The following is a 112,197-nucleotide window of genomic DNA, read 5'->3' as shown; positions in this document are numbered from 1 at the left end:
CGGCCTGCTCGAGAATCGTGCGGCCGTTGTTCTCGACGGCGGTACCGGTGGTCGAGAAGGCCAGCGAGCCTTCCGCGTCGTCGGTGCTCACGGAGCGAATCGGCGCGGCGAACTGCTCGAGATGGAGCTTGTCCGAAATCCCCTCGGCGTCATAGATTTCGCGCACCGAGTCCATCAGTGGCATCGGCCCGCACAGGTAGGTCTCGGCTTCGGCGTAGTGGCGGTCGGCGGCGACCAGGTGCTCCTTGCTGAAGAAGCCGTGCAGGTTTCCGCCGGTGGTCTGATCGGTGTAAGCGCGCACGATCCGCACGCCTTCGTACTTGGCCTTGATCTCGTCGAGTTCGGCGCGATAGATCACGTCGTCTTCGGTGAACGCGTAGTGCAGGAAGGTGACCTTGCCGATGTAGGCCTTCTCGGTCAGCGTGCGCAGCATCGACATGACCGGCGTGATGCCCGAACCACCGCTGATGAGCAGGATGCTGCGGGGGTGTGGCAACGGCAGGAAGAACTCGCCTTGGGCCTGCGAAAGCTGCACGACCAGACCGGGTTCGGCGTTGGCTTGCAGGAACGGCGAGACCAGGCCGTTCGAGTCGACCTTGATGGTCAGCTCGAGCTGACCGTCGCGGCGGAACTGTGAGTTCGCCGGCGAGTAGCAGCGGGTGCGGCGGATGCCGTCGATCTCGACCGAGAGCCGAACGAACTGCCCGGCGCGAAAGCCCTTCCAGTTCCGGTTCGGCCGGAGCGTGAGGGTGATGCTGTCGCGGGTCTTGGCCCGGACCTCGGTCACTTCCGCGCGGACCTCGGTGCCCGACCACAGCGGGTCGATCATCTCGATGTAGCGGTCGACTCCGTGCGGAGTCGTCGCGGCCTTCACCAGGGACGAACTCAGCACGCGGCGGGCAAGCCTCGACGAGGTGATGGCCTGAGCGTTGAGAGGCATTGTTCAGCTCCGTTTCGGTGAACATCTGTACACCGAAAACGGTACGCAATGCGCGGGGTCTATCTCAACGAATGATGGTGTGATCTGCGATACAGTGCACATCTGTCCCGCGTATTCGGTGTTTTGCGCAGCACAATCTGCCGGGCGGCGCTCCCGCGCGTCCGGAATCCGCGTCGGTGGCCGAGGGTCGGCCGTCGACACGGGTTGAGCAATATCAGTTGCCCGATGAGGCGGATTCGGTCCAGGTGTTCACCGAAGCGGCGTCGAGGAGATCCTCATCGCTTGGTCTTCGGGCTGACCCACATGGTGATATCGGCGTGCACGACCTCGACGTCGGCGGTGTCACGAACCGAGACGGGGATGATCCACTCGGTGCCTTCGCCGCTGGGCAGGGGCGGTAGCTCGGCGACCGCGATGGCGCGCAGATCGGTGGTGGCCTTGTGCAGGTACCGGACGGTCATCCCCATCGGAATCCAGCGATGCGTGCTGGGGACGGTGACTTCGGCGAGAGTGCCCGCGACCAGTTCCGCCGCGTTGCAGCACGCGATGGCGTGCACGGTGCCCAGATGATTGCGGACCTTGCGACTGTTGGCGAACGTGGCCTCGCTGCGTCCGGGTTCGAGGGTCTCGAAGGTGGGCGAGATGGAGCCGAAGTACGGTGCGCGCAGGCACAGGCCGCGGCTGAAGATCTGTTTGCCCAGCGGCAGATTGCGCGACTGGTTCCACAGCGCCAGTACATCGAGATTCATGGTGTCCTCCGGGAGATCGGGATGGCGGTGTTCGAGTCAGCGGCGCGGCGTGATCGGGTCTACGTCGTCGTCGGTGTCGACGTGCGGGGTTCGGTCCGAGTTCGGGCGGGCGTGGGCGAGGGCGTCCCAGTCCGGGTCGAACGGTGCGAGTGCGCGGGCGTCGCCGAAGACGGCGCCCGCGGTGATCTCGCCGACGAGGTCGCGGTCGAGGACGGCGCCCGCGGCGTGGACACCCGAGAGCATCGCGCCGGTGGTGCCGGTGCCCCATCGGGTGCTGGTGCCGGCCAGGAACAGTCCATCGATCGCGGTGCGTGAGCCGGGACGGGTGGGTCCGTACTGGGTGGGGGTGACCGCGAGTCCGAACGCGGCGCCGTCGGTGTTGCGCGCGTAGCGGGTCTGGGTGGCGGGGGTGGCGGCTTCGCTCCAGACGGTCTTCGCTCGCGCGCCGGGGTAGACCTGTTCGACGCGGTCGAGCATCGCGTCGACGACGCGTTCTTTCATGTGCCGGTACACCGGGGATTGCCGGTAGTCGTGGTTGTCGGGGTCGGTGCTGTCGACGCCCCACAGTTCCGGGCTCGGCGGGACCATGGTCATGACCTCCACCGCGGCGGATCCCGGGGGAGCGGTGCGGGGGTTGTGCGGGTCGCGGACTGTGGCCGAATGCAGGAAGGCGGGCATGTTCGCGGTGAAATCGTCGAGGCATTCCTCGCGGGGACGCCGGTGTGCGTTGCGCAGCATCGAGGGTGTGAACCGCAGGAGCGAGCCGATGTTCTTCGCGGGTTCCCAGCTGGGGATCACGTAGTAGTTGCTGTTGGTGGTGCCGCGCAGGTCGAGTTCGATGCCGAAGTAGGTGTTGAGCAGCGGCCATCCCATGGTGAGAGCTTTCGCCCGCGCGTTCACCCGGGCCGGGAGATGTTCGCGTCCGACGAGGTCGAGATAGGTGTGCTTGATATCGGCGTCGGAGACGACTGCCCGGCTGCGGATCTGTTCGCCGTCGCGTAGCCGGACACCGACCGCGCGTCCGCCCTCGACGAGGATCTTGTCGACGGTCGCGTTCGTGCGCACCTCGCCGCCGTAGGTTTCCAGGTACTGCAGCAGGTTCGACGACAGCGTCTGCCCGCCGCCGCGCGGGAACCACGCGCCGCCGCCACCGATGGCCCCGGCGCCGTAGGCGACGTGCCAGCCGAACGGCGCCAGATCGGGTGAACTGCAATACGACCCGGCTTGCGCGGACAGCGCGAAGACCGCCCGGGGGCTGAACCCGCAGCCGAGCAGAACCGCGGCGAAGGGCGCCATGGCGACGGGCGCGGCAAGCCCCGCGGAGGCCAGGCGCTTGGATCGCCCGAAGTCGGGGTGCATCCGGTCTCCGGCGGGCGCCACCGCCTGGGCTAGCTTGAAGTAGCGGTCGACCGCCCGCTGCTCGCCGGGGAATGCCGCGATCATGTTGTCGCGGTAGGCCTCCCAGCCCACGGGGGTGCGCATTTCGAAGTCGGGGCCGATCATGGTGTCGAAACCGTCGGAGTCGAGCGGTAGGAATTCGACCCGGTCATCGATGCCCAGTCCGGCCAGGACTGTGGGCATGATCCCACCGGGTGCGCAGTCCTCGATGTAGTGCACGCCGACCTCGAACTCCCAGCGGCCGCGCCGCCGGAAGACGTGACTCGACCCGCCCACGATCTTGTAGCGTTCGAGGACAAGCACCCGCTGTCCGGTGGCGGCGAGATAGGCCGCGGTGGTCATGCCACCGAGGCCCGCGCCGATGACGATCGTGTCGTACTGCGTCGTTGCAGTCATGGTTGTCTCCAGTTCCGTCGCGGATGCCGGGATCGAAGCGGTCGGCGGTAGTGAGCTGTCAGTGGCTCGTGGGGGTATCCAGGAAATCGGGTGCGGCGCGGTTGGCGGCTTCGCTGTCGATGTATTCCATGTATCCGCGGCTGCGGAATGCCGTACCGCGGTAGGTGCCTTCGCATCGATAGCCGAGGATGTATCCGCGGCCGACGCCGAATCGCGGGGGCGAGTCGATGGTTCCCTCGACGACGAGCTCGGTGCCCGCGGTCCAGCGGAATCGCACCGGCAGCCGCATCTGCTCGCCGTAGGGGTCGGTGGTGGTGTCGGTGGCGTACTCGGTGACCTCGAAGCGCACGTTCTCGTGGGTGACCCAGGTCGAGGCGCCCGCCGTGCGGTGGTAGGCCATGGTGGTCAGCGGTTCTCCCATCGCGTGGACGTCGACGAGCAGGAGATGGGATCGGTCGTCGACGGCGATCACGTGGTAGGTGAAGAAGTCGATCGGCGCCTTGGCCGCGGCGGTCAGCGGACGGTCGCGCAGGCCGTGCAGCCCGGCGCAGGCGGCGTACTCGAAGGTGCCGACGCCGCTGACCTCGGTCCGGTCAGCTCCCGTCCCGATCCAGCCGTCGTATTCGACGCACAGACTCAGGTGGTCGTAGACCGGGGTCCTGGCGAACCAGGCGACCTGTCCGGTGCCGCGCAGACGCAATTGCGCGGTGAGTGTCTCGGTGTTCACCGACACGTGCAGGTTCGGATAGGTGCCGCTGATGACAATGTCGTCGCCGAAGTTCAGCAACGATCCGTCCGCCCGCAGGTCGCAGTCGCCGGTCATCGAGTAGGCGCGGAAGAACTCGGCACCGGGCGCGGCGGTCGACACCGAGACGGTGGCGGTGTCGCGGGGGCTCGTGGTCACGGCGTGGTCGTTGTCCAGCGCGGTCGCGCCAGGCAGGCCGGTGATGATCATGGTGCTGAAGTACCGGTGTGGTTCGGGCAGGTCGGGGATCATCACGCCGTAGTGGGTCCAGCCGTAGCGGTGCTCACCGACGCGAGGTTTCAGCATCGACGGCCTGGTGAACGGCCGGTTCGTGGCACGGATAGCCAGTCTCGACAACGGCGGCACGGCAGCGAAGATCGCGGGTTTGACTGTGCGCCAGAGCGCATGTGGTCGAACAGGGGTTGCCATAGGAGTCCTCGAATCTGTCCGGCCGTGTGCGTGGCCGGATGGGGTCAATCCCCGTCCACCGCGGGTGCGGCAGCGGATTCACGCGTGGTCGGCGCGCTGGTGACTGCCGACAGCCAGATCATGAGCTCGGTGTCCACCCGGTCGAGGGGATCGGTCGATCGCCGCGCTTTGGAGACCAGGATCGCGCCTTCGATCGCCGCGACCGCGGTGGTGGCCAGTGACTGAGCGCGCGCCATCTCGACTCCGTGTTGCCACAGCGCGACACTGATGAGCGACTCCCACGAGGCGAACACCTCGCCGGCGACCTTCCTCGTCTCGGCGAAGTCGCCACTTTCCAGCGCGCCCGCGGCGACGGGGCAGCCGGCCACGAAGTCGGTATCGCGCAGCTGACGGCGGAAGATGTCGATGATGTGTGACAGCGTCTCGGCGGGGCCGCTCGCGGCCAGGTTGTCGAGGATCATCGACGCCATCAGCGTTCCGGCATGGCGCGTCGCCTCCTCGGCCAGCTGGGCTTTGCCGCCGGGGAAATGGTGATAGATCGAGCCGCGCGGCGCGTGTGAACGTTCGATCACGTCCGCGAAGGAGGTGGCGTCGACGCCTTTCTCGCGGAACAGCAGCGCGGCGGCGATCAGCATCTTGTCGCGGGCGGTGGGAGTGGCTCCGCCCGCTGTGCGATCCGTGTTCACGGCCATCCTCCTATGTTCGACGTCATAGCCGATTTCGCGCCGCATCCGCCTCGAAGTGGACCGACACCCGGAATCATCGCAGGTAGATCTATGTCCTGTGCCTGCCGTCATTGACTGTAACACGTAGTTACGTCTACATTGGCGATACCCAATTATGCGGCTCGTCATAGAGGGCGGGCTCGCGACTGGATCATCGAGGATTCGGGTCAGAAGGGCATACGCGTATGAACTCCCACATCGAGACGACCGACGGCCACCGTCTGTTCGTCACCACCACCGGCGATCCGACGGCCCCGACCGTCGTGTTGGTGCACGGTTTTCCCGATGACCACACGGTCTGGAACGGCGTCGCGCACGCACTGTCGGACCAGTTCCACGTCGTAACGTTCGACGTGCGCGGCAGCGGAGAATCGGACAAGCCCCGGGCGATCTCCGCCTACCGCAAAGACCAGCTCGCGGCCGATATCGGCGCGGTGATCGAAGCGGTCTCGCCCGACCGGCCGGTGCATCTGGTCGGCCACGACTGGGGCTCGGTGCAGGCCTGGGAGGCGGCCGCGGCCCAGGGAACGCGGACTGCGATCGCGTCGCTCACCTCGATCTCCGGTCCCTACCTGGATGGCGTCCCGCGCTGGCTCCGCAACAGCCTCGCCGCCGGGCCGACGGGCTGGCGGGCAGCAGCGACGATGTGGAAGTCCCCGTTCTACATGGGCACGCTGGCCACCCCGCTGCTCGGCGCGCTGCTGTGCCGGATCGGACTGGTCGATGCCATGATCGGGCTCGCGCACCGGCTCGAAACCGGTGTGGCACCGGATCTTTCACCGCATCAGGCGCGCGACAACCGTGCCGGTCTCAAGATCTACACCGCCAACCTGGTGCCGAGCTTGCTTCGCCCGCGACTTCGCCGGATCTCGGTGCCGGTCCAGGTGCTCGCCCCACGCCGCGACATCTTCATCACCCCCGCCTCCCAGCGCGACGTCGCCCACGTCGCCGAGCAGTGGCAGGTCCACGACGTCGACGGCGGTCACTGGGTCCCGGCGTTCAACCCCACCGAGATCGCTGACCGCGTCCGCGTGTTCGTGGACGCCGTCGAAGCAGCCGCCACCACGACCCCGGCAGGAGAGCCCCGTGAGCACACTGCATGATCAAGACAAAGTCGCGCTCAAAGCGCGTGCCGTCGAATGGGATTGGACCGGACTGCCGTTCCACTACGTCCATGGCGACCCGTTCTCGACCCACTTCATCAACAGCTTCAACATGCTGCTGCCCGAAGGTGAGGTGTTCTTCGTCCAGGTCTTTCAGCAGGCGCTGCCGCTGATCACCGACCCCGAGGTCCACGAGGACGTTGTGGGTTTCATCGGGCAGGAGGCCACGCATTCGTCCGCGCATCAGAGCCTGGTCGACTACCTCGACCTGCACGGGCTCGATTCCACCCGGTTCACCGACCAGATCCGGTGGTTCTTCCGGGCGCTGCTCGGCGAGCGCGAGCTGACCGGCCGGCGGGCGCACAACTGGCTGCTCGAACGCGTCGCCGTCGTCGCCGCGCTCGAGCATTTCACCTCCTACCTGGGCGACTGGGCACACAACGCGCAAGCATGGCGGGCTCCAGGTGCGGTCGAACCGCGCGTGCTCGACCTCGTGCTGTGGCATCTGGCCGAAGAAGTCGAACATCGCCATGTCGCCTACGACTTGTTCACCCACCTGGACGGCAGCTACTGGCACCGCGTCCGGTCCTACCTGGTGGCGATGCCCACCTTCGCGATCCTGCACTGGCGCGGAATGCGACTGCTGCTCAACGACGATCCGGCCGCCCCGAAGGGACTGCTCGCGACGGTGCGTGACGCCCGCCGCGCCTGGCGTGCCGGACTGGCCCCCTCGCCGGGCAGCCTCACGAAGATGTTCTTCCAGTACCTCAGGCCGTCGTATCACCCCCGCAATTACGGCTCGACGTCCCAGGCGGTCGCGTACCTGGCGTCCTCGCCCGCAGCCCTGGCCGCGTCATGAGCGCGACCCGCACCGCCGCGGACAAAAGCCTTGTTTTCGACCGCACCCACCTCCCGCCGTCGTTCGCCGATCCGGCCCGCCCCGACCGGGTCATGCGGGCCTACCGCCCGCTGCTGACTTTCTACAGCGCGGTCAGCAATCTGCGCCTGCGCGCGGCCGGGCCGAGTGTTGTCGAGCGCGCCATCCCGGTTCGCGTCGTCGAGAAGACAGCCGAGGCGCTCGGCGTGGTCAGCCTGACGCTGCGCTCATGCTCCGGGGAGGAACTGCCACGCTGGCATCCCGGCTCGCACATCGATGTGACGTTGCCGTCGGGGACGGTGCGCCAGTACTCGCTGTGCGGCGACCCGGACGACAGTGCGACCTATCGAATCGCGGTCCGCTGGATCGACGGCGGTATCGCCTCGACGGAGATCCACGACGACGTGCGCGAGGGTTCGATCCTCTCGATCCGTGGCCCCCGCAACGCTTTCCCGTTCGCCGACCCACAGCTGTCGAAGGCAGGTGTCGACAACATCGCGTTCGTCGCGGGCGGCATCGGCATCACCGCCCTGCTGCCGATGATCGTCAATGCGCACCGATCCGGACTCGACTGGACGCTGACGTACTTCGGCCGCAACGAAGCGACCTTGCCGTTCCTGGACGAACTCACCGCGCTGGACCCGCACCGGGTGCACATCGTCACCACCGAAACAACCGGGCGCCCGGACCCCGCCGAGCTCCTCGCGCACGCCGGCACCGGATCGGCGATCTACTACTGCGGCCCACCGCCCCTGCACGACGCCTTCCGGGCACTCCTGCCGGAAACAGCTGCGGCCGGACTGCATTTCGAACGCTTCTCCGCACCACCGGTAGTCGGCGGCAATCCGTTCCGTCTCCGATTGGCCCGCACCGACACCACCGTCGAGGTCGCCGCCGACCAGTCCGCCCTGTCCGCGGTGCGCGCTACCCGCCCGGGCACCGCCTACTCGTGCCAGCAGGGATTCTGCGGAACATGCAGGGTCAAGGTGCTGGACGGCGCCGTCGAGAGCCGGGGAACCGCAAGCTTCCTCGACGAACCCGACACCATGCTGCTGTGCACCGACCGTTCGCCGAACTCGGAGATCTGCATCGACTTGTAAGTGCAGGCGCCGAGGCCGTGAGCTGCTGCCTTGCACCAGGAGGGAAATCCAATGTGGCAGGCCATCGCTGTATGGGCATTGGCAGGGGCAGGCATGGCCATCGCGTCGCTGTTGGGCGGCGCTGTGGCCGTGGCGATGGTCGCGCGGGTCCCCGGAATCGACGCTCGAATGGTTCCGTTGCGCGCCCGCCCGCATCCACATCGCACTACCGACCAGGATCGAGTGTCGTAGTCGACGCCTACGCCGGTGCGATGGAGTCGATATTGGCTTCGACCCAGTGACGCAACGACTGCAGCGGAACCGCTGCGCTGCGACCCAGAGCGGTCAGCGAGTAGTCCACGCGGACAGGGACTTCGGCGTAGACCGTACGATCGACCAGCCCGAGATCTTCCAGCCGTCGCAGGCTCTGCGTCAGCACTTTCGGGGAGATTCCGTCGAGCCGTCGCTGGAGCGCGCCGAAGCGGATCGGGCCTTCCTCCATCGCGCCGATCGCGAGGGCGGACCACTTGTTGGCCAGGATGTCCAGGACACTGCGGCACGGGCACTGGGCCAGGTACACATCGTGCGTGGGTGCGCCTTCGGTTGAACAGGTCGTGGCCATATCGCCTCCATCAGTAACGCTACCCAATGGGTAGTACTAGCCCTTGCGGGTAACTAGTGCCCCTGGGATAGCTTCGCCTCGTCATCAGGAAGGTACTCGACAACCACTGAGGGGTCATCATGTCGAGCTCGTCGCAGAACAACAGCATGCGTGCCATCACCCAGCACCGATTCGGCGGACCCGAAGTACTCGAGCTCGCCGACATCCCACGGCCTCAGCCGCTGCCGACCGAGATCATGGTGCGGGTCATCGCGGCCGGGGTGAACCCCGTCGACGCCAAGACCCGGGCGGGCGGCGGCATGGCGGGCGTGCTCGGCGAACCGCCGTTCGTCCTGGGCTGGGACGTCGCCGGTGTCGTCGAGCAGGTCGGCTTCGGCGTCAACACCGCCGCCGTCGGTGACGCCGTCTTCGGTATGCCGTGGTTCCCGCGGCAGGCCGGGGCCTACGCCGAGTACGTCACCGCGCCCGCGCGGCAGTTCGCCCACAAACCCGGCTCACTGAGTTTCGTGGAAGCGGCGGGTGTTCCCTTGGCGGCGTTGACCGCGTGGCAGGCACTGACCGACGCGGCCGGAGTGTTGCCCGGTCAGCGGGTGGTGATCACCGCCGCCGGCGGGGGAGTAGGCCATTTCGCCGTCCAACTCGCCCGTCAACTGGGTGCCCACGTGATTGCGGTGGCCAGGGCCGACAAGCACGACTGGCTGGCAGCGCTCGGCGCCGACGAGCTGATCGACTACACCGCGGCGCCGTTCGAGGAGCAGATCGCCGACGTCGACGTGGTGATCGACCTGCTCGGCGACGAAGTCGATTCCACCAGCCACCGAGCACTCGCGGTCCTGCGCCCCGGCGGCACGCTGATAGCAGTGCCCTCCGGCGTCGGTCCCGAGCTGGCCGTAGCTGCCGAGCAACGCGAGATCAGGGCGCTTCCGTTCCTGGTCGAACCCGACGGTGCCGCCCTCGCGGTGATCGCCGAACTCTTCGACGGCGGTGAACTCACGATCGACATCGAGCGGGTCTATCCGCTCGAGGAAGCCGCCGCTGCCCACCGGCACCTGTCCGGAGGCCGCACCCGGGGCAAGATCGTGCTGGCCGTCGACGAGTCCTAGCCCAACCCTGCGCTTCCTCGATTTGTCGAAAGGACCCTCGTGAAGATCGCATTGCTCGGAACCGGCCGCATGGGAACCGTACTCGGCCACCATGTCGTGCGCGCCGGCCATTCACTGACCGTGTGGAACCGCACCCGCGCCGCGGCCGAACCGTTGCTCGCTGCCGGAGCGGCCTGGGCGGCCACTCCCGCCGAGGCGGTCACCGGCACCGACGTCGCCGTCTCGGTGCTGTTCGGCCCGGAGGCTGTCCGGGATGTCGTCGTCGACGCCGAACTCGACTTCGGCGACACGGTGTGGCTGGACGTGTCCACCGTGGCCCCCGCCGACGCCGCGCAGTTCGCTGTCTGGGCGCGGTGGAGATCGGTGCGCTACGTGCACGGACCGGTGATCGGCTCGCTCGGGCCCGCCCGCGCCGGTGAGCTGGGTGTGCTGCTCGGCGGTGAGCCCGACGACATCGACGTCGTCCATCCGCTGGTGCAGCTGTGGGGAGACGCCGCCAAGATCACAGTGTTCGCTAGCCCGGAACTTGCGGCGACGGCCAAGCTCCTGGCCAACCTCGCCTTGGGCACGACCACGCTCGCCCTGGTCGACGCGCTGCGCCTGGGCGCATCCCAGGGCCTGGCCGCACCAGAAGTCTTCGCGCTCCTGGACGGCACCGCCCTGGAATTCGCCGCGCGAGTCAAAGGCCCGATGATCGCCGCCGCCCGATTCACCGACACCCAGTTCTCGGTCGACCTGCTCGCCAAGGACACCCGGCTGATCGAGGACACAGTCGACTCGACCGTCCCGACGGTCACCGCCCTGTCGATCGCGTTGGCAGAACAGATCAGAGCCGGCCGCGGTGACGAGGACTTCGCCGCGCTGGCGCGGGTGGTGCCCGCACCGGCTGCCTTACCGAACTCATGACATCGCAGCGCCTGCCGATCGAGGCCGAAACCTTCCTGGCTGCCAGAATCGGTGATGACCTGCGCACGGCGATCACCAACCGTTCCGAAGAACTCGGTGACAGGATGATCGGCGAGGCCCTCGCCAAGAACGCGCTGCTGACGCTGTATCGCCAGGCCCGCAAGGAAACCGACGAAGCCCGCCTCAAAGCCGACAATCGCGTCACCATCGACAGCCTCACCATCGCTGTCGCGGTGGGGGAGCGGGAGAACGCTTTGCGCACCGCGCTGTGCGTGCTGCTGGACATCTATCACCAGCACCCCGAATTCGACCGGGATTGGATCGAGCCACTGCTGCCCTTGCTACCCGCTCGGCGAGCGTGGATTTCAGGGATACCGGGCAACTAGCGGTCGGACGGTATCGTGACTGCGGACACGGCGACCGCGAAGTAGAGAGCGCGTTCCTCGCGCAAGATGTCACTCCAGAGCAAAATGGACGTACGATTATTAGGTAACCCTAACTATCGATCTTTGGAGGTCCCCTTGGCTCGCCCTCGTACGACTTTGACGGTGCTGCGTACCGAACAGCTGTCCCCGCACATGGTGCGCGTCCACTTCAGCGCCGCGGGTCTCGCGCCCGGCGCGTCCACCGACTCCTACGTCAAACTCATCTTCCCACTCGACGGCGTCGAGGTACTGCGCACCTACACCCTGCGCACGATCGACCGAGCGAGCGAGCAGGTCGCGATAGATTTCGTGTACCACGGTGACGAAGGCATCGCGGGACCGTGGGCAGCGCAAGCCGCCCCCGGCACCACCATCGACGTCTACGGCCCCGGCGGCGCCTATGCCCCACGCGCCGACGCCGACTGGCATCTGCTGGCCGGCGACGACTCCGCGCTGCCCGCGATCGCCGCGGCGCTCGAGTCGATGCCCGCCACGACCGTGGGTGTCGCCTTCGTCGAAGTGTCCGGCCCTGACGACGAACTTCCCGTCGGCAAGCCGTCGGGCGTCGAGCTGACCTGGGTCCACCGCGGTGACCGCGCACCGGGCGAAGCGCTGGCCGAGGCCGTGCGCGCCGCAGCCTGGCGTGACGGGCAGGTGCAGGTCTTCATCCACGGCGAAGCGAACGCCGTCATGCACGATCTGCGCCGCTATATCCGCAGAGAACGGGAAGTCCCCGCCGAGTGGGCCGCCTCGATCTCCGGTTACTGGCGCCGCGGCCGGACCGAAGAGGGCTTCCGGGAGTGGAAGGCCGACCTGGTTTCCCGCGAATCCGCACCCACGCCGGGCTGACGGGTTCGATCGAGGATGTCCTGTCGCCGAGACGAGGGACATCCTCGATGCGGCCGGGAACATCGCGAAGGTGATTCAGAGCCACTTGATCCGGCGGAACACCACGATCAGTGTCGCGCAGAGGGTGGCCATCGTGGCCAAGACCACGGGGTAGCCCCACGTCTGCTTCAGTTCGGGCATGTAGTCGAAGTTCATGCCGTAGATGCCGGCGATCATGGTGGGCACGGCGAGGATCGCGACGAACGCGGAGATCTTACGCATATCGGTGCTCTGCTGGACGGCGATCTTGGCGACCGCGGCGCCGACGAGCGTGGTCAAGGTTTCGTCGAGGTCGTTGATGCGTTCGGCGACGCCGCTGTGGTGGTCGGTGACATCGCGCAGGTAGCGGCGGACTTCCTTGGGTAGCGGCGTCTGCGGACCCGCGAGGGTCTGCAGCGGACCGGCTAGCGGGCGCACCGCGCGGCGCAGTTCCACGATTTCGCGTTTGAGCTGGTAGATCGCCTCGATCGGGAGAGTGGTGCGCGGGGTGAACAGTTCTTCTTCCATGGACTCGACGTCGTACTCCACCGCCGAGGTGACGTCGTGATAGGACTCGACGACATGGTCGGTGATCGCGTGCAGGACGGCCCCGGGCCCGAGAGCGAGGCGGTCGGGGTCGGCCTCGAGCCGGTGGCGCACTCGGACGAGTCCGGTGTGTTCGCCGTGGCGGACCGCGACGACGAAGTCGGGGCCGGTGAAGACCATGATCTCGCCGGTTTGCACGATCTCGCTGACGATGTGCATGTCGTGTTCGACGTAGGCGACAGTGCGCATCGCGGTGACCAGGGTGTCGTCGTAGCGTTCGAGCTTGGGGCGTTGGTGGGCGTTGACGGCGTCCTCGACCGCGAGGGGGTGCAGACCGAAGACGTCCGCGATCTCGCTCATCTGATGCTCGTCGGGTTCGAACAACCCGACCCACACGAAACCTGTACCGCGGGTGCGGATCTCGGCCAGCGCGGAGGCCGGTGAGAATCGGCCCGGAAGCCGGGCACCGTCGACGTAGGCGGCGCAGTCGACGATCGCGCGCGCGGTCGGCACGGTGGGTTTGGGTACCACCTCGATGACTCGGCGTCGCCGGGACCGGAACGGTGCCCGCGCGACCATCGAGCTGATGCCGCGAGACGGCGTCGCCCCCGCCGCTGTTGTCCCGGTGGGAACTATCTTGTGAACCATCGATTCGACCGTTTCGAAATCAGCTGCCCGTGGTGGCGGGCAGGGGCGGAAGGGGGGCCGCCCGGAGTCACGTCGATGTCCACATGTCTCGCAGCATGGCAGGCACCCGAACAGTCGCACAACTGCGCCTGCATCGACTTACCGGCGGGCGTAGAGATTGCGTAAAGATCGCCGGATATGCCGCCTGTCGGCCGGTCCCCGGTGGGACGGGGACCGGCCGTACCGTCAGGCGAGTTCGCCGATATCGCCGATGACGCTGCGCAGCTGGGCCCGCCCGTCGGCGAGGTTGTAGGTCACGCAGGCGATGGCCAGCTCTCCGGCTTCGACGCGGTCGGAGATCGTCGACGAACGCTGCATGAGCAGCTGCGCGGTTTCCTCCACGTGGCGGGCTTCCAGATCGTCGACGTTGGTCAGGCCTTCCCGGCGTCCGAGCAGGATCGAGGGTGTGACGCGTTCGACGACGCTGCGGATGAAGCCACCCGGTACCGTCCCGTTGTCGAGGGCGTCGATGGTGGCGGCCACCGCGCCGCAGGAGTCGTGACCGAGGACCACGATCAGCGGCACCTGCAGCACCGCGACGCCGTATTCGATCGAGCCGAGCACCGAGCTGTCCACCACATGACCCGCGGTACGCACGACGAACATGTCCCCGAGCCCGCGGTCGAAGATGATCTCGGCGGCGACCCGGGAATCACCACAGCCGAACAGGATCGCCGAGGGCTGCTGGCCACCGGCCAGCTTGGCGCGATCCGCGGCACCCTGGCTGGGGTGCTGCAGGGTATCGGTGACGAAACGGTCGTTTCCGTCACGCAGGGACTTCCACGCGGCTACAGGATTCGAATGAGGCATGACACCCATATTGCCCGAATTGCGGCATGCGGCGGCAACGGCCTCCCAGAGCGGCAGGTTGACGTGGCGCGTCGTGGTGTCGATGCGTCAAGGGTTCAGCCAGATGTCCCAGCCGAGACAGACGACGGTCGCGACGAGAACACCGGCCGCCGTCGCGATGAGCAGCAGCGCGAGGGTTCGGGTTTCGGCGGTGATCAGGATCGAGATCGTGACAGTGCACGCCACCAGTGCGGCGACCGTGCGGTACCGGTGGACGAAAGCTCTCATCGGACCTCGATCCGTTCGTGCTCGCGCGAGGGCGCCGGTGCGTACCGGTAGTCGGGACGTGCGGGCTTCGCCTCATGGGTGTTGAGATAGCGCAGCACAAGAATTCCGGTGAGGAACCAGCCCAACAGGGCCGACACCACCAGCAGTGGCTCCACGGACAGCTCCGAATCATGATGTGGATGAACGTGCCACCAGGGTGCGCTCCGCAGGAGCCGACGGACAGCTGCTCTAGGCGATGTTGGCGATACCCTTACACCCCCGCGAGTGGTCCGGGCGCCATGGCGAGTCCCGCTAGCGATTCCGGGTGCTGGGTTCGGGAGCGGACGCGTTCTTCCGAGCCGTCTTGCTGACGCGTTCGACGACGTAGTCGACGGCATTGTCTGCCGGGATCGCGCGCGGCTGGAACCGTGCGCCCGTCGGTGTATGCGCGACCATGCGGTCGACACGAAAGATCCGCCAGCCGGCCCGGTCGAGATCCCACGCGAGCAGATACCAGAGCCGCCCCCAGGTCACCAGCCGTTGCGGTTCGGTGTGGCGGGCACCTTCGGTTCCCCCTGGCTTGGTGTATCTGAACCGGAGTCGCTCGTGGCCGCGGATCGCGGCAGCGACCGTGGCGAGACCCGCGAGATCGAGCGGCGGTGCAGCCCCTGGAACGACGCTCGTCGCCTCGCGTACCGCGGCGACGCGCCGACGCAGGCGCGAGGGCAGCACCTGCTCCAGCTTCGCGAGCGCGGTGAGCGATGTCTCTTCGACCCCGAGCCGCTGGGTCGCCACCGCACCCAGTCCGACCGCGACGGCCACGGCCTCGTCGTCGTCGAGCAGCAGTGGGGGCATCGCCGTCCCGGCCGCCAGCCGGTACCCGCCCGCGACGCCGGGACGTGCGTCTACGGGATATCCGAGCGAACGCAGCTTGCCGATGTCGGCGCGCACAGTCCGCGTGCTCACCTCGAGCCGACCGGCGAGCTCGGAGCCCGTCCAGTCCCGCTGGAGCTGGAGCAACGACAGTAGTTCGAGCAGGCGGGCCGAGGTCTCCAACATGTTCTCGATCATTTCAGCAATTGCGGAAGCTATCCTGCCGCATTACCCGGGAACGTGGGCGTCATGACCGAGAACAACGCCCTCACCCCCTTCCGCGTCGACATTCCGCAGGCCGACATCGACGACCTTCGTCACCGGCTGACCCACACGCGCTGGCCGATCCCGGTGCCGGGCCGAGACGATCGGACCGACTTCAGCCGTGGCATCCCGCTGGCGTATCTGAAGGAGCTCGTCGATTACTGGCGTGACGGGTTCGACTGGCGTGCGCAGGAGGCGAAGCTCAACGAGTACGACCAGTTCACGACGGTCGTCGACGGCCAGCGGTTCCACCTCGTCCACGTGCGATCGGCGAACCCGGCGGCCACCCCGCTGATCCTGAACCACGGCTGGCCGGGTTCGTTCGTCGAATACCAGCGACTCATCCCGCTCCTGACCGACGAGTTCCACGTGGTCGTCCCGGCGCTGCCCGGCTTCGGGTTCTCCACGCCACTGTCGGGGACCGGCTGGGAGCTGGCGCGGACGACGGAGGCCTATGCCGAGATCATGACGCGCCTGGGGTACGAGAGATTCGCGGCCCACGGCACCGACATCGGTTCGGGCACCGCTTCCCGACTCGCGGCGCTCTATCCGCAGCGCGTCATCGGCACGCACATCGGCGCCGACCCGCGGTATCTCGGGTTGGTCGGCGACAAGTTCCCGCTGCCCGAGGGTCTGTCCGATGACGAGATCGCCCAGCTCGCGGCAGTGCGCACCGAGGACGCGCGCGACCGCGGGTATCTCGAGATGCAGAACCACCGTCCCGACACGATCGGCGCGGCGCTCACCGACTCGCCGGTCGGTCAGCTCGCGTGGATCGCCGAGAAGTTCAAGACCAGGGCCGCCGGCGACCACCGGACGCCGGACGAGTCGGTCGACCGCGACCAGCTCCTCACCAACATCAGCCTGTACTGGTTCACCCGGAGCGGCGCGTCGAGCGCGCAGTTCTACTACGAGGGCGAGCACTCCGGACTCGACTTCGTCATGGCCTCCGGCGTGCCGTCGGGCTGGGCCGTGTTCGGCACCCACCCGCTCGTGCGTCGCGTGATGGACCCGGGGAAGGAGATCGGGCACTGGAGCGAGTTCACCGAGGGCGGTCACTTCCCCGCGATGGAGGAGACCGAGCTGCTCGCGGACGACATCCGCACCTTCTTCCGCGGCATATCGTGACCTCGTGCGGGCCCGAGTTGCCCGTGTGTCATCGCCCCCGGTCGGTGTCGCGCCCCAGGGATGAATCAGGAAGGGCGGCAGCGACTTCGGCGCAGGCGCGTTCGCCGGACTCGATAGCACCTTCGATGTAGCCGGCGTGCTCGCGCGCGGTTTCGGTGCCTGCCCAGTGGAGGTGGCCCAGCGGGGTCGTATCGGCGGGCAGGTACCGGTCGTCGATGCCGATGTCCGGCAGGGCCGCGTAGCCGCCGCCGACGTGCTGGTCCTGGTGCCATGACTTCTCGTGCCAGCCGTGCGGCGCGAGAACGTCCGGGCCGAGGTGGGTGGCGAGCGGGCCGAGGATCGCCGCGCGGCGGGCGGCGCTGTCGAGCCCGTCGAGGGCGCGGGCTTCGGGACCCGCGACGAGGATGCACAGATGGCCGGGACCGCCGGGCGGCGAAGTATCGAAGGTCGCCGAGCCGGGTTCGGTGAGCAGCAGCAATTCGGCGTGGGCGCGGTCGCGCCAGAACGGCCGATCGTAGACCGCGATCGCCTTGTACACCGAACCCATATAGGTGTTGTCCTGCAGTCGGATTCGCGCGGCGGGCAGTGCTGGGTGGTGTGCGATGCGCGCCGCCATCGGGGGTGGGACGGTCACGATCACCTTCGCGGCGCGGTAGGTGCCGGTGGCCGAATGGATCGTGACACCGTCGTCGTCGCGGTGGATCGCGGTGACCGCGCTGTCGAGGATCACCCGGTCGCCGAGATCGGCGGCGAGGCGGTCGGCCAATGTGGCGGCCCCCTCGGCGATCAGGCTCTCCTGCGCGCCGCCCGCGGTGGACAGCATCGTCCGAAATCCGCCTTGGAAGCGGATCAGCTCGAGAAAGTCACGCACCGAGTACCGGTCGAGGTCGGCGGTGGTGGACACCGAGACGATGACGTCCAGCAGTCGCCGCGCCCGCCGGTTCGGCACGTGCTCCAGCCAGGAGCGCACGCTCTGCACGTGCCATGCGCGCGGTGTGCCGACTCGTGCGGCGATCTCCCACATCAGCAGAACCGCGTTCGTCACCACCGCGACCACGCCCGAGTTCGAGACGACCGCGTCGCCGTCGACGACCGTGGCTCGGCTCGGCGTCCGCATCGCGAAGACCGACGTACCGAGTTCGGCGGCCAACGCCTCGAAGCGGTGGTGTCCGCGGCCGATCCATTGACCGCCGAGGTCGACCCGTGAACCGAGCACGGTGGTCTCGGTCAGCACCCGCCCGCCCGGGCGTTGCGCGGACTCGAGCACGAGGACGTCGATACCCCGGCGGTGTAATGCGCGGGCCGCGATCAGTCCGGCCATGCCAGCGCCGATGACGACGACAGTGGTGGCGCGTGGCGGTGTCTGCTGGGCCATCGTCTCACTCCCGGTGTGCGTCGGTGCCGACCGCGGCTCCCGCTCGGACGCGGGAAGGCAGGAAGTAAGTCGGACATCCGTACGAATCACGATAGGTTGAAAGTGGCCTACGGCGCAAGGGTGACAACGCGGAGGTTGTGAAGTGGTGACGCCGAGCGGGTTCAGCGCCTGGTCGCGCTCCGGGCGACCGGTTGCGGATCGGCGAACAGCACCAGCATGTCGAGGGCTTGGTTCAGGTCGCGCCGCGCGCGGTCGGCGTCGGGTTTGGACACGTACTGCAGGATCAGCCCGTCGATCTGGGCCAGCGCCAGCCGTCCGAGCGTGTCGAAGCCGACCGCGCAGCGCTCACCCGCCGCCTGGGCGGCCTGTTCGCAGAACTCGGTGACGACCGAGCGGTAGCGCTCGTACTGCAACTGGGCCAAGCTGCCGCCGGCTTCGGTGCGCAGCGAGTACGTCATGAGCTCGTACTGCATGATCTGCAGTCCGATCCGGTCGGCGACCAAGATCTCCCAGAAGCTGGTGACGCCGTGGCGCAGCGCGTGTTCGACGCCCTTGTCGAGCTCGAGCTGGGCCCGCAGCGCCTCGGAGATGTCACCGATGACGGCGGTGATGACCGCCCCGAGCAGCTTGTCCTTGGTGGGAAATATGTAGTGCAGCGTGCCGAGTGGGATTCCCGCCTCGGCGGCGACCGCGCGCAGCGTGGTGGCGGGTACTCCGACCGTGCTGAGCACGGCGACAGCCGCCGCGACGATCTGCTCCTCGCGCTCGGACGCTTTGACGTAAACCACGGGTTCTCCTCGCTCCACGGTCGGACGAATATCGCCACAACTCTTGCACATGCCCCCGGGGTGACCTACATTACAGTCGGACAACCGACCGAGATTCGAGTGAAGGAATCGGCGATGACTGATATCGACGTTGTGGTGGTAGGTGCCGGTCTCGCCGGCTTGACCGCAGCCAGGGAACTCACAGCCGCCGGCCGCACGGTGCGCGTACTCGAGGCGCGAAGCCGGGTGGCCGGACGCACTGCCGGCGCCACCCTGTCGAACGGGGTTCCGGTCGAAATGGGCGGACAGTGGATCGGCCGAACCCAGACCGAGGTCTTGCGATTGGTCACCGAACTCGGCCTCGAGACTTTCCCGACCTACGACGCGGGGGAGTCGGTGACCCGCTACCGGGGCACCGTCACCCGCTACCGCGACGAAACCTTCGGCCTGTCCGACCGGGCCGCCGCGGAGGTGGGCCGTCTTCAGGCCGAACTCGAGACGATCGCCGCCACTGTCTCGCTCTCCTCGCCCTGGACCGCGCCGGACGCGGCCGAACTGGACCGCCGAACCGTCGACGAGTGGTTGCGCGCGAACACCGACAACGACGAGGTGCTGGCGTTCTGGGCCGCGGTCGTGCCTGCGCTGTTCTCCGCCGAAACCGCGGAGATGTCGTTGCTGCACTTCCTGTTCTATATCAAGTCCGGCGGCATGCTCGACGTTCTCGTCGGGGTTGCCGGCGGTGCGCAGGAGTTGCGGGTCGTGGGCGGCACGCACCAGATCTCCGAACGGCTCGCCGCCGCGCTCGGTGACGATGTCGTCGTGCTCGACACCCCCGTGTGGGCCATCGCCCACGACGAGAACCGTGTTCGGGTCAGCTATTCCGGTGGGACGATCACCGCCGGACAGGTCATCGTGGCGATTCCGCCCACCCTGGCCGGACGGCTGACCTATCAGCCCGCACTGGCCGCCGCCCGCGACGGTCTCACCCAGCAGATCCCGATGGGGTCGGTCATCAAAGTCCAGATCGCCTACCCGACACCGTTCTGGCGCGATACCGGCCTCAGCGGATTCGCCTTCGACCTCGACGGCGCCATCGGCGTCACCCTCGACAACTCCCCGCCGGACGGGTCGTGTGGGGTGATCGTGGCCTTCTTCGAGGGCGCGCACGCGCGCACGGCGGCGAACTGGAGCGCCGCCGAACGCCGCGCCGCGGCCGTGGACACCCTGACCGAGCTGTTCGGTCCCCGAGCCACCGAACCGATCGACTACGTCGAATTGAACTGGATGGAAGAGGAATACACCCGCGGCTGTTACGGCGGCCGATTGGGCGCCGGAGTGTGGACGCAGTACGGGGCTGCGCTGTCGGCACCGATCGGACGGATCCACTGGGCAGGCGCGGAGACAGCGCAGGTGTGGAACGGCTACATGGATGGCGCGGTCCGGTCCGGTCATCGCGCGGCGGCCGAAGTCCTCGCCCGTATCGCGGATCAGGACTGACGGCGTTCGCGACACTGCCGGGCGATATTCTGACGTCGTGCTTCGGACGCGACGCACGCGCGGGGGGCTGGTGGACCAGGACCGAGGCCGTGGTCGGGCTGACGCTGTGACGGGACGGTTGAGAAATGCGGTTCGGGTTCATCTCCCATGTCGTCGGTGACGGCGACTCCGCTGAGGTATTGCGAGACGCGGTCGAGACGGCGGTGGAAGCCGAGGAGTGCGGGTTCGATTCGTTCTGGGTGGCGCAGCATCATTTCGGGGCGCAGCGGGCGCATTGCCCGTCGCCGTTGGTGTTGCTGGCCGCCGTCGCGCAGCGGACCAGCCGAATCCGATTGGGGACGGCGGTGATGATCGGATCGTTGGAGGATCCGGTCCGGCTGGCGGAGGACGCCGCGATGGTGGACGCGCTCAGTGGTGGACGGCTCGAACTCGGGCTCGGTGCGGGCGCGGACGCGCGGACCGCCGAGCGGTTCGGCAGGGACCATGAGGACCGGCACGAGAGATTCACCGAGGCCGTGCATCAGCTGTGTGAATTATTCGGTCCGGCAAGCGATCTGGTACCGGCGGCGCCTGGCTTGCGGGAACGGCTGTGGCTCGGCACGGCGTCGGTATCGGGGTTCGATCTCGCTGCCGAGCTCGACCTCGGGGTGCTCACCGGACGGACCTCGACCCCGCTGGGCCCGCGCGACGACATCGCGGCCGAACGGGTCGCGAAATTCTGTGCCGCGCAGGACGCGGCGGGGCGAGTGCCGCGTGTCGGAGTGTCCCGATCGGTCCTGTGCGCCGCCACGGCCGCAGAGGCGTTCGAGCACCTGCGGCCCGGTATCGAAGACTGGGTCGCGGTGGGTGTCGCGGCAGGGCGGTTCCCGCCCGGGTTCACCGCGCGCGACTACGTCGGCACCGGCCACTGCTACGTCGGCACCGGCAGCGAGGTGGCGGCCGCGATTCGGCGCGATCTCGTGGTCCCCGACGCGACCGACTTCCTGTGCAACGTCCAACCGGCCGGACCGTCTCCCGCCGCGGTGCGCACCAGCCTGCGATTGTTCGCCGACAACGTCATCGCTCGGTGGGAAGGCGCGGCGGCGCGTCGATCGTGACCACGGTATCGGCGATGTCACGCAGGGTGCGTTCGGAATGCGACACCAAGACGATCGCCATTCCGTCGTCGGCGAGTTCTCGCAGGATTGCGAGAATGCGCGCCGCCGCGGCTTCGTCGAGCGAGGCGGTCGGTTCATCGGCGAGGAGCAACCGCACATTCCCGGCCAGCGCCCGGGCGATCGCCACGCGCTGTGCTTGGCCACCGGACAGCTCGTGTGGCCGGCGCATCGGATCCAGCTCGCTCAGACCCACTCGCCGCAGCGCCTCGCGGGTGACCGCGATGGCCTCGGCCGTACGCAGACGACGGCGCAAGCGGGGCTGCAGCGGTTCGGTGATGCCCCGGTAGATCGGCCTGCGTGGGTCGAGGCTGCCCACCGCGTTCTGGAACACCACCCCGACCTGTCCCGGCGGGGGCGGTCCGGGCCGGTCGTCCCAGATCAGATGACCGTCGCTCGGGGGCTCGATCCCGGCGAGGATGCGCAACAGTGTGCTCTTGCCCGCGCCTGACGGCCCGGACAGACCCACGATCTCGCCCTGGCGGACAACGAGATCGGTGGTCGCCAGCCCGGTGCCAGTCGGGTACCGCTTGGCCACCGAGTGCGCCCGCAGAATGGGCGCGGTCGCGGGCACCGGCTTGCGCTTCGGGGTGGGCTGTTCGGCCATCGGTGTCTGAAGCGTCGATTCGACGACGGTTCCGTTGTCGACCAGATAGATCCGGTCGGCGTACTGCTCGACCAGGCGCCGATCGTGGCTGACGACGAGCAGCGCCGCGGATCCGGCCGTCAGTGCCGTCATGACGCGGTGCGCGTTGGCGTCGTCGAGCGCCGAGGTCGGCTCGTCGGCCAGCACCAGCGGCGGATCGAGAGCACGTGCGGTCGTCACCGAACCGCGTTGCAACATGCCGCCCGACCACATGAACGGACGCTGCCGGACCGCGGTCCCCGGATCGAGGATGTCGACGGTGGCGAGGTCGGCGATGATCCGCCCGTCGGGAACCGCCCGCCCGCGAATGCGCCATGGCTGAGCGATATTGGCCCCCACCGGCATGATCGGGTCCATCGCGCTGAACGGGTCCTGACTGACGTAGCCGAGCACGGTGCCGCGTATTTCGCGAAAGTCCTTCCGAGACAGCGCGACCCCGTCGACGAGGATCGTGCCCCTGACCTGTGCGGTGTGGCCGAGGGTACCGAGCAGCGCCCGGACGATGGTGGTCTTGCCGCTCCCGCTCGGCCCGACCACAGCGACCGTCTCGCCGCGATGGACGCGTAGCGACACATCGCGCAGCACGGGATCGTCGTCGCGGTAGGTGATGGTCACCCCACGGAGCTCCGCGATGGGCGTCATCGCCGCTCCGTGTCTCGAAGGCCCTCGGCGATCAGGTTCGCCGCGGCGGCCATGGCCAGGATCGCCACGGACGGGGTGATCAGCAGCCACGGTGCGGCGGTGAGGAATCGGCGGGCATCGCCGAGCATCGCGCCGAGTTCGGCCTCGGGCATCTGAACCCCGAGCCCGAGGAAGGACAGCCCGGCCAAGGCGACCACGATGCCACCGAGCCGCAGGGTGGCCACGATCAGGAAGGGGCCGAGCACCGCGGGCAGGAGATGTCGCGCGCCGATCGCGGGTCGGCTCACTCCGGCTACCCGCGCGGCGACGACGTAAGGGCGCGAGCGGGCCTCGAGGGTGAGTGCTCTGGCGACTCTGGCGTCGGCGGCCCAGCTCGCGATCACCAGCGCCATGAGCAGATTCAGGTAGCCGGGACCGAGCAGGCCGACCACGGCCAGCGCCAGCACCAATCCCGGGATGGCCAGCACGATGTCGATCGCCCGGGAGACCGCCCGGTCGAGCCTGCCACCGTAGAGACCGGCGCCCACGCCGACGAACAGACTGATCGTCGCCGATCCGGCCAGGACCAGCAGCGCCGAGAGCAACGACAGCCGCAGACCGTACATCACCCGGGCGAACTGATCGCGCCCGTATTGGTCGGTACCCAGCCAGAATTCGGTGCCCGGCGCGACCAGCTTGTCCCCGTAGTGCGGTTCGTTCGGTGGATAGTGCGCGATCAAGGGACCCACGATCGCCAGGACCAGCAGGACCGCGAGCACGATGATCCCGGCGCGCACGGACCCGGGTAGGCGACGACGCACGACGGTGCTCATGTGTCGACCGCGATCCTGCGGTCGATCACCGCGGACAGCAGATCCGCGACCAGACTGCTGATCACATAGCTCGCTGTCGCGAACACCGTGAACGCCTGGATGACCGGCAGATCTCGCGTTCTCACCGACTCGACCACATACGAACCGAGCCCGGGCCAGGTGAACACTGTTTCGACGACTGTCGCCCCGCCCAGCAGCACCGCGGTACCGACCGCGAGCGCGTGCAGCGACGGAACGGCGCTGTTGGGCAGCGCGTGCCGCCACAGAATCCGCCACCGCGAAGCCCCACGCGCCCGCAACACCGCACCGGTCGGCGAATCCATGAACGTCAGCAGATTCGCCCGCAACAGCCGCGACCAGGTGTCGGACAGACCGACCGCCAGGCACACCGCGGGCAGCCACACTTGGCCCCACGTTCCATCGAGCGCGGCCTTGCCGAACCCCAGCCCGACGACGAACACCTGGATCAGCAACAGCGCCACCACGAATCCCGGCACGGACGCGAACACCAGAGCCAGCCACCGGGTGCCGTGATCGGGCCAGCGTCCCGGATGCCGTGCCGCGACAACGCCGAGCACCACCGACAACGCCAGCGCGAGGAACAGCGCCGTCGAGGCCAGGGTCAAGGTCGCGGGGAGACGCTCGCCGAACTCACCCGAGACCGGCCGCCCCGACACGAACGACAGCCCGAGATCGCCCTGAACAACACCCCACAGCCAGTGCGCGTACTGCTCGAAGACAGTCCGATCCAAGGACAGCGAGTGCGCGAGCGCGCTGATCTGTTCGGGGGTCGGCTCCGGGACACCCTGGGCGAGCAGGATCATCCGCGCCGGATCGCCCGGCGCCAGCGGGAGCAGAGCCCAGATCAGCACGCTCGCCCCGAGCAGCGTCAGCCCGGCCTCGACGACCCGGCGCCGGGCCAGGACCAGCAACCGCATCGCGGCCGCTAGTCGCCGGTCCGGCTGGTGAGATGCCTGCGCACGTTCGACACCCGGTAGTCGGCCCACTCCGGGCCGGTGACCACCGTGAAGTACTTGAACGTCCCGGCCGCCACGTACGCCTGCTCACGCACCAGGATCTCCTGCGCCCGCTCGAGCAGTGCGTCGCGGCGTGCGGTGTCGAACTCGCCACGCAGTTGCGCACCGATCGCGTCGATCTCCGCGTTCGCCACGCCCTGGGCATTCGACGAGCCCCCGGTCGTCCAGCGCACCAGGTACGGCTGGATCGGGTCGGCGGTGCCCGACAGCGAACCGCTCAGCGCCACCGACGATTCCCACGCGCCGGGGTCCTTCTTCACGGCCGCGGAATCCTCGGCATTGTTGATCTGCAGGTCGAAACCGGCGCGGGCGAGCTGGTCCTTCATCGCGATCGCGACATCGTTGGTTTCCGGGCCCTGGGCCTGAGTCACGAACCGCACCACCAGCTTCCGTCCGTCCTTGGCCCGGATCCCGTCGCCGCCGGGCACCCAGCCCGCCGCGTCGAGCAGGCGTTTCGCCGCGTCCAGATCGTGGACCTGGTTGTCGAGCGCGAACGACATCGACGGCGGGTACAGCCCTGTGGCGGGTGCGAACTGGCCGTTGCCGACATCGGCGGCGACACCCGCGTAGTCGATCGCCGCGGTGAACGCCTTGCGCACCGCGGTGTCGGTGAAGATTCCCGCCTTCAGATTCATCTCCACCAGCAGCGACTGCAGTGCCTGCGCCGAGGACAGCACGTGCATGTCGCGGTCACCCCGCAGTTCCAGCTTGGCCGAGGTGGACGGGTAGAACGCCATATCGGCCTCGCCGCTGCGCACACCGGCCAGCCGGGCCTGCTCGTCGGGCACGACGCGGACCGTGACTCCCCGCAGCGGCGGCGTCCCCTCCCAATGGTTCGGGTAGGGGGCGAGTTCGAGATTGTCCGGGGTCCACGCGGTGATCGCGTACGGACCCGAGTACGCGCCCGCGCCGACGATCTTCGCCGAATCGCCGCCCGCGGCGTCCATCGCGGCGACGTCATAGATCTGCAGTGAGTTGTCGCGTGCCGCGAGCGCGGCGGGAACCATCGCGTTCGGCGCCGGGGTGGTGATCACCACCCGCGCGCCGTCGGCGGTCACCGTGGTGGCCGGGTCCAGATAGACTTTGGCCGCGGTGGATTTCGCGATCTGCCTGGTCAGCGCCGCGGCGACGGCCGGTGCGTCGACCGGCTTGCCGTTCTGGAACGTGACACCCTCGCGCAGCCTCACGACCCAGCGGGTGTCGCCGTCACGGACGACCGATTCGGCCAGCCACGGCGCGATCTCGCCCGACTCCGTGATCTGCAGCAGGTTCTCCGCCACGCCCCAGTCGAACAACCAGTTCGTTCCGGTGCCCGCCGGATCGAGACCGGCGATCTTGTAGGAGTTGTAGATCGTCAAGGTCTGGTCACCGGCTTCGCGCAGCGCGCGTGCCGCCGAGGCGGCGCCACCATCCCCGTTGTCGTGTGCGGCGCAACCGGTGAAGACCAGCGCGACGGCGAGCATGCCCGCTATGGTCGCGGCGGCGCGGAAACGGCGACCTCGTCCGATTCCGGCATGGTCGGACAGCCGCGCGGCACCTGGCCCGCGGCGAGTGAACACTGGCATTTCCCTCATCCTCGTGAAACTCGATCCTGAAGCAGCGCAGGTATCCTGGCTCCCGGATCAACGCTCGCCCTCGGCCTTCCAACCCAGGAAAGGTCGTGGCCACATGATGAAGGTCTGCTACCCGGTCACAGTTGCGGGACAGCCCCGGATTCGCACCGGTGTTCCCTGCGCAGCGAACTTAGCATTGCCTCACCGAAGACGGATCGGCTGCGTGGTGGCCTCGCGCGCGGCCCGCAGTTCCGTGGCTACCGCCTCGGTGCCTTCGGCCAAGGCTGTGGCGAGGATTCTGATCTCGGTGACCTTCTCGGCGCCGCAGGCCTGGAAGGGGCGCAGCCGCTCATCGAGACCGGGCGCGGGGGTCAGCGCGTACGGAACATGAAGCAGCGAGCAGGAACTCGACACCGCGACCGAGCCGGTGACGCCGAGCAGCGAGCCCAGGGTGCTCAGCGCCGCGTCCAGATCGGTGCGCCAGGTGTCGCGTCCGTCGACCACCCCCGCCACCACCAGCTTGCGGGTCAGCGCCGGGATCGAGGCGACGGACCGCAGTGTGGCCCCCGCGGTGAAATCCAGGGCGACACCGTCGATGCCCATGTCGGACAACGCGGCCAGAGCGCTGTCGTTGTGCCCGAACGAGGTGGCGACGAGCACGGCGGGCCGCCGCGGGGTGCCGCACAGCGCGGCATAGGTGGATCGCAACCGGGCCAGTTCGGTGGTGGTGAGATCGGTGCCGAGGATCGGTTCGTCGAGCTGTACCCACGACGCGCCCGCGTCGGCGAGCCGCGCGAGCAGGTCCTGATAGAGCGGGACCACTTCGGCGAGCCGGTCGAGCGGGTCACCGTCGGCGTGCTCGGACAGTGTCAGAAAGGTCAGCGGGCCGACGACCACCGGGCGCGCCGGTACTCCCAGGGCGGTCGCTTCGGCCAGCTCGGCAAGCAGTTTCTGAGGGTGCAGGCTGAAGCGGGTCTGCTTGTCGATCTCGGGAACGAGGTGGCGATATTCGGTGCCGAACCACTGGGCAGACCGCAGTGGGGCGATGGTGCCGGTCCCCTGCGCGGCGGCGAAGTAGCGGTCGAGCGGGTCGGCGATATCGAGCACCCGGGCCGGCAGCGCACCGAGCATGACCGCCGTGTCGAGCAGGTGATCGCGATAGGAGAAAGTGCCGACCGGGATGGAATCCAGGCCGGCCGCGGCCAGCACGCTCAGGTGGGCGTAGCGCAGTTCGCGTGCGGTGGTGTGCAGTTCGGCGGCGTCGGCGGCGCCCGAACGGTAGGCCTCGACGGCGCGCTCTAGTTCGCGGTGGGGTCCGATCCGGGGCAGGCCGAGAACGGTTGCGGTGAACGGAGTGGGCGGGACTGCCACGGTCATCGTCTCCAGTGCGGTGCGAACGGTCGCCGCCGATTCCGAGCAGCGTCGACCGTCGACCGCTGGCCGACGAGGAGATGTCGCCGTGCCGGAATGCTCCGGAGGTCGAGGAGGTCGGTCCGCGCGCCCGGTCCACGAGGCGGTGGCCGCCGGGCACGGCGTGCCCGGCACAGCGGGCAGGTCTTCGGACTCGTGAGCACCGGCCTGGCTCGGCCGACCTACTGGCCGTCGCTTCCCGGGCGGAGCCCAGTGCGTGATGACGGCGGTCGTTCCCACTCACCGCTGCGGGACAGTCCCGGATTCTCACCGGGTTCCCTCTCACCGGCCGCCGGTTGCCCGGTACCCGGCTTCGACACGCTCACGAAAGCCCGGGAACCCGGATCTTCCAGTGTGAACGCGAACCAGCTGCGCACTCAGCATAGTGGGCGGACAGGCGGGGCCGTGCGGTATCCCGGCCCCTCCGGGTATCGGGACGCGGATGGCCGTATGCTGTGCGGGCAGCTGGTTCGCCGGTGGCGAGGACGACGGGAGCCCCCGCGCCGCCGCCGGTGTCGACACTTCGCGCGACAGGACTGTCGTGTGGTGGAGAGGGAACCCGGTGGGAATCCGGGACTGTCCCGCAGCGGTGAGCAGGAACGAACGCCATCAACGGCACTGGGCTGTCCATGTCCGGGAAGCGATGGCCAGTAGGTCGGCACGGGGAGTCCCGGTCGGCGCCCGCGAGTCCGAAGACCTGCCGCTGTGCCGGGCGCGCCGCGTCCGGCGGTTGTCGCCTCGTGGATCGGGCGCACACCGGCGATCACCCGAATCGTGTTGTGCGAGTGCGGGTTCGCCGTGTTGCGCCTCTAGGGCGGCTACCGTTTGCTGCCAGTCGACGGAGAACACATCGTGGCCCGATCCGCTACCACCGCCCGCTCGGTGAATACCCAGTCTCTCGGTGAGCTCGATCCCGAGTTGGCCGCCGCGATGGCGGGCGAGCTCGCCCGTGAACGCGACACCCTCGAGATGATCGCTTCGGAGAACTTCGTGCCGCGCGCGGTCCTGCAGGCGCAGGGCTCGGTCCTCACGAACAAGTACGCCGAGGGCTACCCGGGCCGGCGCTACTACGGCGGCTGCGAGGCCGTCGACGTGGTGGAGACCCTGGCTCGCGACCGTGCCAAGGAACTGTTCGGCGCCGAATTCGCCAACGTGCAGCCCCACTCGGGCGCCCAGGCCAACGCCGCGGTGCTGATGGCGTTGATGAACCCGGGCGAGACCCTGCTGGGTCTGGACCTCGCCCACGGTGGTCACCTCACCCATGGCATGCGCCTGAACTTCTCGGGCAAGCTCTATGACGTCCATTCCTATGGTGTGTCGAAGGAAGATCACCGGATCGACATGGACGAGGTGCGTGACATCGCGCGCAAGGCCAAGCCGAAGGTGATCGTCGCTGGGTGGTCGGCGTATCCGCGTCATCAGGACTTCGCGCGCTTCCGTGAGATCGCCGACGAGGTCGGCGCCTACCTGTGGGTCGACATGGCGCACTTCGCCGGTTTGGTCGCCGCTGGTTTGCACCCCTCGCCGGTGCCGTATGCCGATGTGGTGTCCTCGACGGTGCACAAGACTCTCGGTGGTCCTCGCTCGGGTCTGATCTTGGCCAAGCAGGAGTTCGCCAAGAAGCTCAACTCCGCGGTGTTCCCGGGTCAGCAGGGTGGCCCGTTGATGCATGTGATCGCCGCCAAGGCCGCGGCGTTCAAGATCGCTGCCACCGAGGAGTTCGCCGACCGTCAGGTTCGTACGCTGTCGGGTGCGCGGATCCTGGCCGAGCGTCTGACCGGTGCCGATGTGCAGGGCAAGGGTGTTTCGGTGTTGACCGGCGGTACGGATGTGCATCTGGTTCTGGTCGACCTGCGCAACTACGAACTCGACGGCCAGCAGGCCGAAGACGTTCTGCACGAGGTCGGCATCACCGTCAACCGCAACGCGGTTCCGTTCGATCCTCGCCCCCCGATGGTCACCTCGGGCCTGCGCATCGGCACGGCTGCCCTGGCCACCCGCGGCTTCGGTGATACCGAGTTCACCGAGGTGGCCGACATCATCGCCGCCGCCCTGGCGGGCACCTCCGATGTCGAGACCTTGCGTGGTCGTGTTTCCAAGCTGGCTCAGAGCGTGCCGCTGTATCAGGGCCTCGAAGACTGGACGCTCCTCTGAACTACTGCTCACCGCTCGGTGCCCGCCGCGGCCGGGCGGGCACGAGCGAGCCGAGTACACGATGGGGCAGAGGAGACCAACCATGACGACAACCAGTTCGGGGCGGCCGTACTGCGGTGAAACCGTGGGCGGCACCGGCCATTCGGTGGCCGGGAGCCTGCGTACCCACGCGGGTGCGACCGGGCGCGTGCCGTTCTCCGTGGAGTTCAACCCGCCACGCGACGGGGCGGGGGAGGCTCGGCTGTGGCGAGCGGTGCGCGAATTCGAGCGGATGCACCCGGCTTTCGTCTCGATGACCTACGGCGCGGGCGGCTCGACCAAGGACCGCACCGTCCGGATCACCGGGGAGCTGGCCCGCGAGACGACGCTGCTGCCCGTGGCGCATCTGACCGCGGTCGGGCACAGCGTGGAGGAGTTGCGCGCGCTGGTCGGTTCGTATGCAGACTCCGGCATCCGCAACCTGCTCGTCCTGCGCGGTGACCCGCCGGGAGACCCACTGGGCGCCTGGCCCCGGCATCCCGATGGTGTGGAATACGCCGAGGACCTGGTGCGGATCGTGCGCGATCTGGGTGACTTCCACGTCGGTGTCGCCTCGTTCCCGCAGGGGCATCATCGTTCGCCGGATCTGGACCACGACACCCGCTTCCTCGCCGCGAAACTGCGTGCGGGCGCGGAGTATTCGATCACCCAGATGTTCTTCGACGTCGAGCACTACCTGCGGCTGCGCGATCGCGTGGTGGCCATGGATCCGATCGAGGGCGCCAAGCCGATCATCCCGGAACTGATGCCGATCACCTCGCTGCGCACGGTCACCCGTGCCGAGGAGCTGTGCGGTCGCCGGTTGACTGCCGCGGTCATGACCAGGCTCCGCAAAGCCGCGGGTGATGGACCGGAGGAGAACCGCGCCGCCGTGCGTGCCGAAGGCATCGAGATCGCCACCGAGATGGGGCAACGCCTGATCAGCGAGGGCGCGCCCTGTCTGCACTTCATCACGCTGAACTTCGCCAAGGCGACCAGCGAGGTGCTCACGAACCTCGGCTACGGCGTGACGGCGGCCCCGCTCGGCGCCTGACGCATCGACCACCGGGCCGATCACGCACGGGCAGTTGCTGATTCAGCTCTCGTCGCCGGTCCGGTGGTCCGCGGGCGTGTACGGAATATTGGTGGCCCGGTTGTCGTCGACCCGGATCGAACGGCCGAGCTGGGGGAAGGCGCGCTGTGCGCAGTTGGGGCGCTCGCAGACCTTGCAGCCCGCCCCGATCGGCACGGCCGTCGACTCGTCGTGCAGCGGTAGTCCGCTCGAATAGACCAGACGCTCGGCGTGCGCGATATCGCAGCCGAGTCCGATCGCGAAATCGCGTTTGGGAGAAAGAAATCCGGGAGTGCTCTCGTCGGTCGTGCGAGCCAGCCATAGATATTTGCGGCCGTCGGGCATCTCCGCGATCTGGGTGCGGATCCGCCCCGGCGTCGTGAAGGCGTCGTGCACCACCCACAGCGGGCAGCTGCCGCCGACCCGGGAGAAGTGAAAAGCGGTGGCGGACTGGCGCTTCGAGATGTTTCCCGCACGGTCGGTGCGGACGAAGAAGAACGGCACGCCGCGCTGATTCGGGCGTTGCAGCGTGGAGAGCCGGTGACAGACCGTCTCGAAACCGACCTCGAACATCGACGACAGCAGTTCGATGTCGTAGCGCAATTCCTCGGCGGCAGCGCGGAACCGGGCGTAGGGCAGGATCAGCGCGCCCGCGAAGTAGTTCGCCAACCCGATCCGCAGCAGATCCCGTGACTCGGCGGGCATACTCACGGTCGACGTGATGGCCTCGATGGTGTGGCTGTGCGACAGGAAGGCGAGCTGCGTGGCGAGCTGGAACGCGCGCTGCCCGGCCGAGAGCCTGCGCGCCAGCACGATGTGCCTGGTCGCCGGGTCGTAGACGCGTTTGGGTCCCGGATCGGCGGGATTGTCGGAGCGGATCGTGACGGTGACGCCGTATCGCTCGCTGAGCAGCCGCGACAATTCCAGGTCGAGCCCGCCGATGCCGAGCCGGTTCTCGGTGAACAGGGCCTCGGCGGCGAGATCGAGTTCGGGAATGTGATTGCGGCGGTCATAGAAGAAATCGCGCACGTCCTCGTACGGAGTGACGGCCCCGCCCAGTGGTGACTCGATCCCGGCGGCGAACTGCTCGATCTGCTGGGCGCTGCTGCGCAGCCGGCGATGCAGGCTGACCAGCAATCGAGCCGCCGCGGGGACCCGCGCGGTGAGATCGTCCAGTTCGGCGTTGGTGATCGTGGTGGCGTCCGGATCCTCCGCGAAGATGTCGTGCAGGTCGGCCAGCAATCGCGCGTCGGTATCGGCCGCGAAGAAACCCATGTCCAGATCGAAGGTGGCATTGAGTTTGAGCAGGACCGGCACCGTCAGCGGGCGCTGGTCGTTCTCGAGCTGGTTGATATAGCTCACCGATAGCTCGAGCAATTTCGCCATGGCCGTTTGCGACAGGCCACGCTGGTCGCGCAATGTGCGCAGCCGGGCGCCCGCGTACATCTTCTGCATACGGCCCAATCTAGCACCGGCGACTTTCACAACTTTCACAGATTCACAGGTCGCGTTCCGCAAATTTAGGCATTTGTGAGGCATTTTGCTGGGGTTATGCGCTGTGTAACGTGCGAAATGTCCGGTGAATATTCGACGTCTTGGAGGCCACCGCTGTGAAGCATCACCTCGTCCGCACCTACCGTTCCGCTGAGGACTTCCCGCGCACGGAGCACCTGGCCTGGCGGATCGCCGAGGTAGCGGCCGACCCGGTCGCGGTCCCGGCGGACACCGAGGAGATGATCGTCAACCGCATCATCGACAACGCCTCGGTGGCCGCGGCCTCGATCACCCGCCGGCCGGTCGCCAACGCTCGCGCGCAGGCACTGGCCCACGCCTACGGTCCGGGCGCGGCCGTGTTCGGCGTGCCCGGCCGGTTCTCGCCGGAATGGGCCGCCTGGGCCAATGGCGTCGCGGTCCGCGAACTCGATTTCCACGACACCTTCCTGGCCGCGGAGTACTCGCACCCGGGCGACAACATCCCGTCGATCCTGGCCGCCGCCCAGCACACCGGCCGCAGCGGCGCGGATCTGATCCGCGGTCTGGCCACCGGCTACGAGATCCAGGTCGACCTGGTTCGCGCGATCTGCCTGCACGAGCACAAGATCGACCACGTCGCCCACCTCGGCCCCTCGGCCGCGGCGGGCATCGGCACCCTGCTCGGCCTGGACACCGAGACGATCTACCAGGCGATCGGGCAGGCCCTGCACACCACGACCGCCACCCGCCAGTCGCGCAAGGGCGAGATCTCGAGCTGGAAGGCCTACGCACCGGCCTTCGCCGGGAAGATGGCCGTCGAGGCCGTCGATCGCGCGATGCGCGGTGAAGGCGCCCCCTCGCCGATCTGGGAGGGCGAAGACGGTGTCATCACGTGGCTGCTCGGCGGCCCGAACGCGGAGTACTCGGTGCCGCTGCCCGCGCCGGGGGAGGCCAAGCGCGGCATTCTCGACACCTACACCAAGGAGCACTCGGCCGAGTACCAGAGCCAGGCGCCGATCGACCTGGCGTTCCGCCTGCGCGAGCGGGTCGGTGACCTGGACCAGATCGCGACCGTCGTGCTGCACACCAGCCACCACACGCACTACGTGATCGGCACCGGCTCGAACGATCCGCAGAAGTTCGATCCCCAGGCCTCGCGCGAGACCCTCGATCACTCGATCATGTACATCGTCGCGGTCGCCCTGCAGGACGGCACCTGGCACCACGAGCGTTCCTACGCCCCCGAGCGCGCGCAGCGTCCCGACACCATCGAGCTGTGGAACAAGATCTCCACCGCCGAGGACCCGGAATGGACCCGGCGCTACCACTCCACCGACCCGAACGAGAAGGCCTTCGGCGCTCGCGCCGAAATCACTTTGAAGAGCGGCGAAGTCATCGTCGACGAGCTGGCTGTCGCCGACGCGCATCCGCTGGGTGCTCGTCCGTTCGCGCGTGAGCAGTACATCGCGAAGTTCCGCACCCTGGCCGATGGCGTCATCGACCCGGCCGAGCAGGACCGCTTTCTCGATGTCGCCCAGCGCACTCCGGAGCTGACCGCCGAGGAGCTGGGCCAGCTGAACTTCACCGTCTCCGACGAGGTTCTCGGCCGCACGCCGCGGCTGCCGAAGGGGCTGTTCTGATGACCGGCCTGCTGGCAGCGTCGACCTCGGCCACCGACAAGCGCGGCGCGTTCCGGGCGGGCCTGGCTTCGGACCGGATCCAGCGCATCCCCGGCGCGTTCAATCCGCTGGTGGCCAAGCTGATCCAGGAGATCGGCTTCGAGGGCGTCTACGTCTCGGGCGCGGTGGTCTCCGCCGATCTGGCCTTGCCCGATATCGGGCTCACCACGCTGAGCGAGGTCACCGAGCGCGGCCGCCAGATCGCCCGGGTCACCGACCTGCCGGTCCTCATCGACGCCGACACCGGCTTCGGTGAGCCGATGAGCGCGGCCCGCACCGTCACCTTTCTCGAAGACGCGGGCATCGCCGGTGCCCACTTCGAGGACCAGGTCAACCCGAAGCGGTGCGGCCATCTCGACGGCAAAGCCGTTGTCCCCGTGGAGGAGATGGTGCGGCACCTCCGGGCAGCGGTCGCGGCGCGGCGCGATCCGAACTTCGTCATCTGCGCCCGCACCGACGCCGCGGGCATCGAAGGCATCGACGCGGCGATCGACCGAGCGAAGGCCTACGCCGACGCGGGCGCGGATCTGATCTTCACCGAAGCCCTGCACACCCCGGCGGATTTCGAGAAGTTCCGTGCCGCGGTGGACATCCCGCTGCTGGCGAACATGACCGAGTTCGGCAAGTCCGAGCTGATCCCGGCCTCGACGCTGGAGGAGATCGGCTACAACGCGGTGATCTACCCGGTCTCGACGCTGCGGCTGGCGATGTTCGCCGCCGAGGCCGGGCTGCGCGAGATCTTCGAACAGGGCACCCAGTCCGGTCTGCTCGACCGGATGCAGCACCGCAGCCGCCTCTATGAACTGCTGCAGTACGAGCGCTACAACGAATTCGATTCCGACATCTTCAATTTCGCGCTGAGAAGGGATCAGTGATGACCGACATCGCTGTACCGACCATCTACAAAGGGCTCGCCGGTGTCGTAGTCGACACCACCTCGATCTCGAAGGTGGTCCCGGAAACGAACTCGCTGACCTACCGCGGCTATGCCGTGCAGGACCTGGCCGCGCACTGCTCCTTCGAGGAGGTGGCCTACCTGCTCTGGCGCGGTGAGCTGCCCAGCCACATCGAGCTGGAACGGTTCTGCCAGCAGGAGCGGGCGTCCCGGCGCGCGGACCGATCGCTGCTGTCGCTGGTGGCGAAGATGCCCGACAACTGCCATCCGATGGACATCGTCCGCACCGCGATCAGCTACCTCGGCGCCGAGGACCCGGCCGAGGACGACAACTCCGCAAAGGCCAACCGCGCCAAGGCGCTTCGGATGCTCGCGGTGCTGCCGACCATCGTGGCCGCCGACCACCGTCGCCGCCACGGCCTTGATCCGATTCCGCCGCACTCCCATCTGGGGTACGCGGAGAACTTCCTGAACATGTGCTTCGGCAGCATCCCGTCGCGGGAGCTGGTCAAGGCGTTCGAGGTTTCGCTGATTCTTTACGCCGAGCACAGTTTCAACGCATCTACTTTCGCGGCGCGCGTGGTCACGTCGACCCTGTCCGATATCTACAGCGCGGTGACCGCCGCGATCGGCGCGTTGAAGGGCCCGTTGCACGGCGGCGCCAACGAAGCGGTCATGCACGACATGCTCGAGATCGGCGATCCCGCTCTCGCCGAGGAATGGTTGCGCACCAAGCTGGCGCGCAAGGAAAAGGTGATGGGCTTCGGCCACCGGGTCTACAAGAACGGTGATTCCCGGGTGCCCACGATGAAGAACGCGTTCCTCGACATCGCCGCCGCGACCGACGGCGGCAAATGGGTCCAGATGTACGAGATCCTCGAACGCACCATGAACGAGGCCACCGGCATCAAGCCCAACCTCGACTTCCCGACCGGCCCCGCCTACTACCTGCTCGGCTTCGACATCGAGGTGTTCACCCCGATCTTCGTGATGAGCCGGATCACCGGCTGGACCGCGCACATCATCGAGCAGGGCGAGTCGAACGCTCTGATCCGGCCCCTGAGCGAATACGTCGGGGTGCCGCAACGGACGGTCGTGGCCTGACCCACACCTAGTTCCTCCTCGGCGGTCCGCACCACTGCGCGGACCGCCGACCCGTTCCGGCGCACCACCCCTCGCGCCCCGACTCGACAAGGTCGACCGAGCAGATGCCTGGTAGCCAATCGCGGTGAGATCGCCATCCGTGCCTTCCGCGCCGCGTACGAACTCGGCATCGGCACAGTGGCGGTGTTCCCGCACGAGGACCGCAATTCCGTCCATCGCCTGAAGGCTGCCGAGTCCTATCAGATCGGCGAAGAGGGTCATCCCGTTCGCGCGTATCTGTCGATCGAGGCGATCATCGAGGCCGCCAAGAGCGCCGGTGCCGACGCGATCTACCCCGGGTACGGGTTCTTGTCGGAGAATCCTGACCTCGCTGCGGCTTGTGCTGCCGAGGGCATCACGTTCATCGGCCCGACCGCCGAGATCCTCGAGATGGCGGGCAACAAGGCCACGGCTATCGCGGCGGCGAAGGCGGCTGGACTGCCGACGTTGAAGTCCAGTGTGGCGTGCCTCGATGCTCGCGGCCCGCTCTAATTCGTCGCCGTCGCCTGTGCGAAGACGTCCCGAACACGCGCGCGCAACCATTCATGCTCCACATCGGCATCGTGGCGGGGATGCCAGGCCATAGCGATGTCGACTGGGGACATGGTGAGTGGGATCGGCACACTGACCAGCCCGACGGACGCGATGAGTCCGCGATGCACGCGTCCTCCGGCTACCCCGATCAGGTCGCTGTCGCGGACGAGAAGCAGCCCGGCGGTGAAGTTCGGTGCCGACGCCACCACGCGGCGGCGCAGACCGAGATCGGCGAGGGCGAAATCGATCGGACCGGTCAGTGCGCCGCGGCGTGAGACGCTGAGATGGTCGGCCGCGGCGAAGCAGTGCACAGTCAGTTCGCCATCGGCGAGCCGGTGACCGTGCCGCATGGTGGCGACCACCTGGTCGGTGAACAATGTTTCGACTCGCACCTCAGGGAGCACGGTACTGATCTGCCCGATCTCCAGATCTACTGTGCCGCTGCGCAACCCGCTGTCCGTCGCCGCGCCTTCGGCGAGGAATCGCAACGAAACACCGGGCGCCGCCGCATGGATCGCCGCGAGCAGCTCACCACCGAGCGCGGCGACGAGGGCCTCGTCGATCTGGATCGCGAACTCGCGTTCTAAGGTTGCCGGTTCGACCGCGGCGACCGGGGCGAACAGCAGCCCGGCCCGCTCGACGAGTTCGCGGACCTCTGCCTGGATGGACAGCGCTCGCGGAGTCGGGGACATGGTTCGTCCGGTCCGCACCATGACCGGGTCGGCGAGGGCAGTACGGATACGTCCGAGTGTGCGGCTCATCGCGGGCCCGGACAGGTGCAGGCGGGCGGCGGCCCCGCCGACACTGCCCTCGTCGAGCAAGACATCGAGCGCGATCAGCAGGTTGAAGTCGATGTTGGACAGTGATGTTGTGGAGTGCACGGCACGCATTTATCTCCTGTGAAAGTTGCAGTTGAGTGCAACTGTTTCCGACTTTACGTTGGATCTCAACAGCTCGTCCTCGGTGCTGTGACAGGAGATTGCGAAGATGACCATCTCGTTCGCCCGTTCGGGCATCCGGCCCGACGCCTTGACCACCGCGTTGCTGTGGCTGGTGCGGGCGCTGCCCGCGGTGGCGCTGACAGTACTGATCCAGCAGGTCATCGCCCACGAGTCGGACTGGCGACTCGCGCTGGCCGCCGAAGCACCCGACATCGTCGGCTCGGCAGCCTTGTTCACCTTGGCGGCGACGATGGCGGTCACCCCGCTGGTCACACTCACCGGTTGGCGCGGGCACGTACCGCTGCGCCGGGATATGGGGCTGTGGACCCTGGGACTGGGTCTGACGGAAGTCGTCGTCGGCATCCTCGCCGCGAGCACAGGGTGGCTCGACGCGATCGCAGGCACGGCTTTCCTGGCTGCCGGCACCGGTGCCGTCGTCCTGGCAGTCCCGCTCGCCCTCACCTCCTACCCGACGGCGCAGCGCTTTCTCGGCCGTCAGTGGAAAGTGCTGCACCGCCTCACACACGGTGTGGTCGTGTTGGTTATCGCCCACGTCGGTTTTCTGGGACCCGACCAGATCGCCCTGGTGGCGGCGCTGTTCGGTCCGTCCTACCTCCTACGAATCCCCGCCGTCCGTCGCTGGGTCGTCGCCCGTCGCCGAGGAAAGGCCGCTTGATGAACCGCCGAGACCGCCGCCGCACCCAGCGTCTGCTCGTCCTCTCGATCACCGCCGTGACGGTGCTCACCGCCGGCGTTCCCGCGCTGGTGTCCCTCGAGCGCCACGGCTGGAGCGTATGGACCGCACCGCCATCGGACAACGATTGATCCAGCCGATCTCATCCGTGGCGGCGGAAGTCCGGTAGTCGCCAGGTGCCGTCGAAGGCCGCAGCGTCGGGCCCGTAGATGCGGAAGTAGGCGAACCAGCCTGCACCGGGGCTGGTTTGGACCCATCGCTGCAGTTCACTGCGGGTGCGGGCGTCGTCGGCGGTGATCGACTTGCGGTGCACATGCTCGACCTCTCGCTCGACAGGTTCGGCTCGTCCCCGGCGACGGTAAGTAACCAGGCGCTGAGCCGCTTTCCCTGAAACGGATGAACTCCACGCTGGAGGAGACTGCGGTCCGGAATTTGTCGCATGCGTTACTTCCGAACAGTGGACGAGCGAGGGGCGGGCGATGGGAATCGCGAGCAACTTTCAAGCGTCAGAAGGAAATTGGGTGCACCGGACTTCACACGCCTGAGATGCGACAGTGCTGTGAACGGAGGGGCAAGCGCTATTCGGAGCCGCCGCATCGACTGGAGAATATCGAGCGAGCAAGGCCGATAACCTGCACCGATAGGCCCAATTCGAAGGGACTTTGTACTCTATTTGCCCGAAATTTGCAGTGGTGGGATCGGACACGCGAACGCTCCGCAGCCCACGATGGAAGGTTCTCTGGTGATGAATTCCGGATTGTCCGATCTGTTTCGTAGCGCATCCCACGCCGACATCGATGGCTCGTTTCGGGCGCTAGGGCGACAGAGCGGCGCCTCCGGAGTGCTACACCGCGGCAGCGACGACAGTCCGATCTCGGTTGCCGGTGCAGTCGAAATATCCCCGGCCGGCCGAGTATCGCTGGAGGCGACCACGACGACATGGTGCTTCGACGGAGGTTTCGGAGGTGAGCAATGACAGCTCGAGTCGACCTGTATGTCATCGGCCGCCTCGACATGGGAGATGCCGCCGCGGACGTCTATTGCAGCGAGATCCGTTTCGACCATGCCGTTGACGGCGCCGTCTGCGACCGTGCCATCGCGAACTGGTCGAGGACACTGCATCTGGAACCAGGCGCTTCGACCGACCTCGACGGTCTCGACCACACGATGGCGACGGCCGGGTACTACCGAACTGGCGGCTGGCGGGTACGGATCACCGCCAGCGGTGCCGTGCGCTATTTCGCCGAGGCGACAGTCGGCCGCCGGCCTGCGATGGGTGCCCCGATCAGCGTGACTCGCAGTGGTCCTGCCTGACTGACGACGGTTCGGGCCTGGCGATGACGAGTGGGCATTCGGCCCCGTGCAGTACCGCCTGCGCGACCGAGCCCAGCGTCATGCCGGCGAAGCCGCGGCGGCCGTGGCTGCCGACGACGATGAGCTGTGCGGTGGCCGCGGCGACGAGGATCGCCTTGGCGGGCAGCCCTTCCGCGACGACCCGCTCGACGGATACCTCGGGGTACTTCTCGGCGTATCCGGCCAGGCTCTCCGACAGCACCGCTTCGGCCTCGGTCTGCATGGTCGTGCGCGCTTCGTACCGGTAGAACTCCGACCAGGTATGGACCGCTACCAGATGGGCGCCACGTCGGGAAGCCTCGTCGAAGGCGAGAGCGACGGCCTCGGCACTGCACGGCGAGCCGTCGACACCGACCACCACCGCGCCGGTCTGGGCCGTTGTTTCCGGAATCACCGCCACCGGGGACTCGGCGTGGCGGGCCAGCGACGTGCTGACCGAGCCGAGCAGTGTGCGACGCAGTGCCCCGAGTCCGCGACTGCCGACCACCGTCAATCGCGCCGATCTGCCGCGGTCGCGCAGCACGGTAACCGGGGCACCTGTCACCACGGCGGTCGAGATCACGACCTCGGGGGCGAGCGGAGCCGAGACTTCGGCGGCTGCGGCGGCGACGACGGACCGGCCATGACTGCGCAGCTGTTCGGCATCGAACAGGGGACCGGACAGGCCGGGCCCGTAGTCGACCGGAACATCGACGGCGTAGACGACCTGTAGTGGGGCGCGGTGACGCGCGGCGTACTCGGCAGCCCAGCGCAGAGCGATGAGGGACTGTTGCGATCCGTCGACGCCGACGACAACCGGCCGGTTCGGGTTCTCCGAAGTGAACATGATGTGGGCCTTTCTGTTTCCTCCACTGTGCGTCGGGGTTTTCCGCCGGCGGCAGGGTCGGAGGGCACGTGCGCAGAGGCACTAGGTCGTCGTGGCGAGCACCCGGATCGGGGCCCGATGGGGGCGAACGGCTCTGGGGACAGCGACGCCACGGCGCGCAGGGTGGACCCAGGACCCGTTCACCCACTCACCGAGGCAGGTTTGCGATGAAAACCGAGACTCCCAGCAGCGTCGACGCCCGTCCGGCTGCCGATCCGACGTCAGCGAGCACACTGCTCGCCGACTACCTGCACACCCAGCGCGAGACGATTCTGGAAGGGCAGATCACCGTCGAGACGCACGACGACCCGGACTCGGTACCCGCGATGGTGATCGCGTCGCGACGGGCCCGCAGCGCGCTGAGCGCGCACCGTGGCGCCGTCCATGCCGAGCCGGAGGTGCGCAGACTGATCGAGGAACTGCGCTGGTTCGGCATCAATGTCGGCGCGGCCCACGAGTTGCGGACACAGTCGGCGCGACTGCATGCCGCCGTGGACGTGCTGCGACCGCGCTATGTCCGCGGTCCGGTGCACGCCAGAATCGCCGCGTACTTCGGGGAGCGGACCAGACTGGGATGGCTCGCCGCGCGTGACCTTCTCGGCTCGCCCCGATTTCCGGCGATGATCGAGGATCTGATGGCCGAAGAGCGATTGCTGCGCGGTGGCATCGTGGCCGGGATCGACGATGTCGACAACGAGGCGGTGCTGAGCGCGTTACTCGATCGCGTCCGAGCGCGCATGCGCGCGATCGAGTCGAAGGGGGAGGAAGACGCACGCGACGCGGCGGTCCACGCGCTGCGCAAAGCGATTCGGCGCACGCGCTACTACCTGGAAAGTATCCATGATCTCGCACCGTCGCGCAGCGCGCAGGCACGCGAGGGGATGAAGGCAGTGCAGGATCTGCTCGGCGAGCATCAGGAGGCGGTGGTGGCCAAACATCACCTGATCCAGATCACCAGGGAAGCGGAGAACGCGGGGGAGTCGACCTTCACCTACGGGCTCCTGGTGCAACGCGAAATCGACTGCACCACACAGTGTTCGGTGGCCTTGCCAGCTGCCTACTGGCGGCTGCTGCGTGAGGCCAGGGTGATGGCGGATGTGCGCGCGCGGAACTGAGCGACTCAGTTCAGCGGTGCTGTCCAGCGCATCGTGGTGCCGCCCTGCGGCCGTGGTGTGACGGCGAACGTGCCGCCCATCTCCGCGGCGCGGGCAGCCAGGTTGGCAAGGCCGCTGCGTCGGGTGGTCTCGGCAGCGATGCCGGTGCCGTCGTCGGTGACCTCGATCGAGACCTCGTCGCGCACGAGCAGTTCCACCCCGACGGTGCGCGCCTTCGCGTGCCGCACCACATTGCTCACGCCTTCCCGCAGAACGGCCTCGACGTGGTCGGACAGTGGTGGTTCGAGCACGGTGACCGGCCCGGCCAGCCGGACGGTGGTCCGCAACCCGGTGTCGTCGGTCATGTCGGTGATGATGTCGTGCAGGCGTTTTCGGTAGGTCGAGGAGTCGGTGGTGGTGTTGCTCTGCAGATCGAAGATCGAGAAGCGAATGTCCTGGACGATCGCTTGAATATCGTCGATGGTCTCGTCGAGGCGGTCACGCACTTCGGTCGAGCGGGCCCGTTGCATCGTGCCCTGCAACGAGAGCCCGACCGCGAAGAGTCGCTGGATGACGTGATCGTGCAGGCCGCGGGCGATCCGGTCGCGGTCGGCGTAGACGTCGAGTTCGCGCATCCGACGCTGGGTGTCGGCCAGTTGCAGCGCGACCGCCGCTTGGTCGGCATAGGTGGTCAGCAGCGCTTGATTCACCTCGCTGAGCTGGGCCGCACCGGCCGGAAACACCGAGGTCAAGACGCCGGTGACCGTGCCGTTCGCGCGCAGTGGCAGGGTGAGAACCGGGCCGAATTCGGCGGTCGAGTCGAAGATCTGGTGATGGGCGGGTGAGCCGGCGGCGACCGCGCGACCGGACCGGAATGCCTCGGCAGAGTGCGAATCCTCGAGCGGGATGTGACGGCCGATGAGCTTTTCGGCGTCGGCCCCCGCGGCGGCGACCACCACCAGTTCGGTGATCTCCTCGTGGGGAATGTCCGGATCTTCGGGCAGCGCGAGAAACGTGCAGGCGGAATTGGTCAAGGAGCGTCCGCGTTCGGCCACCAGGCCGAGTACGTCGGTGGACGGGCTGCCCGCCAGCAGTTCGGTCGCCACGTCGCGGATGGCTTCGAGCCATTGCTGGCGCACCCGTGATTGTTCGTAGAGGCGGGCGTTCTCGATCGCGATGCCCGCGGCCGCGGCGAGCGCTTGCACCACCACTTCGTCGTCCTCGGTGAATTCCAGACCGCCGGCCTTCTCGGTGAGATACAGATTGCCGAACACCTCGTCGCGCACCTTCACCGGCACGCCGAGAAACGTTCGCATCGGCGGGTGGTTGGCGGGGAAACCCACCGAGGACGGGTGGTCGGAAAGAGTGGACAGCCGGATGGGTTTCGGTTCGGCGATGAGCAGTCCGAGGACACCGTGCCCGCGGGGCAGGTCGCCGATCAGCACCCGGGTGCGGTCGTCGATCCCCTCGTAGACGAACTCGGCGAGCTGGTTGCTGGTCTTGTCGGTTTCCCGGACACCGAGCGCGCCGTAGCCGGCGTCGACGAGTTCGATCGCGGTGTGCACGATCGTGCGCAGGGTGTTGTCCAGATCCAGGCCCGCGGTCACCACGAGCATGGCTTCCATCAGCCGGTCCATCCGGTCGCGGACGTCGACGATCTGGGTGATCCGGTCCTGTACCTCGGCGAGCAGTTCACGTAGCCGCAGCTGAGACAGGGTTTCGGTCACCGGTGCCCGACCACGCGCCCCCGACGTGTTGTCCATAGGGCGCATTCTTCCACGTCGCCGTGGGGGCGGCGATGGCCGTCATCGGTGCTGCTCACGACGCAGGTCGGCCGCGATGACCGCGGCCTGGGTCCGGCGCTCGACCCCCAGTTTCGTCAGCAACCTGGACACATAGTTCTTGACTGTTTTCTCGGCGAGAAACATGCGTGCGGCGATCTGCCGGTTGGTCAGTCCTTCGCCGAGCAGCGACAGCAGCGTGCGTTCCTGTTCGGTCAGCGTCGAGAGCGGCCCGGTCTTCTCCTCGGCTTCGGAGCGCAGCTTGGCCATCAGCGCCGCGGCGGCTCGATTGTCGAGCAGTGACTTGCCTTCGCCGACCTCGCGGACGGCGCTGATCAGTTCCAGGCTCCTGATGTCTTTGACGACATAGCCGCTCGCGCCCGCCAGAATGGCGTCGAGCATGGCCTGCTCGTCGGTGAACGAGGTCAGGATCAGGCAGCGCAGGTCGGGCTCGGTCGAGAGCAGCTCGCGGCACAGTTCGATCCCGTTGCCATCGGGCAGCCGAACGTCGAGCACCACCACATCGGGACGCAGCGCCGGGATCCGCGCGAGGGCGTGTGAGCAGGACCCGGCCTCACCGATCACCTCGAGGCCGGGTTCGAGGGCGATCAGATCGCCCACACCACGCCGGACGATCTCGTGGTCGTCGACCAGGAACACCTTGATCATCGGTGACTCCTCAACACGTCGGTGTAAGCCTTCGCCTCCATCGTCCGCTGCCGTGGTGGCCGATGGAACACCGGGCGACACGATCACGGCGATGTCCGTCGCAGCGCGGAGCGGTGGGTGAGCGGTGGAGCGCCGAGCGCGGCGACCGCGACGGCCGCGACCACACACACCGGTTGCAGCCAGCTGAATTCCCGCACTATCAACAGCTGCAACAGGATCCAGCCGATCAGCGCACAGGCCGCGACCATCGATGTCTGCGAGGTGCGCGTGTCGTCCCGGCCCGCGGTGAGGGCGACGACAGCCATCGGCAAACCGACGACAACGGCCAGCACGACCCCGGCCAGGAGCGGGCTCTGCCAGGGCAGTCGGCTCTCAGCTGCCGGCCCTGGTGACAGTATTCCGGTGATGAGAGCGAGCGACCCCGCGAACGCCCAGATCGCGAGGATGCCGGAGACCAGGCACAGCGCGGATCGGCGGGGGTCCAATCGTCGCAGGTAGGTCGACACCATGGGTACAGCCTCGCCCGTTCCCCTCGATCACCGGCAGGGCCGAAGGTCCCGCGGGCGAGGGACCGGTGTCCCGATCCGGGGCCGAGAGGCCCGGCTGGAACTGGTCGCGCAGCGGTGGGCCGGATCGTGGTCGCGAATCGCCCGGTCCGCACACTGCTCGACGAATCGGCGTCGGCGCAGCTGCTGGTGGTCGGCAGCCACGGTAGAGGCGGATTCTCCAGCATGCTGCTCGGCTCGACGAGCAACGCGCCATTGCACTCGGTGGAGATCCCCGCGATCGTTGTTCGCGCCCCACGATGACTCGGCGGAACCCGAAGCGGCCGGATCATGGCACGGTGAGAATCTCGGTGAGCGGTCTGCGCGGGGTGGGCGGGAATTGCTGATTATCGGGTGCGGTGCCGACCCGGACCACGACCTGCGGTATTCCGGGATGGCCGATCAGGCTGCTCAGCAATCGTCTGCCCGCGGTGGTTTCGGTGATGTGGGTCAGCGCGCAGGTCGACATTCCCGACGCTGTGCATTCGAGCAGGGCCGCCGACAACGCCTCGCCGGTTCGCAGCCAGGTCGCGGGCGTATCGCCGGTCGCGGTGAGCACCACCAACCGGGCGTGATCGTCGAGATCGCCGCGTCGCGCCGAGGGGCCAGGGGTCGGGTACGTCCGGGCCACCCCGACCCGGGCGAGCTCGGACTCCGAGATCAGCGCCGAGGGCGGAATGCCTTCCGGCGTGCCGGGATGTCCTGCCCACCAGCGTAATTCGGCTTGGTACCCCATGTCGTATCGGCGCAGGGCATCGGATTGCTCTGAGGCCAGCGACAGCCGGGCACGGGCGCCTTCGTCCAGGACATCGAGAGTGACTTCATGGGCGGAGACGAGGTCGTCGAGTGCCAATCGAACCGAACCCCACCCGAGGGGCTCGTTCATCGGCAGCCGATCGGTATATCGACGGTCGATGGCCTCGGCCCGGCGGAAAACTCCCACCGGTGGGTCCGGCCATCGCCGGAATTCGATGGTGGCGAGCAGATCGGGTCGCGTCGGGTCCGGGAGTCGAAGGGTGTCGGTGCGCCAGCCTTCGGCCGCGAACGCGGTCCGCACGTGGTCCAGGACCGCGCCGCAGCTGATCACCGCCTGACGACCGTGCGGATCGGCGGCGGTGAGCTGCCGGTCGGTGTCACGCAAGAGGTGCAGCCGGGTGCCGTCGAAGACCCACCGCCACGGCTGGGTGTTGTGGACCGACGGCGCGCGGCACCCGAGGCGGATCGCCGCGCGGATCGTAGGAGGATCAGGGACCGGGTGGACTGGTTCATCGTTCATAGCATCGAGTCTCGCCCTTGCCCGATGTTTGCCGAGACGGTCTTTGCGCCTGTTCGGCGGGGACCAAATGCCCTCCCTGGCGTGACCGCGGCCGCACGGCGCGAAAGGCGGGCGCGATCGGTGTTCATGGGCGAATGATCAGCCGGAATCCCAGGTGCGAGGTGGAGGTGTCGACAGCTTGGGCCATTCTGGCCGCCGGCCGGTACCGACGGCAGTAGTTCGGAGCACACAGGTGTGAGCCGCCTTTGATGACGCGGCGGCCGATGGTCGATCCGGCATGATCGCGGCTGCCGGTTTCGGTACCGCCACGCGGATCTTCGGGGACACAGCACGCATGGGCCGGGCTCTGATGGGCCGTGTACCAATCCTGGGTCCATTCCCAGACGTTGCCGATCATGTCCGAAAGGCCATATCCATTGGGCGGGAACGATCCGGCCGGTGACGTTCCTTCGTATCGGTCGATTCGCGTGTTGTGGTGCGGGAATTCGCCGTGCCAGGTATTCGCCATCGGTGTGTTTCCCGGTTCGAATTCATCACCCCAGGCGAATTCGGCGCCGTCGAGCCCCCCGCGGCAGGCGTACTCCCATTCGGCCTCGGTCGGTATGTCCTTGCGCGCCCATTCGGCGTAGGCGGCGACGTCGTCCCACGCTGTGTGCACCACCGGGTGGTCGGGTCTTTTCTTGATGGAAGTGCCCGGGCCCTGTGGATGTCGCCAATTCGCTCCAGGAACCCACTGCCACCATTGGTAGGGCTGGTCCAAGCGCACGCGATGATCGGGCTTGATGAACACCGAGGAGCCGGGCACGAGTTGCTCGGGGGCCGCATCGGGATAGTCGGCCGCGTCCGGGGCGCGCTCGGCGACGGTGACATAGCGGGTGCGGGCGACGAAGCGGGCGAATTCGGTGTTGGTCACCGGATGCGGGTCGATCCAGAATCCGGGGACCGAGACCCGGTGCGCGGGTGCTTCCTCCGGGTAATGATCGTCCGAGCCCATGGTGTAGACACCGCCCTCGATCCACACCATTTGTTCCTGTCCGGGGCGATCACTGTGCGGTGGTAGCCCGCCGGCGACACTGCTCATTTCGTTGCCCTTCCGATGACCGACGGATATCGCGGGAGGTCCTCCGAGCTTTCACTGTCACGACCCTGTGATCCCTCACCCGGCAAGGGTGAAATTTCGACGATGATCGCTTTTCCCACCGAGCACCCGGTGTAATGTCGAACGGGTCGCAAGACCGGCCGTCGGCTGATTCCCATGATGACTCCGGCACGACGAGCTCGGATAGGTGGGTGCGGAACAGGCTCGAACTGTACACGCCCTGCGGTTGGACGTGGTCGGTACAAGAATCGACATTGTGGCGTTAATCGAAGCCCTGCAAGGAAACTCGCCGTGATGCTGATCCGCGAGGAGCATCGGGGCCGTGCCGCGCATCGGTGTTCTCTGTGTGAGGAGTCTGCCTCATGGCAATTCCATTCCGTGGTGTGATCAACCTCGATATTCGCGATTCGGTCCCGGACTGGGGTCCGTATGAGCAGCCGAAGGCGCGGTCGGGCTCGCCGAATGTCGTCTACATCGTGCTCGACGACGTCGGGTTCGGCGCGATGAGTTGCTACGGCGGCCCGATCGAGACACCGAATATCGATCGGATCGCCGCGAAAGGTCTGCGCTACAGCCAATGGCATACCACCGCACTGTGCTCGCCGACCCGCTCCTGCCTACTCACCGGCCGCAACCACACCACCAACGGCATGGCGTGTATCAGCGAGTGCGCGGTGGGATTTCCGGGCGCCAACGGGCATATCCCACCGGAGTGCGCCACCCTGGCCGAGGTGCTGGTCGAACAGGGCTACAGCACGGCGATGGTCGGCAAATGGCATCTGTGCGCCGAGGACGAGATGAACCTCGCCTCCACCAAACGGAACTGGCCGATCGGTCGCGGTTTCGAGCGCTTCTACGGATTCCTCGGCGCGGAGACGAACCAGTGGTATCCCGATCTGATCCACGACAACCATCCGGTCGAGCAGCCGTCGATGCCCGAGGACGGCTACCACTTCAGCGTCGACATCACCGACCGGGCCATCGAATACATCGACGATGTCAAAGCCATCGCCCCGGAGCGTCCGGTCCTGCTCTACTACGCACCAGGGTGTGCGCACGCTCCGCACCACGTGCCGCGTGAATGGGCCGACCGCTATCGAGGAAGGTTCGACGCCGGCTACGAGGCGATGCGCGAAGAGACCCTCGAGCGGCAAAAGCAGATGGGCCTGGTTCCCCAGAACACCGAACTGCCACCGCTCAACCCGATCGGCACGCCCGAGACCCGCGGGGGACCCGGCGGCGAGCCGTTCCCGCCGCTGGACTACACCCGCCCCTGGGACACCCTCACCGGTGACGAACAGCGGCTGTTCTCCCGGATGGCCGAGGTGTACGCGGGTTTCCTGTCGCACTGTGACGACCAGATCGGTCGCCTGCTCGATTACCTGGAGCGGATCGAGGAACTCGACAACACCATCATCGTGGTGGTCTCCGACAACGGGGCCAGCGGTGAAGGCGGATCGGACGGCTCGGTCAACGAGAACAAGATCGCCAACGGCGTCCCGGACGATCTGGCCGAGAACATGGCCAAACTCGACGAGCTGGGCAGTCCCACCACCTACAACCACTATCCGAACGGGTGGGCGATGGCCTTCAACGCCCCCTTCAAGATGTGGAAGCGGTACTCCTTCAACGGCGGCACCTGCGACCCGTGTGTGATCTCCTGGCCGGCCGGGATCTCGGCCAACGGCGAGACCCGTGATCAGTACCATCACGCCGTCGACCTGGTGCCGACGTTGCTGGACTGCGTCGGTGTCGACCTCCCCGAGATGGTGAAGGGTCACCCCCAGGTGCCACTTCAGGGGGTGAGCATGCGCTACAGCTTCGACGCGCCCAACATCCCGACCGCCAAGCACACGCAGTTCTACTCCATGCTCGGCGGGCGCGGGATCTGGCACGACGGCTGGAAAGCGGTCACCACCCACCCCACTCTCAGCGGATGGAGCCACTTCCCCGACGACACCTGGGAGCTCTACCACACCGAGGCGGACCGCGCCGAGATGCGCGATCTCGCCGCCGAGGAGCCCGGGAGACTGGCCGAACTCATCGGCCTGTGGTTCTACGAGGCAGGTACCAACCAGGCGTTCCCGCTCGACGACCGCTCCGCTGTCGAAATCCTCACCACCCCACGTCCCCAGCTCGCGCCACCGCGCAACCGCTACGTCTATCGTCCCGGCGGTGCGGAGGTGCCCGAGGCCGTGGCGGTCAACATCCGCAACCGCTCGTACTCGATCGGAGCGCTCGTCGATCTGCCCGCACCGGGGGCTCGCGGCGTCCTGTTCTCCCACGGCGGCCGCTTCGGCGGGCACGCGCTGTACATCAAGGACAACCGGCTGCACTACGTGTACAACTTCCTGGGCAGCGAGGAACAGCGGATCGAGGCGACCGAGGACCTGCCGACCGGCGAGAACCTGATCCTGGCCGCATCCTTCGACAAGGACGGCGAGGATCCGCCCGGCACCGCACGCGGTCTCCTCAGCCTCTATTACGGCGACCGTAAGGTCGGCGAAGGCCGAATCCGCACCCAGCCAGGCAAATTCAGTCTCACCGGCGAAGGCCTCAACGCGGGCCGCGACAGCGCCGAACCCGTTACCGGGGACTACCCCGGCGCACGACCATGGTCGTTCACCGGCGGGACGCTGCACCGGGTAGCGGTCGACGTGAGCGGCGAACCGTTCATCGATCTCGAACGCGAAGCCGCCGCGATGCTGTCACGCGAGTAGCGGCGGCTCGTGCGCGGAACCCGAAGTGCCTACTGGCGGTAGACCAGAACGCTTTCGGCTCGGTCCATTTCGTCCCGGCGCAGGGCGGGGGTTGCCCCGTGCCTGCGCGGCATCACATGACGCTGATCAGGAAGCGGGTGAGAACCTCGACCAGATCCTCGAGTTCGGCGCCCGATCCATTGATGCTCCACTGATGAACCAGCGCCATGAGAGCGCCGATGAAACCTGTTGCCGCGGCACGAAACCCGCCTGCGGGGACGAAGCCTGGACCTCGCGTGCGCTTCAGTTCGGCGGTAAAGAACTCTACCCAGATCTCCCGCTGGTCCACGCGGTGCTTCTCGACGTCGGCGCTCACCCCGACGATCTCGACGAACGACACCCGTGCGCGGTGGGGGTCCATGCCGATCGCCCCGGCATAGGCCCGCACCGCGATGCGCGCGCGGGTGGCGGCGTCCGCATCGCCGGCCTCGGCCAGCGCCTCGATCACCGCTCGCCGTGTGTCCGCCTGGATCATGTCGTACACCGCGAGCAGCAGCAGCTCCCGGTTGCCGAAGTGCTCGTAGAACTGCGCGCGCGCCAATCCGGCTGCCTTGCACACCATCGTGATGGACGTGCCTTGATAGCCCTGCTCGCCGAACACGGCGAGACCGGCTGCGATGAACTGCTCTCGTCGTTGCGCCCGGCGATCCTCGACCGGGCGACCGTTGTAAACCCGGGGTGAGCCGCTCGCAATCACGGCGTCAACCCTAGTTCCCTGGGTGGGGTCGGTTCGAACTGGGCCGATCGGTATCGGGGGCCTGTGCTCTATTCGACTCCGATCGTTTTCCGAAGAACGAGGCAACAGTCTCGCCGAAGATGGAGCGGACAGAGCCATCCCGTCCGGGGTCAGAACAAGCCAGTCGGCGTCGGTGATGGTGCAGCTGGTTTGTGCGGGAACGCCGTCGAGTCGATCCTTCAACCACAGCAGTGCGGATGCGGCTCCGGAGATCTCCGTGGTGATGTGCTCGGCCAACTGCTCGCGTGTGTATTGCGCTGTTGCCGTGTGGCTTTCGCAGTAGGTTCACCGGTCCGATGGGTATGAGTCCGTCCGGGCGCCGTCCTCGGGCGGGATCGGACCGCAGCGCCAACTGTGACTTGCCTCATCTCTCGCCGGATGGGTAGTGTGCCTCACATCTTAGATATGGACGTCCAACAATGATGCTGGGAGTGCTCGATATGGCCGCAGTGAATTGGCGACCGCCGGTGAGAGACCCTCGCGGCCGGATGAAGTCGCGGGTACGGGTCCGTTCGCTCGCGTTCGCCGTGATGATGGTCGCCGGGACCGCCACGGTCGCCGCCGCTCCCGTGTCGGCTGTGCCGTTCGACGGTGTCGTGCAGCCCGCGCCGCCGTTCCTGAGTTCGCCGGCGATACCGGAGTTCGACACCTTCTACCGCCCGCCCGCGGACGTCGTCGCGGCCAAGCGGCCCGGTGAGATCATCGCCGCCCGGCAGGTCAACGTCGCGACCTACAACGTGCTGCCGCTCAATGTCGATGCCTGGCAGTTGTCCTATCGGTCGAACAACAGTCGCGACGAACCGATCGGCGCTGTCGCGACCGTGCTGAAGCCGCGCGGGGAGGTGCCACGCGGTACCCGAAACCTGCTCTCGTACCACATGGCCGAGGACTCGACGGGCAAATATTGCGCCTCGTCGTATTCGATCCAGCAGTGGGCGCTGCCCGGCTTCGTCACCGGTCAGCTGGTCGCGCCGATCGGATTCCTCGAGGTCCAGGTGGCGTTGCAGCAGGGCTGGGCGGTGGTGGTCCCCGATCATCAGGGGCCGAACGCGGCCTTCGCGCACGGCCCGTTGGCCGGGCGTATCGCGCTCGACGGCATCCGTGCGGCCGAGAACTTCGCGCCGATGGGGCTGGACGGGGCGGCGACCGAGGTGGGGATGATGGGCTACTCCGGTGGTTCGGTCCCCACGATGTGGGCGGCCGAAATGCGCAAAACCTATGCGCCGGAACTGAATATCGTCGGCGCGGTCTCCGGCGGAACAGATGCCGACCTGGGGGAGTTGGTGAATCTGGCGAACAACAACGCGGCCTCCGGTCTGGTGTACGCCGGCATCATCGGCCTGGCTCACGAAGAGCCGGAGTTCGCTGCCTTCCTCCGCGAAACCAGCAATCCACTCGGGCAGGCACTGCTGACCGGCAAGGACCAGCTGTGCGTGGGTGTTCAGGCAGCACTGTTCCCCTTCATGAATATCAAGGGGTTGTTCACTACGCCTGGCGATCCCCTCGCGGCCCCGGCCGCCCAGGCGGTGATCGAGCGCACCCGGATGGGGAAGAGTGTGCCGGACATGCCGGTATACCTGTACCAGGCGAATATGGACTGGCTGGTGCCGGTCGGGCCGGTCAACAAGCTCTACGGCACTTATTGTCAAGATCCGAACGCCAAGGTGAGCTATACCCGCGATCATTTCAGCGAGCATCTGAGCCTGGAGGCCATCGGCCTGCCGCGCGCCATGATGTGGATGCGCGATCGCTTCGCGGGGGTGCCGGTCGAAAGCGGTTGCCGGCTCGATGAAGTCGGCTCCATGGCGTTGGACTCGCGGACATGGGGGGAGTGGGTGTCGATTATCGGCGGTGAACTGGCGGCGTTCATGGGGCAGCCCATCGGTACTCGCTGACGCCGTAACGCACGGTCATCAGGGTCTTGATTGGCCCTCAAGAACGCGCTACCTTCTTGGGGATCAATCAAGAAGTTGAGAGATGAGGCGGTCCCTTGGACACCGATGCCGTGACCGACAAACTGCGCCGCCTGGACACCAGCGGCCTGCTCGCTCTGTTCACCACCCTGGAAGCCCCCGCGATCAGCGAAATAGACGGCGAGTACGCCGCCGCTCTGCTGGCCCAGCCGAACCTGTTCGCCGTAGTGAGCGGCAAGGTGGCCGTGGCCAACCCGCTCGGACCTTGGCTGTGCAAGGCCTTCCGGCCCGTCGATGAGAACAGCGGGCGCGGCTACAACACTTTCCGCGAGTTCGGCCGGGTCCGGCAGCGCTACCCGATGCACACCCTGTTGGCTCCGTCCCGCTACGACGGTGCTCCGGCCTACACGCTCATCTATCGCGCCTACACCTCGATGTGCGGGTCGATTCACATGGTGGACGAGGTGCGCCGTGCCGCGCCCGGCGTCTACCTGGGCATGGGCACCTGGGGATTCACCGACGCCCAGCGCCGCGTCCCCCGCCCCTTCCTGCTGACCGGCCCAGTCGGTTCGTACCGCGGCGACATCGGTAGAGCCCGCCGTGGCTTCACACCTGGCCCCCGCGAGCTGCCCGGTCCACCGGCCTGACACCGCTCAGCTGTCGACCCCATCAGAAACGAAGGACCCATGACCACATCCCCCCGCACCGCGCTGATCACCGGCGCCTCCGCCGGCATCGGCGCGGCGTTCGCCCACCACTTGGCCGCGAGCGGCTACCAGCTGCTGCTCGTAGCCCGCCGCGCCGATCGTCTCCAGGAGCTCGCCACGCAGCTGACCGACCGCCACGATGTGCGTTGCGAGGTGTTCGCCGTCGACCTCACCGACCCGGCCGCGCCCGCCGCGATTGTGGACTACGCCGACCAGCAGGGCTTGGACGTCGACGTCCTGATCAACAACGCGGGTCTCTCGGGCAAGACCGCGTTCGCCGACACCCCATGGGACGCCCTGGCCGGAGAGATCCAGCTGATGGTGACCGCTCCGACCGAACTCGCCCACCTGGTCATCCCCGGCATGAAGAAACGTCACTGGGGCCGCATCATCAACCTGTCCTCGATCGCGGCGTTCACTCCACCCGGAGCCAGCTTGCTCTACACCGGCATCAAGTCCTACGTCCTCAACGCCTCGCAATCCCTCGACATGGAACTCAAACCCCACGGCATCCACGTCACCGCCCTGTGCCCCGGCCTCACCCACACCGAATTCCACGACGTCATGGGCACTCGCGACAAAGCCGATCACCTGCCCGGCATCCTGTGGCAGCAGCCCGGCGCCGTCGTCGCCGAGGGCTGGGACGCGGTGATGAACGGCAAACCCGTGTGCGTCCCCGGCATCGTCAACAAGATCTCCGCCGCCGCCATGAAGCCGCTGCCCACCCGCCTGGGCTACCTCGTCGGAAAGACCTTCAATCCCTTCAAGAACAGCTGAACCCTTGCCGCGCGTTCAGCGACGGCACGGCCACCTGGCGGCGTCCAGATAGGGTTGCGGTCAACGTTGGCGACAAGTCAGGACTGAACATGCCTCGCAACAGACGCCCTCGCGACCGCGAGGAGAAGCGCGCGGAGATCGTGGTGGCGGCCAGGCGGTTGTTCGTCGAGGAGGGCTACGACGCGGCGTCGATGGCGCGGATCGCCCGCGAGGCCGGAGTGGTGTCGAACACTCTGTACTGGTACTTCCAGGACAAGGACGCGGTATTGATCACGGTCCTGGACGCGATCCTGGCCGACTCCATGGCCGCCTACAGCGAAATCCTGGACTCCGGATTGTCGGACCGGTTGTTGTGGCTGGTCACGGAATTGGAGCAGCTGGGCCGATTGGTCAGTACGGTGCACGCCCGCGCGAAGGAGTCCGAGGCCATCGCGCAATGGCACGACCAGTTCCACGCGCTGGCCGAGGGCCTGTTCCGGATGGAGCTGATCGAGCTCGGCATACCCGCCGACGAAGTGGATCCGTTGGTCTCGATGGGGGTTTTCGTCGTCGAGGGTCTGTTGACCCATCCGGTGCAGGAACCCGGCAAGCGGGCGGTGATCGAGGCGTTGCTTCGCAGCGCTCGCGCGATCGCCGCGCCGACTACCTGATTCCCAGTCGTGCTCGTCGCGCGAGGTGCGCTCTGCCGTCGAATTGTTCTGCCAGGAAGCCGATCTGGTCACGGACGACGTTTCGAAGGGACAGTCCGGGTGCCGCGGCGAGTTCAGGTCGGACGCGTAGACGGCGTAGCGATCGGGGCTGTCACCGACATAGGCCAGCGGTTGGTGCGCGGCTTCCTGGATTTGGTGCCGGTGGTGGTGAGCAGAAGTAGTTGTTGACCGCGGGCCTGGCCTTTGTTGGCGCGGAACTCGATGATCGTCGATTGGTTGAACGCGTCGAAGTCGAAGCTGGCGGTGATCAGCGGTTGACGCGCGGTGGCTGTTCGGCGGTGTGGTTGTCGGTGTCGCGAGTGGCCGGTGCCGGCAGAGGGAGCGGGCGCCGGGGTCGGTGGTCGTTGTTCAATCCGTCCAGGATCAGCGCGAGGTGGCGCCGCCACGCAGTGGGGTCGACCGTTCGAGTGATGTCGGCGAGCGCGCCGACGGTGAAGATGAGTCCGAAGAAGTCGGTGGGGATGGTATCGGGGCGCAGGGAACCGTCGTCCTTGGCTCGCTGGGCCAGTTTCTCCACGGCGGCTTCGATCCGCGCGCTCTGCACCCCCACCTGATCGCAGCCGTGACCGATGCGTTCGAGGGTCGCGGTCATGCCGCGACTGCCGGCCATCCGTTCGCACGCGAACTCGAAGTACGCCACGAGCGCGGGCCAGGGATCGGTGGCGGACGCGGCTGCCTCGGCCGCTTCGGCCATGTCGGTGAAGTTCTGTTCGAATACCGCGTCGATCAGCTCGTCCTTGTCCCTGAACCGGCGATACATGGTGCCGATGCCGACACCGGCGTGGCGGGCTATGTCGTCGAGGGTCACGTCCAGGCCGTGTTCGGCGAACATCTCGTGCGCGGCGTGGATCAAGCGTTGCCGGTTGCGGAGAGCATCGGCGCGTAAGCCGCGCTCGGGTATGGGGTGACTCACATCGCTCATCTCCTCGATTGATCTAAACGGAGGATTATCTCCGCCTATGTTAGCGTTCAGGCTAAATGGAGATGTTACTCCGCTTATCTGATCGGCTAGGAGAAGTGAGGACACTATGAGCAGTCGGACGAACGACGCCGACCAGGTACTGCCACTGACGATCGTGACCGGCGGCACCGACGGCATCGGCAAGGAAGTGGCCCGAGAGCTGGCACGTCAAGGCAAACGCGTCTGGATCATCGGTCGTAGCTCGGCCAAGGGCGCGGCCGCGGAAGCTGAGCTCCGCCAAGTAGGCGACGTCCGGTTCGTGGCGGCGGACCTCGGGTCCATGGCGCAGGTGCGCGAGCTGTCGGACCAGATTCTCGCCGAGACCGACGAGATCGAGAGTTTGGTGCACTCCGCGGGCATCCTCAAGATCGAACACGCACTCAACGGCGACGGCATCGAACAGAACTTCGCGATCAACTACCTGGGCAGGTTCCTGCTGACCGAACGGCTCCTGCCCGCCCTGACGAAGGGGCGTGCGCGCGTGGTCGCCATCGCCGCGGCAGGGATGAACAAAATGGTCTTCGATTTCGACAGCCTGCCCGGGATTCCCCAGCTCAGCCCGTTCAAGACCTTCACCCAGTCCCAGGCCGCCAACGACGTGTGGATCCAGGACCTCGCCGCTCGAGTCGAGGGCTCCGGCGTGGTGGTCACCGCGGTCATGCCCGGCATGGTGGAGACCAATATCCGGCTCAACGACGCCAACGGGTTTCTCATCAAGCTGACCGACAGCCCGGTGCTCATGCCGCTGTTGCGCATGTCCATCCTGATCAGTCCCGCCACCGCCGCGATCACGCCGGTCTGGCTGGCCACCGATCCGGCCGCCACCGCCAACGGCGGCTTCTTCGGGCCGAAGAAGAAGGTCATCAAGGTCAAGTCCGACCGCAAAGACCCCGTACTGCAGCGAAAGCTGCGTGAGACCTCGCTTCGCCTCGTCGGCGGAGCGCTCTGACCCACTCATCACACGGACACGAGGACTCTACCGATGACAATCACTCCCGAATCGACCCTGTTCCAGCCGGTTTCGCTGGGCTCGATGAAGCTCGGCAACAAACTGGTGATGGCACCGATGACCCGCAGTCGGGCACTGCTCGACGGCGACATCAGCGATGCGCAGGTCGAGTACTACGCACAACGCGCGAGCGCGGGCCTGATCATCAGCGAGGCGACTCAGGTCTGGCGGATCGGTGGCGGCGCCTACCTGTCCACGCCGGGCATCTACACCGATGAGCACGAAGTGGGCTGGAAGCGCGTCGCCGAGGCGGTGCACGAGCGCGGCGGAAAGTTCGTCGTGCAACTGTGGCATGTCGGGCGCCACGCCCATTCCGCGATCAACGGCCTCGGTGCGGTGGCGCCCTCGGCGATCCAGACCGAGATCTCCACCTTCATCGGGCCGGAGGGGGATTCGGAAGGAAAGTCGCGAGTCGGGCTGCCGCACGCTCTGACGATTCCCGAAATCCACGCCACGCAGCAGGACTTCGCTGACGCCGCCGAACGCGCCGTGCGCGCGGGTGCTGACGGTGTCGAAATCCATGGCGCCGGTAGCTATCTACCGCAGCAGTTCCTGGCGGAGGGCGCCAATCAGCGCACCGACGAATACGGTGGCTCCCCGCAGAACAGGGCCAGGTTCGTCATCGAACTGGTGAACAAAGTGGTCGACGCGGTCGGTGCGGACCGGGTCGGCATCAAGATCTCGCCCGGCTTGCCGATCGGTGAACTGGGCGAGACCGACCCCTGGAGCACCTATGAGGTGTTGCTGAACGCGATCGCACCACTGGAGCTGGCTTACCTGCATGCGATGTATCGCATCGACGACCCCGTTGTCGACCGGGTGCGCCGGATCTGGCCTGGGAAGTTCCTCCTGAGCTCCGGGTTCAACGGTCCGGTCACCGAAGACGACTATCAGGAGGCCATCGAGCGGAACCGGATCGACGCGGCGGTGATCGGCCGGAATTTCCTCGCGAACCCCGACTTCGTCGAGCGCCTACTGATCTCGGCGGAACTGAACGCAGCCAAGCCCGAGCACTTCTACGCGGGCGGCGACACCGGATATATCGACTACCCGACACTATGGGTCTGACCCCAATTTCCTTGTGCTGCAGTCGATGACTGGCCGAATCGCGGGGCAATCGACCGGTACTTCTGCCGATGGGGGTCGTCTTACTCTGACAGGTAATAGGCTCTATGCAATACTGCATAGTATGTACGTTCGACGTAGGGAGTGATGTCATGCCGATGATCGATCTGACCGTGGGGCGGGGCTCGGTTCGGGATGCGAAGCGTGCGGACCTGCTCGAGGAATTGGCGACGATACTGCTGCGGTGGGAAGGTGCGCCCGATACGGAGTTCTTCCGGGAGATCACGTGGGTGTACCTCCACGAGATCGAGGCCGACCAGCTCGCTGTCGGAGGTCGCGGCGGGGGAAGCGCGCGGTTTCGGGTCGAGGTGACCGTGCCCGAAGGCGCGCTGTCACCGCGACGCAAAGCGGGGCTGATCGCCGATGTCCACGGCGCTGTCGTTGCCGCCGCGGGACTCGACCCGCACAGCGCGCAGGCACTGCACGTGTGGACGCTGATCCGGGAAGTGCCGGAGGGCAGCTGGGGTGCGGCGGGCGCCGTGGTTCATTTCGAGCAGCTGAAGCAGACCTCGGCCGCCGAGCGCGAACGCTCCGCGACCTCCTGACCGCGAGATCGTCGCTGTCGAACCCACTACCCGAGTAAGGAATTCCCGTTCGTTCTCTCGGCAGGCGCGTCGCGGATCAGCGGATCCGATGCCCGAGCAGCCTGCCGCACTGATTGTCACCCTTCAGGAGCCACGTATGCCGTTCTATCAATGCGTTATCCCCGCGGGAACAGTGTCTGATGACGTGCGCGCCGCGCTGGCGGAGGCGATCACCGATGTCCACGCCACGGTCACCGGAGCGCCACGCCAATTCGTCAACGTCATGTTCATCGAATCCCCGCCGGGCACGTTCTACACCGCGGGAAAACGCCACGCGTGCGCGGTGATCGCGGGCACGATCCGGGCGGGCCGCGACCGTGAAACCAGGGCCAGGCTGCTCACCGGGCTCTCGGAGGCGTGGACTTCGATCACCGGCGTGGACGCTCGCGACGTCTTGCTCGGGCTGAACGAAGTCGATGCCACCTCCACCATGGAAGCGGGGCTGATCATGCCGGCCCCGGGCGAAGAGGCGGCGTGGTTCGACCGCCACCGCGACACTCTCGGCGAGATCCTGGCCCCCGAGTGACAGCTGTGGCGGGGGCCCGGCACTGAGCTGCTCACCGTCGGTGAACCGCAACGGTTGATGTCGATCACGGTGCGCGCGTTGGGTATCCCCGATCGCGCAATATTCGGCATCGCCTAGCGGTGGCAGGTCGACGGCGGGCCCGCCACGGTGGGGATCGAGCTCAGCCATCGACAGTAGCTGGTGCCAGACCGGCCACGAACTGGGTGTCTCCGTCGTATTTTCCGAATTTGGCGGCGCCGCCCGGGGAACCGATCGTGTCGAAGAAGTCCACGTTCGTCTGCGTGTAGTCCGTCCATTGGTCGGGGACGTCGTCCTCGAAGAAGATCGCCTCGACCGGGCAGACCGGTTCGCAGGCACCGCAGTCGACGCATTCGTCGGGCTGGATGTAGAGCATCCGGTCGCCCTCGTAGATGCAGTCCACCGGGCACTCTTCGATGCAGGCTCTGTCTTTGATGTCGACACAGGGTTCGGCGATCACATAGGTCATGCGGTCGGGATCCCTTCGAGCGCTTCGAGCCGGGCTGGGACGTGTTTGTGCCAGGGGGTGCCTGCGAAGTCGTCTTTGAGTCCGAGGCTGGTCAGTTCGTTGGGGGAGACCCCGGCGCTGGTCGTTGTTCCGTCGCCGGTGGGGTAGTCGAGGCCGAAACCGTTGGGCAGGGCGATGTTTCCGGCCCGCATCATGTCGCTGACCTCGACGATCACGGTGGCGGATCCGTTCGCGGTGACCAGTCGTGCCGGGGCGCCGTCGGTCAGCCGCAAGGCGGTGGCGTCCTCGGCGCTGATCCGGAGGTGGCCGTCGCGGTCACGGCGGCGCCAGTCGGGGTTACGGAAGATCGTGTTGGCGGTGAACGAGCGCCGTTCACCGGCGGCCAGGACCAGCGGGAACTCCGGGGTCGTCCACGCCGCGCGCGCGGTGGGCAGCTCGCGCACCTGGTCGAGCAGGTTGTCGATGTCGATGGTGAAGCGACGGTCCTTGCGCTTGACGTAGTGCCAGACGTCATCCCAGGTGTCGTCGGTGAAGACCACGCCGGTCGGGGATTCGACGACCGCGTCGAACAGTCGGTTGCCCGGTGTCAGGCCGGTACCGGTGAAGCCCGCTCGGGCAACGGCTTTCGGGTTCGACATCGCGCATATCTGACTGAGGCCCCACAGCACCGCCGCGCCCCTCACCTGCGGCGCCATCGTGGTGCCGAGCGTCTCGTACAACAAGTACGGAGCGATCTTTGCGAGGGCGGGGTCAGCGGCGACGGTGGCCAGGAAGGTCGCGCCGAAGGTGTCACGCCCGGTCTGCGCGGCGCGCCGGAGTCGGGCGATGGTGACATCGTCGACGACCCGCATGCGTCGAAGTACCCGCGCGTAGATCTCGGGCTCGGGCAGCGTGCCGTCGAGCGGTTCCATGAGCGGTTTGCGCAGATGGACGACATTGCGCGGGAATTCGAAGTTGAAGAACGTCGCTTCGGGCTTCTCGTACTGGCTGGCGGCGGGCAGTACATAGTCGGCCTCGCGCGCGGTTTCGGTGAACGCCACATCGATCACGACGGACAGGTCCAGTGCGCGCATCGCGGCCCGGAAGCGGGGCGAATCGGCAAGAGAGTGCGCCGGGTTGGACGAGTCGATCCACATCGCGCGGAAGCGGTTCGGGTGGTCGGTGAGGATCTCGTCGGCGATCGAATTGCAGGGGATCAGGCCGCCGATGATCTTGGCGCCGGTGACCGGTGAGGTCCGACCGCCGCCACCACCACCGCCGCCGAGCATCCCGCCCGCCAGGGGAACCATCGCGCCGAGCAGGGCCGAGGCCCCGGCCTCCACTCTCGCGCGCAGCGGAGCCACCCGGGCGAGCGCGGGCAACGTCGTGCTGATCGCCGTGGCCGCCGCGGTGACGGTCCGCGTCGTCACCCGCTTCTGCGCGCGTGCCAGTGCGCTCGGCTTCTTGCGCGGTGATCCGGCCCCGGAACCACCGGTCAGCATCGCGAACGAGGAGTGCAGGTACATGGTGCCGGGTCTGCCGAAGTTGCCGGTGACGATCCACAGGAGCTTGTTCAGGTACGACACCAGAGTGCTGTTGGGCGCCTGCTGAATTCCGAGATCCTCGTAGACGCACACACTCGACGCGGTCGCGATCCGGCGCGCCGCCGCCCGGATCTCGCCCTCGCCGACACCGCTGATGGTCGCGAAATCCGCGACGTCGCAAGCCTGGAACGCGGCGTGGACCTCGTCGTAGCCGGTGGTGTGCGCGGCGATGAAACCGGCGTCGACCAGGTCTTCCTGCACGATCACCGCGACCAGCGCCGCCATCAGCCAGGCGTCGCGCCCCGGCAACACCCGCAAGTGGTGCTCGGCCATCGCCGCGGTTTCGCTGACGCGCGGATCGATGACGATCATCGAACGGTTCGGGTCGGCGGCTACCTGCTTGAGCACCGGTCTGGCCCGCGGAAAGCTGTGTGATTGCCAGGGGTTCTTGCCGACGAACACCAGCACTTCGGCGTTTTCGAAGTCGCCCTTGGTGTGACCGCCGTACAGGCGGCCGTCGACCCAGATCTCCCCGGTCTTCTCCTGTGCCAACGCATTCGAGTGATAGACCGAGCCCAGTGCCCCCCGCAACCCGACCGCGTTGGCTGCCCCGAGGTGGTTGCCTTGGCCGCCACCGCCGTAGAAGAAGATCTTGTCTCCGCCGTGTTCGTCTGTGATGGCGGAGAGTTTCGCGGCGATCTCATCGATCGCTGTGTGCCAGTCGATCTCCTGGTAGGTGCCGTCGGGCCGGCGTTTCAGTGGGGTGGTGATGCGGTGCGCGCCGTTCTGGTACAGGTCGAGGCGCATCGCTTTCTCGCAGGTGTAGCCCTCCGATGCCGGATGTGCCTTGTCGCCGCGGATCTTCGCCAGTCGGCGGTCCTCCACGTCGACGGTGATCCCGCAGTTGCATTCGCACAGCACACACGCCGTCGCCTTCGGTTCGGCCATGTCACACCCCTTCGACGGTAATATGCTAGGCAACATAGCATATTAGTTATGCGAGGTGGCATAATATTGCTGAGTTGACTCGAAATTCAGTAAGGAGTGCCACGACGTGGGAGCCCGCACCGACACCCGGCAGAAGATGCTCTACAGCGCTGTCGAGCTTCTTCGTGAACGCGGCTCGGCCGGGGTGACCATCGACGCCGTGCTGGCGCGCAGCGAGGCACCGCGCGGATCGGTCTACCACCACTTCCGCGGTGGACGCGCCGAGATCATGACCGAATCGCTGGCGCTGGCCGGCGATGCCATCAGTGCCATCATCGACAAGGCGGTGGAGCAGGGCTCGGTCGCGGCGCTGCGGCGATTCGGGCAGTTCTGGAACACCCTGCTCGAACAGTCCGACTTCGAGGCGGGCTGCCCGGTCGTCTCGGTAGCCGTCGGCAGCTCGCCCGATGACCGGCACCTGCAACCGGCGGTCGCGGGCATCATTCAACGTTGGCAAGCCGCCCTCGTCGCCGCGCTCGAAGCCGACGGTGTCGAATCCGGGCGCGCCATTCGGCTGGCCACCATGGCGATCGCCGCCATCGAAGGCGCGGTGATCCTGTGCCGGGTCAACCGATCCACGACGGCGCTCGACGATGTCATCGCAGAACTCGAGATGATGGTCACCGCGGTGGTGGCTGCGGACTAGTGACCGGCCCGGGATCATAAGAGGCCTGCACTGTTTCACCGTGACCGCTGCCGATACCGTACCCAGCGCCGCAGGGGCTTCGGTGTGCTGGACGCGTCATTGAGGCCCTCGGTGGTGCAGGTGCCCGATTTCGGTGACCGATTCTGGGTGTACCAGTGGTGGATCAGCGCACTGATTCCTCAGCCACACCCCAGATATGACTTGCCAGGCGGTTTGATCGACCGCGCGGCGGGCCATTGTCGTGCGGCCGCTGTGAACGCAGCCATCGTCTACCCGGCGGAGCGTGCTGGGCGCGTACGAATTTCCCGAACCCAGCAGGGACCGGACGCCCGGTCTACTCGGGGAAGTCGACCTTGGTGCCGTCGATCCAACCGGGCAGGCTGTCCGCGACGAAGTCGGACATGTCGCGACCTTTCTCGATGGTCGATTCGACGTCGGCGAGGTAGGTGGCCATCGCTCGTTTGGCCGACGGGGTGGACGCCGCGGTGAGGAACTGGGCGCGTTCGATGTGCAGGCCCTTCTCCAGGGAGGTCGAACCACCTTGGTACACAGCGTGTTTGATGCCACGTACCGCGGTGGGGGAGCGCTTGGCCAACCGCGCGGCGGTCCGCTGTGCTTCGGCCAGCAGCTCGTCGGGATCGATCAACCTGTGCACGAGCCCGATCTCGAGAGCCCGGCTCGGGCTGATCGGAGCGCCTTCGAGACACAATTCCAGGGCGCGGCCCGCGCCGAGCACCCGGGTCAGCATCTGGGTACCGCCGCCACCGGGGATGATGCCGACCAGGATTTCCGGCTGCCCGATCTCGAAGGGGCCGTCGGCCATCAGTCGCAGGTCGCAGGCCAGCGACAACTCGCACCCGCCACCCAGCGCGCGCCCGTTGAGCGCGGCGATGAACACGGTGCTGGACTCGCGCATCAGCCGGCACACCTCGTGATAGCGACGCAGATTCGCGACACCGCCCGCGCCGGCCCTGGCCAAGCCCGCTTGTCCACCGGGGACGTGGTCGGCCAAGGTGCTCATCCGCAGCGCGGCGCCCGCCGTGCGCACGTTCAGCGTGACCGGCGCGGCCTCGACACCGTCCAGGATCTCCGACACCGAGTAATGGCTGACGAAGACCCCGTCGACGGCGCTGGTGAGCACGACCGCACGGACTCCGTCGTCGCCGTCGATAACGCGCAGCAGGTCGAGCAATTCGCCCATCACGGCATCGGTGAGGAAGTTGTAGGGCGGGTTGTTCAACCAGATCGTTTGAACGGAACCGTTGCGGTCTGTGCGGAGAAACTCCATGCCATTGCCTTTCGTTGTCGCTAGTGCCCGTAGGCACGTTCGAGTTCGGCCAGGGCGTCACCGCAGTACGGTGCGACTCGTTGGACATGTGGCAGCGAGGTCGCGCACGCGGTGACGCACAGGTTGAGGCGGTTCGCGTAGGACAGGATGGTGATGTTGAGCGCCTGACCGTCGAGCGGGATCGACACCGCGTGCCACTCTTCCAGGGTCAGCCCGTTGTAGTGCAGAGGCTTGCTCGGACCCGGCATGTTGGAGATGACGACATTGAACATCGGCGGGATACGGCTGCTCACACCGAGAACCAGCCCCGCGCCGAAGGGCGCCATGAGCATCCCCGTGTAGGCCATGACCGCGGCGCTCGACATCCGTGACATGTGTTCCTTGGCGGCGACCGTCGAGGCGACGATCGACGAAACACGTTCTCGCACATCGTCGACATCGGTGGCCAGTGTGGCCAGGGCCATGGTGGTCGCGTTGCCCTCGGCGTCGTCACTGTCCTTGGGACGGAACGACATCGGCATGCCCGCGATCAGCGAGGACTCGGGTAGCTCGCCGATCTCGGCCAGGTAGCGACGCAGCCCACCCGAGCAGACTGCGAGGATCACGTCGTTGATCGTTCCCCCGCAGTGCTGGGCGAGTGCGGTGATTCGCGCCAGGTCGAACGATTGCGTGGCGATCCGGCGCTCGGCGGTGATCGGGCCGTTGAGGATCGACGGGGGCGCGGAGTAGGGCTTGATCAACGCCGGATCGGGTGCGGACAGGCCGGTGTACATGCGCGAGATCGCCTGCACACCGGTGAGCTGATCCGCGGCGACCCGTACCGGAGCGTTGAGCAGCCGCCACAGCGAGGCCACCGTCGGCAGGCCGCCACCCGGCGGTTCGGTTCGGCGTCGGCGACCGCCGGCCTCGCGGTAGGCCCAGATCGCGGGCCTGCCACGCTCATCGGGATCGTCCGACATCACCTTGCGAGCGAGGCGCACGGTGGCGACGCCGTCGAGCAGGGCGTGGTGTCCCTTGACGTACATCGCCACCCGCCCGTCGTCGAGGCCCTCGATGACGTGCAACTGCCACAGCGGGTGCGACCGATCCATCGGGATGCCGTGCAAGCGCGAGACCAGCGCCCCGAGCTCACGTTGCCCGCCCGGTGCGGGCAGGACATGTCGCTGGAGGTGGTAGTCGATGTCCGGGGCGTCGACGCTGCGCCATCGCGGCAGGACCCGGGATACGAGAGCGGAATCGAGGCGGCGGTCGAACGGACTGGTGGCACTGGTGTAGGTGCTCAGGTCCTCGACCATGTTCGAGACGAAATCCGGTCCGGCGTCCGGGGGCAACCGGAAGATGTCGAGGTGGGCGATGTTCATCAGGTTGGAGTCGGATTCTCCCCAGAGGAAGGCGACGTCGATCGGGTTCAGCGTGCTCGTAGGCATGGGGTGGTCGGCTCCGGGAGGATTAGAGATCGAGGGAAGGCCCCCAGGGGGACGGCATCGGAAATGTATGTGCAACTGCCAGTAACGCTTTTTGAAAACGATAGTAGACTGATCGTGCTACCGCAAGGATCAGTTGCTCGATCAGAGGATGGAACGCCGTGACACCGAGTCCACGCGAACGGCTCATCGCCGGAACGATCGCGCTCATCCGTGAGCGCGGCGTCGCCGGCACCGGAATCACCGACCTGCTGGCCCGCAGCGACACCGCGCGGCGCTCGGTCTACCAGAACTTCCCTGGTGGGAAGGCTGAATTGGTGGAGGAATCCACTCGGGCGGCGGGCGCGATGATGAGTTCGATCATCGCGGAATACACGGCGGGAGAAGACCCGGTCGCCAGCCTCGCCGCCTTCATCCAGATATGGAAAGACACCCTGACATCCAGCGACTTCACCGCCGGATGCCCGATCGTCGCCGCGGCCCTCGGGGGCACCGAAGCGCCCTCGGCACCCGCCGCTGCCGCCGAGGTATTCGCCGACTGGACGAACCTGCTCGCCGCGCAACTCACACGCTCGGGCCTGGACGAGTCTGCCGCCAGATCGCTCGCCATGACGGCGGTGTGTGCGGTCGAGGGTGCCGCCATCGTCTCGATCTCCTCGCGATCGGTGCGTCCGCTCGACGAAGTCGGCAGTCAACTCGCCGCCCTGGTGTCGTTGCGTCTGGGCCTTCGGTAGTCGAAGGCCCTACGGCAGAGCGCAGGTCGTTCCGACTGGTCGGGACTCGGTGCTTCCGCGGTCTGGATCCGGACTGATCCACACGGATACCGTCGGTTTTCGAAAACCGTCGGTATTTGGAATGTAGTCTCGGCCCATGTTTCCTCGTCTGCTTTCGATCCTCGTGTTGTGTTGCGCCACGTTGTCGACCGTTCCCATCGCGCATGCGAACCCGAACACGGTCGGTGATTTCTACAGCCCGCCCGACCCGCTGACGGCCGCGAGCCCGGGTGATCTGGTGCGCACCGAACCGGCCGCGGTGGCGGTTCCGCTTCCCGCGCGCGCCACCCGGATCATGTACCGCAGTACCGATCCGGCCGGGGACGCGATAGCGGTGACCGGCATCGTTTTCGACCCCATCGCCGCCTGGCAAGGACCGGGCGAGCGACCGCTGGTGAGTTTCGCGGTCGGCACACACGGCCAGGGGGACCAATGCGCGCCCTCACGCCAGTTCGGGCAACTCGTGCACTACGTTCCGCCGCTGGATGTGATGGCCGAATACGAGATCACGGCCGTCGGCGAGTTGGTCGCCCGCGGGGCAGCGGTCGTGGTCACCGATTACCAGGGCCTGGGCACGCCGGGCACACATACCTTCCTCAACGCTGCCGCCGAAGCCCACGCCGTCATCGACGCCGCCCGCGCGGCTCAGCGCCTGCCCGGATCCACGATTCCCGCCGCCGGGCCGGTGCTGTTCTGGGGCTACTCCCAAGGCGGGCACGCGGCAGGCGCGGCCGCCGAACGCGTCGGCGACTATGCCCCCGAACTCGATCTCCGCGGCAGCTATGTCGGAGCGGTACCCCGCGATTTCATGACCTTCGCCACCTACGCCGACGGAACGGGTCTGTCCGGCGCGTTCGGCTATGTGCTCAACTCGATGCGAGCCGCCTACCCCGAGACCGTCGCGGTCCTCGACGCCGAACTCAACGCACAGGGCAAGGCGATGCTTGCCGACACCGCGGGCCACTGCAGCGCGGAAACGGTGCTGCGCTACGGATTCCAGCGCACCGAAACCTGGACGACCAGCAAACGCCCACTGTTTCCCGACGTGATCGCCGCCGATCCCCGCACCCTGCGCGCGCTCGACGACCAGCGCCTGGGCGATCGGCGTCCCACCGCTCCGGTCCTGCTGCTGACCGGCGACGCCGACGATATCGTGCCCGCATCTGCCGTCCGCGATCTCGCCGCACGATGGTGCGCACAGGGCGCGACCGTGCAACTGCTCGACCTCCGCGATATTCCCCCTCTGTTGCCCGGAACGATCATCGGTCACGCCGTCAACTCCGTCGCCTTCCAGGCGACTACCGCGATTCCCTGGCTCGACGACCGCGCCGCCGGCCTGCCCGCACCATCTACCTGCTGACCGAAATCCCGCGTCCGCCGTGTCGGCGGGCGCGGGAACCCGCACAACTACTGGGGACAGGTCGGCGGCGAAGCGGCGCCGCTGGAGCTCACGCCGACTCGACAGCATCCCTCTACGCGGCGTTCACCTCGCCGTGGACGACGGCCAGGTCGAGGACGAGGCCGGCTCCGGTGTGCTCGCCGACGGTGATGCCGTACAGGACCCGGATTCCTTGCTGGCAAAGGTCGTTGCCCTGGACGACAAGCCGGGCGGCCCGCCGGTGCCGCGGTGAGAGGTCCGGTGTCTGGTTCGGAGCCCTTCGCCGGTGCCGTCGGCCCACAACTGCAGGTCTGGAGACGTCACAGTTCAGCACCGGGTCGTTCGCTTACGGTTAACCAATTGAGTCTTTCCATCGGGTAACCGATTCCCGCATCCGGCCGATGCCTGCGGCGTTGGCCAGCGGAAAGTCGTCCTTGCCAGCATGATCGACTCCATTCTTGGCGACGGTTCTGCGAGGCTTGGAGCTACCCGCATAGTTGCCACAAGATCGCTATCCTGGCGCCGCGTGTTGATTGACACTGGCCGATATCGAGCGTCCAACTTTCCGAGCCGATACCTTTACCCGCATGAGCACGCCGGAAACTGCGCTATCGGCCACTCGGACCGGGCGGCGCCGCCTGTCCTATCCGATGTTCGCGCTGGTCGTGATCGTCTATCTCGCGATCATCCAGCTCGGCGGTTTGCTCATGACCGAGCTCACCGGTGCGGACGACTTCCTGTCCACGCGCGCGGTGTTCTACGGCATGATCATCCCGCTCGGTGTCGCCCTGGTCTTCACCTACGGCGTGATCGCCTACCTCGGCTGGCTGACCCCCGTCCTGCGTGACGACCGGCCGACGCGGTCGTGGGTGCGGGTCGTGCCGATCGTGTTCGTCGTCGCGATCGTGTTCGGCATCAACTACAGCGCCTTGTCGGAGAAGGGTCTGCTCTATACGCTGGTGTTGCTGATCGCCACCCAGTTCGTCGGCTGGGGCGAGGAAGGAATGTTCCGTGGCATCGGTGTGGTGGTCCTGCGTGATCACGGACTCACCGAAGGCCGTGTGGCGCTGTGGTCGAGCATCGTGTTCGGCGCGGTGCACCTGACCAACGGGATCAGCCACGGCGCGAGCGCTCTCCCGCAGGCGATCATGGTGAGCTTGGCCGGCTACTTCTTCTATCTCACCCGCCGGGTCACTCGCGGCAACACGGTCAACTCGGTGCTGCACGGCTTGTTCGATTTCACGCTGCTGACCGGCACGGCGATCCTGATCGATCAGACCTTCTATCTCGGTGCGCTGCTGCCGATCCTGCTCTACCCGGTGCTGGCGATCGTGCTGCTGGTGAAGCGGCGCAGCATCGAGCCCACTCCGGCGACAGCCGCCTGATCCGACCCGCTGACCACGGAGAAGCACATGGGAACACATCAGCGAGAGTCCGAACGGGTCTACTCGGAACAGTATTTCGACCCGGGCGATCGCTGGGTCCCCGTCGACCGTCGCTGGCTCGGCATGGACAAACGGACCATCCTGCCCGCCCTGATCGTGCTCGTGCTGGCTTTCCTGCAGGGGGTGTTGCTGCCGCAGATCGACGCCGCGATCCCGGAGAAGGACGTGACCGTCGCCGGCGAGGTGATCGCACTACAAGGTCAGGTCGGGTTCAGCGCCGCCGGCGGCTGGTCCCTGGTCGCCGGCGAGCGGCAGAGTGATGAACCCAGCGGGCAGGGTTATCCCCCGCAGGCGGTCCTCGCCCTCGGCGGCGCCCAATTCGTGGTCCGCACCGGCAAGTTCGACGGTGACGCCCGCGCCCTGCTCGACCAGATCCAGCGCACCGACGAACTGCTCGGCTCCGGACTGACCGCGACCGGTGACCCTGTCGCGGTCACGACCCGCGGCGGTATCGACGGGGTCATCACCCGGTACGCGGCCACGGGCGTCGACGGCGTGCTCGCCGCCTTCGTCCTCGACGGCACCGGCATCGAGGTCGTCGCGGTCGGTCCCGCGCAGCCGGGCCACGACATTCTCGGCCAGGTCGCCGACATGATCGCGAGTATCGCACCGATCGGAGGATCACGGTGACCGGCAACGACCTGTCCCAGGCCAGGTTCCTGGCCATCGAGAACTCCGGCTGGGGCCGAGATTTCACCTTCTACCAGCCGCGCAATCTCGCGTTCTGGGTGTATCTGCTGATCACCGGATCCGGGGCGATGCTGTTCGTCTCGCGGATCGCGAGCAGCTATCCCGCCTACGGCCGCGCGATCGCGGTCACCGCCTTGGTGTTCGCCGTGTACGGCGCGCTGTTCTGGTGTTTCGTCGCCCACATCGACCGCTACGCCCGCCAGCCCACGAAGCTGCTGGTCGTGGCGTTCTGCTGGGGCGGTTTCGCGGCCACCTGGTCGATGGCCTCCTACGCCAACGACGCGCTGATCGGCATCTACGGCAAGGTCTTCGGCCACGCGTGGGCGCAGGACTGGGGGGCGGGTCTGGCCGCGCCGTTCACCGAGGAGACCGCCAAAGGTTTCGGTCTGCTGCTGATCATCGCCCTCGCGCCGCGGCTGATCCGCACCGCGTTCGACGGCTTCATCGTCGGCGCGTTCCTCGGCCTCGGCTTCGAGATCATCGAGGACATCGCCTACGGCATGAACGCCGGCGCCTCGCAGTTCGGCACGAACCAGGTCGACGCCTCGATGAGCACCGTCGTGCTGCGAGTGGCCACCGGAGCGACCGGTCACCTGCTCTACACCGCACTGTTCTGCGCCGGACTGGTGTATCTGCTGGGCCGCCCGGCCGAACCCCGCCGGGTGTTTCGTGGCCTCGGCCTGATCGTGGCGGCCATGCTGCTGCACGGGTTCTGGGACTCGATGGCCAACTTCGCCGGGGACAGTGCCCTGGGTGGAGTCGCGATCATCGCCGCCACCATGATCATCGCCCTCTGGATCGCCGCGAGCGTCTTCGCTGCCGCTGTTCCGCGCGAACGGGACTTCCTCGGCCAGATCCTGGCGCCCGAGGTCGAGTCCGGCGTCCTGACCGCGGAAGAGGCGGCCGCCGCGTGCGCGAATGCCAAAGGCCGCCGGGCATTCCGCAGAACCGGCACCGGCCGGGCCGGCCGCGCCCGCAACGAACACCTCCTCGCCGCGATCTACGACCTGGCCGACGCGCTGGCCGCCGACCGCGGCGGGGAAACACCACGGGTGGAGTTCGCGCGCTCGGAGATCGCCCGTATCCGCGACGGGCGCCCGGCCACCGAGGCACAGCTCCCGATCCGGATCTGAACCCTGTGGGTTGACCTGTCTGTTCGACACCTACACCGACAGTGTCAACGCGGTCTGGCAAACCGGCCGACCGATGAAAGGCTGAGCCGATGGCACGTACCGAGTTCTATGACGACCCAGCCGCACCGGAGCCGAACAGTCTTGTGGTCGCGGCTTCCGCTGTGGTGTGCGACAACGTCGGCCGCATCCTGCTTCAACGGCGTGCCGACAGCGGCCTGTGGGCGTTACCCGGTGGCGGTATGGAGATGACCGACAGCCTGCCCGGCTGCGCGGTCCGAGAGGTCAAGGAAGAGACCGGTCTGGACATCGAAATCGCCGGTCTCGTCGGTACTTACACTGATCCGCGGCATGTGATCGCCTACAGCGATGGTGAGGTCCGGCGTCAGTTCAACGTGTGCTTCCTGGCTCGTGTCGTAGGGGGTGAACTTGCTATCTCTGATGAGTCCACAGGTCTGCGGTTCGTAGCTCCCTCCGAACTGGACAGCCTCGATATCCACCACACGCAGCGGCTCAGGCTGACCCACTATCTGGAGTCGCGAAGCGTGCCCTATCTCGGTTGACGATGCGGAGTGGAGGGCGGCCGACTCGGTTCGCTGCGTCGACCTGAGTTGTCCCGGGTGCCGCCGTCAGGCGGTCGCCGCGACCGGGGCCGCGGCGATCATCCAGTTGCTGAACTCGTCGGCCAGGTGCCACTGGTGCTGGTGGATGAGCCGGTCGGGCAGATTGCCCGGGAACTGCACCGTCAGTAGGGCTTCGAGAGTGCCGTCGCGGTCGCGGAACTGGTGGCGGACGCCGCCGATGACCAGGCCGTCGTCGAGCAGGGCTTGGCCCGCGACCTGGATGGGGTAGTCGGGATCGACAGGGATGGTCAGCGCTTCGGTTCTGGTGTAGTCGACGAGGAAGCGCGACGCCGTGGGCGAGCCGCCGGTCGTTTCCACGACTTCCTGACGGCCGTCGGGCAGACCACGCAACAGGTAGTGGTCCGGGGTGGCGGCCACCATGTCGACCTCGGCGTCGGTGATAGTCAGGTCGTTGAACCAGTCGGCGAATCGCTGTGCGGAGTAGTGGGGGACTTCGAGGCGGGTGACCGAGTACTTGGCTCGGCCCCGGCTGGTGGCGACCCCGATTCGCGCCATCCGGTCCGAGATCGCCAGATCGCGCTTGAGCATGGCGTAGATCCCTGCGTGACCCAGCTCGGTCTTCATGGCGGTGAGGGCCTCGCGCTGGACGTCGAGGGGCGCGTCCAGCGCCCTGCCGATCGTGAAATCGGGCAGGAGTTCGGCTACTCCGCGGCGCCCCAGGCGTGCGGCGAACCTCTTGAGCACCGCCTCGGCGCGCCGAGCTTCCCAGGCGCGCACCTGCTGGCGGGTGACGCTCTCCTCGCCGAGGAATGTTCGGATTTCGATGGGATCGTCCATGTCGACCACCTCTCATTAAAGCTACTGAAACTGGCTTTAAGACTGCCTTCCTGCGCCTGGAAACGCAAGTTCGTATGGCGTTAATTATGCGCAGACCGTTGACAACGTGACGACGGTAACGGAAGCTGTGTTATCGCAAGTTGAACTAGCTTTAAATCGAAGGGAATTGGTCAATGCTGACCAGAAGAAGCTTCATCGTCCGTGCGGCCGGGGCGACGGCCGCCAGCGCAGCGGTTGCCTATGCCGGTGCGGGAACCACTTTCGCCGCCCCTGGGCCGTCGGCAGCCGGACTGCGGACATACATCGACGGCCGCTTGGTCGACCAGGGCCGGGTCGTCGAGTGGGAACGGCGGCGGCTCTCGGTCGCCGCGGCGCGGCTGCGTAAGGACTACGTCGGCCTGCTGACCGGTGAACTCGACTCACTCCTCGCCCGCTTCGCGATCGACGTCGACGACATCCCCGCCGCCCGAGCGGTGCTGGCACAGGCTCGCGTGCTGATCGGCTCCAACGGCTTGCGTGAGCTGCTCGCCGGTGAGCTCCTCGCCTCCGAGGCCGCCACCCGTGCCACGCTTGCGGCCTCGGGTGGACGCTGGGCCGTGTCGACCGTCGAGATCGCCAGTGATCGTGGTACCGCGCAGGGCTTCATCGACACGTTCGACCGGGCGCGGGTGAGTAACGATCAGGCGTTCTGGACCGATGCCTGCCCGGACCACTACATCATCGCCACCCTGCCCGACGGGCGGCAGGAGGTCGTCGAGGTGACCGGTGGAGCCATGCTCGCCAGCCGGTTCCTCGTCGAGTACACCGACCCGGCGAAGGTGGTGGTCGCCGCGGATCCGGCCTACCCGTTCGCGGTCGCCGGCGCGGCCAAGCTTGCCGACGGTGAACTCATCGGCGGGGTCTGCCATCAGTTCCGTGACGAACCCGGCGGTGGGTTCCGCAGTCAGCTGAAAGTCGCGTTTCCCGCGGCGGTGCCCGGTTTGTACATCAGCGAGCACCAGTGGCATCTCGCGACCGAATTCGGCAACTGGATCGAGGCATACCTGCGCTGACCCGGATGGGGCCGGACGCACCGGCCCCATCCATCGGCATTGGGCATACGGCACGGCCGTCGAGTAGAACTGGACCATGGATCAGAGTGGACTCGATGCCGACGGGCAGTCGGTGACACCCCCGGCTCCGCGTAAGCGGACCGGGGGACGCTCGGCGCGGGTACGTGACGCCGTTCTGACCGCGACCCTGGAGCAGGTCACCGAGCACGGCATCGAGGGTCTGACCATCGGTGATGTCGCGGCCCGCGCCGGAGTCGCCGAGACGACGATCTATCGCCGCTGGGGCACTCGGACCGCGTTGATCGCCGATGCTGTCACCGAGCTCGCCGCCGTCGGGAATCCTGCGCCGGACACCGGCACCTTGCGATCGGATCTGGCGGTGCTGGCCGGACAGGTTTCCGACCTGATCTCGCGCCCGGGTATGGCGCGGCTGGTGGGCACCACCGTGGCGCTGTCCTCCGATCCGGAGGTCGATGCCGCGCGCCGCAAATTCTGGAACGATCGTTTCGAGCGGAGCTCCCAGGTGATCACGAACGCGGTGGCGCGCGGTGAACTCCCGGCAACGGTGAATCCGCGCGCTGTGCTCGAAACCCTGTCCGCACCACTGTATTTCAGGCTCTTGGTCGGCGAACAGGCGATCGATGACGTGTTCATCGCACGCTGCATCGACGACACCCTCGCCCTCCATGGCGAACGGGCCTGACGACAGTCACGCTTGGCGAACGGATCAGGTCGGTGTGAAGCCCGCACCCCCTTCAGCGTGGGCTTCACACCGGATCTCATCGCGCGGGAGCGGTCGCGAGTGCGACCGTGAAATCTGCGCCAGTGGCCGCGCGAACGTCGGATTCGCTGACTCCCGGCGCGGTTTCGACAAGTGTCAGTCCGTCGGGGCCGATATCGAGCACGGCCATCTCGGTGATGATCCGGTGCACGCAACCCAACCCGGTCAGCGGCAGGGTGCACTGTTCGACGATCTTGGGTTCGCCACTGCGGGAACGGTGTTCCATCATCACGATGACCCGTTTCGCGCCGTGGACCAGGTCCATCGCGCCGCCCATGCCCTTGACCATCTTGCCCGGAATCATCCAGTTCGCCAGGTCGCCGTGGGCGCTGACCTGCATCGCACCGAGAACGGCGACATCGACGCAGCCGCCGCGGATCATCCCGAAGGACTGCGACGAGTCGAAGTAGGAGGCGCCGGGCAGAACGGTGATCGTCTCCTTGCCCGCGTTGATCAGCTCGGGATCGACTTCGTCCTCGGTGGGGTAGGGCCCGACGCCGAGGACGCCGTTCTCCGAGTGGAGCACGACCGTGACATCGTCGGGCAGGTAGTTCGGCACCATCGTCGGCATTCCGATGCCGAGGTTGACGTACTGGCCGTCACTCAACTCGGCGGCCACCCGGGCCGCCAACTCCTGTCGTGTCCATGTCATGCCCGCACCGTCCTGTTCTCGATTCCGACCTCGACTGCGCCCACGTGCACCACGCGCTGCACGTGGATGCCGGGGGTGTGTACTTCGTCTGGATCCAGTTCGCCCGGTTCCACCAGCTGTTCGACCTGGGCGATGGTGATCCGGCCTGTCGCGGCAGCCGGGGGATTGAAGTTGCGCGCGCTGCGCCGGTAGACGAGGTTGCCGTGGCGGTCGCCCTTCCAGGCGTGTACCAGCGCGAAATCGGTGACGATCGCGTGTTCGAGCACGTAGGGCACCCCGCCGAAGAGCCGCGTCTCCTTCGGGGGACTGGCCAGTGCGATCCCGCCGTTGCCGTCGTAGCGCAGCGGCAAGCCGCCGTCGGCGACCTGCGTGCCGACGCCCGCGGGGGTGAAGAACGCCGGAATGCCCGCACCGCCCGCCCGCATCCGCTCGGCCAGGGTGCCCTGCGGTGTCAGCTCCACTTCGAGTTCGCCGGAGAGGAATTGACGTGCGAACTCCGCGTTCGACCCGACGTAGGAGCTGGTCGTGCGGCGGATCCGGCGTGCTTCGAGGAGCACGCCCAAGCCGACGCCCGCGGTGCCGCAGTTGTTGCTGACGACCTCGAGGTCGGTGGCGCCGTGGGCGAGTACGGCGTCGATGAGTACCTGCGGCACGCCGACCAGGCCGAATCCGCCGACCGCGAACGACGCGCCGTCCTGAATATCGGCAACGGCCTCGGCGGCCGTCGCAATGACTTTGTCCATCACGCCAGCGATGCTAGCCGAGATGTTCGCAATGCGCACTCGCGTTCGTATGTCGAACACTTGCGTAGGCTGGAGTTGTGGACGTAGCGTGTTCGCAATACGGACTTGTGTTCGCATAATGAACACGCGTTCTTCGTGCATGCCGAGTCTCGTGCCGGACCGCCGCGACGTAGCCTCGGGCCCGGCTCGGTGAACCGATGTTCGCCGCGGGGTGGACGCCATCGAGCCCAGTGGGAGAAGGAGTTACGGCAGCCATGACAGAACCGTCGCCGGAATACGTGCAGTCCCTCGCGCGCGGCCTGGCCGTCATTCGGGCCTTCGACGCCCGGCATCCGCGGCGCACCCTCAGCGAAGTCGCCCAGGCCACCGACCTGACCCGGGCCACCGCCCGGCGTTTCCTGCTCACCCTGGTCGAACTCGGCTATGTGCGCTCCGATGGAAACCAGTTCTGGCTCACGCCGCGCGTGCTCGAGCTCGGGTACAGCTTCTTGTCCAGCCTGAGCCTGCCCGATCTGGCGGGCCCGCACCTCGAGGCGCTGGCCGAGAAAGTTCGTGAGTCGACCTCGGTGTCGATTTTGGACGGCACCGACATCGTCTACGTCGCCCGCGTTCCCGTGAGCCGGATCATGACCGTCTCGATCAATATCGGGACCCGTTTCCCCGCCTACGCCACCTCGATGGGCCGGGTGCTGCTCGCCGACCTCGACGCCGAGGCGCTCGATGGCTACCTGGCGAACATCGACCTGACGCCACTCACCGACACGACGGTCACCACGAAGCGGCAACTGCGTGCGGAGTTGGCTCAGGTCCGTGCCGACGGCTATTGCCTCGTCGACCAAGAGCTCGAGCAAGGACTGCGGTCGATGGCAGCACCCCTGCGTGACCAGCACGGCGTGGTCGTCGCCGCGGTGAACATCTCCACCCAGGCTGCCCGCTACACGCTCGGTGAGGTCCGCGACTCCCTGGTTCCCGCCCTGCTCGAGACCGGTGCCGCGATCGAGCGCGACCTCATCCGGATCCGATCCACCACCTGACGCCTACAAGGAAGAGCTATGCCCGAAGCTGTTATCTGCGAACCCCTGCGCACCCCGGTCGGCCGATTCGGCGGGGTGTTCAAAGACATTGCCCCGCAAGACCTCGCCGCAACGGTGATCGCCGAGCTGATCGCGCGCACGGGACTCGACGCCGCGACCGTCGACGACGTGATCCTCGGCCAGTCCTCGCCCAACGGCGAGGCGCCCGCGATCGGCCGCATCGCCGCGCTGGACGCGGGCCTGGGGATCGGCGTGCCCGGTATCCAGGTGGACCGGCGCTGCGGGTCGGGTCTGCAGGCGGTGTTGCAGGCCTGTATGCAGGTGCAATCCGGCGGCAGTGATCTCGTCCTGGCGGGCGGTGTGGAATCCATGAGCCGCACCGAGTTCTACGCCACCGACATCCGCTGGGGCATCCGTGGCGACGGGCCGGTGCTGCACGACCGCCTCGCACGTGCGCGAATCACCGCCGGTGGCAAGAACTTTCCGGTCGACGGCGGCATGATCGAAACCGCGGAGAACTTGCGCGCGCAGTTCGCGATCAGCCGCGCGGACCAAGACGCGCTCGCCGTGCAGTCGCATCAGCGTGCCGTCGCCGCGCAACGTGACGGCCGCTTCGCGGCGGAGCTGGTGAGTGTCGCTGTGCCGCAACGTAAGCGGGATCCGCTGCTGGTGCGCACCGACGAACACCCACGAGCCGATACCGACCTCGACACGCTGGGCAAGCTGCGCCCGATCCGTCTCGGTGTCGATCCCGAATCCACGGTGACCGCCGGAAATTCCAGCGGTCAGAACGACGGCGCGGCCATCTGTATCGTGACGACACCGCAGCGTGCGCAGGCACTGGGGCTGCGCCCGATGGCTCGACTGGCGTCGTGGGCGGTCGCGGGTGTACCGCCGTCCACCATGGGCATCGGACCGGTACCCGCGACCGAAAAAGCCCTGGCCCGACTGGATCTCACACTCGACGACCTGGACGTGATCGAGCTCAACGAGGCCTTCGCCGCGCAGACACTGGCCGTGCTGCGGACCTGGAAGGTAGAACCCGACGATCCACGCCTCAACCCCAACGGTTCGGGAATCTCCCTCGGCCACCCGGTCGGCGCCACCGGCGCCAGAATCCTGGCCACCCTGCTCCACGAACTGACCCGCCGCGAAGGCCGCTACGGCCTCGAAACGATGTGCATCGGCGGCGGCCAAGGACTGGCGGCGGTTTTCGAACGCCTCTGATCTGCCCGGAACCGGTCGCGACTAGCTGTCGCGGCCGGTCCCGGCAGCGGGTGGTCGCACGGCGGCGCCGAGCAGATCCAGTGCGTCGACCGCATTCGTCACGCGCAGGGGTGATTCGGTGTCGGTCTCACCGAGTTGTGCGGCGACCCATGCCCGGGTGGGGCCGGAGTCGTGGCGGCCCGCGACGAACCACACGCCGCGCGCGGGTTCGCTCGACTGGTTGACGTACATGTGTGGCCGGGTGGAGTCGAAGCACAGTGAATCGCCCGCGCCGATGGTGTACCTGTCGAAATCGAGCAGCAGCGTCAACTCCCCGGTGAACAGGTAGGCGTACTCGGTTCCGGAGTGGCGCATCGGCATTCGGTCCACCGAGCTCGCGGCACCCGGCTCGTAGGTGACCAGCAGGGCGTCTACGCCCGCGTTCGGGTCGACCGCCAGCTTTTCCCACCGGACGCCGTTGGCCATTTCGAGCACCGGGTTGTCCGCGGCGCGTTGCACGACGCCGGTGGAACGGCTCGTGCCCGAAAGTCCGGCCGGTGCCGCGGTGGGCTCGGCGCGGCCGTATCGGATGCCCAGCAGATCGTCGAGGGAGACCTCGAGATGGTTGACGAGGGCGTAGAGGGTGCTCACCGACGGCTGGGACTTATTGTTCTCGATCTGGGAGAGCTGGCTGGCGGAGATGCCCGCCGCGGCCGCCACCCCGCGCAGACTCGAACCCCGATCCAGGCGCGCCTGCTTCAACGCCGGCCCGATCCTGTCCTGCATCAGCGCACCTCTGTCCACTCGCCGAAACAAAATCAACTGTCAGTGAACACTACGGGTTCACTATGGATGAACACTACCCGCGGCGTGTGGCGAAGCCCTGCAGCCTGCTCGCGACGCGACGATTCGAGCAAGCTTCTGCCCCTGAAGTGCCTCTTCTTGATGATTCAAGCATCGGGTGGAAAACCTCCTTCGATACGGCAACCGTTGTTCCGTGGTTGACATCACTCGCTATATGTTTAATGATACTGAACACATTCACGGTGGCTTCAGCCCCGTTCCCCGTCATCGACGACGAAGGAGACTCGTGTCTTTCCCGATTGCGCGACTTCGGTCGACCTGCTTTTCTCCGCCTCACACCACCGCTCACCGATTCGCCGCGACAGTCTGCGTAGCGGGGGAGGGACCGTGCTGATCGGATTCGCGGGCCTGGGCCGAATGGGCAGGCCGATGGCCGCCCACCTGGCCGCGGCCGGGCACACCGTTCTCGCCTATGACCCCCATGTCGAGCAAGCGCCCGAGGGGGTCGGTCTTGTCGACGTCCCCGACGCGCTGGCCACCGCCACGTTGACGATCAGCATGCTGCCCGATGGTGAGTCCACTCGAGACCTGGTGATCGAGGGTCTGCGCGCCGTCGCGCCCGGCCACCTGCACATCGTGATGGGCACCGTCGGCCCGGAGATCGTCCGCGAACTCGCCGAGCTACCGCACCTCGCGGTGATCGACGCGCCGGTGTCGGGCAGTGTGTCGATGGCCGAAACCGCGGCCATCACCACGATGGTCGGTGCCACGCCCGAACAGTTCGAGCGGGCACAGCCGGTACTGGCCGCGATGACCACCGCCCAGTTCCACGCCGGGCCGGTCGGCTCGGGGTCCACGGCCAAACTCGCCGTCAACGCGGTCCTGGCCGGGCTGAGTCAGGCTGTCGCAGAAGGACTTCTGCTCGCCGAAGCCGGTGCCCTCGACCCGGCCACGTTCTACGACATCCTGCGCAACAGCGCGGCGGGCGCCCCGTATGTCGGCTACAAGCGGCAGGCCTACCTCGCGCCGGAGGCGACCCCGGTCGCGGCGCCGGTATCGCTGATCCGCAAAGACCTCGGCCTGGCTCTCGCGCTGGCTCACCGTCACCGGCTGATCCTGCCCGGGTCCGAGGCCGCGTTCGCCGTCCTCGACGATGCCGTGGCCACCGGGCTGGGTCAGGCCGACATGGCCGAAGTGCTCACCGTCCTGCGCCGTCGCAACGGCGTGATGTTGCGCGAAACCCTTTCCACCGCACCACAGACAGGAGCCCTCTCATGACCAGCGACACCCTCGCCACCGCCGAGATCGAATCGACCATCCGCTCGCTCGAGGACGCACGCTACGCCGCGGTGGTGGCAGGCGATGTCGACGGCTTCGCCGCATTCGCGCACCCCGAGTTGCTCTACACGCACTCCAACGCCGCGGTCGACACCCTCGACAGTTACCTGGAAAAGCTGCGCAGCGGCTTCTACGTCTACCACCGGATCGAGCACCCGGTGCACAAGATCGTCGTCGTCGGCGACACCGTGCTGGTCTCCGGTGAGATGCGCGCCGACATCACGGCCGGTGGGGTGCGTAAACAGCTCGCCAACAGCGCGCTCGCGGTCTGGGTGCGCGACGGCGCTCGGTGGTTGCTGCTGGGCTACGGACCCACGGTCATCCCGGGGGCGATCTGATGACACAGTTCACCTACGACGGCCTGCCGGGCCGGGTCGTCTTCGGCGCCGGTGCCGCGCGCACCCAGTTGCGCACCGAGCTCGACTTGCTCGGTGCCCGCCGCGTGCTGCTCATCGCCACCGACGCCGAGAACGGCACCGCGACACAGCTGTGCGCACCGTTCGCCGATCGGGTGGTCGCGACCTTCTCCGAGGTCCGCCCCCATGTACCTGCCGAGGTCGCCGAGCTCGCCCGCAAGGTGGCGATCGACGCCGATGCCGACGTGGTGCTGTCGGTGGGTGGTGGCTCGACGACAGGAACGGCCAAGATCGTCGCCCTGACCACCGGTCTGCCGGTGCTCGCTGTGCCGACGACCTATGCCGGCTCCGAAGTCACCCCGGTCTGGGGCCTGACCGAGCGCGGGCGCAAGACCACCGGGACCGATCGGCGGGTGTTGCCCAAGACCGTCGTCTACGACCCGGAGCTGACTCTTTCTCTGCCGGTGGAACTCTCGGTCGCCAGCGGACTCAACGCGGTGGCGCACTGTGTCGAGGCTTTCTGGGCGCCACGGCGGAGCCCGGTGTCCAGCGCGGTCGCCGAAGACGGCATCCGTCACCTGGTCAACGGGTTGACCACGATCGCGTCCACCCCGACCGGCCTGGCCAGTCGCGGTGAACTGCTGCTCGGCGCCTACCTGGCCGGATCGGCGTTCGCCGTCGCCGGATCCGGGCTGCACCACAAGATCTGCCACGTCCTCGGCGGGGCGTTCGACCTGCCCCACGCCCACACCCACGCCATCGTGCTGCCCTACGTACTGGCCTACAACGCTCCCAACGCGAGCGAGGCCACCGACCGGATCGGCCGCGCACTCCGGCGAGTCGACATCGTCGCCGGACTGCGTGAACTGGGTGGTGCGGTCGGTGTACCGGCGGGGCTACGTGAGCTCGGCATGGACGAGTCCGGTATCGACGACGTGATCGACGACATCCTGGCGATCGCTCCCGCCGACAACCCCACACCCGTCACTCCGGACGGACTGCGCGCGATCCTGCACGGCGCGTGGGCAGGATCCGACCCCACAGGACCGACGGCATGACCGGCGACCCGGCTACCGCCGTCGACAAGGAACAGGCCGTCACCGAGGAGGTGCTGGCCAGCTTCGACGCCACTCCCGATCCTCGGCTGCGTGAGGTGATGCACAGTCTCGTCCGGCACCTGCACTCCTTCGCTCGCGACGTCCGGCTCACCGAACACGAGTGGGAGTCGGCTATCGAATTCCTCACTCGCGCAGGACATATCACCGACAGTCGGCGTCAGGAATTCATTCTGCTCTCCGATGTGCTCGGCCTGTCCATGCTCACAGTCGCCATCAACGAACCTCCTGAACCTGGTGCCACCGAGTCGACGGTGTTCGGTCCGTTCTTCGTCGATTCCGCACCGGAGATTCCACTCGGAGGCGATATCGCCCGGGGCGCGAAGGGGTTGCCCTGCTACGTATCCGGCCAGGTTCGCTCGGTCGGTGGCGCGCCGATCGAAGGGGCGCGGATCGAGGTGTGGGAAGCCGACTCCGACGGCTTCTACGACGTCCAGTACACCGACGACCGCTCGGCCGGTCGCGGCTGGCTGCGCTCGGGTGCCGACGGCGAATACCGATTCTGGTCGGTACTGCCAGCGCCGTATCCGATTCCCCACGACGGCCCGGTCGGTGATCTGCTGACCGCGACCGCTCGCGGCCCGATGCGCCCCGCGCATCTGCACTATATGGTCACCGCGCCGGATTTCCGGCCCCTGATCACCCACATCTTCGTCGCGGGCGACCCCTACCTCGACTGCGACGCGGTGTTCGGAGTGAAGGAGAACCTCGTCGTCGAGGCTGTCCACCACACCGATATCGCAGCTCCTGACGGGACACATCCGCAAAACGGCTGGGCGAGCATCACCTTCGATCTGGTCCTGGCCGCCCACGACGGCCGCTAGCGCCGCGCCACACACACGACCGGACCCGTCGAGGCCCGGATCGAACGGCACCGCCATGTCTCTCGCCGAACTGCTACCGGCAGGCGATGACTCGGTGCCCATTCCACCCATGCAGTGAACACCCGTTCCCTGCGATTCGAGATCACTGCTGCCCGGGCACGACCCCCAGCAGCTCACACTGGAGGTACAACGATGCGACGTACACGTTGGATCGTGCTCGGCGGGTGTTTCCTCGCCTACCTGTTCGACGCCTTGGAAATCGTCCTGCTTTCCATGGCACTACCGTCCATCCGCAAGGACTTGGGCATCACGATCACCCAGGGCGGCCTACTTGCTACCGCCACCCTGGTCGGCATCGGTGTCAGTAGTGTCCTCGGCGGCTATGTGGCCGACAACTTCGGGCGCAAGAAGGCACTGCTCGCCGCACTGAGCATCTTCGGCATCTTCACCGCGGCGATCTATGTGGTCCCGAGCTACGAGGTCTTCCTGATCCTGCGGTTCCTCGCCGGTATCGGGCTCGGCGCAGTCTGGAGCGTGGTGTCGGCGTACGTGGTCGAGACTTGGCCGGAACAGCACCGTGGTCGCGCGGCCGCGTTCGTGATCAGCGCGTTCCCCGCGGGCGGAGCGATGGCCGCCACGATCTCGGGCTGGTTCCTGCCGGATTGGCGACTGATGTTCCTGGTGTCGGGCTGTGCGGTGGTGCTGCCGATCGCCATCGTCGCGATCTTCTTCTCCGAATCCGCCACCTGGGCAGCGCAGAAGGCCGACAACGCCGACGATGTCGTCTCCGTGCGTGACGTGCTGGGCTCCTCGCTGCGCCGGCGCACCCTGCTGGGCACCCTCATGGCGGCGCTCGCGCTGTTCGGCTATTGGGGCGCGATGACCTGGCTGCCGACCTACCTCACCACCGAACGTGGGCTGCCGTCGACCTCGGTCGCGCTGTTCATCACGATGCTCAATCTGGGAATGTTCTTCGGCTACAACGGGTTCGGCTACCTCGCCGACCACATCGGCCGTCACCGGACGATCATCGTCACCTTGCTCGGCGTCACGCTCACGCTGCCGATCTACGCACTCACCACGCAGGAGACCGCTCTGCTGTGGATGGGACCGCTGTTCGGCGCGTTCACCGCCTTCTTCGGTCTGTTCGGCTCCTACCTCGGGGAACTGTTCCCGACCAGAGCCCGCGCGACCGGTGCGGGCTTCTGTTTCAACGTCGGCCGCGGTGTCTCGGCGCTGGCGCCGTTCGCTCTGGCCGGACTGGCGGCGAGTATCGGATTCCAGGGCGGTCTCATCGTGTGCGCGGGCTTCTTCGGCCTCGCCGCGGTGGTGGCATTGTTCCTGCCCCGCGGCAGCGCAGTCACCGATGACGTTGTCGCCCAACCGGTTACCGACCCACGCGACGGAGAACCCGTCACGGTGTGACAACGGCGGTCTGGGTCGCTCATGGTGACCCGGACCGCCGCTCGGCATCCGAACCATCACCACCATCTCGACGAGGAAGACACTGCTGTGCCATCGATGATGCAAGCCGCCGTCTACTACGGCCCCCGCGATATCCGGCTCGAAGAAGTCGACATTCCGACCCCTCGCGCGGGAGAGGCGCTCGTGCGGGTACTGCGATCGGGAATCTGCGGGACCGACGCCGCCGAGTGGATCGCCGGACCGAAAACCTTTCCCGTGCAACGCCGCCACCCCCACAGCGGACACCTCGGCCCGATCATCCCCGGCCACGAATTCGTCGGCGAGATCGTCGAAGCCGACCCCGGTTCCGGCCTCACCGAGGGCAGCCTGGTCGCCAGCGGCGCGGGTGTCTGGTGCGGCACGTGCCGCCGATGTGGGGAAGGCCGAACCAACCAGTGCACGAAGTACCGAACCCTCGGGCTGAACGTCCACGGCGGAATGGCCGAATTCGTCGCGGTCCCCACGAAGACGCTGCGCCCCTTGCCCACCGGGCTCGCCCTCGACCACGCCGGACTCGCCCAACCCCTGTCCGTCGGCATCCACGCGGCCCGCCGGTCCGGTGCGCGCGAAGGCGACAAGGTCGTCATCATCGGCGCCGGCGCGATCGGCTCCTTCGTCCTCGCCGGCCTGCGACACCTCGGCGAATTCGACATCACCGTCATCGACTTCCCCGGCAGCCGCCTCGACCGCGCGCAACGCCTCGGCGCCGATCGCGCCCTCACCCCGTCGGAGTCCATCGCCGCCGATGTCACCGACGCACTCGACGGCCGCAAACCCGACGTCGTGATCGAGGCAAGCGGGGCGCCCGGCCAACTGGCGGCGGCACTCGAGATGGTCATCGACGGCGGCCGCGTCCAAGCCGTCGGCATTCCCAAGGACAAGCCCGCCCTCGACATGCACTCGATGATCTTCCGCGAGATCACCCTCGACACGACGCTGGCCCACGTCTGCGACACCGACCTCCCCGCCGCACTGCACATCCTCGCGGCAGACCCTTTGCTCGGCACCGAATTCGCCGAAACCCCGGTAGGACTCGCCCATCTGGGCGCATCACTGGATCGCCTCGCCACCGGGCAGGTGGAAGGCAAGATCCTCATCGACCCGGGCGTGTGATCGGTCAGGACAGGGTCTGGTCAGGGTTCAAGGCCGACGGAAGACTGAGCATCCCGATGACGGTGGTGAGCAGCTCGTGCAGCACTACGCATCAATACTGGCGCAGGGCAGCGCCGCGCACGAACTTGTTGACTAGTGCCCCGCCTAACGAGCGGCTGTCTGGTGGAACTTCCAAGCGTCTCCGACTATGTCGAGGATGTCGGGTTTAGTTGGTGCCCATCCGAGTTCTTGCCGTGCTAGTTCGGACGAGGCGTAGAGCACTGCCGGATCGCCACGGCGGCGTGGTGCTGTCTCGACGTCGATTTCTTCGGTGGTGACGTGGCGGATCGCGTCGAGTACTTCTTTGTTGGAGAAGCCGATTCCGTTGCCCAGGTTGTAAATTCGGTGCGCGCCTCGGCGGATGGCGGCAAGGGCTAGCAGATGTGCCTGTGCGAGGTCGGTGACGTGGATGTAGTCGCGGATGCAGGTGCCGTCGGGAGTTGGGTAGTCGTCGCCGAAGAGGCTGAACTTGTCACGGAGGCCAGCGGCGGCATCCAGCGCCAAGGGAATGAGATGCGTTTCGGGAGTGTGGCGTTCGCCGATCATCGACCCATCGGTGCAGATGTGTGCGCCAGCGACATTGAAGTAGCGCAAGCTGACGGCACCGAGCTCGCTGGCGCGGGTGATCGATGCGATCGCGCGGTCGACTGCGAGTTTGGTGTCGCCGTAGGTGTTGACCGGGTTCGTCGCAGCGTTCTCAGCGATCGGAACTTCGTCTGGCTCGCCGTAGACCGCGGCGGTAGAAGAAAACACCAGGCGCGATACTCCCGCATCGCGGATGGCGTCGAGGAGTGCGAGCGAGGCGCGGGTGTTGTTGTCCCAGTGCCATTCCGGGTGATTCATCGATTCGCCCGCCGCGATGAGTCCGGCGAAGTGCAGCACCGCATCGAATCCGGCGTCGGGGGTGAGGACGGCGGCGATGTCGTGTACGCGTAGTTGGTGGAAACGCGCTTCGGCGGGGATCTGCCGGTCATCGTTGCGGGAGAGGTCGTCGACGACGTCGACTTGGTGCCCGGCGTCGAGAAGGAGCCGGGTCACGGTGGCGCCAACGTAGCCGGCGCCACCGGTGACGAGGATCTTCATGCAGCGACCTGCACTTTCATGGCGAGGAGGTGGTCGTGGATTTCGCGTCGGTGCTTGGCGAAGTAGGAGGCGGGGCCGGGCTGTTGCTGCGTTCCTGCCCAGCCGGTGACTCGTGACCAGGTTGCGCGCTCCACGGTACCGATCTTGTCCAGGCGAGGGTTCGAGACCCACGCGGCGGCGACTTCCCGGGCGAGCTCGCTAATTCGCTTCTGATGGCGGGCGATGATCTGCCCGCTGCTGGTGGTGGCGTATTTGCTCAGTCGCACTGCGTCTGGTCGTGGGCCACCGAAGGCGAAGTCGAATCTGCGGAAAGCGTCGTGCACGTAGACCCAGAATCGGGACGGGTCCAACGGAGTCTGCCGTGGATCGATGCGCCAAGCCAGCTCGGTGCGCATCTGTTCGGCGAGATGTGGGGCCATGCGGGCGAAGTCGTGATGGGCATAGGCGCCGCGTTCCAGCATCGCCGTCGCACGCAAAACCTTCATGCACAGTCGGTTCACCAGCAGGTGAAACTGGGTGGAGTCCAGGCCGGCCTGCCACCTGTAGTTGAGCCGATGCCAGTAGTAAGCCTGGATGTAGTACAGCAGGATCTCGTAGGCGTCACGGTCGTCGAGTCGCACGGAGTTGTGCTCTGGCAGGCCGTGCGGGGTCAGTGGCACGCCGAGGTTCTTGAAGTCGTAGCCCAGGGACGTTGTGATGGCCCGGTAGTCGCGTAGCGGCAGCGTCATCAAATCCACAGTGGGAAAGCACGTTTCGGCGGTCATACGCAATTGGGATATGAGCGTTGTCGGTGTCTCACCGGAGGAGACATAGAGCAGGTCGAGGTCGCTGATGAGCTGGCGCTGGTCGTGTTGATAGCGAATCCAGCTCGGTTCTCCGCGGGCCATCGACCCGCCCAGGATGAGCCAGTCGGTGTCGGGCACGTGATCGCCGAGGGCGAGCAGGTTGTCGGCCAGGAAGGTAGCGACCGTCGTCAGGTCCGCTGTGTCGGGGAGACGCCTGGTGATCGTGGCGGCCAAGGATGCTGTGGTGACGGTGGGCCTAGATGCTGTCGTGGTCATTGGTCAGCGCTCCGCGGGACTGATCGACAACGGAGCCGTACTGGCGGGGACGGGAGCTTCTTCGTGGTCCTTCTTGGCTGTCAGGTGTGGGCACAGCGATCCGCAGATCGTGCACGGTGCACCGGTTTTCAGTCCGGCGTTGATGAAGGCGTTGCCCGCCAGCCGTGGGTAGAGCGCGTGGGTGGCTTGCACGTCCCAGTTGTTCGCACGCCGGGCGACGGAGATGGCGCGCTGGCGGGCTGCTTCGTCGGTGTTGTCGCGGCCCAGTTCGAGGGCGGTGATGGCGACTTTGACATTGCGTACGGCTTCGGCGGTGTCGGTGCCGGTGGGCATCAGGTAGTGCTCGACCTGGGTGATGGAGGCGAACATGTCTCCGCCGTGCTGCCCGGCGGTGGCCACGCCGATGGTGTTGACGATCGAGTCCAGGGTGACAGCGTTGTCGATGACCATCGGGCCTGCCAGCCACAATGGCGCGCCGCCGAGGGCCTTCTTATAGGCGGGGATGATTTCGGGAATGCGATGCAAGGGGATGTGGCCGCCGGTTTCGCACAGGACTTGAACGCCGGCGTCGAGTGCTCGGCGCCGCAGCGTGGCCAGCAACTCGATCTCGCGCCATTTCAGGTCGTCACCGGCGTCGGCTGTGGCGCCGGGGCGGAAGATATCTCCGAGGTCGAGCACTACGCCGCGGCGTCGGCAGATCTCGAGGATGCCGTCGAAGTACTCGTGCAGCGGCGATTCGGTGTTGTGCATGCGCATGTAGCGCGCGATCAGTCCGCCACCACGGGAAGTGGTGGGCATGATCCGTGTCGACTGCTCACTCATTCGCGCCAACTCCGGGTTGATCCCGGCGTGGATCAGCGCGAAGTCGACACCGGAGTCCAGTCCGAGTTCGAAACGTTCCAAGAATTCGGCACGACCGAGCTTCTTGCGGGGCTGGGCGAACAGGTCGTAGGTGAGGCAGCAGCCCAACGGGATCCCCACCACTTCCTTCAGCTCGCGGCGCAGCGCGATGCCCTCGGGGTTGGTGGTCAGGTCGATCACCGCGTCGGGTTTGGCGGCCAGGATCACCGACATGCTGTCGACGATCGCGTCGCGGTTGGTGTCCTTGGGCCCCAACCCGATCAGCGCCGTCACTTTTCGCCGCGTACCCGCGCCGACGAAGATCGGGGCAAAGTCCTTGTGATGGCGAGAATCGTTGGAACGCAGGAACACCAGAGTGCCGGCCGCGATAGCGGTCGCGGCCTCGGTGACTGCGATTCCTTCGCGCGCGCAGGTTTCGCGGAACTGTGGATCAGTCGAGTAGTCGAGATCGAGCATGGTGGTGCACCTTTCAGTCGCTGGATATGGGGGAGGAGTTCTGCAGTGGTCGTGGCACGGCTGCCTGGCCGGTATGGAGGTCGCCCCAGTCGATGACGTGGCCGGCGACGGTGGTCCATGCTCGGTGCAGTTCGTCGAAGTCGACGGGCGCTCTCGCGTGGAACTTCGCTTCGAATCCGATGTAGGCGGCGGCGAGTTCATCTAGCGCGGCGCCGTAGTCCCGGTCGGGCAGCCGGGAGTGGTTCGCGACCCAGGCATCGACCAGTTCAGCGAGTTCACTTCTGCGCGTGTCGATTCGGGCAGTGTTTGCGGGGTTGATGTGGCGGCAGCGGTGCAGGTGGGCGAAGGCTTGAGCCCAGCGTGCGATCAGGTGGTCACCAGGAAGGTGTCCGAATGCGCCACGGAAGGCAGAGATCAGCTGGTAGCCGGTTGGCAGTTCGTGCGCGGTGGGAAAAACGTCGACGGTTTCCGCCGCATGGGGATTGTCGGCAACAGGGGAACTCGGGATAGCCAGGGCGAGGTTGACCCAACCGGCTTCTCTCATCGCCCCGACCAGCTTGACTAGATCGGTGAGCGAGTGGCTCGACATGTGCGGCCTCCTGGCGACGCATCCGGCAGCGAAGGGCATCGATCTGGTGGCCTCGCCATGGATTCCCGGGAACAGGTACTGATGAAAAGCGTCGCCCACCAGCGGTATCGGAGGTAACCGCGTAGCGATCGCGTACCGTAGGCGTATCGTGTGCACTTCCGAGATCAGGTGCTGAAAAGTAGGAAGCGGCGATGATGCGAGGGCGGGCTTGGACAGGCTTTGAAGCGGCTGCGCTTCAAGAAGCGATGCGAAAGTCGATTCGAGAGTTCGCCGCCCTGCTCGGTGTCGAGACGACCACGGTCAACAACTGGCGCTCGGGTCTGAGCGCCGTGAAACCCAGATCCACGGCGCAAGCAATCCTGGATACGGCATACCTGCAGCGTGCGTCTCCAGCGGATAGAGAGCGATTCGAGCAGATCATCGCGGACGGGGAAGCCGTTTGGCGGGACCGCCATTCAACCGTGCTGAGTCACACCCAGACCGCGGTCGCATACACCGACCGCGTTGATGATGACGGGTTGCCGGAGATTGGTGACCAGCCGATCACTACTGATCTGCTTGCAGTCCTGGGCCGCGTTCACAAGCTGAGCCGATCTATCAATCCCGAGGTCATTGACCAGTTGAGAATCAGTACGCACCACGCTATCGCGAACTATGAAACTGTTGATCCTGCCGGACTCGTTCCCGCGTTGAAACAGCAGCGGGAGTGGCTCGATGGGCTCATCGATGAATGTAGCCACCCGAAACAGCGGAGCGAACTGTTCGACATAGCCACCGAGACTTCGGGGCTGCTCGGCTATATCGCCGTCGGAACTGGTCATTATTCGATGGCGCGGGCCTACTGCCTGGAGTCTTTCCATCTGGGGGACAATGCGCAGAACGCTAACCTCACAGCATGGGCGCGTGGGCTGCAAAGCTTCTGTGAGTATTACGCAGGGAGGTACGAACGAGCGTTGGACTATGCTCGAGACGGCTTCGCTCGAGCGGAAGATGGGCCGCAAAGCGTAAGACTAGCGATCAACGGAGTCGCGCGAGCAATGGGAAAGCTCGGCGATACTGACGGCGTGCGACGCACGGTGGACCGGGCGTACGAGCTGGTCACGTGCGAGAGCGCCCCGGATGGAGTGCCATCCAGTATCTCGCTGGGAAGCTACAGTGCGGCGCAGGTGGCTGGAAATGCCGCGACATCGTATCTGTCGTTGGCGATGCCGGATAAGGTCGAACAGTATGCGGAGCTCGCGTTGGCGGACATGAACAACACGAACTCGCCGTGGGGTAGGTCGCTGGTGATGATCGACGTGGCCCGCTCGCATGTCTTGGCCGAAGATGCCGACCTGGATGCTGCAGTGGCGATAATGCACGATGCTCTAGACACTTCGCCAGACAAGCCTATGGCCCAGGTTCAGCGCCGAGCTTCGGAATTTCTCCGTGACGTGGCCGACAGGTGGGGGGATACCTCGCAGTTGAAGGGCGTCCGGGATGCGCTGGCCAGTAAGGGCGGCGAGAAGTGACCGGAATATTGGGCACCCTACGCCCCCGTCCGCTCGAGAACGGCCCGCTCGGCTACTACTGGTTCCTGACCTTCGATCATGCCTCGGAACTTCATTCGCGGACCAAAGAGTGTCAGGAGGTTATCGATCCGGCACACTTTAAGACCACCCCTGCCGACAGCCTCCACCTGACATTGGATCGAATTTCGCGCCCTCGCGCTTGCACAGTCGAACAACGTGCTTCTATTGCGGTAGCTGCGCAGCATGCTTGCCGGGACCTGCGGCCGTTCAGCTTGTCCGTTGATCGGCTGACCAACATTCGTGGTGCGATCGGCTTCGTGATCTCACCCGCGGCGCCGGTGATGGAACTTCGTGACGCGCTACGTGCGGCAACGATCTCCGTGTTGCCGCAGGCGTCGCTGAAGGAATCTACATCGAATCCCCATGTGACGATCGCGTACCCGATTTTCGAAGGTATGGACGAGATGGCTGCCGCGGCTGCAGCGACTGCTGGCAGTGCAATCCACGGCTTCCACGTTGTGACCACCGAGGCTGCGTTGGTTTCGCTCGAACTTCGGGACAATTCCTACGTGTGGGATGTCATCGAACGAATCGAACTGGGTCGGGGGCAACCGGAGAAGTTCGGCTGAAGCAGCCTGGTGCCACCACGCGCTGGGTACTCCTCGCATCCGAAATCCGTAGCTGCGGAACCAAGTTCGACGCGAATGCGCTCTTAAAAATTTTGGTTGTAGATGCGCTAGCGTTTGTTGCCGTTGTTGTTCTGAGAGATGGTTTGCTGGTTCGGCATCGATGTTGTGCTGCAGCGCCGTGGTGGTCGCCTCGCGCTGGGAGGCGGTGCCAAGGGCAGGATCTGATCGGCGAGACGTCGGTGTTTGTAGCCGACGAGCCCGAAGCGCTCGAGGTGATGCCAGGTTCGCGACGGCATCGAGTGCGCCTTCCAGACGAATAGAGCTGTGAACACGACGTGAGCAAGGGCTCAGTCAGTGGGTTGCCAATGTATCCCCGGCTGCATATGACCAGGGCGAGGCTGATGGAAGGTATTCAGCACCATTCGGATCGCGGCAACGACGGCATCCGGACCGTATTCGGACCTGCTGTTGAAGTCTTCGTATCGCACTGCGGACGAGCCGTGCACGATCAGCTCTTCGGTGTCTTCCGGATAGAAGCCGTAGCCCACTCCATCGGTGAGTTCGGTGTACGGATGACGACTGGAATATGCCGTAGCGAGGACGCCCGGGTGGGGAGAGCGCACGAGACCGTTGGCTGCTGCACGGTTGATCAGCGCCTCCAGTGCCGATTCGATCTCGAAGTCGGGGTTGCGGAAACCGAGCAGATCGGCCCAGTCCGGAAACGTCGACCGGCGTAGTGGCAATGTCGCGGGTACGCCGACGACCCATGCCCGGGCCCACTCATCGATCGCCGGATCGATGACGAATTGCCAACTGCGCGCTTCGAATTCCTCCTGTGCCCGCTGGCGACGCCGGGAGTCTTCGGCGTAGTAGGCCTCACGAAAAGACGCAGTCGAGCGGTCGGCAATCCGGGATTTGCTGTGCGCCCGGTCCCGATCGTCCCAGCGCCGCTGAGGGGCGGTGCGTTCCAGATAGAGCGCGTGTCCGGACGGCTCTTGCTTCACGCACGCACAGTACCGATGTTCGGCTTCCGCGAAGGTGCTGCGGCGAACGAGCACCATCGTCCGTGGCGTCGCCGGGGCTTGACACGGTGCCGGACACGGCTTTGACTGAATCGGAAACTGGTTCTACCTCCTACGACAGTGCTCTGAGAGGTCGACGATGGGCAACACGTGGATAGCGAGCCCGGGGCATCGGCGCGGATCGGCCGCCCGCCGCGGAGCCGTCACGGTACTGGCGCTGATCGGTGCGTGCCTGCTCTCCTTGACGGCGACCCAGACTGTCTCCGGGCAACCCATGGCAACCTCGGACACCGGATTCGCGATCCCCTTCGCCGGTGCGCCCGCCTACGAACACGTGGCACCGACGCAGATGACGAGTCCGGAGCAGCTCAACCAGCCGCTCGGGCAGGCATTGGCCGACACGATCGCCGGTCAGGTGGGTCTCGACAGAGCGGACGCGCTGACCGAGCAGCAGTATCGCGACCTCAGCACCGGCGGCGGCGTCGGCGGCAACAGCGAGGCGGCCGAGGTGATCGTCGCCTGCGTCGAGATCCTCACGAATACGGTCGGTCGCCCTCTCTATTCCGAGGTCAACGGGCAGAGCACGCCTTCGGTGCTGGCCAGCTACGGACTGTATGTGAACCCCGGTGGGCTGCTGGAGAGCCCGGCCAACGCGGACGCGCCGACCAGACAGGTGAACACCTTGATCGCGCCCGGCGGTTACGTCGGCACCTGGTTGCGCGACAACGGTGCGTTTCGATCTCTGGTCGCGCTCTACCGGTCGGCCTACACGGTGCAAGCCGCCTTCGGCTTCGCGGCACAGCAGATTTCGGGCGAGGCTCAGCTGGTGACCAACACCAAGGGGAGCGTGAGCTCGGTGGTCGGCATGTCGATGGCCCCGCCGCTGTGGATTGTGAACTTCGCCCTGATCTACATCTTGAACCCGGCGCTGGCGGCCGAGATGCCCGCCTACTGGGCTCCGATACCCCCGCAGGTCGCCGACGCCATCACAGCGAGCCCGACCGGCCAGGTCCCTTTCGCCGACTATGCGGCCTACTTCGAGTGACGGGCGGTCGCTCGGCCAGCTGAGTCGGAGGTCGTGAGAGTGGAGCGTCAGATGATGGAGCCGACGTAGCCGATGATGGTGTTGCGTGCGGTGTTCCAAGCCGAAGACTCGGCGTCGGCGAATTCACCGTGTCCGGTACCGCGCAGGATTTGTACATCGGCGATGCCGCCCGCGCGGGTGACGGCTTCGACGTAGCGGTGGCTTTGCAGCGGTGCCACCACCCGGTCGTTCTCGCCGTGTACCGCGGTGATGCGAGTGTCGTTCGCCGGGAGGTGGTGGATGGGGGAGGCGTTGCGGTATCGGTCGGGTACTTCCGCGGGTGTACCGCCGAGGAGCTTCGGGACGAACGAATCCCGGCTCTCGGTGACCGCCAGATCCAAGTCGAGGACCGCCGCCATGAGGGTGAGACTGCGGATGCGAATCGCGGGATGTCTCGGTTGCTCGGCTGATCGGTGCCCGGCGGCCCACGCGGCGAGATGGCCACCGGCCGAGTGCCCGGCGAGGTGAACCCGCTGAAGGTCGAGCAGGTTGCCGACGGGCGGTGCGACGATGGTTGCCAGCGCGTTCACGGCGGCGTCGACATCGGTGAGGGTGACCGGCCATCCACCGCCGCCGTTCACTCGGCGATATTCGATGTTCCACACCGCGACGCCGTCGCCTGCCAGCGCACGGGCATGGGCGTCGAACTGTGCGAGGGTCCGGTTCTGCGCCCATCCGCCGCCGTGGATCAGAACCACCACGGGCAGCCGTGTGTTCGATGCCGGTGGCAGATAGAGGTCGCCGAAAGTCTCCGGTGAATCTCCGTAGCTGATGCGCATCGGTGATTGCGGAATCGCTGCGGCTTCCGCGGCGACCGTCTCGGCCGGTACCGACAGTTCCGTGGCGCGATACCCGAGGGCGAGGACGAACACCGCGAGCACGCCGAGACCAGCAATGCGACGCTTTCCGTCACGTGCCACCGCTGGATCTCCTCTCGACCGCCTCTGCACCTGCACCGTATCGCTTCCACCGTCGGACAACGGTGGTCCGATCCCGCGCCTACCACCACCCCAGTATCGGTTGCAGCTCCCGTCCGAGTGGTCCGGCCAGAGATCGGGAGTAGCTGGCGGTCAGGTGGTGCTCGTCGTGATAGATCAGGATGTTGCCCTCCGCCACCGCGCAGAGCGTGGGTTCGCAGACCGCGTCCGTCAGGTCGATCGGGAAGACGCTGGGAAAAGCCGAGGCCGGTTCCAGTCCTGGGTTGACCGGGTCGAGCGCGTCCTCGCGGCGCATGCCGCAGCTGGTTCGGTTCCCGCCGCCGGCCAAGCAGTCGGTGGCTTTGTATCGGAGGGTTCCGCGGCGCAGCCACGGGGTGTCGCGGATGGCGACCACGTTGAGACCACGATCCGACAGTGCCGTCCAGACGTGGAGATAGTCGGCGGGCGTCTCGTCGCCGCCCTCGTCGCTGGGCCGGGTACCGGTGGTGAACACCCAGTCCGGGCGGTCGGCGTCGAGGCGGTCGATCACTTCGGCTGACCAGTCCCGGCAATCCGGGATGGGCTCACCCTTGTAGCTGGCGTCTTCGGCGAGCGTGAGCGGGCAGCCCATCTTCAAGTACACCTGGATGCGGAACGAGTGTTCGGTGGCGAGCACCTGGAGTGCGGGTAGCCAGTGTTCGGCATGGGAGCTCCCGACGAGCGCCAAGGTCCGATCGGCATCCGGGTCACCATAGGTACAGGTGACGACGTCGCGGGTGTCCCAGTCCGCGATACACCCGTCCGCAGTGGGCGGGGGGACTTCGGTGGGCGCCGCGAAGACGGTGGGTCGCATCGGCTCGTCGGGTACCTCAGCGCCGGAGGCCAACGCCTCCGCGCCCGGGTACTTCTCCGAGTCGAGCTCCCCGGCCGCCACCGGGGGATTGACCTGGACCACGGCGAACTGCCAACCGGCGGTGACGGTGACGGTCGCCACCAGCAACACCGCGACGGCGGAGCCGACCAGATGCCGCGACCGCGTGTAGCCGGCATCGTCGCTGCCGGCTGTGCGCTGCCGCAGTGGCTGTTCGATCCAGCGGTGCGTCATCCAGGCCAGCACAACCGACAGCCCGATCACCCCGATACCGCCCACGAGACCGGCGTGGGTGTTTCCGCGTTCGGTGAGGAAGAAGATCAGGATCGGCCAGTGCCACAGATACAGGGGATAGGCGATCTCGCCGAGCCACCGCATGGCCGGATGGGCCAGGAGCCGGTTCGGCCAGGGCCAGTCGGCGAACCGCAGCTGCGTCGCCGAGAGGATCACCGCCGCCGTCGCGCAGACAGGAAGCAGAGCCGCGGGGCCGGGGAACCGGTTGGCGCCGTCGATGATGAGCCATCCGCACAACACGACACCGAGCACACCGAACACCGAGAGCGCCACGCGCACCTGCCGCCACACCACCAGCGAAGGCGCGACGACGGCGAGCCCGGCGCCGACCAGCAACTCCCACCCGCGGGCGAAGCTGTCGTAGTAGTTCCATCCCTGATTCGTGGCGACGCCATAGGCGGCGTAACCGAAGGAGGCCATCGACACCGCGACCACGACCGCGCCGATGGTCGCGCGAATCCGGCCGGGCTGCGCGAGCCGCGCGCACAACCAGGCGGTCGCCGCGACCGCCAGCAGCGCGGCCAGGTAGAACTGCCCCTGCACCGACATCGACCACAGATGTTGCAGCGGACTGACCGAAGGATCGGCCGCGAGGTAGTCCGACCAAGTCAGCGCGAGCTGCCAGTTCTGGTAGTAGAACAGCGACGACAGCACTTGCGCCGCCGCCGTCGACCATTGCGTATACGGCAGCAACACCACCGTCGCGACGACGACCGCCGCCAGCACGACCGTCATGGCCGGGACGAGTCGTCGTAGGGTGCGGCGCACGACCGACCACGCCCAGAACGGTTCCGGCGACTCCGCCCGACGCAGCAGCAAGCCCGTGAAGAAGAACCCCGACAGCACCAGGAAGACGTCCACACCCCCGGACACACGACCGAACCACACATGAAAGACCACAACCAACGCGATCGCGAGTCCCCGCAGCCCGTCCAAATCGAAGCGGTACCCCAACCCGCGGCCGGTGGGCGTTGCGGTGGTGAGGCGAGCCTGCTCGGCCGGGTGCACCGAATCCGCGTCAACTTCGGTCACAGCCCGGTACACCACCCTGCCGAGCTCGGCAGGCAACTGCGAGCCGGATCCCCGGCGAACGGACGATGACGACGACATGACAACTCTCCTATCACGCCCGAATCGATCAGGTCCATTCGCCGGCGCAGCTACGACGGGCAGTGGCGCCGTCGCGATGCGTCGATCGTGGTGGCGTGGCCGGCTCTTCCCTCGGGTCGGGACGCGGAGCTACCGTCGATGTATGGCCGAATCTGCTGACGTCATTGTCGTCGGAGCCGGACTCGCCGGATTGGTCGCTGCGGCTGAGCTGGTCGACGCGGGTAAACGGGTGCTCGTCATCGAGCAGGAGAACGCCGGCAATGTCGGCGGACAGGCCTTTTGGTCCTTCGGTGGACTGTTCCTGGTGAACAGCCCCGAGCAGCGAAGGGTCGGTATCAAAGACTCCTACGACCTCGCGCTGCAGGACTGGATGGGCAATGCCGGATTCGATCGCGAACGCGAGGACAAGTGGCCGCGCGCCTGGGCGCAAGCCTTTGTCGAATTCGCCGCCGGTGAGATGCGCGGCTGGCTGGCCGAGCGCGGCTGGAAGGCGTTTCCGGTCGTTGCCTGGGCCGAACGGGGCGGCTACGGCGCGTACGGGCCGGGCAATTCGGTGCCCCGTTTCCACATCACCTGGGGAACCGGACCGCGAATCGTCGAGATCATCGAGTCTCGCGTTCAGGCCGGCGTCGACCAGGGCTTGGTGGAATACCGGTTTCGCCATCAGGTCGATGAACTCGTCGTCACCGCCGGCGCGGTCACCGGTGTGCGTGGCACAGTCCTCGAGCCGTCGGACGCGGCGCGAGGCGTCGAGTCGTCCCGGAAAGCAGTGGGCGAGTTCGAGTTCAGTGCCCAGGCGGTGCTCGTCACCTCCGGCGGTATCGGGCACAACCGCGAGCTGATCCGTCAGAATTGGCCGACGCGCCTCGGTCGCGCGCCCGAGCACATGCTGGCCGGTGTTCCCGCGCACGTGGATGGGCGGATGCTGGCGATCTCGGAGTCCGCGGGCGCGAGTGTGATCAACCGGGACCGGATGTGGCACTACACCGAGGGCATCATCAACTACGACCCGGTGTGGCCGGACCACGGCATCCGTATCGGTCCGGGGCCGTCGTCGCTCTGGCTGGACGCGACCGGGACGCGGCTGCCGCCACCGCTGTTCCCCGGCTTCGACACGCTCGGCACGATGCAGTACATCAACCGGACCGGCTTCGACTACACCTGGCTGGTCCTGGACCAGAAGATCATCGAGAAGGAGTTCGCGCTGTCCGGGCAGGAGCAGAACCCTGACCTGACCGGCCGCAACATCAGGTTGTTGCTGGAACGGGTGAAGAAGGGGGCACCGGGTCCGGTCGAGGCGTTCAAGCGCAAAGGCGCCGATTTCGTGGTCGAGGACACGCTCGACGACCTGGTGCGCCGGATGAACGAGCTGGCAGGTGACGCTGTGCTCGATGTGGCGAGTGTGCGGCGTGAGGTGATCTCGCGGGATCGCGAGTTCGACAACGCGGTCAACAAGGATCTCCAGATCGCCGCGATTCGCGCGGCGCGTGCCTACCTGCCCGACAGGATCACGCGAGTGGCCGCACCACACAAACTGCTCGATCCCAAGGCGGGCCCGCTGATCGCCGTCCGGTTGCATCTGCTCACCCGAAAGACGCTGGGCGGCTTGGAGACAGACCTGTCGTCGCGCGTGCAGCGGCCGGACGCGACAGCCGTCGAGGGCCTGTACGCCGCTGGTGAGGTCGCGGGGTTCGGCGGTGGGGGAGTGCACGGGTATCGCGCGTTGGAGGGCACATTCCTGGGCGGATGCATCTTTTCCGGGCGGGCCGCCGGGCGGGCGGTCGCTGGTCGGCTGTGATGCGGGCCTGCGGCCGACCATCCTGCGCTATTCGAAACAGGCGTGGACGGCCGCAGGCGACGACCGATCAGCGGTGATCGCACCAGTCGACGGTCCGCGGCGGTGGATCAGGGCTGGCCGCTCACGGCGGCGGTGACGGCGTCGAGGAAGGGCTGCCCGCCCATGGCGTAGCCGCCGGCGATCGCGCCGAGGACCAGGCCGACGGGGCCGGTGATGATGCTGAGGAAGCCGAAGCCGAGCACTGTGCCGATGAGGCCGCCGAGTATGCCGCCCGCGACGACGCCGACGACGTTGCGGTTGATCTCGTTCGTCAGCTGGGACATGGGGCTGATGGCCTGCATCTCACCGATTTCGGTGGCGCTCGCCTGTGGGGCGAGCACGAGGTGGTGACCGTTGTCGGAGATCGTCTGCGTCACCCGCATCTCCTTGCCGGAGATCTGGTAGGTGAGCGGGATGCGGGTGACGACGGCGCCGGAGTCGGCGACGAGGGTCACCGCGGTGTTGTCGTCGGTGGTGGTGAAGGTACCGCCGGCGACCGTGGTGGTGAGCACCCGGGAGAACTCGGTGAGAGTGGCCTCGTAGCGCACGGACTGGTCGACCCCGGATGTGGTGGCCTTGGGGGGCGGCGGTGCGACCGGCTGCGCGGTGGCGGTACCCGCGGTGATCCAGACGGTGGCGCCGACCAGGAGCGTGGCAGCGGGGAAGTAACCGAGTTTCATCAGGAATTCCTTTACGCATCACGAAAAATTGCGCGGTCGCATGGCGTGCCGCTGCTCGGGGCACGAACCGTGTTGTCCGCCAGTGAGATCGGCCAGACCCTAGCACCCTTTTCCCGAATTCGGTGAACCGTGCCGAATTGGGCGGCGGACCAGTGTTTCTCATTGTAAAAATTCGCAGATTCACAATTCGACACGTTCGTGTGTGCCGTGTAAGAACTGTCAAGCGAGTGGGACGTCGGTCGGGGACGTCCAGCGGATGAGTAGGGACAACACGGATGGCGCGTCGAAGAAACCTAGCCCTGCTCGGCGTATCGATGGGAGCGGTGTTCGCCCTGGCAGGAGCGTTTTATCTAGCGCTTTCCGTCGTGGTGGGGTTCACCGCGGAGGAGCCCGCCGGGCCTGACGATGCCGCTGCCGAAAAAACTTTGCCGACCGAGGTTTCAGCGACTCAACCGCTGGGAACTATTACTGATATTTCCGGCGGCGTCGCGTCCACATTGGCCAAGTCTGCGACGAAGATTCCCTGGGTGAAATTGAGTGCCGGCGATTGTGTGGATTTGAACGTGAGTGCGGCCGATATTCGTCAGGTCGCGTGCGGTGACGTCAACTCCCGCTACAAGGTGACGGAATTGGCGCCGGTGGGCAGTCACTGCCCGGGCGACGTCGACCGCGCGCAACCTCGGACACTGCCGGGCGGCGTGGACGAGACCCTCTGCCTGGACATCGACTGGACCGTCGGCGAATGCCTCGACCTGGCGGGTGACACGGCCAGGCACGTGGACTGCGCCGCCGACGTCCCCGGCCGGGTCCGGGTCCTCGAGATCCGCCATGACACCACGGATGTGAACATCTGCACGACCGGCGACCGCGGTGTCGTCTACGACGAGCGCCGCTACGTGGTCTGCGTCAGCACCCGCTGACCCGACGTGATCCTCAGTCGGCCGTCCTGATTCGAGCCGACCGCAGTCGGTGTCATCTCCGCACTCGATGTGGCCGCGATCCAGCCGACCGTCTCCTGGGCGTCCGGTGTGTGTGAGATCCTCGGTGTACCACCGTGACCGGTGAATTCTAGGAGGAACCATGGCGAACACAGTCGGCACCACTCCCGCGGGAATCGGACGCCGGGCCGGGGCCAGGTTCATCGACTGGATCATCGCCGGATTTGTCGGCGCCGTGCTGTTCTGGATCCTCGAGCGAGTCACCGATCTCCCCAGCTGGATCGCGATCCTGCCGGGCGCCGGATTCGGGTTCCTGTACTTCGTCGTCTTCGAAGTGGTGACCGGATCGACCCCGGGCAAGAAGCTTCTCGGTCTGCACGTCAACGGTGCGGGCGGCGCGGACAAGCCCGATCTCGTCGAATCGGCCAAACGCAACGCCTATATGCTGCTGAACCTGATTCCCTGGCTGGGTGGACTGCTGTGGTTCATCGCGGCCATCGGCATCGCGGTCACGGTGAGTTCGAGCCCGAGCAAACAGGGCTGGCACGACAAATTCGCGGGTGGCACCCAGGTTGTCAAGGACTGATCCGGCCACGGCCGTGTTGCGTTCATCGCGGCCGCCACTCCGAATCACGACACCGGTGAGAGCGCCCGCGGCTACCTGGGCGGTGTCACCATCGCTTCGATGACCCGCGGTTTGCCGTCGGGCCGGTTCTCGTCGCCGAGGCTGCGCACCATGAGCGTCGCGCCCGCGACGGCGCCGGGCATCAGTAGCACGGCCACGAACGGGATCAGGAAGACAAGGGCGAGCGGAACGCCGAATCCCCAGGCGAGCATGCGTCGTCCGCGCAAGACCGCCAGTTGTTCGCGCAGTTCGACGCCGCGGCGCTGCCACGCCACCGCGGTGAGTTCTTGCGCGAGGAAAAAGGCGGTCACGCCGATTCCGATCACCGGAACCACGGTTTGGCCGAGGACGGGGATGAACCCGAGAACGAACAACAGCACGGCCCAGGCCAGGACTCTGATCAGCAGCCGAACGCTGTCGCGGGTCGATATCCACAAATCCCGGCCGAACCCGTTGCCTGATTCCGGCGCGGTGCCGTCCGCCGACTCCGATCTGTCGACCTGCTCGGACAACCGCTCGTAGAACGGCTGCCCGATCACCAACGTGATCGCGGTGAACGCCACCACCGCGACCAGAGCGCCGAATCCGAACACCACCACCACCAGCAACCCACGAAACAGCCCGCGCCACGGCGAGTTCCAGTCGTCGGCGAACGGCGACATCCACGCGGTGAAGTCGCCGACCCCGAAGGCCGCTCCGGTGAACACGGCGACATAAAGAATCAATGTGACCAGGCCGGGCAACAGCCCGAAGCCGAACCAGCGACCGTGGCCCGCGACCCATCGCTGCCCACTCCACAAGTAGCCGAACCCTGTCCCCAGATCATGCATGGCCGTAGCCTATCCGCGATCGATCGACCCCTCGGCGGTGTTGTGGGCGTTGAGATTTCCGGCTCTTCGCATTCGAGGTCTTGGTTACGAAACGCGAGCGTCGTAGGTCGCGCGGTATCGGTGGACCTCGTCCATATGGCTCTGCGCCCATGATCTGAGTCCGCGGGTCAGGTGGTGGAGGGAGAGGCCGAGATCGGTCAGCTGGTAGGAGACGGTGACGGGGACGGTCGGCGTCACGGTGCGGGTGATCAGGCCGTCACGTTCCAGCGACCGCAATGTCTGGGTCAACATCTTCTGGCTGGCTCCGGCCAGCAGGCGCGCAATCTCGGAGTAGCGCATCTGCCTCGCATCGCCGGCCGCACCGGGCTGGTCGGAAGCCTCGCCTCCGAGCGCGCAGAGAACGAGCACAACCCACTTGTCCGAGATCCGGTCGAGCAGTTGGCGACTGGGGCATGCCGCCAAGAACGCGTTGTATTCCATCTTGGCCTGCGCTCGTCGCTGAGCGGCGCTTGTCGTCGCCAACCTGATCACACCTGTTCCTGAGAGTTACGCACCTTGAAGTGCCTACTTCCGGAGAGGAAGTAACGCCCCAATGATGGTTCGTGGTGGCGACACGCGCCACCACGAACCAGAGAGCGGAACGAAGCACGATGAACGCATCTTCCACCGCACTTCCCGGTGGCACCTGGACTCTGGGCGATTCGCCCGTCACCCGCTTCGGCTACGGCGCGATGCAGCTCGCCGGTCCGTGGGTCATGGGCCCGCCCGCCGACCACAACGGTGCGCTGGCGGTATTGCGCGAGGCAGTCGAGGCCGGGATCACCCACATCGACACCAGTGTCGCTTACGGCCCGCAGGTCACCAACGAGCTGATCCGCGAAGCCCTGCACCCCTATCCTCAATCGTTGTTCATCGCCACCAAGGTAGGGGCGAACCGCGACGCGCAGGGCGGCTGGCCGACAGCCCGGCGGCCCGACGACCTGCGCAAGCAGGTCCACGAGACCTTGCGGTCCCTCGGTCTCGAGGTACTCGACCTGGTCAACATGCGGATGGGCAATGCCGAAGGCCCCCAGCCAGGCTCGCTCGCGGAGGCGTTCGGGACGCTCGTCGACCTCCAGCGGGAAGGTCTGATCCGCCACCTCGGCGTCAGCAACGTCACCACCGAGCAGGTCGCGCAGGCCCGGCGCATCGGACCGATCGTCTGCGTGCAGAACATGTACAACCTCGCGCACCGCCACGACGACGACCTCATCGACCGACTCGCCGCCGCCGGCATCGCCTACGTACCGTTCTTCCCCCTCGGGGGTTTCACGCCGCTACAGTCCGCGGCGCTGTCGGGAGTCGCCGACCGGCTGGGGGCGGCACCGATGTCCGTCGCGCTGGCCTGGCTGCTGCAGCGCTCCCCGAACATCCTGCTGATCCCGGGCACGTCATCGACTGCGCACCTGCGCGAGAACATCGCCGGCGCCGGGGTCGCCCTCTCCGGCGAGGACGTGGCCGAATTGGACGGCATCGGCCGCTGACCAGCTAACCGGAGCAGCGTCTTTCGTGAACGCGCCCGTCAGGCGCGGTCGTGGAGAGTGATCTGGTAACCGTCGGGGTCGGCGAAGGTGAAGGTTCGGCCGAAGGGACCGTCGATCGGTGCGGAAACGATGGTGTGGCCGTCGGCGACGAGAGCATCGTGAACGGCCTGGACTTCGGTGGCGTGCAGCCAGATCGCGGCGCCGATGCCGGGCTGTGCGACGGATGCGAGATCGGTGCCGGGAACGATGTCGCGGAGTGCGAACGCGATCGGTTTCGTCTCGAAGACGACGGCGTGCGGGGGTCCGGCCGGTGAGCGGACGAGGCCGAGGTACTGCTCGTAGACATGAGTCAAGATGGTGTCGGCGTCGACCTGGAGACGTCACTGGGCTACCTGCTGAAAGAGGCGTCGAGTGCGTTGCGCATCGCCATGGAGGAAGTGCTGCGCCCGCTCGGGATGAGCGTGACGCACTACTCCTGCCTCGAGCTGCTGGCTCAGCGACCGGGTTTGTCGAACTCCGAGCTCGCGCGGGGCGCGTTCGTCACCCGGCAGACGATGAACGTGCTGCTCCAGACCCTGGAACGCGACGGCTCCGTGACAAGGCCGACGCAGGCGCCCGTCGGGAAGGTTCTTCCCACGCGGCTCACGCCGCGCGGACGGCGCAGCCTGGAGAAGGCAACCGTTGCGGTCAGGTCCGTCGAGGTCAGAATGCTGTCCGGCATGACCGAGGCCGAGCAGGCGGGTGCGGTCCGGATGCTGCGGAGCATGATCGGTTCTCTGCGCGATGGCAGCGACGGCGCGTAGCCCGTCAGTCGACGCACCCCCGAGCCGCGCGCGCGGCGCTCTATGCTGTCGGCGTGGCACGCACCGAAGGAACCCGAGCGCCCGGCCGCCCGGCCGCGGCGAGCCGTGACGACGTGCTGGACGCCGCCGTTCAGGTCTTCCTGGCGGGTAAACGGGTCGACGCGAATGCCATTGCCGCCCAACTCGGTCTGGGCCGCACCAGTATCTACCGGTGGTTCGGTTCCCGGGACGGGTTGCTCGGGGCCGCCCTGGCGCGTCAGCTCGAGCGCATGGTCGCCTACGCCGAACGGCGCAGCACCGCCACCGGCGGGGAACGGCTCGTGGAGATCCTAGACCGCGCCATCTACTGGCTGGTCGAGGACGGTTCGTTGCGCACCTACTTCGATCAGGAATCCACGTCGGCCCTGCGCGTGATCACCCGCAGTGACGGATTGGTGCATCCGGCGGCGGTCGCGATCGTCGAAGGTCTTCTCGAGCGCGCTGAGGAGCAGGGCTATCAGCCGCCCATCGATCGCGCGACCCTCGCGTATGCCCTGGTCCGGCTGTGGGAAGCGTTCCTGTACAACGACGCGGTGGCGGGATTTCAAGGTGACGTGGAGCGGCTGAGCCGCGTCCAAGCTGCCCTGCTCCGGGCTTAGTCGCCGCTGTCGCGCAGGCCCGAGCAGTACCACCCGGCGATGGTGTCCAGCGCCGACTGTCGCGATACCGGTTGCCGCAGGCGGTGCCATTCGCCTGCCGCCGCCAGAGTTGCCCCGATCAGTCCGGCGGCGAGTAGGCGGGTCCGCTGCGGCCGGTTGTCGTTCGGGTGCAGATGAGTGGCCAGCGTATCGACGAAGTCGGACAGAGCCGTGGCGATTCGGGACTCGACGGCGTGGTCGCCGACGGCACCGGCGCCGAAAACCAGCTCTGATGTGGAGTGCGGGCCGGACGCGACGAGGTCGAAGAGAACCCCCACGGTGCGCCGCACCCGGTCGAAGTCCGAGGTCGCGGCCTTGTGGATGTCGCGCAGTCTGTCCGTGAGGTCGTCGAGGTACTCCAGGATCACCGCGAGGTAGAGCTCGGTCTTGGTCGAGAAGTGCCGGTAGAGAACGGGTTTGGTGACGTCGGCGACGGCGCTCACGGTGTCCATCGTGGTGCCGTGATAGCCGTGCGCGGTGAACGTCGTCCGTGCGGCTGTGAGGAGCCGCCCGCGCTGCACGCTACTGAATCGGGCCGTTGCGAAGGAAGTGCTCATGTGCCGGGTCCCTGCCTCCATTTGATACACACCGAACTCTATGTAACATACTGGACCATGCAACTGGCCTTCACCGAGGACGAGCTCGCCTTCCGCGACGAGCTGCGTGCCTTCTTCCACCGTGAGATCCCCGCAGACATCCGCCGGCGCCACCGGCACATGCACGAGCTGAGCAAGAACGACTACGCCACCACCCAGCGCATCCTCAACGGCGCCGGGCTGGCCGTGCCCCACTGGCCAGCCGAATGGGGTGGCCGGGACTGGTCGGCGGTGCAGCACCACATCTGGCATCACGAAATGCAGCTCGCCTCGGTGCCCGAGCCACTCACGTTCAATACGAACATGATCGGCCCGGTACTCGCCGAATTCGGCTCGCCGGAGCTCAAAGCACGATTCCTGCCCGCGACCGCGAACCTCGACATCTGGTGGTGCCAGGGCTTTTCCGAGCCCGACGCCGGATCCGACCTGGCCTCGCTGCGCACCGTCGCGGTGCGCGACGGCGACCACTACGTGGTCAACGGGCAGAAGACCTGGACCACCGCCGCCCAGAGCGCGGACTGGATGTTCTGCCTGGTCCGCACCGATCCCACCGCGCCCAAGAAGCAGGCAGGCATCTCGATGCTGCTGTTTCCCATGGACACCCCCGGCGTGACGGTGCGCCCGATCGAGCTGATCGACGGCGGCTTCGAGGTCAACGAGGTGTTCCTGGAGAACGTGCGCGTCCCGGCCGATCAGCTGGTCGGCCAGGAGAACCACGGCTGGGCCTACGCCAAATTCCTGCTCGGCAACGAACGCACCGGCATCGCCGCGGTCGGGCAGACCAAGGTTCGCCTGGAGCTGGCGAAGGAATACGCCGCCCAGACCAGGCTCGGTTCCGGCACGCTCCTCGACGACGCGAGCTTCGCCGCCCGGATCGCCGACCTCGACAACGAGCTGCTGGCACTGGAGCTGGTTCAGCTGCGGGTCGCGGCGAGCTCGAGCGACGGCGCGCCGAATCCCGTCTCATCGATTCTCAAACTGCGCGGCACCGAACTGCAGCAGGCCGTCACCGAGCTGCTCGTCGATATCGCGGGCCCCGCCGCGGTCGCCCGGGTGGGGGAGACCGACGACTGGGCGCGTCGCACCGTCGCGGGATACCTGAACTACCGCAAGACTTCGATCTACGGAGGATCGAACGAAGTGCAGCGCACCATCATTGCCTCGACGATTCTCGGACTGTGAGTAACCGCCATGGATTTCACCTTCACCCCTGAGCAGACCCTGCTGCGCGACACGGTGCGCAGCGTGCTGACCCGCCACTACACCCCCGGACGCCGCGCGGAGGTCATCGCCGACGATCCCGGCTGGGATCCGAAGGTGTGGGCGGACTTCGCCGAGATCGGTCTGCTCGGGCTGACCGTGTCCGTCGAGGACGGCGGCGTGGGCGGCGGCCCGATCGAAACGATGCTCGCCCTGGAGGAAATCGGCCGCGTCCTGGCGCCGGAACCGATCTTCGACTGCGCCCTGCTGCCCGCCCTCGTGATCGGCCGGGCCGGCACGGCAGAGCAGCGCGCGGCCCTGCTTCCCGGCATCGTCGACGGCGAGCAGCTGTTCGCTTTCGCCCACGCCGAGCCCGGCGCCCGCTGGCCGGACACTCGTCCGGAAACCCTGGCCGTCGACAACGGCGACCGGTGGACGCTGACCGGTCGCAAAAGCCCTGTGTCCTCGGGAGATCGGGCCGACCGGTTGATCGTCTCGGCCGTGGTACCCACCGGCGAGACCGCGTTGTTCCTGGTCGATGCCGGTGAGACGACGGTCGTGCGCACCGCCTACCGCAGCTACGACGGGGGCAGTGGCGCCGAGATCGAATTCCGCGGCGCGCCGGCCGAACTGCTCGGCGCCGACCTCGACGCCGGTGCGATCATCGACGAAGCCGTGATCACGACGCAGGCCGCTCTCGGTGCCGAAGCCGTCGGCGCGATGGCCGAGGCGTTGCGCCTGACCACCGAGTATCTGAAGACCCGCAGGCAGTTCGGCGTCGCGCTACGCACTTTCCAGGCCCTCACCCACCGCGCGGCGGACATGTACGTCTCGCTGGAACTGGCCCGCAGCATGAGCCTGTACGCGGCGATGTCCTTGGCGGACGGTGTCATCGATCCGACGGTGGCCTCCCGCGCGAAACGGCGAATCGACCTGTCCGGCAAACACATCGGCCAGGAGGCGATACAGCTGCACGGCGGCATCGGCATGACCGCCGAATACCCGGTCGGCCACTACACCGCCCGGCTCACCACCATCGAACACACCCTGGGCGACACCAACGATCACCTGCGCTACCTGTCGGCCCCGCTGGGCGAGTACCGGAAAGCGGAGATCTGATGCGCATCCGTGGCGCGGTTCTCGACCACCCCGACCGGCCGCGGCCCTTCGCGTCGTCGCGCCCGATCGGGGTGTACGACCTCGAACTCGAGGCGCCGGGCCCGACCGAGGTACTGGTCAGGATCGAAGCGGCCGGTGTGTGCCATTCCGATCTCAGTGTGGTCGACGGCAATCGGGCGCGGCCGCTGCCCATGCTGCTCGGCCACGAAGCGGCGGGCATCGTGGTGGGACTCGGCGACCAGGTCGACGATCTGACAATCGGTGAGCGGGTGGTCATGTCGTTCCTGCCGCGTTGTGAGCGGTGCGCGGCGTGTGCCCGCGGCGGTGAACTGCCCTGCACCGAAGGAACCCGGGCGAACACGGCAGGCGAACTCCTGCACCATCCCGGCAGACTGACCCGGGACGGACAGGCCGTGCGCCATCACCTCGGCGTCTCCGGATTCGCCACGCACGCCGTCATCGACCAGGCCTCGGTCGTCGCGGTCGGCCCCGATGTGCCGCCGGAGGTAGCGGCACTGTTGGGCTGCGCCGTCCTGACCGGCGGCGGCGCCGTGCTCAATGTCGCCGACCCGGGGCCCGAAGACGACCTGATGGTGGTGGGGCTGGGTGGCGTCGGCATGGCCGCGTTGCTCACCGCCGCCGCGATCGGGGTGCGGCGCATCGTGGCGGTCGACCGCCTGCCCGCCAAGCTCGCGGCCGCCCGCGACCTCGGTGCGACCGAAACCTACACACCCGAACAGGTTGCGGTGCAGGGGATTCGGGCGCGCTATGTGATCGAGTGCGCCGGTCACCCCGACGCGTTCGAAACCGCCTTTCTGGCCACCGCTCCCGGCGGAACCACCGTCACTGTCGGCCTGCCCGCCCCGTCGGCCACCGTGACATTGTCGCCACTGATGTTCACCGCGCAGGCCCGCACCGTGGTGGGTAGCTACCTCGGCTCGGCGGTACCGGCGCGTGACATCCCCCGCTACGAGCAGATGTGGCGGGCAGGCAGGCTGCCGGTCGAGAAACTGATCTCCGCCCGCATCGGACTCGACGACCTCAACGAGGCGATGGACCACCTCGCCGACGGCGCGGCCGTGCGTCAGGTGATCGTCTTCGAACCGGAAATGGAGCCACGATGACACCCACCCTTGCCGACCTCCCGGTCGCTCAGTTCATCGGCGGCCACTGGGTGGACGCCGCGGCGACGATGCCGGTGCGCAACCCCGCCACCGGCGACGACATCGCGACCGTCGCCGACGGCGACGACCGGACGGCCGCGGCCGCGCTGGACGCCGCGGTGGCCGCCCAGCAGGACTGGGCGGCCACCGATCCGCGCCACCGCAGCGACATCCTCCTGCGCGCGTTCCACCTGCTGCACGACGCCACCGAACGGATCGCTCACACGATCACCCTGGAAATGGGCAAACCGCTCGTCGAGGCACGCGGCGAAGTCGCCTACGGCGCCGAATTCCTGCGCTGGTTCGCCGAGGAGGCCACCCGTGGCAGCGGGGCGTACTTCCGCGCACCCAGCGGAGGCCGCCGTATCGCGGTTCGCACACAACCGGTGGGACCGGTTTTCGCGATCACACCGTGGAACTTCCCCCTGGCCATGGTCACCCGCAAAGTCGCCCCCGCGCTCGCCGCGGGCTGCACTGTCGTTCTCAAGCCCGCACCCCAAACCCCGCTCACCGCACTGGCATTCATGCAGATCCTGGTGGAAGCAGGCGTGCCACCAGGCGTCGTCAACTGTGTGACCACCTCGCGCGCGCCGCTGGTGTCGGGGCAGATTCTCACCGACCGCCGGCTACGCAAGCTCACTTTCACCGGCTCCACCGCCGTAGGCCGCACCCTGCTGACCCAAGCCGCCCAAGGAGTTTTGCGGGTCTCGATGGAACTCGGCGGCAACGCTGCGTTCGTCGTCCTGGAGTCCGCCGACCTGGACAAGGCCGTCGGCGGCGCGGTGCTCGCCAAACTGCGCAACGCGGGGCAGACCTGCGTCGCCGCCGACCGCTTCCTGGTCCACGAATCGCGGGCAGCGGAGTTCACCGAACGGTTCCTCGCCGCCGCTTCCGCGCTGCCGGTAGGCGATGGACTCGACCGAGCCACCCGCATCGGTCCCGTGATCGACGGCGCGGCGGTGCGGCGGATCACCGCGCTCATCGACGAAGCGGTCAGCCAGGGCGCACACCTGCACACCGTCGGAACCGACACCCCAGGATCCGGTCACTTCCTGCAACCCGCGGTCCTGACCGACGTCGACACCCGAACCCGCCTCTGGAATTCGGAGGTCTTCGGCCCCGTCGCCGCGATCCGCACCTTCACCGACCCGGCAGCGGCCCTGCACCTGGCCAACGACACCGACTCGGGCCTGGCCGGGTACGTCTTCGGCGAAAACCTCGGCGACACCCTCGAATTCGCCGAAAACCTGCAGACCGGCATGGTCGGCGTGAACACCGGCGCGATCTCCGACCCGGCCGCGCCCTTCGGCGGAATGAAGTCCTCCGGGCTCGGACGGGAAGGTGGCAGCACCGGGTTGGCGGAATACCAGGAACTGCAGTACCTGGCGATCGCCCGATGAGGGGCAGGGCCCGCGGCGGGAGGTTCACCCGATTCGTGTGATGCGATCTCGGCGGTGCCGGACGATCGTCGATCCCGACGATCCACGGACCCGGACAGGAGCGCTTCATGTGCGAGAAGCCGAAGCCCGCCAGCGCCGCGACAGCGGATATCAATCACGCGGCGGCCGAGCTCTACGACCTGGAGAACCGGGCCGATTTCGCCGACGCGCAGCGCGGGCTCCTCGCTCCCCTTCCCGGCCCCGTCCACTCCGACACCGATCCCGACCGGGTGGTCTTCGACCCCGCCGAGTTCGACTACCTCCGTGGTGACCCGCCGGTTCCGGACTCGGTGAACCCCAGCCTGTGGCGGCAATCGCAGCTCATCAGCATGGGCGGGCTGTTCGAAGTGACCAAGGGCGTCTACCAGGTCAGGGACAACGACATCGCGAACCTGACGGTGATCGAGGGCGAGGACGGCATCATCGTCATCGACTGCATGGCCGGCGTCGAATCCGCGCGGCAGGGCATGGACCTCATTCGTGAGCACGTCACCGACAAACCCGTGGCGGCGGTGATCTACACCCATACCCACGTCGACCACTACGGCGGCGTGAAGGGCGTGGTCTCGGCAGAGGATGTGGCGTCGGGCAAAGTGCCGATCATCGCCCCGGGTCTGCAGTTCGACAAGTTCGCGATCGGTGAGAACGTCGTCGCCGGTAATGCCATGGCGCGCAGAAGCTTCTACGCTTTCGGCGGGTTGCTCGCGCCCGGTGAGCGCGGGTTCGTCACCTGTGGAATCGGCATCGCGTCGACGAACGGGCCGTCGATCTCCTACATCTCACCCACCGACCTCATCACCGAATCCGGGCAACGGCGCGAGATCGCGGGCGTCGAGTTCGAATTCCTCTACGCCCCCGACACCGAGGCGCCGGAGGAGATGCACATCTGGATTCCGCAGCTGAAGGCGTTGACCTGCGCCGAGAATGCCAACCATGCCCTGCACAACGTCCAGACGTTGCGTGGCGCACGCACCCGCGATGCCCGCAACTTCGCCCGCTATCTCGACGAGACCTTGGAACGGTGGGGCGACGACGTCGAGGTCCACTACGGCCCCCACACCTGGCCGGTCTGGGGCAACGAGAACGTCACCGCCCTGCTGGAATCCCAGCGCGACACCTACAAGTTCATCCACGACCAGGCCCTGCGGCTGGCCAACAAGGGCTATACCCCGCTCGAGGCCGCCGAAGTGATCGAACTGCCCGACGAGCTGGGCCGGAACTGGGCCAACCGCGGCTACCACGGCACCCTGCACCACGATGTGCGCGCGGTGTACACCAAGGAACTCGGCATGTGGGACGGCGATCCGGTCTCGCTACACCCCCACACGCCCGTGGACGCGGCCAATCGGTTCGTCGAGTTCGCCGGTGCCGACAACATTCTCGCCGAGGGTGAGCGCGCGATCGCGGCAGCCGACTACCGCTGGGCGGCCGAGATCCTGCACAAGCTGGTGTTCGCCCAGCCCGGCAACCAGCGAGCCAAAGACCTGCAAGCCGACGCCTACGAGCAGATGGGTTACCAGGCAGAGGGACCGCAGTGGCGAGGAATCTTCCTCTCGGCCGCACTCGAACTGCGCGAAGGCGCCCAGCCGCCGCCATATGTGATCGCCAGCCAGGACACCATCCTGGCCATGCCGATCGATATCCTGTTCGACTTCGTCGCGGTGCACATCATCGGCGGACGTGCCACCGAAGTGGACATCCGCATCGATCTGGATTTCACCGATGCCGGCGAGCAATGGACGATGTGGATCCGCCGCGGCGTGCTCAACGCACGCCGCGGCACATCCGGCAACCCGCAGGTAACAGTCTCCGGACCGAAGCCGTTCCTGGTCTCGACCTTGCTGAAGCCGGAGACCGCGGCCTCGCTCGCCGAGAGCGGCAAGATCACGATCGCGGGCGATCCCGCGGTCCTCACTGCTTTCGGCACCCTCGTCGACGAGTTCGACCCGGCCTTCCCGATCGTAACCCCCTGATCGGGAAGGTCAGGGGGTGCCCCGGCTCGACTTCGTGCCGATCCGGATTCGGCCCTCCTACGTCTGGAGGCGGAAGGGTCTGGATCTCATCCGAGTACGAGGTTGCGGTAGGTGTCGAGGATGCCCCGGATCGACGATGTCACCCTCAGCTCACCGTCGAGTGGTGCCCAGACGTAGCGGGCGTGGGCGGTGAGGTGGATCGGGTGTGTCGCCGCGACGTCGACGGCGAAATGCAGACGGCGAACCCTATGTGCGTCGGGGGACAGGTAGTCGAAATCCCCGACGTGGTGGCGGATGCCGGTGACCACCAGTCCTGTTTCCTCGAGCACACCGCGGGCGACCGCCTGCGCAAGGGATTCCCCCGGCATCACAGTGGCGCCGGGCAGCTTCAGCGGCGCTTTGATCGGACCGGTGTCGTGGCGCTCGAGAAGTAGTATCTGCCCGCCACGATCGATGATCGCACCGACTCTCGGTGCGGTGCCGTCGATCTCGGCCCGGCGAGACAGATCCTCGAACTCCGACTCAGATACCGTAGGACTCACCGACTCTTCACTCCTACACCCATTCGGCACAACCGCCGGATTCAACGAACACAGCCAGTTATTACCCTACGTGCCGGATGCCGCCGATGTAAGCGAACCGCAGGGTAGCTTGAGACAACAACTCCTGCAGCAGAACTGGACAATTGAC

The 112,197-nt window shown here is 66.9% G+C and carries 108 protein-coding genes, 4 pseudogenes and 3 riboswitches (1 of these 115 running past the window's edge); of the genes and pseudogenes, 62 read left to right on the top strand and 50 right to left on the bottom strand.

The window, feature by feature from the left end; all coding sequences use genetic code 11:
• The 5 genes from ACFWFP_RS12295 to ACFWFP_RS12275 form a co-directional block, all read right to left on the bottom strand.
• Positions 1–940, bottom strand: partial view of a ferredoxin reductase gene (locus ACFWFP_RS12295; protein WP_379294803.1) — the 5' portion only. 179 nt of this gene lie to the left of the window's left edge; the window shows 940 of its 1,119 coding nt (coding positions 1–940); its start codon is at positions 938–940; the stop codon falls past the left edge of the window.
• A gap of 275 nt (positions 941–1,215) precedes the next feature.
• Positions 1,216–1,689: a hotdog fold domain-containing protein gene (locus tag ACFWFP_RS12290; protein ID WP_379294802.1), complete on the bottom strand. Its 474-nt coding sequence runs from the start codon at positions 1,687–1,689 to the stop codon at positions 1,216–1,218.
• A gap of 36 nt (positions 1,690–1,725) precedes the next feature.
• Positions 1,726–3,483 (bottom strand): phytoene desaturase family protein, encoded by a 1,758-nt coding sequence (locus ACFWFP_RS12285; protein ID WP_379294801.1) that lies wholly within the window; start codon positions 3,481–3,483, stop codon positions 1,726–1,728.
• Between the two features lie 58 nt (positions 3,484–3,541).
• Complete coding sequence (locus tag ACFWFP_RS12280) at positions 3,542–4,534, bottom strand: DUF6670 family protein (protein ID WP_379294800.1); 993 nt, start codon at positions 4,532–4,534, stop codon at positions 3,542–3,544.
• A gap of 167 nt (positions 4,535–4,701) precedes the next feature.
• Entirely contained in the window at positions 4,702–5,343 is a 642-nt protein-coding gene (locus tag ACFWFP_RS12275; protein ID WP_379294799.1) for a TetR/AcrR family transcriptional regulator, read from the bottom strand.
• Positions 5,344–5,567: 224 nt separating this feature from the next.
• Here ACFWFP_RS12275 and ACFWFP_RS12270 point away from each other — a divergent pair, with 224 nt between their 5' ends.
• From ACFWFP_RS12270 to ACFWFP_RS12260, 3 genes are read left to right on the top strand one after another with little or no spacing between them, the layout of a single operon-like run.
• A complete protein-coding gene (locus tag ACFWFP_RS12270) occupies positions 5,568–6,485 on the top strand; it encodes an alpha/beta fold hydrolase (RefSeq protein ID WP_379294798.1) in 918 nt (305 codons plus the stop codon).
• On the top strand, positions 6,469–7,344 hold the full coding sequence (locus ACFWFP_RS12265) for a metal-dependent hydrolase (protein ID WP_379294797.1): 876 nt from the start codon (positions 6,469–6,471) through the stop codon (positions 7,342–7,344). Before ACFWFP_RS12270 ends, ACFWFP_RS12265 begins: the two co-directional genes overlap by 17 nt.
• Positions 7,341–8,462, top strand: coding sequence for a PDR/VanB family oxidoreductase (locus ACFWFP_RS12260; RefSeq protein ID WP_379294796.1), 1,122 nt, complete (start codon positions 7,341–7,343; stop codon positions 8,460–8,462). Before ACFWFP_RS12265 ends, ACFWFP_RS12260 begins: the two co-directional genes overlap by 4 nt.
• Positions 8,463–8,700: 238 nt before the next feature.
• Here the strand turns inward: ACFWFP_RS12260 and ACFWFP_RS12255 are convergent, their stop codons facing one another.
• A complete protein-coding gene (locus ACFWFP_RS12255) occupies positions 8,701–9,063 on the bottom strand; it encodes a winged helix-turn-helix transcriptional regulator (protein ID WP_379294795.1) in 363 nt (120 codons plus the stop codon).
• Positions 9,064–9,182: 119 nt separating this feature from the next.
• Here ACFWFP_RS12255 and ACFWFP_RS12250 point away from each other — a divergent pair, with 119 nt between their 5' ends.
• The 4 genes from ACFWFP_RS12250 (at position 9,183) to ACFWFP_RS12235 (ending at position 12,346) form a co-directional block, all read left to right on the top strand.
• Positions 9,183–10,166: an NADP-dependent oxidoreductase gene (locus ACFWFP_RS12250; RefSeq protein ID WP_379294794.1), complete on the top strand. Its 984-nt coding sequence runs from the start codon at positions 9,183–9,185 to the stop codon at positions 10,164–10,166.
• Positions 10,167–10,205: 39 nt separating this feature from the next.
• Positions 10,206–11,072 carry an NAD(P)-dependent oxidoreductase gene (locus ACFWFP_RS12245; protein ID WP_379294793.1) on the top strand — a complete coding sequence of 289 codons (867 nt, stop codon included), beginning with the start codon at positions 10,206–10,208 and terminating at the stop codon, positions 11,070–11,072.
• Entirely contained in the window at positions 11,069–11,458 is a 390-nt protein-coding gene (locus tag ACFWFP_RS12240; protein ID WP_379294792.1) for a hypothetical protein, read from the top strand. Before ACFWFP_RS12245 ends, ACFWFP_RS12240 begins: the two co-directional genes overlap by 4 nt.
• 135 nt (positions 11,459–11,593) lie before the next feature.
• On the top strand, positions 11,594–12,346 hold the full coding sequence (locus ACFWFP_RS12235) for a siderophore-interacting protein (RefSeq protein ID WP_379294791.1): 753 nt from the start codon (positions 11,594–11,596) through the stop codon (positions 12,344–12,346).
• Between the two features lie 75 nt (positions 12,347–12,421).
• On the opposite strand, the gene ACFWFP_RS12230 is transcribed toward ACFWFP_RS12235, so the two are convergent.
• The 5 genes and pseudogenes from ACFWFP_RS12230 to ACFWFP_RS12210 all read right to left on the bottom strand — a co-directional run.
• The gene (locus ACFWFP_RS12230) at positions 12,422–13,489 is read right to left on the bottom strand and encodes a magnesium and cobalt transport protein CorA (RefSeq protein ID WP_379295129.1); all 1,068 of its coding nucleotides are present in this window, start codon (positions 13,487–13,489) and stop codon (positions 12,422–12,424) included.
• Positions 13,490–13,783: 294 nt separating this feature from the next.
• A complete protein-coding gene (locus ACFWFP_RS12225; RefSeq protein WP_379294790.1) occupies positions 13,784–14,407 on the bottom strand; it encodes a carbonic anhydrase in 624 nt (207 codons plus the stop codon).
• An 87-nt stretch (positions 14,408–14,494) separates the two neighbouring features.
• Positions 14,495–14,674, bottom strand: a complete 180-nt coding sequence (locus tag ACFWFP_RS12220) for a hypothetical protein (RefSeq protein ID WP_379294789.1) — start codon at positions 14,672–14,674, stop codon at positions 14,495–14,497.
• Positions 14,671–14,829 (bottom strand): hypothetical protein, encoded by a 159-nt coding sequence (locus ACFWFP_RS12215; RefSeq protein ID WP_379294788.1) that lies wholly within the window; start codon positions 14,827–14,829, stop codon positions 14,671–14,673. The genes ACFWFP_RS12220 and ACFWFP_RS12215 overlap by 4 nt, the downstream gene beginning before the upstream one ends.
• Positions 14,830–15,016: 187 nt before the next feature.
• Positions 15,017–15,712: pseudogene (locus ACFWFP_RS12210) on the bottom strand (helix-turn-helix transcriptional regulator); the annotation flags it as partial.
• Between the two features lie 63 nt (positions 15,713–15,775).
• Here ACFWFP_RS12210 and ACFWFP_RS12205 point away from each other — a divergent pair.
• Entirely contained in the window at positions 15,776–16,918 is a 1,143-nt protein-coding gene (locus ACFWFP_RS12205; RefSeq protein ID WP_379294787.1) for an epoxide hydrolase family protein, read from the top strand.
• 28 nt (positions 16,919–16,946) lie between these two features.
• Here the strand turns inward: ACFWFP_RS12205 and ACFWFP_RS12200 are convergent, their stop codons facing one another.
• Complete coding sequence (locus ACFWFP_RS12200; protein ID WP_379294786.1) at positions 16,947–18,293, bottom strand: flavin monoamine oxidase family protein; 1,347 nt, start codon at positions 18,291–18,293, stop codon at positions 16,947–16,949.
• Positions 18,294–18,454: 161 nt separating this feature from the next.
• Positions 18,455–19,081, bottom strand: coding sequence for a TetR/AcrR family transcriptional regulator (locus ACFWFP_RS12195; protein WP_379294785.1), 627 nt, complete (start codon positions 19,079–19,081; stop codon positions 18,455–18,457).
• 114 nt (positions 19,082–19,195) lie between these two features.
• Here ACFWFP_RS12195 and ACFWFP_RS12190 point away from each other — a divergent pair, with 114 nt between their 5' ends.
• Positions 19,196–20,557: a flavin monoamine oxidase family protein gene (locus ACFWFP_RS12190; RefSeq protein ID WP_379294784.1), complete on the top strand. Its 1,362-nt coding sequence runs from the start codon at positions 19,196–19,198 to the stop codon at positions 20,555–20,557.
• 125 nt (positions 20,558–20,682) lie between these two features.
• Positions 20,683–21,654 carry an LLM class flavin-dependent oxidoreductase gene (locus ACFWFP_RS12185; RefSeq protein WP_379294783.1) on the top strand — a complete coding sequence of 324 codons (972 nt, stop codon included), beginning with the start codon at positions 20,683–20,685 and terminating at the stop codon, positions 21,652–21,654.
• On the opposite strand, the gene ACFWFP_RS12180 is transcribed toward ACFWFP_RS12185, so the two are convergent.
• The 5 genes from ACFWFP_RS12180 to ACFWFP_RS12160 form a co-directional block, all read right to left on the bottom strand.
• On the bottom strand, positions 21,614–22,999 hold the full coding sequence (locus ACFWFP_RS12180) for an ABC transporter ATP-binding protein (RefSeq protein WP_379294782.1): 1,386 nt from the start codon (positions 22,997–22,999) through the stop codon (positions 21,614–21,616). The genes ACFWFP_RS12185 and ACFWFP_RS12180 overlap by 41 nt on opposite strands.
• Complete coding sequence (locus ACFWFP_RS12175) at positions 22,996–23,811, bottom strand: ABC transporter permease (RefSeq protein WP_379294781.1); 816 nt, start codon at positions 23,809–23,811, stop codon at positions 22,996–22,998. The genes ACFWFP_RS12180 and ACFWFP_RS12175 overlap by 4 nt, the downstream gene beginning before the upstream one ends.
• Positions 23,808–24,749, bottom strand: a complete 942-nt coding sequence (locus ACFWFP_RS12170) for an ABC transporter permease (RefSeq protein ID WP_379294780.1) — start codon at positions 24,747–24,749, stop codon at positions 23,808–23,810. The genes ACFWFP_RS12175 and ACFWFP_RS12170 overlap by 4 nt, the downstream gene beginning before the upstream one ends.
• An 8-nt stretch (positions 24,750–24,757) precedes the next feature.
• On the bottom strand, positions 24,758–26,413 hold the full coding sequence (locus ACFWFP_RS12165; protein WP_379294779.1) for an ABC transporter substrate-binding protein: 1,656 nt from the start codon (positions 26,411–26,413) through the stop codon (positions 24,758–24,760).
• Positions 26,414–26,430: 17 nt separating this feature from the next.
• Positions 26,431–26,623: riboswitch (cobalamin riboswitch) on the bottom strand.
• A complete protein-coding gene (locus tag ACFWFP_RS12160; protein ID WP_379294778.1) occupies positions 26,603–27,778 on the bottom strand; it encodes a hypothetical protein in 1,176 nt (391 codons plus the stop codon). It overlaps the preceding riboswitch by 21 nt.
• A gap of 154 nt (positions 27,779–27,932) precedes the next feature.
• A riboswitch (cobalamin riboswitch) is annotated at positions 27,933–28,137 on the bottom strand.
• A gap of 184 nt (positions 28,138–28,321) precedes the next feature.
• Positions 28,322–28,514, top strand: a riboswitch (cobalamin riboswitch).
• Positions 28,515–28,663: 149 nt separating this feature from the next.
• Between ACFWFP_RS12160 and glyA the strand changes: the two genes are divergently transcribed.
• Positions 28,664–29,965, top strand: coding sequence for a serine hydroxymethyltransferase (glyA, locus tag ACFWFP_RS12155; RefSeq protein ID WP_379294777.1), 1,302 nt, complete (start codon positions 28,664–28,666; stop codon positions 29,963–29,965).
• 82 nt (positions 29,966–30,047) lie between these two features.
• On the top strand, positions 30,048–31,037 hold the full coding sequence (locus ACFWFP_RS12150) for a methylenetetrahydrofolate reductase (protein WP_379294776.1): 990 nt from the start codon (positions 30,048–30,050) through the stop codon (positions 31,035–31,037).
• Positions 31,038–31,079: 42 nt separating this feature from the next.
• On the opposite strand, the gene ACFWFP_RS12145 is transcribed toward ACFWFP_RS12150, so the two are convergent.
• On the bottom strand, positions 31,080–32,510 hold the full coding sequence (locus ACFWFP_RS12145) for a short-chain fatty acyl-CoA regulator family protein (protein WP_379294775.1): 1,431 nt from the start codon (positions 32,508–32,510) through the stop codon (positions 31,080–31,082).
• Between the two features lie 155 nt (positions 32,511–32,665).
• On the opposite strand from ACFWFP_RS12145, the gene prpD reads away from it, so the two are divergent.
• The 4 genes and pseudogenes from prpD to ACFWFP_RS12125 form a co-directional block, all read left to right on the top strand.
• The gene (gene prpD, locus ACFWFP_RS12140; RefSeq protein WP_379294774.1) at positions 32,666–34,168 is read left to right on the top strand and encodes a 2-methylcitrate dehydratase PrpD; all 1,503 of its coding nucleotides are present in this window, start codon (positions 32,666–32,668) and stop codon (positions 34,166–34,168) included.
• Entirely contained in the window at positions 34,168–35,082 is a 915-nt protein-coding gene (prpB, locus tag ACFWFP_RS12135; RefSeq protein WP_379294773.1) for a methylisocitrate lyase, read from the top strand. Before prpD ends, prpB begins: the two co-directional genes overlap by 1 nt.
• Complete coding sequence (locus tag ACFWFP_RS12130; RefSeq protein ID WP_379294772.1) at positions 35,082–36,206, top strand: bifunctional 2-methylcitrate synthase/citrate synthase; 1,125 nt, start codon at positions 35,082–35,084, stop codon at positions 36,204–36,206. Before prpB ends, ACFWFP_RS12130 begins: the two co-directional genes overlap by 1 nt.
• 108 nt (positions 36,207–36,314) lie before the next feature.
• Positions 36,315–36,719, top strand: a pseudogene (locus ACFWFP_RS12125) (biotin carboxylase N-terminal domain-containing protein); the annotation flags it as partial.
• Between the two features lie 14 nt (positions 36,720–36,733).
• On the opposite strand, the gene ACFWFP_RS12120 reads toward ACFWFP_RS12125, so the two are convergent.
• On the bottom strand, positions 36,734–37,669 hold the full coding sequence (locus ACFWFP_RS12120; protein ID WP_379294771.1) for a LysR family transcriptional regulator: 936 nt from the start codon (positions 37,667–37,669) through the stop codon (positions 36,734–36,736).
• Between the two features lie 97 nt (positions 37,670–37,766).
• On the opposite strand from ACFWFP_RS12120, the gene ACFWFP_RS12115 reads away from it, so the two are divergent.
• Together ACFWFP_RS12115 and ACFWFP_RS12110 are read left to right on the top strand one after the other, a co-directional pair.
• Entirely contained in the window at positions 37,767–38,396 is a 630-nt protein-coding gene (locus ACFWFP_RS12115; RefSeq protein ID WP_379294770.1) for a hypothetical protein, read from the top strand.
• On the top strand, positions 38,396–38,545 hold the full coding sequence (locus ACFWFP_RS12110; RefSeq protein WP_379294769.1) for a hypothetical protein: 150 nt from the start codon (positions 38,396–38,398) through the stop codon (positions 38,543–38,545). Before ACFWFP_RS12115 ends, ACFWFP_RS12110 begins: the two co-directional genes overlap by 1 nt.
• An 11-nt stretch (positions 38,546–38,556) precedes the next feature.
• On the opposite strand, the gene ACFWFP_RS12105 is transcribed toward ACFWFP_RS12110, so the two are convergent.
• Positions 38,557–38,727: a hypothetical protein gene (locus tag ACFWFP_RS12105; RefSeq protein WP_379294768.1), complete on the bottom strand. Its 171-nt coding sequence runs from the start codon at positions 38,725–38,727 to the stop codon at positions 38,557–38,559.
• Positions 38,728–39,386: 659 nt separating this feature from the next.
• Between ACFWFP_RS12105 and ACFWFP_RS12100 the strand changes: the two genes are divergently transcribed.
• Positions 39,387–39,728, top strand: coding sequence for a hypothetical protein (locus ACFWFP_RS12100; protein WP_379294767.1), 342 nt, complete (start codon positions 39,387–39,389; stop codon positions 39,726–39,728).
• Here the strand turns inward: ACFWFP_RS12100 and ACFWFP_RS12095 are convergent.
• A complete protein-coding gene (locus ACFWFP_RS12095; RefSeq protein ID WP_379294766.1) occupies positions 39,700–40,593 on the bottom strand; it encodes a universal stress protein in 894 nt (297 codons plus the stop codon). The genes ACFWFP_RS12100 and ACFWFP_RS12095 overlap by 29 nt on opposite strands.
• Before the next feature lie 206 nt (positions 40,594–40,799).
• Here ACFWFP_RS12095 and ACFWFP_RS12090 point away from each other — a divergent pair, with 206 nt between their 5' ends.
• A complete protein-coding gene (locus ACFWFP_RS12090) occupies positions 40,800–41,747 on the top strand; it encodes a CHAD domain-containing protein (RefSeq protein WP_379294765.1) in 948 nt (315 codons plus the stop codon).
• Between the two features lie 5 nt (positions 41,748–41,752).
• Here the strand turns inward: ACFWFP_RS12090 and ACFWFP_RS12085 are convergent, their stop codons facing one another.
• The 3 genes from ACFWFP_RS12085 to ACFWFP_RS12075 all read right to left on the bottom strand — a co-directional run bounded on the left by ACFWFP_RS12085 (position 41,753) and on the right by ACFWFP_RS12075 (position 44,685).
• The gene (locus tag ACFWFP_RS12085; RefSeq protein WP_379294764.1) at positions 41,753–43,489 is read right to left on the bottom strand and encodes a GAF domain-containing sensor histidine kinase; all 1,737 of its coding nucleotides are present in this window, start codon (positions 43,487–43,489) and stop codon (positions 41,753–41,755) included.
• 42 nt (positions 43,490–43,531) lie between these two features.
• Positions 43,532–44,176, bottom strand: coding sequence for a response regulator (locus tag ACFWFP_RS12080; protein WP_379294763.1), 645 nt, complete (start codon positions 44,174–44,176; stop codon positions 43,532–43,534).
• Positions 44,177–44,259: 83 nt separating this feature from the next.
• The gene (locus ACFWFP_RS12075; RefSeq protein WP_379294762.1) at positions 44,260–44,685 is read right to left on the bottom strand and encodes a hypothetical protein; all 426 of its coding nucleotides are present in this window, start codon (positions 44,683–44,685) and stop codon (positions 44,260–44,262) included.
• 114 nt (positions 44,686–44,799) lie between these two features.
• On the opposite strand from ACFWFP_RS12075, the pseudogene ACFWFP_RS12070 reads away from it, so the two are divergent.
• A pseudogene (locus tag ACFWFP_RS12070) lies at positions 44,800–44,985 on the top strand (universal stress protein); the annotation flags it as partial.
• A 25-nt stretch (positions 44,986–45,010) separates the two neighbouring features.
• Here ACFWFP_RS12070 and ACFWFP_RS12065 read toward each other — a convergent pair.
• Entirely contained in the window at positions 45,011–45,997 is a 987-nt protein-coding gene (locus ACFWFP_RS12065) for an Acg family FMN-binding oxidoreductase (RefSeq protein WP_379294761.1), read from the bottom strand.
• Between the two features lie 124 nt (positions 45,998–46,121).
• A complete protein-coding gene (locus ACFWFP_RS12060) occupies positions 46,122–47,078 on the bottom strand; it encodes a formylglycine-generating enzyme family protein (RefSeq protein ID WP_379294760.1) in 957 nt (318 codons plus the stop codon).
• Between the two features lie 380 nt (positions 47,079–47,458).
• On the opposite strand from ACFWFP_RS12060, the gene ACFWFP_RS12055 reads away from it, so the two are divergent.
• Positions 47,459–49,816, top strand: a complete 2,358-nt coding sequence (locus ACFWFP_RS12055) for an arylsulfatase (protein WP_379294759.1) — start codon at positions 47,459–47,461, stop codon at positions 49,814–49,816.
• Between the two features lie 112 nt (positions 49,817–49,928).
• On the opposite strand, the gene ACFWFP_RS12050 is transcribed toward ACFWFP_RS12055, so the two are convergent.
• Complete coding sequence (locus ACFWFP_RS12050; RefSeq protein WP_379294758.1) at positions 49,929–50,828, bottom strand: TetR/AcrR family transcriptional regulator; 900 nt, start codon at positions 50,826–50,828, stop codon at positions 49,929–49,931.
• 251 nt (positions 50,829–51,079) lie between these two features.
• Between ACFWFP_RS12050 and ACFWFP_RS12045 the strand changes: the two genes are divergently transcribed.
• The 4 genes from ACFWFP_RS12045 (at position 51,080) to ACFWFP_RS12030 (ending at position 54,638) form a co-directional block, all read left to right on the top strand.
• Positions 51,080–52,486: a lipase family protein gene (locus ACFWFP_RS12045; protein ID WP_379295128.1), complete on the top strand. Its 1,407-nt coding sequence runs from the start codon at positions 51,080–51,082 to the stop codon at positions 52,484–52,486.
• A gap of 95 nt (positions 52,487–52,581) precedes the next feature.
• Positions 52,582–53,151 (top strand): hypothetical protein, encoded by a 570-nt coding sequence (locus ACFWFP_RS12040; RefSeq protein ID WP_379294757.1) that lies wholly within the window; start codon positions 52,582–52,584, stop codon positions 53,149–53,151.
• A 39-nt stretch (positions 53,152–53,190) separates the two neighbouring features.
• A complete protein-coding gene (locus ACFWFP_RS12035; protein WP_379294756.1) occupies positions 53,191–53,988 on the top strand; it encodes an SDR family NAD(P)-dependent oxidoreductase in 798 nt (265 codons plus the stop codon).
• 89 nt (positions 53,989–54,077) lie between these two features.
• The gene (locus tag ACFWFP_RS12030; protein ID WP_379294755.1) at positions 54,078–54,638 is read left to right on the top strand and encodes a TetR/AcrR family transcriptional regulator; all 561 of its coding nucleotides are present in this window, start codon (positions 54,078–54,080) and stop codon (positions 54,636–54,638) included.
• A gap of 307 nt (positions 54,639–54,945) precedes the next feature.
• Here the strand turns inward: ACFWFP_RS12030 and ACFWFP_RS12025 are convergent, their stop codons facing one another.
• On the bottom strand, positions 54,946–55,611 hold the full coding sequence (locus ACFWFP_RS12025; protein ID WP_379294754.1) for a TetR/AcrR family transcriptional regulator: 666 nt from the start codon (positions 55,609–55,611) through the stop codon (positions 54,946–54,948).
• Positions 55,612–55,726: 115 nt separating this feature from the next.
• Between ACFWFP_RS12025 and ACFWFP_RS12020 the strand changes: the two genes are divergently transcribed.
• The 4 genes from ACFWFP_RS12020 (at position 55,727) to ACFWFP_RS12005 (ending at position 58,903) form a co-directional block, all read left to right on the top strand.
• Complete coding sequence (locus tag ACFWFP_RS12020; RefSeq protein ID WP_379294753.1) at positions 55,727–56,608, top strand: SDR family NAD(P)-dependent oxidoreductase; 882 nt, start codon at positions 55,727–55,729, stop codon at positions 56,606–56,608.
• A gap of 33 nt (positions 56,609–56,641) precedes the next feature.
• On the top strand, positions 56,642–57,736 hold the full coding sequence (locus tag ACFWFP_RS12015) for an alkene reductase (RefSeq protein WP_379294752.1): 1,095 nt from the start codon (positions 56,642–56,644) through the stop codon (positions 57,734–57,736).
• 149 nt (positions 57,737–57,885) lie between these two features.
• Positions 57,886–58,338 carry a 4-oxalocrotonate tautomerase family protein gene (locus ACFWFP_RS12010; RefSeq protein ID WP_379294751.1) on the top strand — a complete coding sequence of 151 codons (453 nt, stop codon included), beginning with the start codon at positions 57,886–57,888 and terminating at the stop codon, positions 58,336–58,338.
• 88 nt (positions 58,339–58,426) lie between these two features.
• Positions 58,427–58,903 carry a tautomerase family protein gene (locus ACFWFP_RS12005; protein ID WP_379294750.1) on the top strand — a complete coding sequence of 159 codons (477 nt, stop codon included), beginning with the start codon at positions 58,427–58,429 and terminating at the stop codon, positions 58,901–58,903.
• A gap of 160 nt (positions 58,904–59,063) precedes the next feature.
• Here ACFWFP_RS12005 and fdxA read toward each other — a convergent pair whose 3' ends face one another.
• On the bottom strand, positions 59,064–59,390 hold the full coding sequence (gene fdxA, locus ACFWFP_RS12000; protein WP_379294749.1) for a ferredoxin: 327 nt from the start codon (positions 59,388–59,390) through the stop codon (positions 59,064–59,066).
• A complete protein-coding gene (locus ACFWFP_RS11995; RefSeq protein WP_379294748.1) occupies positions 59,387–61,861 on the bottom strand; it encodes a molybdopterin-dependent oxidoreductase in 2,475 nt (824 codons plus the stop codon). The genes fdxA and ACFWFP_RS11995 overlap by 4 nt, the downstream gene beginning before the upstream one ends.
• Positions 61,862–61,967: 106 nt before the next feature.
• Between ACFWFP_RS11995 and ACFWFP_RS11990 the strand changes: the two genes are divergently transcribed.
• Positions 61,968–62,546: a TetR/AcrR family transcriptional regulator gene (locus tag ACFWFP_RS11990; protein ID WP_379294747.1), complete on the top strand. Its 579-nt coding sequence runs from the start codon at positions 61,968–61,970 to the stop codon at positions 62,544–62,546.
• 334 nt (positions 62,547–62,880) lie between these two features.
• Here the strand turns inward: ACFWFP_RS11990 and ACFWFP_RS11985 are convergent, their stop codons facing one another.
• Together ACFWFP_RS11985 and ACFWFP_RS11980 are read right to left on the bottom strand one after the other, a co-directional pair.
• Positions 62,881–63,834 carry an enoyl-CoA hydratase/isomerase family protein gene (locus ACFWFP_RS11985; protein ID WP_379294746.1) on the bottom strand — a complete coding sequence of 318 codons (954 nt, stop codon included), beginning with the start codon at positions 63,832–63,834 and terminating at the stop codon, positions 62,881–62,883.
• Positions 63,835–63,854: 20 nt separating this feature from the next.
• Positions 63,855–65,261 (bottom strand): wax ester/triacylglycerol synthase family O-acyltransferase, encoded by a 1,407-nt coding sequence (locus ACFWFP_RS11980; RefSeq protein WP_379294745.1) that lies wholly within the window; start codon positions 65,259–65,261, stop codon positions 63,855–63,857.
• A 158-nt stretch (positions 65,262–65,419) separates the two neighbouring features.
• Here ACFWFP_RS11980 and ACFWFP_RS11975 point away from each other — a divergent pair, with 158 nt between their 5' ends.
• The 7 genes from ACFWFP_RS11975 to ACFWFP_RS11945 all read left to right on the top strand — a co-directional run bounded on the left by ACFWFP_RS11975 (position 65,420) and on the right by ACFWFP_RS11945 (position 71,237).
• A complete protein-coding gene (locus ACFWFP_RS11975; protein ID WP_379294744.1) occupies positions 65,420–65,992 on the top strand; it encodes a TetR/AcrR family transcriptional regulator in 573 nt (190 codons plus the stop codon).
• A gap of 136 nt (positions 65,993–66,128) precedes the next feature.
• Positions 66,129–67,391 (top strand): lipase family protein, encoded by a 1,263-nt coding sequence (locus ACFWFP_RS11970; RefSeq protein ID WP_379294743.1) that lies wholly within the window; start codon positions 66,129–66,131, stop codon positions 67,389–67,391.
• Between the two features lie 133 nt (positions 67,392–67,524).
• Complete coding sequence (locus ACFWFP_RS11965; protein WP_379294742.1) at positions 67,525–67,662, top strand: hypothetical protein; 138 nt, start codon at positions 67,525–67,527, stop codon at positions 67,660–67,662.
• Between the two features lie 334 nt (positions 67,663–67,996).
• Complete coding sequence (locus tag ACFWFP_RS11960) at positions 67,997–68,794, top strand: CPBP family intramembrane glutamic endopeptidase (protein ID WP_379294741.1); 798 nt, start codon at positions 67,997–67,999, stop codon at positions 68,792–68,794.
• Between the two features lie 27 nt (positions 68,795–68,821).
• Entirely contained in the window at positions 68,822–69,484 is a 663-nt protein-coding gene (locus tag ACFWFP_RS11955) for a hypothetical protein (protein WP_379294740.1), read from the top strand.
• The gene (locus ACFWFP_RS11950; RefSeq protein ID WP_379294739.1) at positions 69,481–70,677 is read left to right on the top strand and encodes a PrsW family intramembrane metalloprotease; all 1,197 of its coding nucleotides are present in this window, start codon (positions 69,481–69,483) and stop codon (positions 70,675–70,677) included. Before ACFWFP_RS11955 ends, ACFWFP_RS11950 begins: the two co-directional genes overlap by 4 nt.
• Before the next feature lie 89 nt (positions 70,678–70,766).
• Entirely contained in the window at positions 70,767–71,237 is a 471-nt protein-coding gene (locus ACFWFP_RS11945; RefSeq protein ID WP_379294738.1) for an NUDIX hydrolase, read from the top strand.
• 66 nt (positions 71,238–71,303) lie between these two features.
• Here ACFWFP_RS11945 and ACFWFP_RS11940 read toward each other — a convergent pair whose 3' ends face one another.
• Positions 71,304–72,095 (bottom strand): hypothetical protein, encoded by a 792-nt coding sequence (locus ACFWFP_RS11940; RefSeq protein WP_379294737.1) that lies wholly within the window; start codon positions 72,093–72,095, stop codon positions 71,304–71,306.
• A gap of 173 nt (positions 72,096–72,268) precedes the next feature.
• Between ACFWFP_RS11940 and ACFWFP_RS11935 the strand changes: the two genes are divergently transcribed.
• Positions 72,269–73,147, top strand: a complete 879-nt coding sequence (locus ACFWFP_RS11935) for a hypothetical protein (RefSeq protein WP_379294736.1) — start codon at positions 72,269–72,271, stop codon at positions 73,145–73,147.
• 76 nt (positions 73,148–73,223) lie between these two features.
• Positions 73,224–73,850 (top strand): TetR/AcrR family transcriptional regulator, encoded by a 627-nt coding sequence (locus ACFWFP_RS11930; protein ID WP_379294735.1) that lies wholly within the window; start codon positions 73,224–73,226, stop codon positions 73,848–73,850.
• Positions 73,851–73,926: 76 nt separating this feature from the next.
• Here the strand turns inward: ACFWFP_RS11930 and ACFWFP_RS11925 are convergent, their stop codons facing one another.
• Both ACFWFP_RS11925 and ACFWFP_RS11920 read right to left on the bottom strand, forming a co-directional pair.
• A complete protein-coding gene (locus ACFWFP_RS11925; protein WP_379294734.1) occupies positions 73,927–74,580 on the bottom strand; it encodes a CoA transferase subunit B in 654 nt (217 codons plus the stop codon).
• Positions 74,577–75,323, bottom strand: coding sequence for a CoA transferase subunit A (locus ACFWFP_RS11920; RefSeq protein ID WP_379294733.1), 747 nt, complete (start codon positions 75,321–75,323; stop codon positions 74,577–74,579). The genes ACFWFP_RS11925 and ACFWFP_RS11920 overlap by 4 nt, the downstream gene beginning before the upstream one ends.
• 254 nt (positions 75,324–75,577) lie before the next feature.
• On the opposite strand from ACFWFP_RS11920, the gene ACFWFP_RS11915 reads away from it, so the two are divergent.
• Together ACFWFP_RS11915 and ACFWFP_RS11910 are read left to right on the top strand one after the other, a co-directional pair.
• Positions 75,578–76,357, top strand: a complete 780-nt coding sequence (locus ACFWFP_RS11915) for an IclR family transcriptional regulator C-terminal domain-containing protein (RefSeq protein ID WP_379294732.1) — start codon at positions 75,578–75,580, stop codon at positions 76,355–76,357.
• An 18-nt stretch (positions 76,358–76,375) separates the two neighbouring features.
• Entirely contained in the window at positions 76,376–77,584 is a 1,209-nt protein-coding gene (locus ACFWFP_RS11910; protein ID WP_379294731.1) for an acetyl-CoA C-acetyltransferase, read from the top strand.
• Between the two features lie 21 nt (positions 77,585–77,605).
• Here the strand turns inward: ACFWFP_RS11910 and ACFWFP_RS11905 are convergent, their stop codons facing one another.
• Positions 77,606–78,349 (bottom strand): helix-turn-helix domain-containing protein, encoded by a 744-nt coding sequence (locus ACFWFP_RS11905; protein ID WP_379294730.1) that lies wholly within the window; start codon positions 78,347–78,349, stop codon positions 77,606–77,608.
• A 405-nt stretch (positions 78,350–78,754) separates the two neighbouring features.
• Between ACFWFP_RS11905 and ACFWFP_RS11900 the strand changes: the two genes are divergently transcribed.
• From ACFWFP_RS11900 to ACFWFP_RS11875, 6 genes are all read left to right on the top strand, one after another.
• Complete coding sequence (locus ACFWFP_RS11900) at positions 78,755–79,645, top strand: NAD(P)-dependent oxidoreductase (RefSeq protein ID WP_379294729.1); 891 nt, start codon at positions 78,755–78,757, stop codon at positions 79,643–79,645.
• The gene (locus tag ACFWFP_RS11895) at positions 79,642–80,043 is read left to right on the top strand and encodes a nuclear transport factor 2 family protein (protein WP_379294728.1); all 402 of its coding nucleotides are present in this window, start codon (positions 79,642–79,644) and stop codon (positions 80,041–80,043) included. The genes ACFWFP_RS11900 and ACFWFP_RS11895 overlap by 4 nt, the downstream gene beginning before the upstream one ends.
• Positions 80,043–81,119, top strand: a complete 1,077-nt coding sequence (locus ACFWFP_RS11890; RefSeq protein WP_379294727.1) for a maleylacetate reductase — start codon at positions 80,043–80,045, stop codon at positions 81,117–81,119. The genes ACFWFP_RS11895 and ACFWFP_RS11890 overlap by 1 nt, the downstream gene beginning before the upstream one ends.
• The gene (locus ACFWFP_RS11885; protein WP_379294726.1) at positions 81,116–82,000 is read left to right on the top strand and encodes an intradiol ring-cleavage dioxygenase; all 885 of its coding nucleotides are present in this window, start codon (positions 81,116–81,118) and stop codon (positions 81,998–82,000) included. The genes ACFWFP_RS11890 and ACFWFP_RS11885 overlap by 4 nt, the downstream gene beginning before the upstream one ends.
• A gap of 192 nt (positions 82,001–82,192) precedes the next feature.
• Positions 82,193–83,425, top strand: coding sequence for an MFS transporter (locus ACFWFP_RS11880; protein WP_379294725.1), 1,233 nt, complete (start codon positions 82,193–82,195; stop codon positions 83,423–83,425).
• Positions 83,426–83,446: 21 nt separating this feature from the next.
• Entirely contained in the window at positions 83,447–84,577 is a 1,131-nt protein-coding gene (locus ACFWFP_RS11875) for a zinc-binding dehydrogenase (RefSeq protein ID WP_379294724.1), read from the top strand.
• Between the two features lie 144 nt (positions 84,578–84,721).
• Here ACFWFP_RS11875 and galE read toward each other — a convergent pair whose 3' ends face one another.
• From galE to ACFWFP_RS11855, 4 genes are read right to left on the bottom strand one after another with little or no spacing between them, the layout of a single operon-like run.
• A complete protein-coding gene (gene galE / locus ACFWFP_RS11870) occupies positions 84,722–85,699 on the bottom strand; it encodes a UDP-glucose 4-epimerase GalE (RefSeq protein ID WP_379294723.1) in 978 nt (325 codons plus the stop codon).
• Complete coding sequence (locus ACFWFP_RS11865) at positions 85,696–86,760, bottom strand: hypothetical protein (RefSeq protein WP_379294722.1); 1,065 nt, start codon at positions 86,758–86,760, stop codon at positions 85,696–85,698. Before ACFWFP_RS11865 ends, galE begins: the two co-directional genes overlap by 4 nt.
• 3 nt (positions 86,761–86,763) lie before the next feature.
• Positions 86,764–88,077, bottom strand: a complete 1,314-nt coding sequence (locus ACFWFP_RS11860; protein ID WP_379294721.1) for a phosphomethylpyrimidine synthase ThiC — start codon at positions 88,075–88,077, stop codon at positions 86,764–86,766.
• 13 nt (positions 88,078–88,090) lie between these two features.
• Positions 88,091–88,765, bottom strand: a complete 675-nt coding sequence (locus ACFWFP_RS11855; protein WP_379294720.1) for a hypothetical protein — start codon at positions 88,763–88,765, stop codon at positions 88,091–88,093.
• Between the two features lie 92 nt (positions 88,766–88,857).
• On the opposite strand from ACFWFP_RS11855, the gene ACFWFP_RS11850 reads away from it, so the two are divergent.
• Together ACFWFP_RS11850 and ACFWFP_RS11845 are read left to right on the top strand one after the other, a co-directional pair.
• Positions 88,858–90,177, top strand: coding sequence for a helix-turn-helix domain-containing protein (locus ACFWFP_RS11850; protein ID WP_379294719.1), 1,320 nt, complete (start codon positions 88,858–88,860; stop codon positions 90,175–90,177).
• Positions 90,174–90,806, top strand: a complete 633-nt coding sequence (locus ACFWFP_RS11845) for a 2'-5' RNA ligase family protein (RefSeq protein ID WP_379294718.1) — start codon at positions 90,174–90,176, stop codon at positions 90,804–90,806. Before ACFWFP_RS11850 ends, ACFWFP_RS11845 begins: the two co-directional genes overlap by 4 nt.
• Positions 90,807–91,153: 347 nt before the next feature.
• Here ACFWFP_RS11845 and ACFWFP_RS11840 read toward each other — a convergent pair whose 3' ends face one another.
• Positions 91,154–91,810, bottom strand: coding sequence for a hypothetical protein (locus tag ACFWFP_RS11840; protein WP_379294717.1), 657 nt, complete (start codon positions 91,808–91,810; stop codon positions 91,154–91,156).
• A 157-nt stretch (positions 91,811–91,967) separates the two neighbouring features.
• Here ACFWFP_RS11840 and ACFWFP_RS11835 point away from each other — a divergent pair, with 157 nt between their 5' ends.
• Positions 91,968–92,873 carry a hypothetical protein gene (locus ACFWFP_RS11835; RefSeq protein ID WP_379294716.1) on the top strand — a complete coding sequence of 302 codons (906 nt, stop codon included), beginning with the start codon at positions 91,968–91,970 and terminating at the stop codon, positions 92,871–92,873.
• 47 nt (positions 92,874–92,920) lie between these two features.
• Here the strand turns inward: ACFWFP_RS11835 and ACFWFP_RS11830 are convergent, their stop codons facing one another.
• Both ACFWFP_RS11830 and ACFWFP_RS11825 read right to left on the bottom strand, forming a co-directional pair.
• Positions 92,921–93,832 carry an alpha/beta hydrolase family protein gene (locus ACFWFP_RS11830; protein ID WP_379294715.1) on the bottom strand — a complete coding sequence of 304 codons (912 nt, stop codon included), beginning with the start codon at positions 93,830–93,832 and terminating at the stop codon, positions 92,921–92,923.
• A 79-nt stretch (positions 93,833–93,911) separates the two neighbouring features.
• Positions 93,912–96,026 carry an acyltransferase family protein gene (locus ACFWFP_RS11825; protein WP_379294714.1) on the bottom strand — a complete coding sequence of 705 codons (2,115 nt, stop codon included), beginning with the start codon at positions 96,024–96,026 and terminating at the stop codon, positions 93,912–93,914.
• Positions 96,027–96,246: 220 nt separating this feature from the next.
• Between ACFWFP_RS11825 and ACFWFP_RS11820 the strand changes: the two genes are divergently transcribed.
• Positions 96,247–97,902: an FAD-binding dehydrogenase gene (locus ACFWFP_RS11820; protein ID WP_379294713.1), complete on the top strand. Its 1,656-nt coding sequence runs from the start codon at positions 96,247–96,249 to the stop codon at positions 97,900–97,902.
• Positions 97,903–98,009: 107 nt separating this feature from the next.
• On the opposite strand, the gene ACFWFP_RS11815 is transcribed toward ACFWFP_RS11820, so the two are convergent.
• Entirely contained in the window at positions 98,010–98,621 is a 612-nt protein-coding gene (locus tag ACFWFP_RS11815; RefSeq protein ID WP_379294712.1) for a hypothetical protein, read from the bottom strand.
• Positions 98,622–98,935: 314 nt separating this feature from the next.
• Here ACFWFP_RS11815 and ACFWFP_RS11810 point away from each other — a divergent pair, with 314 nt between their 5' ends.
• Both ACFWFP_RS11810 and ACFWFP_RS11805 read left to right on the top strand, forming a co-directional pair.
• Entirely contained in the window at positions 98,936–99,541 is a 606-nt protein-coding gene (locus ACFWFP_RS11810) for a hypothetical protein (protein ID WP_379294711.1), read from the top strand.
• 160 nt (positions 99,542–99,701) lie between these two features.
• A complete protein-coding gene (locus tag ACFWFP_RS11805) occupies positions 99,702–100,145 on the top strand; it encodes an RDD family protein (protein ID WP_379294710.1) in 444 nt (147 codons plus the stop codon).
• Between the two features lie 71 nt (positions 100,146–100,216).
• Here the strand turns inward: ACFWFP_RS11805 and ACFWFP_RS11800 are convergent, their stop codons facing one another.
• Together ACFWFP_RS11800 and ACFWFP_RS11795 are read right to left on the bottom strand one after the other, a co-directional pair.
• Positions 100,217–101,014 (bottom strand): EI24 domain-containing protein, encoded by a 798-nt coding sequence (locus ACFWFP_RS11800; RefSeq protein ID WP_379294709.1) that lies wholly within the window; start codon positions 101,012–101,014, stop codon positions 100,217–100,219.
• Between the two features lie 84 nt (positions 101,015–101,098).
• A complete protein-coding gene (locus ACFWFP_RS11795; RefSeq protein WP_379294708.1) occupies positions 101,099–101,536 on the bottom strand; it encodes a winged helix-turn-helix transcriptional regulator in 438 nt (145 codons plus the stop codon).
• A 128-nt stretch (positions 101,537–101,664) separates the two neighbouring features.
• Between ACFWFP_RS11795 and ACFWFP_RS11790 the strand changes: the two genes are divergently transcribed.
• On the top strand, positions 101,665–102,537 hold the full coding sequence (locus ACFWFP_RS11790; RefSeq protein WP_379294707.1) for an aldo/keto reductase family oxidoreductase: 873 nt from the start codon (positions 101,665–101,667) through the stop codon (positions 102,535–102,537).
• A gap of 38 nt (positions 102,538–102,575) precedes the next feature.
• Here ACFWFP_RS11790 and ACFWFP_RS11785 read toward each other — a convergent pair.
• Positions 102,576–102,878, bottom strand: a pseudogene (locus ACFWFP_RS11785) (VOC family protein); the annotation flags it as partial.
• A gap of 3 nt (positions 102,879–102,881) precedes the next feature.
• Here ACFWFP_RS11785 and ACFWFP_RS11780 point away from each other — a divergent pair.
• Both ACFWFP_RS11780 and ACFWFP_RS11775 read left to right on the top strand, forming a co-directional pair.
• Entirely contained in the window at positions 102,882–103,340 is a 459-nt protein-coding gene (locus tag ACFWFP_RS11780; RefSeq protein ID WP_379294706.1) for a MarR family winged helix-turn-helix transcriptional regulator, read from the top strand.
• Between the two features lie 53 nt (positions 103,341–103,393).
• Complete coding sequence (locus tag ACFWFP_RS11775) at positions 103,394–103,978, top strand: QsdR family transcriptional regulator (RefSeq protein WP_379294705.1); 585 nt, start codon at positions 103,394–103,396, stop codon at positions 103,976–103,978.
• Here ACFWFP_RS11775 and ACFWFP_RS11770 read toward each other — a convergent pair.
• Positions 103,975–104,574, bottom strand: coding sequence for a TetR/AcrR family transcriptional regulator (locus tag ACFWFP_RS11770; RefSeq protein WP_379294704.1), 600 nt, complete (start codon positions 104,572–104,574; stop codon positions 103,975–103,977). The two genes, ACFWFP_RS11775 and ACFWFP_RS11770, sit on opposite strands and share 4 nt — an antisense overlap.
• Before the next feature lie 57 nt (positions 104,575–104,631).
• Here ACFWFP_RS11770 and ACFWFP_RS11765 point away from each other — a divergent pair, with 57 nt between their 5' ends.
• The 5 genes from ACFWFP_RS11765 to ACFWFP_RS11745 all read left to right on the top strand — a co-directional run bounded on the left by ACFWFP_RS11765 (position 104,632) and on the right by ACFWFP_RS11745 (position 111,507).
• Positions 104,632–105,795, top strand: a complete 1,164-nt coding sequence (locus tag ACFWFP_RS11765) for an acyl-CoA dehydrogenase family protein (RefSeq protein WP_379294703.1) — start codon at positions 104,632–104,634, stop codon at positions 105,793–105,795.
• 9 nt (positions 105,796–105,804) lie between these two features.
• Positions 105,805–106,932 carry an acyl-CoA dehydrogenase family protein gene (locus ACFWFP_RS11760; RefSeq protein ID WP_379294702.1) on the top strand — a complete coding sequence of 376 codons (1,128 nt, stop codon included), beginning with the start codon at positions 105,805–105,807 and terminating at the stop codon, positions 106,930–106,932.
• Positions 106,932–108,056 (top strand): alcohol dehydrogenase catalytic domain-containing protein, encoded by a 1,125-nt coding sequence (locus ACFWFP_RS11755; protein ID WP_379294701.1) that lies wholly within the window; start codon positions 106,932–106,934, stop codon positions 108,054–108,056. The genes ACFWFP_RS11760 and ACFWFP_RS11755 overlap by 1 nt, the downstream gene beginning before the upstream one ends.
• Positions 108,053–109,495 (top strand): NAD-dependent succinate-semialdehyde dehydrogenase, encoded by a 1,443-nt coding sequence (locus tag ACFWFP_RS11750; protein ID WP_379294700.1) that lies wholly within the window; start codon positions 108,053–108,055, stop codon positions 109,493–109,495. The genes ACFWFP_RS11755 and ACFWFP_RS11750 overlap by 4 nt, the downstream gene beginning before the upstream one ends.
• 107 nt (positions 109,496–109,602) lie before the next feature.
• A complete protein-coding gene (locus tag ACFWFP_RS11745) occupies positions 109,603–111,507 on the top strand; it encodes an alkyl/aryl-sulfatase (protein ID WP_379294699.1) in 1,905 nt (634 codons plus the stop codon).
• An 86-nt stretch (positions 111,508–111,593) separates the two neighbouring features.
• Here the strand turns inward: ACFWFP_RS11745 and ACFWFP_RS11740 are convergent, their stop codons facing one another.
• Entirely contained in the window at positions 111,594–112,049 is a 456-nt protein-coding gene (locus tag ACFWFP_RS11740; RefSeq protein ID WP_379294698.1) for an NUDIX hydrolase, read from the bottom strand.
• Between the last annotated feature and the right edge of the window lie 148 nt (positions 112,050–112,197).

Origin of the sequence: Nocardia sp. NPDC060249, assembly GCF_042728755.1 — a bacterium.
Taxonomy (GTDB): domain Bacteria; phylum Actinomycetota; class Actinomycetes; order Mycobacteriales; family Mycobacteriaceae; genus Nocardia.
Note: the sequence above shows the minus strand (reverse complement) of the source record. Positions and strands in the feature narration are given on the sequence as shown.

Bases quoted from the DNA above. Each gene is read 5' to 3' on its own strand.
- ACFWFP_RS12290 (WP_379294802.1), bottom strand. From the start codon at position 1,689: ATGAATCTCGATGTACTGGCGCTGTGGAACCAGTCGCGCAATCTGCCG.
- ACFWFP_RS12285 (WP_379294801.1), bottom strand. From the start codon at position 3,483: ATGACTGCAACGACGCAGTACGACACGATCGTCATCGGCGCGGGCCTC.
- ACFWFP_RS12280 (WP_379294800.1), bottom strand. From the start codon at position 4,534: ATGCTGAAACCTCGCGTCGGTGAGCACCGCTACGGCTGGACCCACTAC.
- ACFWFP_RS12270 (WP_379294798.1), top strand. From the start codon at position 5,568: ATGAACTCCCACATCGAGACGACCGACGGCCACCGTCTGTTCGTCACC.
- ACFWFP_RS12260 (WP_379294796.1), top strand. From the start codon at position 7,341: ATGAGCGCGACCCGCACCGCCGCGGACAAAAGCCTTGTTTTCGACCGC.
- ACFWFP_RS12255 (WP_379294795.1), bottom strand. From the start codon at position 9,063: ATGGCCACGACCTGTTCAACCGAAGGCGCACCCACGCACGATGTGTAC.
- ACFWFP_RS12250 (WP_379294794.1), top strand. From the start codon at position 9,183: ATGTCGAGCTCGTCGCAGAACAACAGCATGCGTGCCATCACCCAGCAC.
- ACFWFP_RS12240 (WP_379294792.1), top strand. From the start codon at position 11,069: ATGACATCGCAGCGCCTGCCGATCGAGGCCGAAACCTTCCTGGCTGCC.
- ACFWFP_RS12230 (WP_379295129.1), bottom strand. From the start codon at position 13,489: ATGGTCGCGCGGGCACCGTTCCGGTCCCGGCGACGCCGAGTCATCGAG.
- ACFWFP_RS12225 (WP_379294790.1), bottom strand. From the start codon at position 14,407: ATGCCTCATTCGAATCCTGTAGCCGCGTGGAAGTCCCTGCGTGACGGA.
- ACFWFP_RS12220 (WP_379294789.1), bottom strand. From the start codon at position 14,674: ATGAGAGCTTTCGTCCACCGGTACCGCACGGTCGCCGCACTGGTGGCG.
- ACFWFP_RS12205 (WP_379294787.1), top strand. From the start codon at position 15,776: ATGACCGAGAACAACGCCCTCACCCCCTTCCGCGTCGACATTCCGCAG.
- ACFWFP_RS12200 (WP_379294786.1), bottom strand. From the start codon at position 18,293: ATGGCCCAGCAGACACCGCCACGCGCCACCACTGTCGTCGTCATCGGC.
- ACFWFP_RS12190 (WP_379294784.1), top strand. From the start codon at position 19,196: ATGACTGATATCGACGTTGTGGTGGTAGGTGCCGGTCTCGCCGGCTTG.
- ACFWFP_RS12185 (WP_379294783.1), top strand. From the start codon at position 20,683: ATGCGGTTCGGGTTCATCTCCCATGTCGTCGGTGACGGCGACTCCGCT.
- ACFWFP_RS12180 (WP_379294782.1), bottom strand. From the start codon at position 22,999: ATGACGCCCATCGCGGAGCTCCGTGGGGTGACCATCACCTACCGCGAC.
- ACFWFP_RS12175 (WP_379294781.1), bottom strand. From the start codon at position 23,811: ATGAGCACCGTCGTGCGTCGTCGCCTACCCGGGTCCGTGCGCGCCGGG.
- ACFWFP_RS12170 (WP_379294780.1), bottom strand. From the start codon at position 24,749: ATGCGGTTGCTGGTCCTGGCCCGGCGCCGGGTCGTCGAGGCCGGGCTG.
- ACFWFP_RS12165 (WP_379294779.1), bottom strand. From the start codon at position 26,413: ATGCCAGTGTTCACTCGCCGCGGGCCAGGTGCCGCGCGGCTGTCCGAC.
- ACFWFP_RS12160 (WP_379294778.1), bottom strand. From the start codon at position 27,778: ATGACCGTGGCAGTCCCGCCCACTCCGTTCACCGCAACCGTTCTCGGC.
- ACFWFP_RS12150 (WP_379294776.1), top strand. From the start codon at position 30,048: ATGACGACAACCAGTTCGGGGCGGCCGTACTGCGGTGAAACCGTGGGC.
- ACFWFP_RS12145 (WP_379294775.1), bottom strand. From the start codon at position 32,510: ATGCAGAAGATGTACGCGGGCGCCCGGCTGCGCACATTGCGCGACCAG.
- prpB (WP_379294773.1), top strand. From the start codon at position 34,168: ATGACCGGCCTGCTGGCAGCGTCGACCTCGGCCACCGACAAGCGCGGC.
- ACFWFP_RS12130 (WP_379294772.1), top strand. From the start codon at position 35,082: ATGACCGACATCGCTGTACCGACCATCTACAAAGGGCTCGCCGGTGTC.
- ACFWFP_RS12120 (WP_379294771.1), bottom strand. From the start codon at position 37,669: ATGCGTGCCGTGCACTCCACAACATCACTGTCCAACATCGACTTCAAC.
- ACFWFP_RS12115 (WP_379294770.1), top strand. From the start codon at position 37,767: ATGACCATCTCGTTCGCCCGTTCGGGCATCCGGCCCGACGCCTTGACC.
- ACFWFP_RS12110 (WP_379294769.1), top strand. From the start codon at position 38,396: ATGAACCGCCGAGACCGCCGCCGCACCCAGCGTCTGCTCGTCCTCTCG.
- ACFWFP_RS12100 (WP_379294767.1), top strand. From the start codon at position 39,387: ATGACAGCTCGAGTCGACCTGTATGTCATCGGCCGCCTCGACATGGGA.
- ACFWFP_RS12095 (WP_379294766.1), bottom strand. From the start codon at position 40,593: ATGTTCACTTCGGAGAACCCGAACCGGCCGGTTGTCGTCGGCGTCGAC.
- ACFWFP_RS12090 (WP_379294765.1), top strand. From the start codon at position 40,800: ATGAAAACCGAGACTCCCAGCAGCGTCGACGCCCGTCCGGCTGCCGAT.
- ACFWFP_RS12085 (WP_379294764.1), bottom strand. From the start codon at position 43,489: ATGGACAACACGTCGGGGGCGCGTGGTCGGGCACCGGTGACCGAAACC.
- ACFWFP_RS12080 (WP_379294763.1), bottom strand. From the start codon at position 44,176: ATGATCAAGGTGTTCCTGGTCGACGACCACGAGATCGTCCGGCGTGGT.
- ACFWFP_RS12075 (WP_379294762.1), bottom strand. From the start codon at position 44,685: ATGGTGTCGACCTACCTGCGACGATTGGACCCCCGCCGATCCGCGCTG.
- ACFWFP_RS12065 (WP_379294761.1), bottom strand. From the start codon at position 45,997: ATGAACGATGAACCAGTCCACCCGGTCCCTGATCCTCCTACGATCCGC.
- ACFWFP_RS12060 (WP_379294760.1), bottom strand. From the start codon at position 47,078: ATGAGCAGTGTCGCCGGCGGGCTACCACCGCACAGTGATCGCCCCGGA.
- ACFWFP_RS12055 (WP_379294759.1), top strand. From the start codon at position 47,459: ATGGCAATTCCATTCCGTGGTGTGATCAACCTCGATATTCGCGATTCG.
- ACFWFP_RS12045 (WP_379295128.1), top strand. From the start codon at position 51,080: ATGAAGTCGCGGGTACGGGTCCGTTCGCTCGCGTTCGCCGTGATGATG.
- ACFWFP_RS12035 (WP_379294756.1), top strand. From the start codon at position 53,191: ATGACCACATCCCCCCGCACCGCGCTGATCACCGGCGCCTCCGCCGGC.
- ACFWFP_RS12030 (WP_379294755.1), top strand. From the start codon at position 54,078: ATGCCTCGCAACAGACGCCCTCGCGACCGCGAGGAGAAGCGCGCGGAG.
- ACFWFP_RS12020 (WP_379294753.1), top strand. From the start codon at position 55,727: ATGAGCAGTCGGACGAACGACGCCGACCAGGTACTGCCACTGACGATC.
- ACFWFP_RS12015 (WP_379294752.1), top strand. From the start codon at position 56,642: ATGACAATCACTCCCGAATCGACCCTGTTCCAGCCGGTTTCGCTGGGC.
- ACFWFP_RS12010 (WP_379294751.1), top strand. From the start codon at position 57,886: ATGCCGATGATCGATCTGACCGTGGGGCGGGGCTCGGTTCGGGATGCG.
- ACFWFP_RS12005 (WP_379294750.1), top strand. From the start codon at position 58,427: ATGCCCGAGCAGCCTGCCGCACTGATTGTCACCCTTCAGGAGCCACGT.
- fdxA (WP_379294749.1), bottom strand. From the start codon at position 59,390: ATGACCTATGTGATCGCCGAACCCTGTGTCGACATCAAAGACAGAGCC.
- ACFWFP_RS11995 (WP_379294748.1), bottom strand. From the start codon at position 61,861: ATGGCCGAACCGAAGGCGACGGCGTGTGTGCTGTGCGAATGCAACTGC.
- ACFWFP_RS11985 (WP_379294746.1), bottom strand. From the start codon at position 63,834: ATGGAGTTTCTCCGCACAGACCGCAACGGTTCCGTTCAAACGATCTGG.
- ACFWFP_RS11980 (WP_379294745.1), bottom strand. From the start codon at position 65,261: ATGCCTACGAGCACGCTGAACCCGATCGACGTCGCCTTCCTCTGGGGA.
- ACFWFP_RS11970 (WP_379294743.1), top strand. From the start codon at position 66,129: ATGTTTCCTCGTCTGCTTTCGATCCTCGTGTTGTGTTGCGCCACGTTG.
- ACFWFP_RS11960 (WP_379294741.1), top strand. From the start codon at position 67,997: ATGAGCACGCCGGAAACTGCGCTATCGGCCACTCGGACCGGGCGGCGC.
- ACFWFP_RS11955 (WP_379294740.1), top strand. From the start codon at position 68,822: ATGGGAACACATCAGCGAGAGTCCGAACGGGTCTACTCGGAACAGTAT.
- ACFWFP_RS11945 (WP_379294738.1), top strand. From the start codon at position 70,767: ATGGCACGTACCGAGTTCTATGACGACCCAGCCGCACCGGAGCCGAAC.
- ACFWFP_RS11940 (WP_379294737.1), bottom strand. From the start codon at position 72,095: ATGGACGATCCCATCGAAATCCGAACATTCCTCGGCGAGGAGAGCGTC.
- ACFWFP_RS11935 (WP_379294736.1), top strand. From the start codon at position 72,269: ATGCTGACCAGAAGAAGCTTCATCGTCCGTGCGGCCGGGGCGACGGCC.
- ACFWFP_RS11930 (WP_379294735.1), top strand. From the start codon at position 73,224: ATGGATCAGAGTGGACTCGATGCCGACGGGCAGTCGGTGACACCCCCG.
- ACFWFP_RS11925 (WP_379294734.1), bottom strand. From the start codon at position 74,580: ATGACATGGACACGACAGGAGTTGGCGGCCCGGGTGGCCGCCGAGTTG.
- ACFWFP_RS11920 (WP_379294733.1), bottom strand. From the start codon at position 75,323: ATGGACAAAGTCATTGCGACGGCCGCCGAGGCCGTTGCCGATATTCAG.
- ACFWFP_RS11915 (WP_379294732.1), top strand. From the start codon at position 75,578: ATGACAGAACCGTCGCCGGAATACGTGCAGTCCCTCGCGCGCGGCCTG.
- ACFWFP_RS11910 (WP_379294731.1), top strand. From the start codon at position 76,376: ATGCCCGAAGCTGTTATCTGCGAACCCCTGCGCACCCCGGTCGGCCGA.
- ACFWFP_RS11905 (WP_379294730.1), bottom strand. From the start codon at position 78,349: ATGCAGGACAGGATCGGGCCGGCGTTGAAGCAGGCGCGCCTGGATCGG.
- ACFWFP_RS11895 (WP_379294728.1), top strand. From the start codon at position 79,642: ATGACCAGCGACACCCTCGCCACCGCCGAGATCGAATCGACCATCCGC.
- ACFWFP_RS11890 (WP_379294727.1), top strand. From the start codon at position 80,043: ATGACACAGTTCACCTACGACGGCCTGCCGGGCCGGGTCGTCTTCGGC.
- ACFWFP_RS11885 (WP_379294726.1), top strand. From the start codon at position 81,116: ATGACCGGCGACCCGGCTACCGCCGTCGACAAGGAACAGGCCGTCACC.
- ACFWFP_RS11880 (WP_379294725.1), top strand. From the start codon at position 82,193: ATGCGACGTACACGTTGGATCGTGCTCGGCGGGTGTTTCCTCGCCTAC.
- ACFWFP_RS11875 (WP_379294724.1), top strand. From the start codon at position 83,447: ATGGTGACCCGGACCGCCGCTCGGCATCCGAACCATCACCACCATCTC.
- galE (WP_379294723.1), bottom strand. From the start codon at position 85,699: ATGAAGATCCTCGTCACCGGTGGCGCCGGCTACGTTGGCGCCACCGTG.
- ACFWFP_RS11865 (WP_379294722.1), bottom strand. From the start codon at position 86,760: ATGACCACGACAGCATCTAGGCCCACCGTCACCACAGCATCCTTGGCC.
- ACFWFP_RS11860 (WP_379294721.1), bottom strand. From the start codon at position 88,077: ATGCTCGATCTCGACTACTCGACTGATCCACAGTTCCGCGAAACCTGC.
- ACFWFP_RS11850 (WP_379294719.1), top strand. From the start codon at position 88,858: ATGATGCGAGGGCGGGCTTGGACAGGCTTTGAAGCGGCTGCGCTTCAA.
- ACFWFP_RS11835 (WP_379294716.1), top strand. From the start codon at position 91,968: ATGGGCAACACGTGGATAGCGAGCCCGGGGCATCGGCGCGGATCGGCC.
- ACFWFP_RS11820 (WP_379294713.1), top strand. From the start codon at position 96,247: ATGGCCGAATCTGCTGACGTCATTGTCGTCGGAGCCGGACTCGCCGGA.
- ACFWFP_RS11815 (WP_379294712.1), bottom strand. From the start codon at position 98,621: ATGAAACTCGGTTACTTCCCCGCTGCCACGCTCCTGGTCGGCGCCACC.
- ACFWFP_RS11810 (WP_379294711.1), top strand. From the start codon at position 98,936: ATGGGAGCGGTGTTCGCCCTGGCAGGAGCGTTTTATCTAGCGCTTTCC.
- ACFWFP_RS11805 (WP_379294710.1), top strand. From the start codon at position 99,702: ATGGCGAACACAGTCGGCACCACTCCCGCGGGAATCGGACGCCGGGCC.
- ACFWFP_RS11800 (WP_379294709.1), bottom strand. From the start codon at position 101,014: ATGCATGATCTGGGGACAGGGTTCGGCTACTTGTGGAGTGGGCAGCGA.
- ACFWFP_RS11790 (WP_379294707.1), top strand. From the start codon at position 101,665: ATGAACGCATCTTCCACCGCACTTCCCGGTGGCACCTGGACTCTGGGC.
- ACFWFP_RS11780 (WP_379294706.1), top strand. From the start codon at position 102,882: ATGAGTCAAGATGGTGTCGGCGTCGACCTGGAGACGTCACTGGGCTAC.
- ACFWFP_RS11770 (WP_379294704.1), bottom strand. From the start codon at position 104,574: ATGAGCACTTCCTTCGCAACGGCCCGATTCAGTAGCGTGCAGCGCGGG.
- ACFWFP_RS11765 (WP_379294703.1), top strand. From the start codon at position 104,632: ATGCAACTGGCCTTCACCGAGGACGAGCTCGCCTTCCGCGACGAGCTG.
- ACFWFP_RS11760 (WP_379294702.1), top strand. From the start codon at position 105,805: ATGGATTTCACCTTCACCCCTGAGCAGACCCTGCTGCGCGACACGGTG.
- ACFWFP_RS11755 (WP_379294701.1), top strand. From the start codon at position 106,932: ATGCGCATCCGTGGCGCGGTTCTCGACCACCCCGACCGGCCGCGGCCC.
- ACFWFP_RS11750 (WP_379294700.1), top strand. From the start codon at position 108,053: ATGACACCCACCCTTGCCGACCTCCCGGTCGCTCAGTTCATCGGCGGC.
- ACFWFP_RS11745 (WP_379294699.1), top strand. From the start codon at position 109,603: ATGTGCGAGAAGCCGAAGCCCGCCAGCGCCGCGACAGCGGATATCAAT.